This is a genomic window from [Enterobacter] lignolyticus SCF1, assembly GCF_000164865.1.
In the GTDB taxonomy this organism is placed as follows: domain Bacteria; phylum Pseudomonadota; class Gammaproteobacteria; order Enterobacterales; family Enterobacteriaceae; genus Enterobacter_B; species Enterobacter_B lignolyticus.
The window spans coordinates 2,001,520-2,115,006 of the sequence record NC_014618.1 but is presented as its reverse complement, the minus strand read 5'-3'; the positions used below and the strand labels follow the sequence as shown (position 1 = coordinate 2,115,006).

Genomic DNA, 113,487 nt, shown 5'->3' with positions numbered 1-113,487 from the left:
CTGCATCAGCCCCACCGCGTTGGATTTACTCACCACGTTCGGGTTGCCGCCCGACTCCACCGCAATGATCGCGGTGATGAATTTTGGATCCAGCCCCCAGGCCGCTCCCGCCTTCTGGCTTATCGGCATCCATTGCATGGCACGCTGGACGGGTACCGTCGGGTCGTACGGCGGATTACGGTAATCTTGTTTTGAGCTGCATCCGGCAAGCAAGACAAATAAAATCACAAACCATCTCAATTTCACGCATCTATCCTTTTACTGAAATGTGCCACGCGTAATGACAACGAGTTACTCTGGCGGCATGATACCCGTTTCAATCTTAGCAAGGAAATGCCATGTCTCTGTTTCATCTGATTGCGCCCTCCGGTTATTGCATCAATCAGCAGGCCGCCGCCTGCGGTATTCAGCGTCTGGAAGACGCCGGGCACCCGGTGGAAAATCAGCAGGTTGTCACCCGTCGCCAGCAGCGCTTCGCCGGGCAGGAAACAGAGCGGCTGAACGATATCAACGCCCTTGCGACCCTTGCCGGGAAAAATCGCATTGTGATGCCGGTGCGCGGCGGGTACGGCGCCAGCCGCCTGATGGCCGACATCAGCTGGCAGGCGCTGGTCGAGCGCCAGCGCCGCGATCCGCTGCTTATCTGCGGACACAGCGATTTTACCGCTATCCAGATGGGGCTGCTGGCGGCGGGCGGCGTCATCACCTTCAGCGGCCCGATGCTGGCCGGCAATTTCGGCGCGCCGACGCTGAACGAGTTTACCGTTGAGCACTTCTGGCGGGCGCTGCGAAGCCCCCGCTATACCGTCGAATGGTCTGGCGACGGCCCGCGCTGCCGTACGAGCGGTACGCTGTGGGGCGGAAACCTGGCGATGCTGGTCTCGCTTATCGGCACCCCGTGGCTGCCGCCGATTGAGAACGGTATTCTGGTGCTCGAAGACATTAACGAGCACCCGTTTCGCGTAGAGCGTATGCTGCTGCAGCTTCACTACGCCGGTATCCTGGAGCGCCAGAACGCCATCGTGCTCGGCAGCTTTAGCGGCGCGGAGCCTAACGATTACGACGCCGGGTATACCCTGCAATCCATGATCGACTACCTGCGTTCGCGGCTGGCGACGCCGATAATCAGCGGTCTGGATTTCGGCCACGAGCAGCGCACCGTGACGCTGCCTCTCGGCGCCCAGGCGACGCTTATCCACAACGAGAAAAGCGCGACCCTGACGGTGAGCGGCCATCCGGTGCTCAGCGAATAAAAAAAACGGCCTAAGCCCCGAGAAATCCACCGATTCAGGTACTGAATATGGTAACGTTATTTCCTCAATTCACGCTGTCAGGGGAGTACGTGAACGTTGGATGCCGGGGCAATAATCAGTCTGTTTATTTTGGGTTCGGTGCTGGTCACCTGCAGTATTTTATTAAGTTCATTCTCCTCGCGTCTTGGTATCCCGATTCTGGTTATCTTCCTCGCTATCGGCATGCTGGCCGGTATTGATGGCGTCGGCGGTATTCCTTTCGATAATTACCCGTTCGCATACATGATAAGCAACCTGGCGCTTGCGGTGATCCTGCTGGACGGCGGGATGCGCACCCAAGCGAGCTCGTTTCGCGTAGCGCTGGGCCCGGCGCTGTCGCTTGCCACCGTCGGCGTGCTGATCACCTCCGGCCTGACCGGGATGATGGCCGCCTGGCTGTTTCATCTGCCCCTGATTGACGGGATGCTGATTGGCGCCATTGTCGGCTCTACCGACGCCGCCGCCGTCTTCTCGCTGCTTGGCGGCAAAGGGCTTAACGAGCGCGTCGGCGCAACGCTTGAAATTGAATCCGGCAGCAACGATCCGATGGCGGTCTTCCTGACCATCACCCTGATTGAGATGATTCAGCAGCACCAGTTCGGCCTGACCTGGATGTTTGCGGTGCACATTATCCAGCAGTTCGGCTTAGGCATTCTGATTGGCCTCGGCGGCGGCTACCTGCTGCTGCAGATGATCAACCGTATTTCGCTTCCGACGGGCCTCTATCCGCTGCTGGCGCTGAGCGGCGGGATCATGATTTTCGCCACCACCACCTCGCTTAACGGCAGCGGGATTCTTGCGGTTTACCTCTGTGGTTTCCTGCTCGGCAACCGCCCTATCCGCAACCGTTTCGGCATTCTGCAAAACTTTGACGGCCTGGCGTGGCTGGCGCAGATCGGCATGTTCCTGGTGCTGGGCCTGCTGGTGAATCCGTCCGATCTGTGGTCGATCGCCGTCCCGGCGCTGCTGCTCTCGGCGTGGATGATCTTCGTCGCCCGTCCGCTGTCGGTGTTCGGCGGTCTGCTGCCGTTTCGCGGCTTCAACCTGCGCGAGCGCGTCTTTATCAGTTGGGTCGGCCTGCGCGGCGCGGTGCCGATTATTCTGGCGGTCTTCCCGATGATGGCCGGGCTGGAAAACGCCAAACTGTTCTTTAACGTCGCCTTCTTCGTGGTGCTGGTCTCGCTGCTGCTTCAGGGCACATCGCTCTCCTGGGCGGCGAAGAAGGCCAAAGTCGTGGTGCCGCCGGTAGGCTGGCCGGTATCGCGCGTCGGGCTGGATATCCATCCGGAAAACCCGTGGGAGCAGTTTGTGTATCAGCTGAGCGCGGACAAATGGTGCGTCGGCGCGGCGCTGCGCGACCTGCATATGCCGCAGGAGACCCGTATCGCCGCCCTGTTTCGCGATAACGTGCTGCTGCACCCGACGGGCAGCACCCGCCTGCGCGAAGGCGATATTCTGTGCGTGATCGGCCGCGAGCACGACCTGCCCGCGCTCGGCAAGCTGTTCAGCCAGTCGCCGCCGGTGTCGCTGGATCAGCGCTTTTTCGGCGACTTTATCCTTGAAGGTACGGCGAAGTTTGCCGACGTGGCGCTGATTTACGGCCTCGACGGCGGCGAAGAGTTTCGCGACAACCAGCAAACGCTGGGCGAGATAATCCAGCATCTGCTGGGGGCCGCGCCGGTGGTCGGCGACCAGGTTGAGTTTGCCGGGATGGTGTGGACGGTCGCGGAGAAAGAGGAGAGCACCGTACGCAAAGTCGGCGTACGCGTGGCGGAAGAGGAAACGGAATAAGCATCGCGCCCTCCCGCTATCCGGGAGAGCGCAGATAAAAACGTTACACTGTCACTACCGGGACGCGCGGCGCCAGCGCGCACATCAGCTCATAGCCGACGGTGCCGCAGCAGCTGGCGACATCGTCAATCTTGATCTCATTGCCCCACAGCTCTACCGGCGTGCCGATACCGGCCTGCGGACACGGCGTCAGGTCCACCGCCAGCATATCCATTGAGACCCGCCCGACGGTGCCGGTGCGCACGCCGTCCACCAGCACCGGCGTGTTGTCCGGCGCAATGCGCGGATAGCCGTCGGCATAGCCGCAGGCCACAATGCCGATGCGCTGCTCCTGCGTCGCCCGGTACAGGCGGCCATAGCCTACCGTGTCGCCCGGCTTGAGATTCTGAATGCCGATGATTTCGCTGCTGAGCGTCATCACCGGCTTCAGGCCGCTGTTGGCGATATCCTGCCACTGCCCCGACGGCGACGCGCCGTAAAGCACGATGCCCGGCCTGACCCAGTCAAAATGCGCCTCAGGGTGCCAGAGCGTCGCCGCCGAATTCGACAGCGAGCGCGGACAGCCCAGCCCTTCCGCCGCCTGCTCGATTTGCACCATCGCCTCGCGGATACCGTCCGGTTTTTCCGCATCGGCAAAATGGGACATCAGCGTCATATCGCCGACGTTTGGCAGTGCGCGCAGCTGCTGCCATGCGGTGTGCAGCCGCTGCGGCGTAAAGCCCAGCCGGTTCATCCCGCTGTTCACCTTGACGTACACATCCAGCGGCGCATGCAGGCGCGCATTCTGCAACGCCTTGATCTGCCAGTTGCTGTGTACGGTGGTGGTCAGCCGATATTTATCAAACAGCGCCAGATCTTCGGCCTGAAAGAACCCCTCGAGCATCAGGACCGGCCCCTTCCAGCCGCGCTCGCGCAGCAGAATGGCCTCTTCCAGGTTGAGCATGGCGAAGCCGTCGGTTTCCTTTAGCGCGCTCCAGATACGGTCGATACCGTGACCGTACGCGTTGGCCTTCACCACCGACCAGACGCGGGAACCCGGCGCCGCCCGTCTGACCACCGACAGGTTGTGCCGCAGGGCCTGCAAATCCAGGCTGGCAACCACAGGACGTGACATAACCGCTCCTTGTAGCGTGAAAGTTAATGATGAGCGCCATGCAGATGCTGCGCGCGCGACGGCGTGAACCCGGGGCTGTAGCGGGCAACGCTGAGATCGTCATAGGGAATAGCCGGCGTACGCCCGGACAGCAAATCGCTGAGCAGTTGCCCGGATCCGCAGGCCATCGTCCAGCCCAGCGTGCCGTGCCCGGTATTCAGCCACAGGTTCTTATACGGGGTACGGCCGACGATCGGCGTACCGTCCGGCGTCATCGGGCGCAGGCCGGTCCAGAACGTCGCCTGTTCGACATAGCCGCCGCGCGGGAACAGATCGCGAACCACCATCTCCAGCGTTTCGCGACGCGGCTTCAGCAGCTCGGTGTTAAAACCGACGATTTCCGCCATCCCGCCGACGCGAATACGGTTATCAAAACGGGTGATGGCAATCTTGTAGGTTTCATCAAGAATGGTTGATACCGGCGCGCCGTCGTCCTCCTTCACCGGGATGGTCAACGAGTAGCCCTTCAGCGGGTACACCGGGATATCAACCATGCCTTTCAGCATGGCGGTGGAGTACGAACCAAACGCCATCACATAGGCGTCGGCTTTCACCAGCTCATCGCCGCACTGTACGCCGTAAATCTGCTCGCCTTCGTACAGCAGGCGATCGACCGGAGTATTAAAGCGGAAGACGACGCCCGCCTCCTGGGCCATTCTCGCCAGACGTTGGGTGAAGAGCTGGCAGTCGCCGGTTTCATCGTTCGGCAGGCGCAGGCCGCCGGTCAGCTTGTGGGCGACCTCCGCCAGCGCCGGTTCAACCTCCGCCAGACGACGGGACTCCAGCAGCTGATACGGCACGCCAGCGTCTTCCAGCACGGCGATGTCGCGGGTGGCGTTTTCATACTGCTGCTCGGTGCGGAACAGCTGCAGCGTACCGCCCTGCCGTCCTTCGTACTGAATCCCGGTCTCTTCGCGCAGCGCTTTCAGGCAGTCGCGGCTGTACTCGGCAAGGCGCACCATCCGCCCCTTGTTTTCCATATAGTGGCGGGTGTCGCAGTTGCGTAACATCTGCCACATCCATTTGAGCTGAAACTGCGTGCCGTCGAGGCTGATCGCCAGCGGCGCATGGCGCTGGAACATCCACTTAATGGCCTTCAGCGGTACGCCAGGCGCCGCCCAGGGCGCGGCATAGCCGGGGGAAATTTGTCCGGCGTTCGCCGCGCTGGTTTCCAGCGCCGGGCCAGACTCTCTGTCGATGACCGTCACGTCGTGACCTGCCTGACGTAAATACCAGGCGCTGGTTACACCGACAACGCCACTTCCCAGTATGACAACACGCATAGCTGCTCCAGAATAAGTAAAAGAACAATCTCCTGATTACAAATTGATAACCCAGACGAAAATATTATTCAACATATGCTTTTTTTATGGTGACTTACCTCACATAAGCCTATGTCGCGCGGGATGTAGCGTATTTGGTATCTCCTGCTGCGCGTTAATTTTCGTCAGTATAAAATGTTGCAAAAATGAAAAAACATCGCCATTGCCGCAGGGAAATCGCGAAGAAAAAATATTTGCGCGTCACACGTTCCATCCGTGGTGTTCTATCCTTGATATGAGGCTCTCCAGACAGAGAGAACCGCCAACAATGAGGGCGCGCTAATGGCTACGATTGATTCCATGAACAAGGACGCCACACGTCTGAGCGACGGACCCGACTGGACCTTCGATCTGCTGGATACCTATCTGGCGGAGATCGACCGCGTGGCAAAGCTGTATCGGCTCGACACCTATCCCCACCAAATCGAAGTCATTACCTCCGAGCAGATGATGGATGCCTATTCCAGCGTCGGGATGCCTATCAACTACCCGCACTGGTCGTTTGGCAAAAAATTCATTGAGACGGAGCGGCTCTACAAGCACGGGCAGCAGGGGCTGGCCTATGAAATCGTGATCAATTCCAACCCGTGTATCGCCTACCTGATGGAGGAGAACACCATGACCATGCAGGCGCTGGTGATGGCGCATGCCTGCTACGGCCATAACTCCTTTTTCAAGAACAACTATCTGTTCCGCAGCTGGACCGACGCCAGCTCGATAATCGACTACCTGATTTTCGCCCGCAAATACATCACCGAATGCGAAGAGCGCTACGGCGTCGACGAGGTCGAGAAGCTGCTCGACTCCTGCCATGCGCTGATGAACTACGGCGTGGATCGCTATAAACGCCCGCAGAAAATTTCGCTGCAGGAGGAAAAGGCGCGGCAAAAAAGCCGGGAAGAGTATCTGCAAAGCCAGGTAAATATGCTGTGGCGTACGCTGCCCAAACGCGAAGAGGAGAAAACCATCGCCTCGGCGCGGCGTTACCCCTCCGAGCCGCAGGAGAATCTGCTCTATTTTATGGAGAAGAACGCGCCGCTGCTCGAGTCCTGGCAGCGTGAAATCCTGCGCATTGTGCGCAAGGTGAGCCAGTACTTTTATCCGCAGAAGCAGACCCAGGTGATGAACGAAGGCTGGGCGACGTTCTGGCACTACACTATCCTTAACCATCTGTACGATGAGGGGAAAGTGACCGAGCGCTTTATGCTGGAGTTCCTGCACAGCCACACTAACGTGGTCTTCCAGCCGCCCTATAACAGCCCGTGGTACAGCGGTATTAACCCCTATGCGCTGGGCTTCGCCATGTTCCAGGATATCAAGCGTATTTGCCAGTCGCCCACCGAAGAGGACCGCTACTGGTTCCCGGATATCGCCGGCTCCGACTGGCTGGACACCCTGCATTTCGCCATGCGCGACTTTAAGGACGAGAGCTTCATCAGCCAGTTCCTGTCGCCGAAGGTGATGCGCGATTTCCGCCTGTTTACGGTGCTGGACGACGATCGCAACAACTATCTGGAAATTTCGGCGATCCACAACGAAGAGGGCTACCGCGAGATCCGCAACCGGCTGTCGTCGCAGTATAACCTCAGCAACCTGGAGCCGAATATTCAGGTCTGGAACGTAGATTTGCGTGGCGATCGCTCGCTCACGCTGCGCTACGTTCCACACAACCGCGCGCCGCTCGACATGGGACGACGCGAGGTGCTTAAGCACGTGCATCGCCTGTGGGGGTTTGATGTGCTGCTGGAGCAACAAAACGCGGACGGCAGCATTGAGCTACTGGAACGCTGCCCGCCGCGGCAAAATCTGCTGTAACCCTAAAAAAACGGGCCGCTCAGCGCGGCCCGTTTCATCTTTATTCTTTGTCCTGCGCTCAGCGACCGTGAATCGCTAAGTCGCCCGGCAGCGTTTTCTGCATCTTGTGCCAGATAAGACCGCTCTCGTGCCCGTAACGGCGAACCGTTTCGTACACCTGCTCATGCAGCCCTTCTTCACACACTTTCGCCAGCTGATGATAAAAGCCGAGGGCAAGGCTGCGGGCTTCCGGGCTGGAGAAATAGTGACGGCCGATGCGGGTATACAGCCCTTTCATGCCGTTGATAATAAGCCCGTAGATCGGGTTGCCGGAGGCAAACGCCAGGCCGCGGAACACGTTGTAGTCGAGGTCGGCGAAGGCATCGGCGTGATCTTCAATCTGACGCGTTTTCGCCAGCACTTCCAGCGCCTTATCCGGGTGCTGGCGGAACGCCGTGCGGATAAAGATGGTGGCGATGTTGGTACGCACAGAGAGCAGATTGTCAATCAGCTCCGGGACGCTGTCATGGTCAAGACGCACCAGCGTTTCGAGAATATTCAGGCCGGAGGTTTCCCAGAAGTTATTCACTTTTGTCGGCTTGCCATGCTGAATGGTGAGCCATCCATCACGGGCAAGACGCTGCAACACTTCGCGTAAGGTGGTTCGCGTGACGCCAATCAGTTCGGAGAGTTCACGCTCAGCAGGCAGAATAGATCCAGGGGGAAAGCGGTTATTCCAAATACTTTCAATGATGTACTCTTCCGCGAAACCCGCCGGGCTTTGCGCCTTAATGACCATAGTAAGATTTCCATTACACAGCGTTGCAAATTATAAACTCATCATACCAGAGCTGCCCGGGGGCAGATAGCACGCAGCGTTAATTAAAAAGGGATCGCCGTTTCATTTTACCAAATTTGTTATTCCGCACGCGCGGGTTGATCCTGACGGGTTGAGGACTGATACTTACACGCTCATCTATCAGGAACGTTTGTTTTACCGCCGACGGGATCGGAACACTGTCATGGAAATGTCTAACTCTCGCGCGCTATGGCGCAATTTTCTCGGCCAGTCACCGGACTGGTACAAGCTGGCCCTACTGCTCTTCTTAATCATCAATCCGATCGTTTTCGCCTTCAGCCCCTTTACTGCAGGCTGGCTACTGGTGATTGAGTTCATTTTTACGCTGGCGATGGCGCTCAAGTGCTACCCGCTTCTTCCCGGCGGCCTGCTGGCTATCGAGGCAGTGCTGATTGGCATGACCCGCGCCGACCACGTGCGTGAAGAGATTGCCAATAATCTGGAAGTCCTGCTGCTGCTGATGTTCATGGTGGCCGGGATTTACTTTATGAAGCAGCTCCTGCTGTTCATCTTTACCCGTCTGCTGCTGACGATTCGCAGCAAGATGCTGCTGTCGGTGGCGTTCTGCCTTGCCGCCGCCTTCCTGTCCGCTTTCCTCGATGCCCTGACGGTGGTGGCGGTGATTATCAGCGTCGCCGTCGGTTTTTACGGTATTTACCACCGCGTGGCCTCGGCGCGCTCCGACGATAGCGATCTGCAGGACGACAGCCATATTGATAAGCACTACCGCGAAGTGCTGGAGAAATTCCGCGCCTTTCTGCGCAGCCTGATGATGCATGCCGGGGTGGGCACCGCGCTCGGCGGCGTGATGACCATGGTCGGCGAACCGCAAAATCTGATCATCGCCAAAACGGCGGGATGGCACTTCGGCGAGTTTTTCCTGCGCATGATGCCCGTCACCCTGCCGGTCTTTGTCTGCGGCCTGCTGACCTGCCTGCTGGTCGAGAAATTCAGGCTGTTCGGCTACGGTGAGCCGCTGCCGGAGAGCGTACGCGCGGTGCTGCACGATTTTGATACCCGCGGCCGTCAGCAGCGCAGCCGTCAGGACGTAATGCGCCTCGTGGTACAGGGCATTATCGGCGTCTGGCTTATCGCCGCGCTGGCCTTCCATCTTGCCGAGGTAGGACTCATCGGCCTGTCGGTCATTATTCTCGCAACGTCGCTTACCGGCGTGACCGATGAGCACGCCATCGGTAAAGCGTTTACCGAAGCGCTGCCCTTTACGGCGCTGCTGACCGTGTTCTTCGCCGTCGTTGCGGTGATTATCGACCAGCAGCTGTTTGCGCCCATCATTAACTTTGTGCTGCAGGCCTCGCCGCATGCGCAGCTGTCGCTGTTCTATCTGTTCAACGGCCTGCTGTCGTCGATTTCCGATAACGTCTTTGTAGGGACGGTGTACATCAACGAGGCAAAGGCGGCGCTGGAGCATGGCGCAATCTCTTTGCCGCAGTTTGAGATGCTGGCGGTGGCGATTAACACCGGAACCAACCTGCCGTCGGTGGCGACGCCGAACGGCCAGGCGGCGTTTCTGTTCCTGCTCACCTCGGCGCTGGCGCCGCTTATCCGCCTGTCGTACGGACGTATGGTCTGGATGGCGCTGCCCTATACGCTGGTGCTGACGCTGGTCGGGCTGCTGTGCGTCGAGTTTACGCTGATCCCCGCCACCGACTGGCTGTCGGCCCATGGCCTTATCATCAGCGCCCCGCTTCCGACCCGTTAAACGTTGCAAAATTGGCACCCGGTGGTTATCACCGGGTGAAAATTATATGCAGCTATAATATTTTCACTCCGGGTAGTGGCGCTGCTATGGTTTTCGTTTACACTGCCTTGTCTTTGCATGTTCCAGGGAAATGATTATGTTGCGATTTTTAAACCAGTGCTCCCGAGGTCGCGGAGCGTGGTTACTGATGGCGTTAACCGCTTTTGCGCTGGAGATGGTGGCACTCTGGTTCCAGCATGTCATGCTGCTGAAACCCTGTGTGTTATGCATCTACGAGCGCTGCGCGCTGTTTGGCGTGATGGGCGCCGGGCTGGTTGGCGCGATTGCGCCGAAATCACCGCTGCGCTACGCGGCGATTCTGATCTGGATTTACAGCGCCTGGCGCGGGCTGCAGCTGGCGTGGGAGCACACCATGATCCAGCTCCACCCTTCCCCGTTTATGACCTGTGACTTCGCCGCGCGTTTCCCGACCTGGCTGCCGCTCGATAAATGGCTGCCGCAGGTGTTTGTGGCCAGCGGCGACTGCGCGGTGCGTCAGTGGGAATTCCTCACGCTGGAAATGCCGCAGTGGCTGGTAGGTATTTTTGCCGCCTATCTGCTTATCGCGGTGCTGGTATTGCTGGCCCAGCCGTTCAAGCCGAAAAAACGCGATCTCTTCGGGCGATAAATAAACGCCAAAATAATAAAGGCTCCTGCGGGAGCCTTTATTATTTCATGTATCAACCAGTTAACGCGATGATTAACGCGCCCAGTCCGGTTTATTTAAAATATGATCCTGCCAGTCTCTGACTTCGGATTCTTTTACCGCAATATGACGCACCGAAATGCGTTCGCCGTGCATTGCCGCTTTTGACCCGGTAAGCAGCGGGTGCCAGGCCGGCAGCGGTTTCCCCTCCGCCAGCAGGCGGTAGGCGCAGGTATGCGGCAGCCACTCGAAGGTGGGCAGGTTGTCGCGGGTAAGCTTGATGCAGTCCGGCTCGTATTCGAAGCGGCGCTCGTAGTTGCGGCACTGGCAGGTCTTAATGTTGAGCTGGCGGCAGGCGACGTTGGTGAAATAGATTTCATCGGTGTCGTCATCCATCAGCTTGTGCAGGCAGCACTGTCCGCAGCCGTCGCACAGAGACTCCCACTCGGCATCTGTCATTTGCTCCAGCGTTTTACGCTGCCAGAAAGGTGTGTCGCTCATCAGGATATCCGCCATTAAAAACCAGGGTGCACCTTATAACCAGTCTGGCCTGCGGATGCAAGTTTTGCCGCCTTTATCAGGCGGCAATTCGCCGTTACAGCACGCGGGTCGTCAGCGAGTGGCCGTTGAAGCTCACCTCCAGCTCGTCGCCGCTGTGCAGCGGGCCGACGCCCTCCGGTGTGCCGGTCAGGATAACGTCGCCGCTCTTCAGGGTGAAGAAACGGCTCATATAGGCGATGAGGGGCACGATTTTATGGATCATATCCGCCGTCGAGCCCTGCTGGCGCACATCGCCGTTAATTTTTAGCGACAACGGGGTGTTCTGCGGGTCGCCCTGAAACTCGGCGGCGGGAATAAAGCCGGAAATCGGGCACGAGTAGTCAAAGCCTTTGGCTTTTTCCCACGGCTGACCGGCCTTTTTCATTTTGCCCTGGACGTCGCGCAGCGTGAGATCGAGCGCCACGCCGTAGCCAGCAATCGCTTTGCGCACATGCTCTTCGGCCGCCTGGCGCAGCGTGCCGCCGATCAGTATCGCCAGCTCCACCTCATGATGTACCGAGCCTAGCCCCTGCGGCAGCACCAGCGGCTGGCGAATGTCGCACAGCGCCGTTTCAGGTTTGATAAACAGCACCGGCTCATCCGGCACGGCGCTTCCCATCTCCTGAATGTGTTTAGCGTAGTTGCTGCCCACACAAACCACTTTGCTGACCGGGTAATCCAGCAGCGCTCCCTGCCAGTTATGATGCTGATACATAGTACACCCCTAATCGAACGTTATTTTTTTCCGTTCTCCGCCAGATATTGCTTCAGCAGGTTTTCCGGCGGAGGCGGAAGCTGCAGATAGTAGCCCTGATCGGCCAGCGCCTGTTTTACTTTGTCGAGGTCGGCATTGACCAGCTTTTTGCGGCCATCAAGCGGCAGGATCATCACCAGCTTCGGCTGGCCGAATCCCTGCATTAACTCCTCCGGTACGCGCGAAAAATCGTCTTTTTTTTCGACATACAGGTAGGTCTGGTCGCGTTTGGTACTCCGGTAGATCACACAAAACATACTTTTACTCTGAATTAGTCCGTGGTTACTTGCCTCTGTATATTAGTGACTATAACATGCCTGATAGTCTTCGGAATATCACCGCACGTCGGCGGGCGATAGAGAATAAATTGAGTAAGGCCAGGATGTCATATACGCCAATCGAACTTAAAGGCAGTAGCTTTACCTTATCAGTGGTTCATTTGCATGAGGCAAAACCCGAGGTTATTCGTCAGGCGTTAGAAGACAAAATCGCCCAGGCACCGGCGTTTTTACGCCATGCGCCTGTGGTGGTGAATATCAGCAGTCTTGTCGATGCCGTGAACTGGCAGCCTTTACAGCAGGCTATTACCGCAACGGGCCTGCGCATTATGGGCGTCAGTGGCTGTAAAAATCCGGAATTAAAGGCGGAAATAGACCGTGCGGGTATTCCCTTATTAACTGAAGGGAAAGAAAAAATCGCGCGTTCGGCTCCGAAAGAACCGCCTGCGCCCGCCCCAATTGCTACCCCGGTCACAAAAACGCGATTGATTGATATGCCGGTTCGTTCCGGTCAGCGGATTTATGCACCACACTGTGATCTGATTGTGACAAGTCACGTCAGCGCCGGCGCGGAACTTATCGCCGACGGCAATATTCACGTTTATGGCATGATGCGTGGACGCGCGCTGGCTGGCGCCAGCGGCGACAGAGACGCACAAATATTTTGTACTCACCTTGCAGCGGAACTGGTGTCCATCGCAGGGGAGTACTGGCTGAGCGATAAAATCCCGGCCGAATTTTATGGCAAAGCGGCCCGTCTGCGTCTGGACGCCACCGCTCTGACAATTGAACCGTTAAACTAATCCCTTTTTAACAAGGAATTTCTATGGCACGCATTATTGTAGTTACTTCGGGTAAAGGGGGCGTTGGCAAGACCACCTCCAGCGCGGCCATCGCTACTGGTTTGGCCCAGAAGGGAAAGAAAACTGTCGTTATCGATTTTGATATTGGCCTGCGTAACCTTGACCTGATCATGGGTTGTGAGCGCCGTGTCGTGTATGACTTCGTTAACGTCATCCAGGGTGATGCCTCGCTTAATCAGGCGCTGATTAAAGACAAGCGTACTGAAAATCTCTATATTCTCCCGGCGTCACAGACCCGCGATAAAGATGCGCTGACCCGTGAAGGCGTGGAGAAAGTGCTTGATGAACTCAAGAAAATGGATTTTGACTTCATCGTCTGCGATTCGCCGGCCGGTATCGAAACCGGCGCGCTGATGGCGCTCTATTTCGCTGACGAAGCCATTATCACCACCAACCCGGAAGTCTCTTCCGTGCGCGACTCAGACCGTATTCTCGGCATCCTGGCATCGAAATCACGCCGCGCCGAGAACGGCGACGATGCGATTAGAGAACATCTGCTGCTGACCCGTTACAACCCGAGCCGGGTGAACAACGGCGATATGCTGAGCATGGAAGATGTGCTGGAAATTCTGCGCATTAAACTGGTTGGCGTGATCCCGGAAGATCAATCTGTTCTGCGCGCCTCTAACCAGGGTGAACCCGTTATTCTGGATACGATATCTGACGCAGGTAAAGCCTACGCGGATACCGTTGAACGTCTGCTGGGAGAAGAACGCCCTTTCCGCTTCATCGAAGAAGAGAAGAAAGGTTTCCTCAAACGCCTGTTCGGAGGATAAGTTATGGCATTACTCGACTTTTTTCTCTCACGAAAAAAGAACACCGCCAATATCGCTAAAGAGCGCCTGCAAATTATCGTTGCCGAGCGTCGCCGCAGCGATGCGGAGCCGCACTATTTGCCGCAGCTCAGGAAGGATATTCTGGAGGTGATTTGTAAATACGTGCAGATCGACCCGGAAATGGTTACCGTGCAGTTGGAGCAAAAAGACGGCGACATCTCCATTCTGGAGCTCAACGTGACGCTTCCGGAAGCGGAAGAGTCACGAACGTAAAAGCATCCAGTCTGTTATCAGCCGGGCGGACGTTGCGCCGCCCGGGTTTCTGACTAGCCCTGGCGCGGGTACGCGTCCAGCAGCGTATTAAGCTTCCCGGCCATCATATCTCCCCGCCATCCCGCCAGCATTTCCGGTACGCCGTTTGACGCCTTAAGACCCCAGTGCGCGTTCAGCAGCTGGTTAATCTGACGACGCGAGGCCAGCAGCTCGGCGCTGACGCCCTTCTCTTTGCTGACGTCCTGCACCAGCGCTTTAATCTCTTTAAAGGCCTTGCGGTATCCCGGCATATCCATCAGGTTCAGCAGCGGCTCCGGCAGCGCGTCTTCCGGCAGCGCCTGCGCGGTACTGACCAGCCCCAGCAGCGTCTTACCGTGGAAGCGAATCTCGCTGCCGGAAAGCCCGAGGCTGTCAAGCTCGCCCATGCTGCCAGGCATATAGCGCGCGACGCTCCACAGATGCTCCTCACGCACCACGAAGTTGACCGCCAGATCGCGCTCGCGCGCTTTGCGCAGACGCCAGTCGGCCAGCAGCCGCAGACAGGCAAGCTGACGCGTGCGCAGCTGCCAGGCGTTGGAGATGTCGCGCCAGGCCTCGGACGGCGATACCACCTCGCGACGGCGCTGCTGCATCAGACGACACTCATCCAGCGCGGCGGGAAGCCAGCCGCTGGCCTCGGTTTCCGCCATCAGCTTATGGGCGATCGGCAGCAGGTACCAGACGTCGGCGGCGGCGTAATCGCACTGCCGCTCGGTAAGGGGGCGCGCCAGCCAGTCGGTGCGCGATTCGCTTTTATCCAGCGCAATCCCGGTGTACTCCTCCACCATGGCGGCAAATCCCCATGACATTGGGCGACCGCAGAACGCGGCCAGGATTTGCGTATCAATCAGCGGTTCAGGCAGTACGCCAAAGGTATTAAGGAACACCTCCAGGTCTTCACTGCCCGCGTGCAGGTATTTGGTCACCGCGCCGTCCAGCAGCAGGTCGCGAAACGGCGTCCAGTCGGTAATGCTCAGCGGGTCGATCAGCACAACGCTGTCGCCGTCATACATCTGAATCAGGCCAAGCTGCGGGTAATAGGTGCGGGTGCGAACAAATTCGGTATCCAGCGCAATTGCAGGGGCGCCGCGCGCGGCGTCACAGGCGGCTTTTAACGCATCGTCCTGAGTTATCATTTGGTAGTTCAATCTGCTTTCTCTATAGTTTGCGCCCATAAAAAACGCCGGCTTAGCCGGCGTCTTCGGGCGACTTACACGTAGCTCAGGCTTTATTTTCCACTTTAGCACGCGCTTCGTCACGAAGTTCTCGTCGCAAAATTTTGCCGACGTTGGATTTCGGCAGCTCGCTGCGGAACTCAACCAGCTTCGGCACCTTATAGCCCGTCAGCTGGCGGCGGCAGAAGGTAATCAGCGCCTCTTCGGTGAGGGCCGGATCCTTTTTCACCACAAAAATTTTGACCGCTTCGCCGCTGCTGCCGGAAGGTACGCCGATGGCGGCCACTTCCTGTACGCCAGCGTGCTGCATCACCACGTCTTCAATTTCATTCGGATAAACGTTGAAGCCGGAGACCAGAATCATATCTTTTTTGCGATCGACAATGCGCAGGAAGCCCTCATCGTCCACTACCGCGATATCGCCGGTGTGCAGCCAGCCGTCTTTGATTATCTCGTTCGTGGCGTCCGGACGCTGCCAGTAGCCCAGCATCACCTGCGGCCCGCGCACGCACAGCTCGCCGGGTTCGCCCGGCGCGACCTCATTGTCGTCATCGTCCACCAGCTTCGCATCGGTTGACGGCACCGGCAGACCAATGCTGCCGCTGTGATAATCGATATCGTGCGGGTTGACGCTCACCAGCGGCGAGCACTCCGTCAGGCCGTAACCCTCCAGCAGATAGCGCCCGGTCAGCTTCACCCAGCGTTCGGCCACCACATTCTGTACCGGCATACCGCCGCCGGCGGACAGGCGCAGAGTGGAAAAATCCAGCTGCTGGAACTCTTTGTTGTTCAACAGCGCGTTGAACAGCGTGTTAACCCCGGTTATCGCGGTAAACGGATACTTCGCCATCTCCTTCACCAGCCCTGGAATATCGCGCGGGTTGGTAATCAGCAGGTTTTGCCCGCCGAGCTCGATGAACAGCAGGCAGTTCATGGTCAGGGCGAAAATATGGTAAAGCGGCAGCGCGGTGACCACCAGCTCTTTCCCCGGGTTGAACAGCGGGCCATAGGTGGCGTTCACCTGCTCAAGGTTGGCAAGCATGTTGCGGTGCGTCAGCATCGCCCCCTTCGCCACGCCGGTGGTGCCGCCGGTATACTGCAGGAAGGCCAGGTCTTCGGCGACCACCTCCGGCTTGATGTACTGCATTCGGTAGCCCTGATGCAGCGCGCGACGAAACGAGATGGCGTCCGGCAGATGGTACTTCGGCACCAGCCGCTTGATGTATTTGACGACAAAATTCACCAGCGTGCCTTTGGCGGTGGAGAGCTGATCGCCCATCCGCGTCAGGATCACGTGTTTTACCTGCGTTTTGTCGACGACCTTTTCCAGCGTATGGGCAAAGTTGGAGACGATAACAATCGCCGCCGCGCCGCTGTCGTTAAGCTGATGCTCCAGCTCGCGGGGCGTGTACAGCGGGTTGACGTTCACCACGATCATCCCGGCGCGCAGAATACCGAACAGCGCCACCGGGTACTGCAGCAGGTTGGGCATCATTAGCGCCACCCGGTCACCCTTTTTCAGGCCGAGCCCCTGCTGAAGATAAGCGGAAAACGCGCGGCTGCGCTCTTCCAGCTTACGGAAGGTCATCACTTCGCCCATATTGATAAACGCGGGCCGATCGGCGTAGCGAGTTACCGAGTGTTCGAACAGTTCTACCAGGGATTGATAACGGTCAGGATTGATCTCCGCCGGAACATCGGCGGGATAACGCTTAAGCCAAACCTTCTTCAATGCATCACCTCTAAAATGAGAATTCGTCGTCATCACAACCCCTGTTAATAAACAAGCCGTTAACATTATATTAACTCAGCGTACCAGTTTATTAATTAATCGGATTTCAGGTTGCGAAGCGCGTCACTATTTATTTTTCTTATGACGTTACTAATAAAGAAACAGCGGACGGGCCGCTGTTTCTTTTAAGTCTAAAAACAACAACTTATTCGGTTACAATGGTGTGTACCGTGGCAGGGCCAGGGCTATACCACCCCCAGCCGCCGTAGCCGTAACGGCGCGGGTATGGCCCCGGTCCCCAGTACCACGGGTCGATAGGCTGCGGCGGCATAACCACCTGCTGCGTCACATTCCAGCGCTTGTAACCCGTCGCCTGCATCAGCATAAAGGTATATGGCGATTCGCCAATTTTACCTTTTACCGTTCCGGTGATGGGACCGACGACGGTCACCAGCTGATTGCGGAAATCGACCGGGTCAAGGAACCCGGCAACGTCAGCATAAATGCGTCCACGGGAGGGAGTGCCCAGCTCCGGACGGGCGCCGTCGTCTAACGGTACGGTGGCAATTTCCAGCCGCGTTTTGCCGTTTTCATTCAGCACGTTCACGACCTTGCCGCCAAAGCGGGCTTCCTGGCCGACGTACAGCTGCGGCGCCGCCATCACGCGCGCCAGATCCTGCTGCGGCGTTGGGCTCGTTCCCTTAATCGCATCCGGTACGGATACACAACCGCTTAACGCTGCGGCAATAACGCCAGCCAGCAGCCAGCGTCCCCACTGTTTATTACCCGCCATGATGCAGCTCCTAAAATGCTTAGTCCTCATCCACTAAGATTCATTCACGGCCCGGAAGTTTCTTCCATGCAACTTCATTGCGCAAATAAACTGGCTCGGCGTGCTCAACGGCGACGGTTTTCCCTTCCGCCAGCAGGTGAACCGCGATGGGCAGCATATCTTCCGCCGCCGGCAGCAGAACTTCGCCGTCAACCAGCGTTGCCGCCGCGCTCTGCGCCATTTCCGGCCAGGCTTTCCAGCCGGTGCCGACCATCGCCCATTCGCCCGTCAGCTGCGTTAAGCGCTCCGCGACCGCCTCCGGCTTGAGCACCGCCTCGCTGGCTTCGCCCAGCCAGACGCCCTGCTCATCGCGCACGTACTCCGCCCAGTAGACTTCGCCCATACGCGCGTCAATCGCCGCCAGCACGCGGGTGGCGCCCGTTTTCCGCCAGGCGCCCTGCGCCATGGTCATCAGCGTCGACACGCCGATCATCGGCAGACCGGCGCCCAGCGCCAGCCCCTGCGCGATACCGATACCGATACGCACGCCGGTAAAACTGCCGGGGCCGCGGCCAAAGGCCAGCGCGTTAAGTTCCGTCAGCATCACGCCGCTCTCGTTCAGGATGTCCTGAACCAGGGGCAGAATGCGCTGGGTGTGTTCTCGGGGGCAAAGCTCGAAGTGAGCAGACGTGCTACCGTCGTTCCACAGGGCCGCAGAGCAGGCCTCGGTCGCGGTATCAATAGCCAGGATTCGCATAGGATGTTGCGCTCTCGCAATAGCTTATCAACAAAATGGCGCGCATCTTACCACAGTTCATCACAAATTACCGCGCCGATGGCACCGCCAGGAAGCGCACCGCCCGGCGGATGTCGCGCGTGCGCGGCGTCGGCGGCAGGCTGGCGAGGAACACCGCGCCGTATGGACGCATCACCAGCCGGTTGTCGCAAATGACCAGCACGCCGCGATCGTCAACGTCGCGGATAAGCCGCCCGACGCCCTGCTTGAGGGTGATCACCGCATCCGGCAGCTGGACCTCGTCGAAAGGATCGCCGCCGCGCAGACGGCAGTCTTCCATCCGCGCTTTAAGCAGCGGATCGTCCGGCGAGGTAAACGGCAGCTTGTCGATAATCACCAGCGACAGCGCGTCGCCGCGCACGTCCACCCCTTCCCAGAAGCTGCTGGTCGCCACCAGCAGCGCATTGCCCGCGCTGACGAACTGCTGCAGCAGCTGTCCTTTGCTGGTTTCCCCCTGCATCAGGACCGGCAGCGTCAGCGTGGCGCGAAACTGTTCGGCAAGATCGCGCATCATGGCGTGCGAGGTGCAGAGCATAAAGCAGCGGCCGTTATTGGCCTCAATCATCGGGCGCAGCATGGCCGCCAGCTGGCGCGCCGCCCCCGGCTGGTTTGGCGAAGGGAGGTTACGCGGTACGCACAGCAGCGCCTGCCGGGCATAATCGAACGGGCTTGGCAGCAGCAGAGACTGCGCCTCGTCGATGCCAAGCCGCATCGTAAAGTGGTGAAGATCGTCGTTTACCGAGAGCGTTGCGGAGGTAAAAATCCAGCTCCCCGGTTTTTGCGCCATCACCTCTTTGAACTTATCGGCGACCGTCAGCGGCGTCAGCGCCAGCGTGAAGTGGCGCGAGGTGCATTCATACCAGTAGCTGTAGCCCGGCTGGTTAGTCTCTTTCAGGCGCTTCAGACGGCTGCGGTACAGCGTGGCGCGCTCAAAGGCGGCGTCCAGCAGCGCGGAGCGGCCGAGCGAGAGTTTGGCGACGTCATAGCACAGCTCAAGCGCGTCATCGAGCAGCAGCAGCGCCCGGCTGATGCCGCTGTCGGCCAGCAGCTCGCGCAGGTTGCCGCGATACCCCGGCTCGCCCAGCTGCAGACGAAAATCCTGGGTGGCCTGCGCCAGCCGATCGGCGCATTTTTGCAGCTGCTGGGTATCTTTTAATTCGGTGCGGTAGGAAATGGTGATGTCTTTAGCCAGATCGAGCAGCTGGCGGCTTGAGAGCGACTGGCCGAAATACTGGCTGGCGATATCCGGAAGCTGGTGCGCTTCATCGAAAATCATCACTTCCGCCTCGGGGATAAGCTCCGCGAACCCGCTCTCTTTGACCACCATATCGGCCAGAAACAGGTGATGGTTGACCACCACCACGTCGGCGTCCATCGCTTTTTTACGCGCTTTTACCACAAAGCAGTCTTTATACAGCGGGCAGTCGCTGCCGAGGCAGTTATCGTTGGTGCTGGTCACCAGCGGCCAGGCCTGAGAGTCTTCCGCTACGCTTGCGCAGGTGCTGATATCGCCGTCGACGGTTTGCGTCGCCCAGCTGCGCAGCAAAATGACATCGCTCAGGGTTTGTACCGGCAGGTCGCCGCCCGCCAGCGCCTGCTGCTCAAGACGCTCAAGGCACAGGTAGTTGGAGCGCCCTTTCAGCAGCGCCGTTTTGCCGCGAAAATCCAGCGCCCGGGCAACGGTCGGCAGGTCGCGGCTGTAGAGTTGGTCCTGCAACGCCTTCGATCCGGTCGAGATTATCACCTTCTTTGCGGCGCGCAGCGCGGGCGCCAGGTAGGCATAGGTTTTCCCGGTGCCGGTCCCTGCCTCAACCACCAGCGGCCGGGCGTCGTCGATGGCCTCCGTCACCGCCAGCGCCATCTGGCGCTGCGGCTCGCGCGGCTTGAATCCCGGTATCGCTTTCGCGAGCTGGCCGTCTGTTGCAAAATCGTCTGTCACGCTGCCCCCTGTATTTTTACACAGGTGATTATGTCAGGGAGACCCGGCAAACGCCAGCCAAACGGGTGACAGCGCCCGGACAATATGGCAGTCTTGCGACGGATTGATGGAACCATACATAAGGAAACTGAAATGACGATTACGCGTATTGATGCTGAAGCCCGCTGGTCTGATGTAGTCATCCACAACCAGACGCTCTACTACACCGGGGTGCCGGAAAATCTGGAGGCGCAGGCGTTTGAGCAGACGGCGAATACGCTGGCGCAGATCGACGCGGTGCTGCAAAAACAGGGCAGCGACAAAACCCGCATTCTTGATGCCACCATTTTCCTCGCCGACAAAAGCGATTTCGCCGCCATGAACCAGGCCTGGGATGCGTGGGTGGTTGCCGGCCATGCGCCGGTGCGCTGCACCGTGCAGGCAGGCCTGATGAAGCCGCAGTACAAGGTCGAGATCAAAATCATCGCCGCCGTCTGAGGCGGACTACTCGTCTTCATCCTCAAAGCGCGCCACGATCCGTTCGCCGGTATGGCTGGCGCGCAGCTCTTCGGCGACAAGGGCGATCGCCTGGCCGCTGCTCATTCCCTGGGCCATTAACTCCTGAATACGCTCGACCGCTTTCTGCTGCTGATCGTGGCTCAGTGAAGGTAAACCTGCAAACATGGTGAACTCCTGCTACATTGTGGACGCTTATTATTTCATGCCGTCCCGGGGTTCGCCAGTGGACGGTGCTATCTGAATTGAGGTCGATGTTGTCCCCTTCTGTCATTACGCTGCCCTGGCGCGCTGATGCCGCTGAACGCTATTTTACCCCGCTGCACGCTACGCCGTGGGCAATGCTGCTGCACTCCGGCAATGCCCGGCATCCGCACAACCGCTTCGATATTTTGGTCGCCGACCCGGTCATGACGCTCACCACCTGCGGCGAGATCACTACCCTCGACAGCAGCGGTTCGACCCGCACGTCGACGGACGACCCGCTGCTGCTGTTGCAGCAGGCGCTGGATGACTGCGGCATCCGCCCCGCCGCCAGCGACGACCTGCCGTTTCAGGGCGGCGCGCTGGGCCTGTTCGGCTATGACTTAGGCCGTCGCTTTGAAACGCTGCCAGCCATCGCGCAGGCCGATATTGCCGCCCCCGATATGGCGATCGGCATCTATCGCTGGGCGCTGATCGTCGACAACGCGCGTCAGCGGGTGTCGCTGCTAAGTTACGATGATCCCCAGCAGCGCCTGGCGTGGCTGGAGACCCTGAGCGCCCCCGCCGAAGGCGACTTCGCCCTGACCTCGCCCTGGCGTTCCAACATGTCGCGGGCGGTATACGGCGAGAAATTTCGCCAGGTGCAGGCCTATCTGCACAGCGGAGACTGCTATCAGGTCAACCTCGCTCAGCGCTTTCAGGCGAGCTACCGCGGCGACGAGTGGCAGGCGTTTTGCCAGCTCAACCGCGTTAACCGCGCCCCGTTCAGCGCCTTTCTTCGTCTCCCGGACAGCGCGATTCTGAGCCTGTCGCCGGAGCGGTTTATCCGCCTTGCGCAGGGCCATATCCAGACGCGCCCCATCAAAGGCACCCTGCCCCGGCTCGCCGACCCGCAGCGCGACGCGGAGCAGGCGGAGAAGCTGCGTGCGTCGCCGAAAGACCGGGCGGAAAATCTGATGATCGTCGATTTGATGCGTAACGACATCGGCCGCGTGGCGGTGCCCGGCAGCGTGCGGGTGCCGGAACTGTTCGTTGTCGAACCCTTTCCGGCCGTGCATCATCTGGTCAGCACCATCAGCGCGCAGCTGCCCGCATCGCTTAACGCCAGCGACCTGCTTCGCGCTGCGTTTCCCGGCGGTTCTATCACCGGCGCGCCGAAGATCCGCGCCATGGCGATAATCGATGAGCTCGAGCCGCAGCGGCGTAACGCATGGTGCGGCAGCATCGGCTATATAAGCTTCTGCGGCACGATGGACACCAGCATCACTATCCGTACGCTGACGGCGACCGGCGGGCAGATATACTGCTCAGCGGGCGGCGGTATTGTGGCCGACAGCGAGGAAGAGGCGGAATATCAGGAAACGTTTGATAAAGTGAATCGTATTCTGCAGCAACTGGAGCGTTAACCGATGGACAGCCCGGCCCTGAATCTTGATGATTTTATCTCCCGCTTTCAGCTGCTGCGCCCGCAGCCCGCGCGCGCCACGCTGAATCAGCGCAAGGCTGCCGTACTGATCCCTATCGTGCGGCGCGAACAGCCGGGCCTGCTGCTGACCCAGCGTTCGCCGCTGTTGCGCAAGCATGCGGGTCAGGTGGCGTTCCCTGGCGGCGCGGTCGACAGCAGCGACGCGTCGCTGATTGCCGCCGCGCTGCGTGAAGCGCAGGAGGAAGTCGCCATTCCGCCCGCGTCGGTCGAGGTGATCGGCGTGCTGCCGCCCATCGACAGCGTCACCGGTTTCCAGGTGACGCCGGTCGTCGGCATTATCCCCCCCAATCTGCACTATCACGCCAGCGTTGATGAAGTCTCCGCCGTCTTTGAAATGCCGCTTGCCGAAGCGTTAAGACTGGGGCGCTACCACCCGCTGGATATTCATCGCCGCGGCAACGCGCACCGGGTCTGGCTCTCCTGGTATCAGCATTATTTTGTCTGGGGAATGACCGCAGGCATTATTCGTGAACTGGCGTTACAAATTGGCATGAAGCCTTAACTATACTGTGGGTACAGGCGATGTCCTTCTGCGATCCGGCATTAGTAAAACCGGGGCAAGGCATTAGTTTAATTCATGTGAATAGTTAAGCTGCCCGCGGTGTTCCCTCTTACACTATGCGCAGTTATTACATCGTTACCGGAACCTTTCGGTAACCCTGTCAGGAGTGTTAGCGTGATTAGTATATTCGACATGTTTAAGGTGGGGATTGGCCCCTCGTCCTCCCACACCGTAGGCCCCATGAAGGCCGGGAAGCAGTTCGTCGATGACCTGGTCGAAAAGGGACTGATTGATGACGTCACCCGCGTGGTGGTTGACGTTTACGGTTCATTGTCTTTAACCGGTAAAGGCCACCATACCGATATCGCCATTATCATGGGTCTGGCGGGCAACATGCCGGATACCGTGGACATCGACGCCATCCCGGCGTTTATTCGCGATGTTGAAACCCGCGGCAAGCTGCCGCTGGCGCGCGGTCGTCGGGAAGTCGATTTCCCGCTGAACGACGGCATGCGTTTTCACAGCGACAATCTGTCCCTGCACGAGAACGGCATGCAGATCCATGCCCTCGTCGGCGATAAGGTCGTCTACAGCAAAACGTACTACTCTATCGGCGGTGGATTCATCGTCGACGAAGAGCATTTCGGCAAGGACAGCAGCAGCGAGCTGAACGTTCCTTATCCGTTTAAATCGGCGACTGACATGCTCGGCTACTGCAAAGAGACCGGCCTGTCGCTCTCCGGCATGGTGATGCACAACGAGCTGGCGCTGCACAGCAAGCAGGAGATAGACGCGTATTTCGCCAACGTCTGGCAGACCATGCAGGCCTGTATCGATCGCGGGATGAATACCGAAGGCGTTCTGCCGGGGCCGCTGCGCGTACCGCGTCGCGCCTCTGCCCTGCGCCGTATGCTGGTCGCCAGCGATAAGCTGTCTACCGATCCGATGAACGTTATCGACTGGGTGAACATGTTCGCGCTGGCGGTTAACGAAGAAAACGCCGCCGGCGGCCGCGTCGTCACGGCGCCCACCAACGGCGCGTGCGGCATCGTTCCGGCGGTGCTGGCCTATTACGATCACTTTATCGAACCCGTCAGCCCGGATATCTACATCCGCTACTTTATGGCGGCGGGCGCTATCGGCGCGCTGTACAAGATGAACGCCTCCATTTCCGGCGCGGAAGTCGGCTGTCAGGGCGAAGTCGGCGTGGCCTGTTCAATGGCGGCGGCGGGTCTGGCCGAACTGCTTGGCGCCAGCCCGGAGCAGGTTTGCGTGGCGGCGGAAATCGGCATGGAGCACAACCTGGGGCTGACCTGCGACCCGGTGGCCGGACAGGTTCAGGTACCGTGTATCGAGCGTAACGCTATCGCCTCGGTAAAAGCGATCAACGCCGCCCGTATGGCAATGCGCCGCACCAGCGAACCGCGTGTTTCTCTGGATAAGGTCATTGAGACCATGTACGAGACGGGGAAAGACATGAACGCCAAATACCGTGAAACCTCTCGCGGCGGTCTGGCGATCAAAGTTCAGTGTGACTAACATCTTCTCGCCCATCCTCCCCGGATGGGCGATTTATTTCATAGCGTAGCTTAAATACGCCACGCGATGCTCACCCGCAAAAAGTCTTAATCCTGCTCCTCGTCGTGCGGCCTTTCTTTTACGATACGAACCATATCGACGCGGTAGTCATTGGCTTCCATGACGGTTATCTGCAGCGTTCCGACGGTAAAGACATCGCCTGCCCGCGGGATCTGACCGTTAACCGCGATCACCAGTCCTGCGACGGTAGCAATATCGTCATCATCGTTCACCAGGCCATCAAGGCCCAGCGCCTGCTGCAGGGCGTGCAGGTCCGTCGTCCCTTTCACCAGCCAGCCGTCGCCATCAATCACGATTTCCGGGGTTTCATCGGCATCCGGGAACTCGCCGGCGATGGCCTCAAGCACGTCCAGCGGCGTGACCAGCCCCTGCACCACGCCAAATTCATTGGTGACAATGACGAAACTGCCGCGGGCGCGGCGCAGCACGCCCAGCAGGTTAATCGGGTCCAGGGTTTCCGGGACGATGATCGCCGGAGAGCCTGCGGCGATAGCCGCAACATCTTCTCCTGCCTCAAGCGCCACCAGCATCTCTTTCGCCCGCACGATACCGATAATTTCGTCCAGCTCCCCGCGGCACACCGGGAACAGGCTGTGCGGCGAGGAGAGCAGCTGCTCGCGGATTTCATCCACGCCCAGAGAGGCGTCAACCCAGCTGATTTCGCCGCGCGGCGTCATAATGGTGCGCAGCGAGCGTGACGCCAGGGTCAGCACGCCGTTGATCATATAGCGCTCTTCATCAGCAAACGCGCCTTCCGGCACCGGCACCGTCGCAGGGCTTTCGCCATCGTGCTGAACCGATACCTGCTTACGTCCGCCCATCAGGCGCAGAATAGCGTCAGCCGTGCGGGCGCGCAGCGGCAGCGCGGACTGGTGACGAATAAAGTTACGGCGAGCAATCTGGTTAAACAGCTCAATGATGATGGAGAAGCCAATCGCCGCGTACAGGTAACCTTTCGGAATATGGAAGCCGAAACCTTCCGCGATGAGGCTCAGGCCAATCATCAGCAGGAAGCTCAGGCAGAGCACCACCACCGTCGGGTGCTGGTTGACGAATCGCGTCAACGGCTTAGAGGCCAGCAGCATCACCGCCATGGCGATAACCACCGCCGTCATCATCACCGGAAGATGGTTCACCATCCCGACCGCCGTAATGACCGCATCCAGCGAGAACACCGCATCCAGCACGACTATTTGTAGCACCACGACCCAAAAGCTGGCGTAGCCTTTGCCATGACCGGAATCATGCTGACGGTTTTCAAGCCGCTCGTGCAGCTCCGTGGTCGCCTTAAACAGCAGGAACAGGCCGCCCAGCAGCATGATCAAATCACGCCCTGAGAAGGAGTAATCCCACACGGTGAACAGCGGACTGGTCAGCGTAACCAACCACGAGATAACCGACAGCAACACAAGACGCATGACCAGCGCCAGCGACAGCCCCATCAGGCGTGCTTTATCACGCTGTTTTGGCGGCAGCTTGTCGGCAAGAATGGCGATAAAAACCAGGTTATCGATACCCAGCACAATCTCAAGGACGACCAGCGTCAGCAGGCCTGCCCAGATTGACGGATCCATTAAGAATTCCATGTCTGGCTCCTGTGGTGAGCACGGTTTGTCATCCTGATGACATTCGCAGGCATAACAATAATGTAAGAAATATCAGCGTGGCGCGGCGAGCCGGTATGACAGGCACTATACTGCCTGTGGGTGAATTGACGTCGGTGACGGTCCATATGGTGGGTTAAACCCTGTACTCCTGTGTGATTAAACAGGCGCTAAACATAGCAAACATTCGTGGTTTAGCGCAAAGATTTACCCGTCTTTGCAAAAAAAGCGTTATTTCGCGCTTCAAAATTGTTCTTCGTCTATAACTAAATTACGGATCTTCATCACATTAATTATTTTTTCACTATCTAAAATAATTCGCGGAAGTCATTGGTTTTCATTCTCTAACCCTTATCTGAATCGATTCGGTTACAGCCAACGGTTCATATGTATCAGTGATAATGATGCATCTCGATAATAAAGGAGGTAGCAAGTGACGATTGCTATTGTAATAGGCACACATGGTTGGGCTGCAGAACAACTGCTTAAAACAGCGGAAATGTTGTTGGGCGAGCAGGAAAACGTCGGCTGGATCGATTTCGTACCAGGCGAAAACGCTGAAACGATTATTGAGAAATACAACGCCCAGTTGGCGAAACTCGACACCAGCAAAGGCGTGCTGTTTCTTGTCGATACATGGGGAGGAAGCCCGTTCAACGCGGCAAGCCGTATTGTTGTCGATAAAGAACAGTATGAAGTTATTGCTGGCGTAAACATCCCGATGCTGGTTGAAACGCTGATGGCGCGTGACGATAACCCGGCCTTTGACGAGTTGGTGGCTATCGCCGTTGAAACCGGTCGCGACGGCGTGAAAGCGCTGAAAGCGAAACCGGCGGAAAAAGCCGCGCCTGCCCCAGCGCCGAAGGCCGCCGCGCCTGCGAAACCGATGGGTCCGAATGATTATATGGTTATCGGCCTCGCACGTATCGATGACCGTCTGATTCACGGACAAGTCGCCACCCGCTGGACCAAAGAGACCAACGTTTCCCGCATCATCGTCGTCAGTGACGAAGTGGCGGCGGATACCGTTCGCAAGACGCTGCTGACCCAGGTTGCGCCTCCGGGCGTCACCGCGCACGTCGTTGATGTCGAGAAGATGATCCGCGTCTACAACAACCCGAAATACGCAGGCGATCGCGTCATGCTGCTGTTTACCAACCCGACCGACGTTGAGCGCATCGTCGAGGGCGGCGTGAAGATCACCTCCGTCAACATCGGCGGTATGGCGTTCCGCCAGGGCAAAACCCAGGTGAACAACGCCGTTTCAGTCGATGAAAAAGATATCGAAGCGTTTAAGAAACTGAACGATCGCGGTATCGAACTGGAAGTCCGTAAGGTTTCCAACGATCCGAGACTGAAAATGATGGAGCTTATCAGCAAGGTGACAAAATAACGCCAGCGCTGGCTCTTAACCAATTTTCACACTTAAGGCTTATGTTATAGGAGAAGTACAATGGAGATTACCACTCTTCAGATTGTGCTGGTGTTCATCGTCGCGTGTATTGCGGGTATGGAGTCCGTACTTGATGAATTTCAGTTCCACCGTCCATTGGTGGCCTGTACCCTGATCGGTCTGGTTCTGGGCGATATGAAAACCGGTATTATCATCGGTGGTACCCTTGAGATGATCGCGCTGGGCTGGATGAACATCGGTGCGGCGGTTGCCCCTGATGCGGCGCTGGCCTCTATCATTTCGACCGTTCTGGTTATCGCCGGCCATCAAAGCATTGGCGCCGGTATCGCGCTGGCTATCCCGCTGGCGGCGGCAGGTCAGGTCCTGACCATTATCGTTCGTACTATCACCGTGGCGTTCCAGCACGCGGCGGATAAAGCGGCCGATACCGGCAACCTGACGGCGCTGTCCTGGATCCACGTCTCCTCCCTGTTCCTGCAGGCAATGCGTATCGCTATTCCGGCGGTTATCGTTGCGGTTTCCGTTGGCACCAGCGAAGTTCAGGGCATGCTGAACGCGATTCCTGAAGTCGTTACCAGCGGTCTGAACATCGCCGGCGGCATGATCGTGGTCGTTGGTTATGCGATGGTTATCAACATGATGCGCGCGGGCTACCTGATGCCGTTCTTCTACCTCGGCTTCGTTACCGCGGCATTCACCAACTTCAACCTGGTTGCTCTGGGCGTCATTGGCGCCGTCATGGCAATCCTCTACATCCAGCTGAGCCCGAAATACAACCGCTCTGCTGGTGCGCCGGCGCAGGCTGCTGGTGATAACTCCCTTGATAACGAACTGGACTAACAGGTGAGCGAAATGGTTGATATGACTAAAACTACCACCGAGAAAAAACTCACCCCGGGTGATATTCGTGGCGTGTTCCTCCGTTCGAACCTGTTCCAGGGGTCATGGAACTTCGAACGTATGCAGGCGCTCGGCTTCTGTTTCTCCATGGTGCCGGCCATCAAGCGCCTGTATCCGGAAAACAACGACGCGCGTAAACAGGCGATTAAACGCCACCTTGAGTTCTTTAACACCCATCCGTACGTCGCGGCGCCGGTGCTCGGCGTTACGCTGGCGATGGAAGAGCAGCGTGCAAACGGCGCAGAAATCGACGACGGCGCCATCAACGGTATCAAAGTTGGTCTGATGGGGCCGCTGGCAGGCGTCGGCGACCCGATCTTCTGGGGTACCGTTCGTCCGGTATTTGCGGCGCTGGGCGCCGGCATCGCGATGAGCGGCAGCCTGCTGGGTCCGCTGCTGTTCTTCTTCCTGTTCAACATCGTACGTCTGGCGACTCTCTACTACGGTATCGCCTACGGCTACCGTAAAGGCGTGGACATCGTTAAGGACATGGGCGGCGGCTTCCTGCAAAAACTGACTGAGGGGGCGTCAATCCTCGGCCTGTTTGTCATGGGGGCGCTGGTTAACAAATGGACGCACGTGAACATCCCGCTGGTGGTGTCTAAAATCACCGGTTCTGACGGCCAGGTTCACGTGACAACCGTGCAGACTATCCTTGACCAGCTGATGCCTGGCCTGGTGCCTCTGCTGCTGACCTTCGCCTGCATGTGGCTGCTGCGTAAGAAAGTAAACCCGCTGTGGATCATCGTTGGCTTCTTCGTCATCGGTATCGTGGGCTACGCCATCGGCCTGCTGGGTCTGTAATAACGCTGCTGTACGCCGGGGGCTTGCCCCCGGTTTTTTTATTTCGGAGGCTTAATGACAATCACGGATTTGGTGCTGGTGCTGTTTATCATTGCTCTGATGGCCTACGCCGTTTATGACCAATTCATCATGCCGCGCCGCAACGGCCCCGTCCTGCTCTCAATTCCCCTGCTCCGCCGCGGACGCGCGGATGGCCTGATCTTCGTTGGTCTGGTGGCCATTCTGATTTATAACAACATCAACAGCCACGGTGAATTAATGACCACATGGTTATTAAGCGCGCTGGCCCTGATGGGGTTATATCTGTTCTGGATACGCGTTCCGCACATAATCTTTAAGTCACACGGTTTTTTCTTTAATAATGTGTGGATAGAATATAACCGCATTAAAGAGATGAATTTATCGGAAGACGGCGTGCTGGTAATGCAATTAGAGCAACGGCGCCTGCTTATTCGCGTTAAAAACATTGACGACCTCGAAAAAATCTATCACCTTCTCATTAAAACTCAATAAGTTATAATATAGCCAAAGCTATACATGCAGTTATTTTGCGCATGAAAAACTATAGCTCTGGCTATATCTCCCAACAAAACCATACGTTTATTTTTAACGTTTTCATTACCAATCAATTCAAATGCAAATCGTTATCAATTAACCAGGAAAATATTAGCCGCGCATTGTTGTTTTAGTTTCTAAAATTATGTTAAGGTTGCGCCCGTCGTTGGGGAGTAGCCGATTTCCTTACCCGGGAAATGTATACGTCAACATACTCGTTTAAAAAAACGTGGCGTATACGGATCATCTTCTGCATTGCCGAAGGTGCTCAGGCGAGACCATTGATACATCAACTGCTGTTTACTGGGGGCAGTGATGTGTCATATGGATTATCCCCGGTCAGGACTCACGATGAATCTCTCAGCCACTATTCTCCTTGCCTTCGGTATGTCGATGGACGCTTTTGCTGCCTCCATCGGGAAAGGCGCCACTCTGCATAAACCCAAATTTTCTGAAGCGCTGCGCACCGGTCTTATCTTCGGCAGCATTGAAACACTGACGCCGCTTATCGGCTGGGGGCTGGGCATGCTGGCCAGCCAGTTCGTGCTGGAATGGAACCACTGGATAGCGTTTGTTCTGCTGGTATTTCTCGGCGGACGAATGATCGTCGAGGGGTTTCGCGGCGTCGATGACGATGAGGAGATCCCGCATCGTCACGGCTTCTGGCTGCTGGTCACCACCGCTATCGCCACCAGCCTCGACGCCATGGCCGTTGGCGTGGGTCTGGCTTTCCTGCAGGCGAACATTCTGCTGACCGCGCTGGCCATCGGCTGCGCTACCTTCCTGATGTCCACCCTCGGCATTATGGTCGGGCGTTATATTGGCCCGCTGCTCGGCAAACGCGCCGAAATCCTCGGCGGTATCGTCCTTATCGGCATCGGCAGCCAGATCCTCTGGAGCCACTTCGCTGGTTAATCTTCCCGACGCCAGACCTGAATCACAAAATCGGTCTGGCAGTCAAACTGCGCTTTCTGCGCAAGCTGCTCCCTGACCTGCGGTTTCGCCCGCCAGGCGAACGGCGTCATCTGCAGCAGGGCGACCGCCTCCGCGCCGCTGAGCGTCATCGGGTAGGCGAGCGCCGACTCCTGAACCAGCAAAAAGCCGGGCAGCTGCTCATCGTTCGGCGCGTGCAGCCGTACTTCGTCGTATATCAGTCCTTTTAGCTCCATCAGGTGCCGCGGACCCGGCGTTGCGGTAATCACCACCCCACCCACTTTCACTACCCTGGCAAGCTCATGCGGATTGCAGGGGGCATAGATACGCACGACGGCATCCATACAGGCGTCGACAAACGGCAGCCGCTGGCTTGAGGCCACGCAAAACTCGACCTGCGGATAGCGTTTCGCTCCTGCGCGTACGGCGGATTTTGACACATCCAGACCCCACGTCCGCTGCGCCAGCGCGGCAAACGCATGGGTGTAATACCCTTCCCCACAGCCGATATCGAGGATCTGCGCAGGCGATACGCTTTGCAGCAGCGCGCTGATGGCGTCGCGCAACGGCTGATAGTGCCCGGCATCAAGAAACGCCCGGCGCGCCTGCATCATTTCCGCGCTGTCGCCCGGATCGCGCGAGCGTTTATGCTGCACCGGCAACAGATTAACGTACCCCTCTTTCGCCAGGTCAAACTGGTGGCGTTGGGGGCAGACGTAGCTGTTTTGCTGGCGGGTCAGCGGCGCATGGCAAAGTGGGCAACTCCAGGACATAGGAACTCCGGTATCAGGGAAAGGGCGCAAGTGTACCGCTATACGCCCCCGGGATGAAGTATTACAGCGTCGGCGCCTGACTATCGCTGCGGTGCATCACGATAAGATTCTCCGATCCTGGCGCAATGCCGTCCGGCATGACGTTTTCCAGACGCAGGACGTCGCCCATGATCTGGCTGAACACCGGGGCCGAAACCGCGCCGCCGTAGTAATCGCCATTTTGCGGATCGTTTATCACGACCACCAGCGCAAACTGCGGGCGACTGGCGGGCGCCACGCCCGCCGTGTAGGCGACATACTTGTCCACGTACTTCCCGTCAGGGCCGATCTTCTTGGCGGTACCGGTTTTCACCGCCACCCGGTAGTCGCGAACCGCCGCCTTGATCCCGCCGCCGCCCGGTAGCGCCACGCTTTCCATCATATGCTCGACCTGGTGCACAATCTCCGGCGACATCACCTGGCGCCCGATGACCGGCGGGTCGATACGGGTAATCGACAGCGGCCGCTCCATACCAAAGCCGCCGATGGTGGCGTAGACGTGGGCCAGCTGCAGCGGCGTCACCATGAGTCCATACCCAAAGGCAAAGGTCGCCCGGTCGAGCTGGCTCCAGAAGCGGCGCTGGGGTAAGAACCCCTGGCTTTCACCGGTCAGCCCCAGACCGGTCGGCTGACCAAAACCGAAGGCGCTGTAGGTATCGAGCAACCGCTGAATCGGCATCGCCAGCGACAGCCTCGACACGCCGGTGTCGCTCGATTTTTGCAAAATGCCGGTGAGGCTAAGCTCAGGGTAATAGCCCACGTCGCGGATACGGTGACCGTCCAGCATATAGGGGTGGGTATCCACCACGCTGTCCGGCTGCACAATGCCCTGACGCAGCGCCGTCATCAGCACCAGCGGTTTCACCGTCGAACCCGGCTCGAAGGTGTCGCTGATGGCGCGGTTGCGGAAATCATCCAGCGTCGCGCTGTCGCGGTTATTGGGGTTAAAGTCCGGGAAGCTCGCCATCGACAGAATTTCGCCGGTATCAATTTTAATCAGCACCGCCGCGCCGGACTCCGCCTTGTTCCAGCGCACCGCGTTATCCAGTGCGTCTTCCGTCACGGTCTGCAGGCGCTCGTCGATGCTGAGCTGCAGATTGTGCGCGGGTACCGGCGTCACTTCGGTCAGGTTCTCAATAACTTTGCCGTGCTTGTCTTTGCGCACCAGCCGCAGGCCCGGCTTCCCCTGCAGCTGCGCGTTAAAGCTCTTCTCCACCCCTTCGATGCCCTGGTCATCAATATTGGTAAAGCCGAGCAGGTTAGCCGCCACGTGCCCCGCCGGATAAAAGCGGCGCGACTCCTCGCGCAGGTTGATTCCCGGCAGATGCAGCTTATCGATCCAGTCAGCCTGCTGCGGGTCGACCTGGCGCGCCAGATATAAAAAGCGGGAATGCGGATGCTGCACGATGCGGGAAGACAGCTCGGCGAGCGACAGATGCAGCGCATTCGCCAGCGCCTGCCAGCGCGCGCTGTAGCCAACGCCTCCTTTTTCCAGCACCGTCTGCGGATCCGCCCAGATAGCGCTCACCGGTACGCTTACCGCCAGCGGCCGCCCTTCCCTGTCGGTTATCATGCCGCGAGGCACATCGATTGTTTCTTCGCGCAATGAGCGCAAATCCTCTTGCCTGACGAGGTTGTCTGGCGAAACGATCTGCAGCCAGCCGATGCGGGCCAGCAAGAGTCCTAAACAGCAGAGGATCCCCACGCACAGCAGTCCAAAACGAAAAGGGGGGATGGTAAAGCGATGGTTTTGCACTCCGGCTCCTGATGATTAGTTGCAACCTCATGATTTAACACGAAACACATGACGGAAAACCGATAAACAGTGCTAATAATCACAGGATTTTGCAACAAAGCGCGACCGGACGAGAGATGCAGACACAATTTGCAACATGCAGTAAAAAGCCCCGCATTACGCGAGGCTTTATGGCTGATTTCAATGAGATCAGTGGATTCGTAATCAGATAGCGGTTACGTTAACAGCTGCCGGGCCTTTCTGGCCGTCCTGAATTTCGAACTCAACGTTCTGGCCTTCAGCCAGAGTTTTGAAGCCGTTACCCTGGATTGCAGAGAAGTGTACGAACACGTCTTTGCTGCCATCAGCCGGAGTAATGAACCCAAAACCTTTGGACTCGTTGAACCACTTAACTTGACCTTTAATCTTTGCCATTTGCAAAATTCCTTAGAATGTTTTCTTCGCCCGTGGGCACTTACATAGATAAAACTGAGACATTACTGCATGAGGCACTAATATAAGGTTCGGCAGAGAAGCGGTATTCAACGACAACGTGTTTACTCAGGACTTCTTTACTGAAAATGCCACACATAGACAGAACTGTACCTCGTTTAACCCAAAACGTGTTATCACACACAACGTAAATTATGGCAAGCCATTTTTAAACGTGTCTGGATCGGTCGCACAAATTAGAGAACTAAGCGTTGATCGCCTGCACAGTTATGCGTGCCCGACAACGCTTAGCGAATCGCTATGCCTGCCCATAACATCCGTCAAGCTCTCGGTTTTGCGCGACTTTTCTACCATAGCGCGTCAACTTTGCGCCGTCCAGATCGCAAGCGCGTAAACCTGAATTTTTCTAAAGTTAGAAACAATCATGCATAATTATGTCGCACAAAAAACACGCTATGTTAAAAAAAATCTCGTCCGGCGACCATAGATAATTATTATCGATAATGCATCACAATAATGAAAATTTGATGACATCTACGAAATAGCGCAATAAAAACGTTTCGCTGCGGCGAAAACGCCGGCACATAAAAAAAACTGCCGTCAGGCTTAAACAAAATCAGCAATAATTCACAAATTAACGTACGCCGGAGCGATTAATACAATATCGCAATAATGTATGACAGACGGGTATATGAATCTCAGGGGAGGGATTCCCGGTAACGGATTGATACCGGGAATGTACCGCGCTTCAGCGTTCAGCGACAAGGCGAATAAAACCGTCGTCCTCATCTTCCTGCGCCGCCTGCGCAGACGCATCCTGCTCTGCCGACGCTTCCTTTTCCGGCTCATTCGCTTCGCAAAGACGGCGCAACAGCGCAGTCTGACGCTTCTGCTGATCTAACAACGCTTCCAGTAACTCGATTTGCTCATTGCTGCGGGCGCTGGCGCGGCGAACAAAAAACCACAAAACCAACCCAACGACAACAACCAGAAGAGACATGACCAGCGGGGCCATGCCCATTACTCCGGAACTGATTACTTCCATCATCTCACCACCTCAAAAAGAAGCCATTATTCTACCACTCAGGCTGAGGAAGAAAATCACCTGTGAGAAAAATGGTCTACCAGGGAATGAACTTGTTGATGGTACAAATACCGCTGAAAAACTGCACATCCTGATCGCACAACACGTTGATCGTCTGCGTCCACAGCAGCAGACAGGCGATCAGCAGAACAACGATCACAATGATCCAGCGTAACTTTTTCACTCCACTCTCCGGGTAACTGCAACCTGTGAACAGGTTAGCATGCTAATCTTAAACCGCGGCTAACTGTAATAGGTTCCGATCATTTTAGGAATCATCGACTTGTTTCAGAGCATGATCCGGATAGGCTGATTGGCGGGAAGAAACAATAATGAGGCAACAATGCGCTTAGTGATACGTTCTGTTCTTGTGCTGGCCATCGCCTGGATCGCCCTGCTATTAAGCGGTTACGGCGTACTTATCGGCAGCAGCGAAAATGTTGGCGGCCTGGGATTACAGTGTAAATACCTGACCGCTCGCGGCACCAGTACCGCACAATATGTGCATTCAAACAGCGGAATCATCGGCATGACCAACTGCCCGCTGCTGCGCAAAAGCGATATCGTCGTCGATAAAGGGTAAAAAAAAACGCCGCAATCGCGGCGTTTTTCACAGCAACGGCGCGGCTCAGAACGGATAGTCGTTGTAGCCCATCTGCTCAGAAATTTTACGCGCCGCCGTATGCAGCATGCTGACGTACTCCTGCAGGCGATCTTCGGAGAAACGCAGCGTCGGGAAAGAGATGCTCAGACCCGCAATAACCACGCCAAAGCGGTCAAATACCGGCACGCCGATGCAGCGTAATCCCTCTTCCTGCTCTTCGTTATCTTCGCCATAACCCTGCTCGCGCACCTGCGCCAGTACCGGCAGCAGCGCCTCCGTCGAGGTTATCGTGCGGCTGGTGCTGCGCTTGTACTCTACGCCTTCCAGAATCTGCTGCACCTCATCGGCATCGCGCCAGGCCAGCAGGACTTTGCCGATCGCGGTGCTGTATAGCGGGTTGCGGCGCCCGATGCGGGAGTACATGCGCAGGTTGTACATCGAGTCGATTTTATGGATGTACACAATGCTGTCTTCATCCAGCGCGCCAAGGTGGATAGTCTCTTTCGTCAGGCGCGACAGTTCACGCATTTGAATGTCCGCGCTGCGAACCAGATCCACGTTTTGCAGCGCACGGGCGCCGAGTTCAAACAGCTTAAGCGTCAGCGAATACTTCTCGGACTCCCCTTCCTGCGCCACATAACCCAGGGACTTCATGGTCTGCAAAAAGCGATAGACCGTGCTTTTTGACATCATGACGCGCTGCGACAGTTCGGTAATACCGATCTCACGCTCTTCTCCGAGCGCCTGGAGGATGCCAAAAACCTTCAATACTGAAGAGACTGAATCTGGCTGCTTATCCAAATCCGCGACTGCCATTTATCACCTCATTGCCACTGTTTTATAAAAAATAGAACTGGTTTTTATTATAATTTCCCCGAACCGCCGTCGCAATCGATCTTCGGTAACTTCGTTACAAATCTGCGACATACTGCCTGATAATCAATGCTAAAATCATTACCTGTATAATGATTTCACTAAAGACCTATTTTCAACATGGAAAAAGCCTTTACTGATGGTTTGCCGCTGCCGCAGCGTTATGGCGCCATCCTGACCATTGTTCTTGGGATCTCCATGGCCGTGCTGGACGGCGCTATCGCTAACGTTGCGCTGCCGACCATCGCCAGCGATCTCAACGCTTCCCCCGCCGCCTCCATCTGGATTGTGAACGCCTATCAGATTGCGATTGTCATCTCCCTGCTGTCGCTGTCCTATCTTGGCGATATGTTCGGCTATCGCCGGATCTACAAGTGCGGCCTGGTCGTATTTACCTGCACCTCGCTTATCTGCGCGCTTTCCCACTCGCTGGAAATGCTCACGCTCGCGCGCGTCGCGCAGGGCCTCGGCGGCGCGGCGCTGATGAGCGTCAACACGGCGCTCATCCGTCTCATCTATCCCCAGCGTTTTCTTGGGCGTGGAATGGGGATTAACTCGTTTATCGTCGCGGTCTCTTCCGCCGCCGGGCCGACGATTGCGGCGGCGATTCTGTCGGTAGCCTCCTGGCAGTGGCTGTTTTTGATTAACGTTCCGCTCGGCATCATTTCACTGCTGCTGGCGATCCGCTATCTGCCGCCCAACGGCGCGCGCAGCCATGCCCCGCGCTTTGACCTGCCCAGCGCGGTGATGAATGCGCTCACCTTCGGACTGCTGATTACCGCGCTCGGCGGTTTCGCCCAGGGGCAATCGGTACAGCTGGTGCTGGCGGAAGTGGCGGTAATGCTGGTCGTCGGCTTCTTCTTTATTCGCCGCCAGCTGCGCCTGCCGGTACCGCTGCTGCCCGTTGATCTGCTGCGCATTCCGCTGTTTTCGCTCTCTATCTGTACCTCCATCTGCTCGTTTTGCGCACAGATGCTGGCGCTGGTTTCCCTGCCCTTCTTTTTACAAACCATGATGGGCCGCAGCGAAGTCGAAACCGGGCTGCTGCTGACGCCCTGGCCGCTGGCGACCATGGTGATGGCGCCGCTGGCGGGCTATCTGATCGAAAAAGTGCACGCCGGGCTGCTCGGCGCGCTGGGGCTGGCGATTATGGCCTGCGGGCTGTTCGCGCTGGCGCTGCTGCCCCCGGCGCCGCACGACATCGATATTATCTGGCGCATGGTGCTGTGCGGTGCCGGGTTCGGCCTGTTCCAGTCGCCGAACAACCATACGATAGTCTCCTCCGCGCCTCGCCACCGCAGCGGCGGCGCCAGCGGCATGCTCGGCACCGCCCGCCTGCTCGGGCAAAGTACCGGAGCGGCGCTGGTCGCGCTGCTGTTTAACCTGCTGGGGAATCAGGGCACCCATACCTCGCTGCTGCTGGCGGGCATCCTGGCGGTGATTGCGGCGGTCATCAGCGGGCTGCGGATCGCCCAGCCTCGCAGCCAGGCATAAAAAAAGGCGCCTGCGAAGAGGCGCCCTTTGGCTGCTGTGAACGAGTTACTTGAGATACTCGCCGCTGCGCAGCGCTTCGATGCGCTTATCCAGCGGCGGGTGGGTCATAAACAGCTCGCTGAGCGATTTCGACTTACCGTTAATGCAGAACGCCATCATGCTGCTCGCTTCCTGCGGCTCATAGCTGGTTTTAAGACGCTGCAGAGCGGCAATCATTTTCTCGCGCCCGACCAGTTTGGCTGAACCGGCGTCGGCATGGAATTCGCGGTAGCGCGAGAACCACATGGTAATGATGCTGGCCAGAATACCAAATACCAGCTCCAGCACCGTCGCCACGGCGAAATAGATAAGCGGGTTGCCGTTGCTCTCTTCGCCATCGTCGCGGTTACCGCTCAGGAAGCCTGCCGCCACCTGCGCAATCACGCGGGAAATGAAGATAACAAAGGTGTTCACCACGCCCTGGATCAGGGTCATGGTCACCATATCGCCGTTAGCGATATGGCTGATTTCGTGCGCAATAACGGCTTCGGCTTCGTCACGGCTCATGTTCTGCAACAGACCGGTGCTTACCGCCACCAGTGAGGCGTCACGACGCGCGCCGGTGGCAAACGCGTTGATGTCCGGCGCGTGATAAATCGCCACCTGCGGCATGGCGATCCCCGCCTGGCGGGACTGCTGCGCGACGGTATTCATCAGCCAGTGCTCCGTTTCGTTGCGCGGCTGCTCAATGACTTCACCACCGACCGACTTCAGCGCCATCCATTTAGACATCATCAACGACACAATCGAGCCGCCAAAACCAAACAGCAGCGCCATGATAAGGAGCCCTGTCATGCTGCTCGACTGAATTCCTGTCAGGCTTAGCACCAGCCCAAACACAACCATGACGGCCAGGTTGGTTATCAGGAAGAGCGCGATTCGCATCATAATTTACTTTTAACCTCGTTCTAACAAAACGCACTATGCGATTACCCATATCGTATGGGTCTTATGAGAATTTTCAACTATCGGGGGGCGCTAAGTCACGAGAAAAACACAACTTTACATTTTGTAGTATCTCGTTGACGCAGAACAAAACGCGATAAGAAAACAGGCACAATTTCTTGTGCCTGTTAGAGAGAGATTACTTCGTTGGTGCCGGGGTAACGGCCGGAGACTCTTTTTCCATATGCGCCAGATCGAGCGCGATATGGACCGTTTCATCCAGGTATGGATCCGGTTCCTGGTAATCCTTCGGCAAATCGTCCAGTTTCTTCAGCGGCGGTTTACCTGCACGCTTGTAGCGGTCGTTAATCCGCGCAAGACGGGTCGCATCATCCTCTTCGTTCTCTTTTTCACGCTGGGCGTAATTGAGAGAAACGATGTTGCGGCGATCCTTCATGGCGTTAAAGCGCGCAATGTCCTTCATGATGTACTGGAACTCAGGATCTTTCGCAATACGCTCATCGTGCTGCTTCAGCAGTTCAGGGCCAAACGGCGCCATATCGCCTGACTTCACGTAGGTAGCCGCATTAATGCTGTCCCACGGCAGCGCGTTATCCTCAAACTTCTCGCCGGTTTCGGTCTCTTCGCTACCGGTCGGCATCATGATGTCCGGGGTGACGCCTTTACGCTGCGTACTGCCGCCGTTAATGCGGTAGAACTTCTGAATCGTATACTGCACGGAGCCCAGCGCCGGCCATTCAGGACGCAGCATCTGATCGTAGATACGGTTCAAAGAGCGATACTGCTGAACGGTACCTTTACCAAACGTCGGTTCGCCGACGATCAGCGCACGGCCGTAATCCTGCATCGCGGCAGCGAAAATTTCCGACGCCGAGGCACTGAAGCGGTCAACCAGCACCACCAGCGGGCCTTTGTAATAGACCATGCCATCGCTGTCGCTGTCTTCGCGCACCTTGCCGTTGTTGTCACGGACCTGTACGACCGGGCCTGACGGGATGAACAGACCAGAAAGCGATACCGCCTCGGTCAGCGCGCCGCCGCCGTTGCTGCGCAGATCGATGATAATGCTGCTGACGTTCTGTTTTTCCAGCTTCTGCAGCTGCGCTTTGACGTCGTCCGTTAAGCCAACGTAGAAGCCCGGAATATCCAGCACGCCGACTTTTTCTTTACCGACGGTTTTCACCGACATCTTCACCGCGCGGTCTTCAAGACGAATGCGTTCGCGCGTTAAGGTCACGACACGCGTCTTCGCCCCTTTCCCCGCCGGCAGAATCTCCAGGCGGACTTTGCTGCCCTTCGGTCCTTTAATCAGCGCCACGACGTCATCAAGACGCCAGCCGATAACGTCAACCATGCCCTTGCCGGTCTGACCGACGCCGACGATACGGTCGCCAACGCTAATCGCTTTGCTCTTCGCCGCAGGACCGCCCGCAACCATGGAGTTGATGACCGTGTAGTCGTCATCCATCTGCAGCACCGCGCCAATCCCTTCCAGAGACAGGCTCATCTCGGTATTGAACTGCTCGGTGTTGCGCGGGGACAGGTAGTTGGTGTGCGGATCGATTTCGTGGGCAAACGCCGTCATCGCCAGTGAGAAAACGTCTTCGCTGTTGGTCTGCGCCAGACGGCGAATAGCAAACTTGTAGCGACGCGTCAGGGTATCGCGGATTTCCTGATCGTTTTTCCCGGCGAGCTTGAGGCTGAGTTCGTCAAATTTGACTTTCGCATCCCACAGCGCGTTCAGCTCCGCCTCATCCTTCGGCCACGGGGTTTTGCTGCGGTCGAGGTTGAAGGTGTCGTTGCCGGTGAAATCCATTGGACGCGCCAGCACCTTCAGCGCGTACTGATAGCGCTCAAACCGGCGCTTTTGCGCCAGATTGTAGAGATCGTAAAACACGTCGAGCTTGCCGCTGCGCAGCTCGTCGCCGACCTGCGTTTTACGCGGCTCAAATTTCGCAATGTCGCTGGCCAACAGGACGTTGTGGCTGTAGTCCAGCAGGTTCAGGTAGCGATCGAAGATTTTCGCGGAAAAGGCGTTATCCAGATCGAACTGGCGGTAGTGCGACCGGGTGAAGCGTGACGTAACGCGCTCACTGACCGTCGCATGCTGCGGCTCTTCCTTCAGAACAGGAATCTGGTCTATACGGGTAATATCGTCCACAGCAAACGACTGGCCTGCCAGTAACAGCATGCCAGCGAGCGCGGTGACCTTAAAAAATGTGTTCATGCCAGGCCCGGCCTCCGTTTCAGAACACCAGATGTTCTGCGCGTACAATCATTGACATACCAGAAGTCAGCTGTACACGAACGCCATCTTTGGTGATCTCCAGTACAGTGGCATCCATTGCGTTATTGCCCGCCTTAACCTTCAGGGACTGGCCCACGGTCAGCGCAGACAGATCTGATACAGGCGTGTGGTGCTCTTCACGCACAGCGCGAGGCGCTTTGTTAGCGTTAGCGGCAGGTTTCGCCGTGTTGCGCGGCTTACTCTCCCCGCCCTCTTTACGGCGTACCGGAGGACGCGGCTTGCGCTCACGGCGCGGCGCATCTTCCTGCTCGCCGGCAGCAGCAGCGGCTTCACGTTTTTTCGCCTGCTGTTCGGCACGCTGTGCCTGAACGCGCGCTTTGGCTTCTTCCAGCTGCTGACGCGCGTGCGTCACATGCTGCTCGTCCAGCTCGCCGCAGGCGTTGCCGTCAAGATCAACGCGGATAGCGCCGGCTTTGATACCGTACAGGTAGCGCCAACTGGAGGTATAGAGACGTAAAGCGGAACGAAGTTGGGTCTTACTGAGATTCATCTCACCCTCAACACGCTCGACCAGATCCTGAAAAATACCAATTTTCAGGGGGCGCGCTTCGCCTTCCGCACTGAAACAGTGAGGAAAACGTTCGGCCAGAAAAGCGATGACTTCTTTGCTGCTATTCAACTTAGGTTGATTTTCCATGAAATTTCCTGATTACAACGGACGTAGCCAATAAACCACAGGCATGAACAGGCGTCATTATAATGACGTCATCGGTAAATGCTACGTTATCCGTTGATTATCCTGCGACAGGCTGAAAGAATTTATGATAGTCGGTTGCCGCAAGCACCTGCTCAAGGCGACCGACAAGCTCACGCAGACCCTGCTCATCCTCAGCGGTGAAGCGGGCAAGCGCCGGGCTGTCGATGTCCAGTACGCCGATAATCTGTCCGTTAACGGTCAGAGGCAGAACAATTTCAGAATTGCTCGCAGCGTCACAGGCGATATGGCCGTCAAACGCATGCACATCCTCTACGCGCTGAACGCGGTTTTCGGCGACAGCGGTACCGCAAACGCCGCGGCCGACGGGAATACGCACACAGGCAATTTTGCCCTGGAACGGGGCCAGTACCAGGGTTTTGCCCTCCAGAAGATAGAAGCCAGCCCAGTTCACCGACGCCAGGCGCTCAAACAGCAGCGCGCTGGTATTAGAGAGTGTGGCTAAGAAACTGGTTTCACCTGCCATTAATGCCTGAAAATCGCGGTTCAGATCCGCGTAAAACTCTGTTTTGCTCATTATATAGTCACTTGGTTTGTCTTACTTTAATTGCCGAAATCCGACGCATAGCCTAATAAAATAAGCATTAAATGCGCTAAGGCTCAAGATGATTCCATTCATAGGTTAAGATAGCGTTATACATTCATTTGCGAATCTAATAAATGGCACTGAGAGCGACGCAAAATTCATTAGGGAAAAAGCTGGCAATTCACAAAGTCAGCAATCTGCAAGTTCCCGCTAATTATCATCGCTGTCCGCAGTGCGATACGATGTTCAGCCTGCCGGTGGTCAAGAAGCACCAAAGCGCGTACTGCCCCTGCTGCAACGCCAAAATCCGCGACGGACGCGACTGGTCGCTGACGCGGCTGGCGGCGATGGCCATCACGATGATCATGCTGATGCCCTTTGCCTGGGGCGAGCCGCTGCTGCGCCTGCACCTGCTTGGCGTAAGGATAGACGCTAACCTGATGCAGGGCATCTGGCAGATGACCGAACAGGGCGACCCGATCCCCGCCGCCATGGTCCTGTTCTGTACCGTCGCCGCCCCGATGCTGCTGGTGACGGCGATAACCTACTTGTGGCTTGGCAATATTCTCGGAATGAATCTGCGCCCCGTCCTGCTGATGCTCGAAAAGCTCAAAGAGTGGGTAATGCTGGATATCTATCTTGTCGGTATCGGCGTCGCCTCCATCAAAGTGAAAGACTACGCGTTTTTGCAGCCAGGCATTGGCCTGGTGGCGTTTGTGGCGCTGGTGCTGCTCAGCATTCTGACGCTGATTCACCTGAACGTGGAGCAGCTGTGGGAGCGTTTTTACCCTCAGCGTCCCGCGACCCGACCTGACCCCGGCCTGCAGGTCTGCCTCGGCTGCCAGCATACCGGGTTCGCCGATGCGCGCGGACGCTGCCGCCGCTGCCATGTGCCGCTTCGCCATCGCCGCCCTTTCAGCCTGCAAAAAAGCTGGGCGGCGCTTATCGCTTCGCTGGTATTATTGTTCCCGGCCAACCTGCTGCCTATCTCTATCATCTACGTCAACGGCGCGCGGCAGGAAGATACGATTATGTCGGGCATCATGTCGCTTGCGCACAGCAATGTCGCCGTCGCGGCGGTGGTGTTTATCGCCAGTATTCTGGTGCCTTTTACCAAGGTTATTGTGCTGTTTACGCTGCTGGTCAGCATCCACTTCAAGTGCGAACAGGGGCTGCGCACCCGCCTGCTGCTACTGCGCTTCGTGACCTGGATTGGCCGCTGGTCGATGCTCGATCTGTTTGTGATTTCGCTGATGATGTCGCTGATAAACCGCGACCAGCTGCTCGCTTTTACGATGGGACCCGCTGCGTTTTATTTCGGCTCGGCGGTAATATTGACTATTCTTGCTGTTGAATGGCTGGACAGCCGCTTACTTTGGGACGCACATGAGTCAGGAAACGCCCGCTTCACCGACTGAAGCGAGAATTAAAACAAAACGTCGTATCTCGCCTTTCTGGCTCTTGCCGGTGATTGCATTCATGATAGCCGGCTGGCTTATCTGGAACACCTATGACGACCGCGGAACAACGATAACTATCGACTTTATGTCCGCCGACGGCATTGTGCCTGGGCGCACGCCGGTGCGCTATCAGGGGGTTGAAGTGGGCACCGTCGAAGATATCACCCTGAGTAAAGATCTGAACAAAATTGAGGTCAAGGCCAGCATCAAAGGCGATCTAAAGGACGCTTTGCGCGCCGATACCCAGTTCTGGCTTGTGACGCCGAAGGCGTCTCTTGCCGGGGTCTCAGGCCTTGATGCGCTGGTCGGCGGGAACTATATCGGCATGATGCCGGGTAAAGGCATCCCGCAGAGCCATTTCACGGCGCTGGATACCCAGCCCCGCTACCGGCTGAACAACGGCGAGCTGATGATTCATCTGCGCGCGCCGGATCTTGGCTCGCTGAACAGCGGTTCGCTGGTCTACTTTCGCAAGATCCCGGTTGGCAAGGTCTATGACTACACCCTCAACGACAACAAGCAGGGCGTGACGGTCGATATTCTGATTGACCGCCGCTTTACTAATCTGGTCAAAAAGGACAGTCGTTTCTGGAACGTGTCGGGAATTAAGGCCGATGTCGGCCTCAGCGGCGCCAAAGTACAGCTGGAAAGCCTGGCCGCACTGGTCAACGGCGCCATTGCCTTTGACTCGCCGGAAAATTCTGAGTCCGCCCGGCAAAACGACGAATTCAGCCTGTATGAAGATCTTGCGCACAGCCAGCGCGGCGTGCTGGTGAAGCTCGATCTCCCGGACGGCGCGGGTCTCAAAGCGGGCTCAACCCCGCTGATGTACCAGGGGCTGGAGGTCGGCCAGCTCACCAAACTGACGCTCAACCCGGGCGGCTCGGTGAGCGGTGAAATGACTGTCGACCCGAGCGTGGTGAACCTGCTACGTACAAACACCCGCATTGAGCTGCGCAACCCGAAGCTGTCGCTGGAAAACACCAGCCTCAGCTCGCTGCTGACCGGCAGCACCTTTGAGCTGGTGCCCGGCGAAGGCGAGCCGCGCGACCAGTTTGTAGTCCTCCCGGCCGATAAAACGCTGCTGCAGGAGCCCGGCGTTGAAACCCTGACCCTCACCGCGCCGGAAAGCTACGGCATCGACGCCGGACAGCCGCTTATCCTCCACGGCATCAAGGTCGGCCAGGTGCTGGAGCGGACGCTGTCAAACCAGGGGATCTCGTTCGCCGTGGCTATCGACCCGCAGTACCGCAACCTGATGCACGGCGACAGTAAATTCGTGGTGAACAGCCGGATGGACGTCAAGGTAGGGATTGACGGCGTTCAGTTCCTCGGCGCCAGCGCCAGCGAGTGGCTAAACGGTGGGATTCGTATCCTCCCGGGCACCAGCGGCGCGATGAAAAGCAGCTATCCGCTGTACGCTAACCTGGAAAAAGCGCAGGAAAACAGCATCAGCGACCTGCCGACCACCACCCTGACTCTGACCGCCGACACCCTGCCGGACGTGCAGGCAGGCTCCGTCGTGCTGTACCGCAAATTCGAAGTCGGTGAAGTGATTACCGTGCGCCCGAAAGCCAACGCTTTCGATATCAGCCTGCACATCAAGCCGGAGTACCGTAATCTGCTGACGACGAACAGCGTGTTCTGGGCAGAAGGCGGCGCCAAGGTACAGCTCAACGGCAGCGGCCTGACGGTTCAGGCCTCCCCGCTCTCCCGTGCCCTCAAAGGCGCGATCAGTTTTGATAACCTGAGCGGCGCCAGCGTGAACGCACGCAAAGGCGGCAAGCAGATCCTCTATCCGTCGGAAACCGCAGCCCGCGCCGTCGGGGGGCAGATTACGCTTCACGCCTTCGACGCCGGTAAGCTCTCGCCGGGCATGCCTATCCGCTACCTGGGCATCGATATCGGGCAGATACAGTCGCTGGACCTGGTCACCGAGCGCAACGAAGTGCAGGTCAAAGCCGTGCTTTATCCGGAATATGTCGACAACTTCGCCCGCAGCGGCACCCGCTTCTCGGTAGTCACACCGCAGATTTCTGCGGCCGGGGTGGAGCATCTGGACACTATCCTCCAGCCGTATATCAACGTTGAGCCCGGACGCGGCGGCAACCCGCGGCGCGATTTTGAGCTACAGGAAGCCACCATTACCGACTCGCGCTATCTGGACGGCCTGAGTATTGTGGTTGAAGCGCCGGAAGCCGGTTCCCTGAGCATCGGCACGCCGGTGCTGTTCCGCGGCATCGAGGTCGGTACGGTCACCGGGATGCAGCTGGGCTCGCTTTCCGACAGGGTGATGGTGGCGCTGCGCATCAGCAAACGCTATCAGCACCTGGTGCGCAACAACTCCGTGTTCTGGCTCGCCTCCGGCTACAGCCTCAACTTCGGCCTGGTGGGCGGCGTCGTGAAAACCGGCACCTTCAACCAGTTCATTCGCGGCGGTATCGCGTTTGCCACCCCGCCGGGGATCCCGCTGGCGCCGAAAGCGCAGGAAGGTAAGCACTTCCTGCTGCAGGAGACGGAACCCAAAGAGTGGCGCGACTGGGGTACTGCCCTGCCGCGTTAACCCCTGACGGTGTTCCGGTGGCCCATCGCCGGAACACCGATTTATGGTACACTGCGCTCCCGTTTTTTCTTTTTGGTATACCCCGTGGCCTATCTTCCCGACGCCTTTCTCGCTGCGATGCGCGCAGCCATGCCCGCCCATCTCGTCTTCGATGACTTTATCGCCGCCTGCCAGCGCCCGCTGCGCCGCAGCATCCGCGTCAATACGCTGAAAATCAGCGTTGCCGATTTTCTTGAGCGGGTTGCGCCCTATGGCTGGCAGCTGACGCCGGTGCCCTGGTGTGAGGAAGGCTTCTGGATCGAGCGTAACGATGAAGAAGACGTGCCGCTTGGCAGCACCGCAGAGCACCTGAGCGGACTGTTTTATATTCAGGAGGCCAGCTCGATGCTGCCGGTGACGGCGCTCTTTGCCGATGGCAACCGGCCGCAGCGCGTGATGGACGTCGCGGCGGCGCCGGGTTCCAAGACCACGCAAATCGCCGCCCGGATGGGGAATCAGGGGGCGATCCTCGCCAACGAATACTCCGCCAGCCGGGTGAAGGTGCTGCATGCCAACATCAGCCGCTGCGGCATCAGCAACGCTGCGCTGACCCATTTTGACGGCCGGGTTTTCGGCGCCGCCCTGCCCGAAACGTTTGACGCTATCCTCCTTGACGCCCCCTGCTCCGGCGAAGGCGTGGTGCGTAAAGACCCCGACGCGCTGAAAAACTGGTCGCCGGAGAGCAACCAGGCGATCGCCGCCACCCAGCGCGAGCTTATCGACAGCGCGTTTCACGCCCTGCGCCCCGGCGGCACGCTGGTGTACTCCACCTGTACGCTGAACCGCGAGGAAAACGAAGAGGTGCTGGCATGGCTGATGGCGCGCTTCCCGCAGGCGCTGGAGATCCTGCCGCTGAATGCGCTTTTCCCGGACGCCGCAAAGGCGCTCACGCCGGAAGGGTTTTTGCACGTATTTCCGCAGATTTATGACTGCGAAGGTTTTTTTGTCGCCCGCCTGCGTAAAACGGCGAGCGTTGATCCGCTGCCGGCGCCGGGCTATAAGGTCGGCAAATTCCCCTTCACGCCGATGAAAGGCCGGGATGCGGACGCCGTGACCCGCGCCGCCAGCGCGGTGGGACTGCGCTGGCATGATGCGCTACGCCTCTGGCAGCGCGATAAAGAAATTTGGCTGTTCCCGGCGGATATCGAGCCGCTGATCGGTCAGGTACGCTTCTCCCGTATCGGCCTGCGTCTGGCGGAAACCTTCAACAAGGGCTATCGCTGGCAGCATGAGGCGGTGATTGCGCTGGCCGACGAACGCAGCCCGACGGTCGAGCTCACCCGGCAGGAAGCGGAGGAGTGGTACCGGGGCCGCGACGTCTGGCCGCAAACGCCGCCGCCTGCGGATGATGTGGTGGTGACGTTCCAGGGGCATCCGCTGGGGCTTGCCAAAAAAGTGGGCTCGCGGCTTAAAAACAGCTATCCGCGCGAGCTGGTGCGCGACGGCAAACTGTTCGCCGGTAAAGCGTAGCGAATCACAAAAAAGTAGCACATTCTGACTGGCGATTTTCTCTCCATTGTCTACGCTGAAAAATGGGACCCAACTGGTCGTACCACAACAGCAAACACTGGAGAGCACTATGATGAAAACCTGCGTACGTATTGGCGCATTCGAAATCGATGACGCCGAGCTGCATGGCGAACAGCACGGGGAGCGAACGTTAAGCATCCCCTGCAAATCCGATCCTGACCTGTGCATGCAGCTGGACGCCTGGGATGCCGACACCAGCGTTCCGGCCATCCTCAACGGCAAACACTCCGTCCTTTATCGTCACCGTTACGACCAGCATTCTGACGCCTGGGTCATGCGCCTTGCATGATGCCAAAGGAACCCGCCCTGAGGCGGGTTATTTATTTCCCCTACTGCAGCTGTACCAGCGTCAATACCCCGCCGAATACCGCACCGGTATCGATATAATGTTGATTTTCAAAATCATAACGCTGTTTCAGCGGCGTATGGCCAAACCAGAAGTGTTCAGCGCCGCGCAGCGAGGTATGGCGCCCGGCGAGATGATCGGTCAAGCGCTGCCGGTCCCACAGCACGCGATGCCCGTCAACCGGCTGCTGCCAGCGGTATTCATCCGCCGGATAGTCCGCGTGCGCCACGACGCTCACTCCGGAGCGACAGCGAACTTCGAGCACATAGGGCAGCCGTCGACACGCCTCAAGGAGTTCGACAATACGCAGTTTCTCCGCCGATGAGCTGCGGGAAAACCAGTCTCCGCCGTTGAGCGCCCACAGCCCCAGCTGCCGTGAACTGAGTGCATCCATTGCCATCTGCTCATGATTACCACGGATCGCGGCGAACCATTTTTGCTCGATAAGCGCCAGGCATTTGCGGCTTTCCGGTCCGCGGTCAATCAGATCGCCGACGGACAGCAGGAGATCCTCATAAGGGTTAAATTTCAGCGACTTCAGCTGCGCTATCAGACGTGCATAGCAGCCGTGCACATCGCCGGTAAGCCAGATATGCCGCCACTGGCTTCCCTCAATGCGTTGGTACATAGGCGCCTCCTCGTCTTCTCAGTATAGGCAACCCGTGGTCGCGAACCGCGACAGATTCACAAACTTAAACAAAAGCTAAACGAACAACTAATATAACCGGGTAGCCCTTATGATGATGAAGCGAGGTCTCTAGAATACCTGCGCAACTACAAAGAGGTTTTTATCGTGTCGGACAACCCCCAGCATTCCTCTCACGCCGCAGCGCCGCGTACCCATCTCATTGCCGAACTGGTCAAGGGTAATATTACGCCAGCCCCAATCTGGCGAAAATTTGATTACCGGCTGAAGTTTCTCCTGCGTACGCTGCTCTTTTACTCCTCCACGCGGCGGATGCTGGACAGCCTCTCACAGCGCGAGGATTTCGATACGCTGCTCGGCGCCCAGGTGACGCTGCCGAGCAAAACGCATCGCCAGTATCTGGCGCTTGGGCTCTCTTCCAGCCAGCGCGCAGACGCCATCATCAGCCACTATCAGTTCATTGATACGCTGCAAAGCCCGCGCCTGGCAGCAGCGCTGACGGCCCCGGACCCGGTGGTCGTGCTGGAGATTGAAGGCAAAGACGAAAGCCGGTTTACGCTGTGCCTCTCCTGCGCGCGAAAAGCCGAACGCGAGGGCGAAAGCACCGTCTGGCTGTTTGATGGCGAGCAGACGCTGCTGGCCAGCGCCACGTTCAGCGTGGTGAAGAGCGCCGAGGGTTGGGAGCTCGTCATCGGCGGTCTGCAGGGCCCGCGCCGCAGCGTGTCTCATGAAGTGATTAAGGTCGCTACCCGCGCCTGCCACGGCCTGTTCCCCAAACGCATCCTCATCGAGTTTTTCGGCTTGCTGGCTGCAGAGTGCGGGATCGCCCGGATAACCGGCGTCAGCGACAACGGCCACGTGTTCCGCGCGCTGCGCTATCGTCTGAGCAAAGGGCGTCATTTCCACGCCAGCTATGACGAGTTCTGGGCCTCCATCGACGGTAAAGCGCTGGATAAATACCGCTGGCAAATGCCGCTCCAGCAGGAGCGTAAAACGCTGGAAAGCATCGCCAGCAAGAAGCGCGCAGAGTACCGCCGCCGCTTTGCGCTGCTCGATGAGATGGCGCTACGGTTCAGCCAGCTGTTTCCCCATCACGGCGATCGCTAACCCTCTAGCCCCCATTTTATGGGGGCTTGCGCGCTCTCGTTTGCAATTCACACCGCAGTTTCGCTACTATCCCCTCCTTTCCACCTGAATCCGACTGCGCGTCTGCGAAACGTTCCGACCATGGGCAAAACAGAAGTAATAATGATAATCCTGATCCTGCTCATTCTTGGCTGCGGCATCTGGTTCGTCTTTAGCGATCAGCTCTGGACAATGGTGAGCTATCTGGAAACGCTGCTCTATCCCGGAATTGTCACGCCGGAATAGCGGCCCTCCCGCCGGCGAAAGTTCAGATTTAAACAAGTTGTCGTTTGAGCTGAGTCCCCCCAATCTCTATTATTTCCGCCGTGACGTCACGCAGCGTTCTTGTACATCCCGGCAAAACGCGGCGTGCTTCATCGGTCTGTTGATATCCATGCACTGGACGCGCAATCATTCAGACCAGCACCCGACGGCACTGCATATCCCTGTAAACGCCGTCAAGTGAGTCCGAGAACATATAATATTCATTGCAAGCTTTCCCCTTTACTGTGCGAGGTAAAGGGGATTTTTTTATCCGCGCGATGATAGGTTCTTCCTGCAGGCTCAACGTGACAATGCCCGATGACGCGCGGGTATTTATTTTTAAACAAAAAATGATTAGAACGAATGAATAATAGTATTCACTATAGGTTATATCAGCACGGCACAGATGATATTTTCTGAAGCTCGAAATACCCAGGATAATGTCGCGCGCTGATTATTTACTGTTATATGACTCTCAATGGACTAAGAAAGTAGTCTCATATCAACCACTATAAGCAATGCAAAGGATGACATCATGCGTATACTCTCTAAATTAACCATCACACTGGCAGCCTTCTCATTTATCAGCAGCGTCAGCGCAGCTGAGCTGATGACTCATGACGCATTCAAAAAAGTGGCCTCGCAGTATACGAAAATTGGCACTATTTCTGTTTCTAATGAAACAGCGGCGTCGGATGCCAAAGCAGCGTTAATCAAAAAAGCCGATGAGCAAGGCGCTGATGTGCTGATCCTGACGTCAGGAAACACCAGCAATAAAATCCATGCCACCGCCAACATTTACAAGAAGAAATAATCCCCGGAGCCCGTCAACTCCTGGCCTCTTTCGCAGGAGTTGACTGAATCAGGACCGCGCCTATATTTCGACAGTTTCTTCTTTACTTTTGGAAAGCAGTATTTTAATCAAGTTAATATAAGAGACAGGTTTCCAGAAATAATACCCCTGAATCAGGGTAATGTTCTGGCGATTCAGGTAATCAAGCTGCTCTTTCGTCTCAACGCCCTCAGCAACAATGTGTAATGACAGTTTTTTCGCCATCTCGATAACACAATCCAGCAGCAGGGTGGAATCCGCAATATGGCTAACCCGGCTGACAAAGCTTTTATCAATCTTAATGTAATCAATATGCAGGTCATTCAGATAGGATAAGCCCGAATAGCCGGTGCCAAAATCATCCAGCGCAAACCCAAATCCTTTGCTGTGCAGCGTATTAAGATTGTTTATAAGGTCGTTGTTGATGAGCAGCGGCTCACGCTCGGTAACTTCCAGAACCAGCCGCACTTTTTTTCCGTCAAACCCTCGCTGATACTGCAGGCAGTCATGCATAAAGCAGGGGGAGTTGATATGCGATGCGCTGATATTAATACCAATATGAAACCCATCCGGTAGTTTCCCAAAAATAGGCCGCATCTGCGCCACCACCTGCCGCATCAGGCTTTTCGTTAAGGGGATAATCAGCCCCGTTTTTTCGGCGGTAGGAATAAATACAGCCGGAGAGATAAAACCGGCCTTGGGATGTTTCCATCGCGCCAGAACCTCCACGCCATACATTGCGCCCGTCCTCCCGTTAACTACGGGCTGATAGAACGGGATAATTTCGCCATTTTGTATGGCCTTACGTAAATTCTCCTCTGGCGTCGTATATTTATCCAGATAACGACGCAGCAGAAAAGCAACGGTAAAGGACAGCAAGAAGAGCAGCAGCAAAAACAGTGTCCCCTGATGCATCAGCCTTGTAAGGTTGAAAAATGCCGGGCGATGATACTCAATGCGGAAAGGATAGCGAGTGGACGCATAGGAGGTCCGGGTTGCGCTAACCCCCGACAATGTCTTCAGGGAGACAACCTTTCCATTGTTATCGAAAACTCGATTGCCGACCACAAATGAAAAACGGGTATTCTCAAAAGAGCTGTTTAACGCGTCCCGCAGATGCGCATCGCTGATGCTGACAATGACTTTCCCATCTGGAATGAGGGTCTGAAAAATAAGTACCGGTAGCCCGTTCACCATGCTTTGCGGCATCATTAGCAGCAGATTGTCATCGGAGATCGCTTCTGGCTTAACAATCAACACCCTGCTGCCGGGCAGCGATGTGCACCATACGCTGTCATTTTTTAGAATAATGATGGTACGCAAATGGGGCTGAAGCGCAGCTTCCGTCCCCAGCTCAAACTCCCCCTGCGCAGAGCAGCCATTGAGCGCCACACGCGTCGCCGTGTTGGTTGCGTCGCGCGCCTCGTCAAGAATGGCGTCTATTTTTCGCGCAATATGTCCGGCGGTTGCCGCTCGGTCTGAGTCCGACGAGTGCCACAGCTGCCAGTTTACGACCAGCGTGCCAACCAGTAATAACAATGTCGCAATCAATACGGAAAATAGTGTATGGCGCACAAGTATTTCCTTCCGGTTAGAGGCCGAACCATTCTGTAATAACGCCATGTTTTCAGGCTTTCTGAGAAAAAGGCACGCCTGATTGCACAGTATCATTTTAGTTTATAACTTCTGTATTTTCATAAAGTCAGCAGATTTCACCCGCCAGTTATCAGGTGCATACAGGAAAGGTTCGCTGCTCCGCCATCTCAATAAGCGCCAAAAATCGAGAGTAAGAGCCTCGTTTTTCTTGTAAAAAAAATGTTAACTATGGGGCGAGTGTGATATAACAGCAGCAAACAGAAGCAAGCGTTCGGATGAACATTGATTCTGTTTTTGTAAGCGGCTGATATGGCTTACAAATAAAAAGAGACCGAATACGATTCCTGTATTCGGTCCAGGGAAATGGCTCTTGGGAGAGAGCCGTGCGCTAAAAGTTGGCATTAATGCAGGCTAAGTCGCCTTGCCCTTTAAGAATAGATGACCGCGCCAGGTTTTCCAGTCCGCTACAAAAGTGGTCAGAAAAAAACGACCGGCAGCGGGTCGCAAAAACAAAAAACCGCGACGACTTCACAGAAAGTCAGCGCGGTTTTTTATTGCCAATCAACGGGATGATTTCAGGCGTCAGCAGAGCTTCCCGGCACGTTCAATAAACGGCGCCAGGCTCTTTTTTTGCCCCGGATGCTGGGGATCATCTATCTGGATCACCGAAATCGGCTGGGCCGTCGTTTTCCCCTCTTTAACTTCCTGCTCCGCCGCCGGGTTTAACGGATACTGCACCAGCGTGCTGGGGTTAATGGCGTAAAGCGCATTTCCCGGGCGGCAGGTCAGCATCACCTCCTCACGGTTGAACGCCCACTGCGCCTTGCCGATTTCAAAACGGCTAACGGTGATTATCTGTGGTGCCGCCAGCGCCGCACCGGCGCTGGTCAGTAATAACAACGATAAAAGTAATTTCTTCATGATTTCGCCATTGATTAAAAAGGCTCCCAGGTGGCAAACACGCTTACGGTTGCCAGCACCAGTGCGCCCAAAACAACTTCCGCCTGCGTCGCTCGCAGGAACCACTGCCGAATCCGCTCGCCGCCGGTCGCCATGCGCGGCACCAGGATATAGCGATTGACCAGCGCCAGTATGACCATCAGTGCCACCAGCCCGCATTTCACCAGCAGCAGACGCCCCCAGGCGGAATCACCCCACAGGCTCCCCTGGATTAATTCCGCGTTTATCACCCCGCTGACGATCGCTCCGGCGACCGCCAGATGCCCGTAGCGGGAGAAATGCATCATCGTGACAATAGCCTCCCGCCGCCGGCGCCCGTTCGCCAGATGCAGACAGTAGATAAAGGGATACAGCCCGCCGAACCAGGCGGCTGCGCACAGCAGATGCGCGGCATGGTTAAGCTGCTGCAACGCGCCAGGCAGCCCGTCGCGCATCGCGGCATGCCCGACGCCCGCCAAAAGTAAAAACTGGGCGATACACAGCGTCAACAACAGCCCCGCATGCCGTCGCGCTGCCATCCACACGACAATCAACGTTACCCAGGACAGCAGAATCTGCCACAGCCAGACGCTGCCAAAGCGGGTCCCCGCCACCGCCAGCCAGACCTCAGACGACAGCACGTCTCCCCAGCCGTTGCCCATCTGCCCGCCCTGAATCATCATCATCGCGGTCGCGCTGACGGCGTTCAGCGCAAAAAACGCTCTCAACGCGCAATGGTAGCGCCGCATAATGACACGCCGCAGCGTCGGCGTCGCCCACCAGACGGCATAAAGCAGGCAGCCCAACGCCATCATCAGTACGGAAAAATGGACCAGCCGCAGTCCGCTATATGCCCACGCCAGCATTATTACTTCACGCTAAAGTGATATTGTCCCTGGGTTTTATGGCCATCAACGGACACCACATGCCAGTTTACGGTATACGAACCGGATTTCAGCGCCTGCGTCAGCGGGACGACAAGCTGTTTATCGTCTTTCTCGCTGACCGCGGCCGGACCGGTCAGGATGGCTTCATGCTGCGGGCCGGTCAGGGTAACGCCGCTGAATTTACCCTCAATGCCCTCGGAAAAACGCAGGGTCAACGCCTGGGGTGCAGCGCTGATCTCGGTGTCGGCCGCCGGCGACTGCTGTTGCAGATGCGCATGCGCGAAAGCGGAGGATGCCGCGACGGCGCAGGCAAAAAAGACAATTCCGCGCAAAGCGCGTGACGCGATGAGGCCCATATTCTTCATTCCATTTTGTTATGTATCTGCCCGAGAGAATAACCCTGTATAATGCCTGAGTCGAGAATGCATCCCGTCGGGCTTGCTATTTCGCGACACTCTGCGTAATTTCAGCCCCGTCAACAACAGGAGGCAAACATGGAAATGAATCTGGCGAAAATCCCGCAAGAAGAGATGGACAAAGTGAACGTCGATCTGGCCGCCGCCGGCGTTGCCTTTAAAGAGCGCTACAACATGCCGGTTGTCGCCGAAGTGGTCGAACGAGAGCAGCCCGAACACCTGCGCGGCTGGTTTCGCGAGCGCCTGATTGCCCACCGCCTGGCCTCGGTCACTATGTCACGCCTGCCCTACGAACCTAAAGTCAAATAACCCTTACTCATTGTTACACTTCCTTACACACATTCCCGTACACTCAATAAGATAATTCTCAAGCATGAGAACATGGGACATTGTGTTAAGGAAGCCACTATGCCTGAATGGACTATTGCTGCCGCCCAGTATGCGGCCTGTAACCGGAGCGTTGCTGAGAACGTTGCCCACCATTTGCATTTCATCGAAGCCGCCGCGAAGCTGGACTGCGATGTATTGCTGTTCCCTGAAATGTCGCTCACCGGCCCCGGCGAAGCCCGGCATCTCCCGGTGCCCCCTGACGTCGAACTGCTGCGCCCCCTGAGCTACGCGGCCAGACGTCACGCCATGACGATCATCACCGGAATGCCGGTCGACGTCGACGGCGAGCGGACAAAAGGCGTCGCCATTTTCCTTCCCGGCGCCAGCGCGCCGCTCACCGCATGCCAGGGCCAGGGAACCTGCCTGACGCCGGTCGGATGCCAGACAGGCACCTTTGACGGCGGAGCCGAGGGCTGCGAGATCGATCCGCAGGCGCTGCTGCTGGCCACCGGGACCTGTAGCGAGGAGTGCGAGCAGCTACAGTCGGTGCAGCGCCTGCAGCGATTCGCCCACCGCTACGCCATCGCCGTGCTGAAATCCAGCTACGCCTGCGGCGCCACGTCCGGCGGTAGCGCCCTGTGGGACGAAAGCGGCCAGCTCATCGTGCGCGCTGACGAGGGCGAGCTTCTGCTCACGGGGCGAAAGCACGACGGCGGCTGGGAGGGGGATATCATTCCGCTTCACGAAAATATATCAGCCATTGACGAATGCCATAGCGGCGCATAACCTGCACTTTTCTGCCGGGAGTGCGCCATGCTACGCGTTATCGATACCGAAACCTGCGATTTGCAGGGAGGCGTCGTTGAAATTGCTTCCGTCGATATCGTCGACGGAAAGATAACCAATCCAATGAGCCACCTTATCCGGCCCGATCGCCCTATCAGCCCGCAGGCGATGGCTATCCACCGAATAACCGAAGAGATGGTGGCGGATAAGCCCTGGATTGAAGAGGTTGTTCCGCTGTATCAGGGAAGCGCTTGGTATGTGGCGCACAACGCCAGCTTTGACCGTCGCGTGCTGCCCGAGATGAACGGCGAATGGATCTGCACCATGAAGCTGGCCCGCCGCCTGTGGCCCGGCATCAAGTACAGCAATATGGCGCTGTATAAATCCCGCAAGCTGAGCGTCGCCACGCCGCCGGGGCTGCACCACCACCGGGCGCTGTATGATTGCTACATCACCGCGGCTCTGCTGATTGATATCATCAATACGTCAGGCTGGACGCCGGACCAGATGGCGGAAATTACCGGTCGTCCGGCCCTGCTCACCACCTTTACCTTCGGCAAGTATCGCGGAAAGCCGGTGGCCGAGATCGCGCAAAACGACCCCGGCTACCTGCGCTGGCTGTTCAATAACCTCGATAATATGAGCCCGCAGCTGCGTCTGACGCTAAAGCACTGGCTCGGCGAATAATCAGCGCGGCGCGCGTCCGGGTAAAATGCCCTGCGCCAGCGCGATCAGGAAGGCGAACTCCAGCGCCACGCCTTCATAGCTCTTAAAGCGCCCGGATTTTCCGCCATGTCCGGAGTCCATATCGGTGCACAGCAGCAGCAGGTTGTCGTCCGTTTTCAGCTCCCGCAGCTTAGCCACCCACTTCGCAGGCTCCCAGTACTGGACCTGCGAATCGTGCAGGCCGGTGGTCACCAGCAGGTTGGGGTACGCTTTTGCCGCAACGTTGTCGTAGGGGCTGTAGCTCTTCATGTAACGATAGTACGTTTCGTCCTGCGGGTCCCCCCACTCTTCAAACTCGCCGGTGGTCAGCGGAATCGACTCATCCAGCATGGTGGTCAGCACATCCACGAACGGCACCTGGGCCACGACCCCGTGAAACAGCTCAGGACGTTCGTTAATTGCCACGCCCATCAGCATGCCGCCTGCGCTTCCCCCCATGCCGTAGCACAGCGACGGCGCCCCATAGCCCTGCGCCAGCAGCGCGTCGCAGACGTCGAGGTAGTCGTTAAAGGTGTGCTTTTTCTGCAGGAATTTTCCGTCCTCATACCACTGCTGGCCCAGCTCGCCGCCGCCGCGGATGTGCGCGATGGCGAAGACGAAGCCCCGGTCGAGCAGGCTCAGGCGGCTGGCGCTGAAATCCGCGTCCATGCTGGCGCCGTAGGAGCCGTAGCCGTAAACCAGCAGCGGATTTTTCCCTTTGCGAAAGTGCTCGCGACGGTACACCAGCGAGACGGGGACCTCGGTCCCATCGCGCGCCGTCACCCACAGGTGCTCGCTCTGGTAACGGCTGGCGTCGAATCCTTTCACCTCCTGCTGCTTGAGCACCCGACGTTCGCCGGTATCCATATTGAGCTCAAACAGCGTATCCGGCGTGGTCATCGACGAGTACCCGTAGCGCAGGCGCGGAGTGTCCGGCTCGGGGTTATACGACACCCAACTGACGTAGGCCGGATCGTCAAAAGCGATACCGATCGACTCCCGGGTCTTACGGTTAATCTGCCGCAGGCTGGTTAGCCCACGCTGGCGCTCCTCAACGACCAGCCAGTCGGTAAACAGGGTAAACCCTTCCAGCATCACGTCCTCGCGCGGCGGGATCAGCGCCTCCCAGCGGCTTTCATCGCGTACCGGCGTACGGTAGAGGCCAAAATTCTTCCCCTCGCGGTTTGAACGCAGGTAAAAGTGGTGCTGAAAATGGTCGAGGCTGTACTCGTGATCCTTACGTCGCGGGAGAAAACACAGCGGCTGCGCGTCTGGCAGTTCGGCATCCAGCAGCAGCACTTCGCTGGTGGTTGCGCTGGCGAGAGTGATGATAACGTAATGCTTTGAGCTGGTTTTATGCAGACTGACGTAAAAGGCGTCGTCGCGCTCTTCGTAGACCAGCTCATCCGCCGATACCGGCATCCCGACCGTATGGCGCCAGACCTGGTACGGCAGCAGCGTGGTCGGGTGCTTGCGCACGTAGTAGAGGGTTTGCGAATCGTTGCCCCAGACAAACTCCGGCTCGACGTTCTCCAGGGTTTCCGGGTACCAGTTACCGGTTTGCAGGTTACGCAGCCGCAGCCCGTACTGGCGGCGGGAAAGGTAGTCTTCCGCCAGCGCCATCAGGGTGTTGTCCGGGGAAATCGCCAGCCCGCCCAGCGTATAAAACTCGCTGTTGGCGGCGCGCAGATTGGCGTCAAGCAGGCACTCCCACGCCTCCCATTCCTCTTTTTGCACCGACTGGCGCTGGTAAACCGCATACTCGCAGCCCGGCTCGTAGATTTGCCGGTAGCGATAGCCGTTTTTGACGTAGGGCGCGGAGACTTCACGCGGCGGGATCCTGTCCACTATCTCTTTAAGCACCCGGTCCTGTAGCGCGCGGTGCGCGCCCATCACCTCGCGGCCGTAGTCGTTCTCCTTACGGAGATAGTCGAGCACGTCAGGCTGCGAACGGGTATCGTCGCGCAGCCAGTAGTAGTTATCAATCCGGGTGTCGCCATGCAAGGTCATGACGTGGGGAATTCGTTTCGCTTTTGGTGGCATATCGTTGTTCTTCTGCGAGTTATCTCCTCTAAGGGTGGCAAAACTCACGGACGATGCAAGCGAAACCTGCGTTCGGGCGCTTAAAGCGCCTGTTTTTGCGCCAGAATGTCCTGCTCAATCCCTTCACGGACGTCCTGCGGGATTTTAAGCGCATCCCCCAGCGCGTTAAGATAGCTGCGCTCCATAAAGTGATCGATATCGATAGCGGCACAGCTCAGGAAGTAGAGCTCCAGCGCTTCGTCCTCGTTTTGCACCCCGCGGGCCAGCCGCTCAGGATCCAGCGGCTGAGCGATAGCCTGGTCGACCAGCGCCCGGCCCTGAGATTCGACGCCCGCTTCCTGCAGCTGCCGGTCAATCGCCGCCCGCTCTTTGTCATCGATATGTCCGTCGCTTTTGGCGGCAAACACCAGCGCGAGAATCAACCGCTCAGTACGGACATCCAGCGCGCTGCTGTTCTGCCCAAACTGCGCGTCGCCCTGCTGAGCCGGGCGCATTTTGTCTTTGTATTTGTTCCACAGCACCGTGCCGGCCACGGCGCCGCCGCCAACCAGCAGCGCGCCGCCGCCGTATTTAGCTAACAGTTTTCGCGACGATTTATTGGCGACCAGCAGCCCGGCAAGCCCCCCCAGCGCGCCGGGTACGAGCAGCTTGCTAAGCCCCTGCTCGCCGGAGGATGCCGGGGCAGAACTGCCCTGCTGCCCAAGAAGTGACTGAAGTTGGTTGAGCCAGTTAGCCATATTCCCCTCACAATGCGGTAACGAATCATCACAGCGTAAGCGAGGGGATGTCAAAAAACGTCTGAAACGGCTAAAGATGCGCAAATTACTGCGCGCTGTACACCGCCGTTCCCGCCGCGCAGTCAACCGTAACCACGTAGTGTAAATCGGCGCTTTTCCCGCGCACCGTCATCGGCACGCGCCATTTGCCCGCGCTGCCGCTGATGTCGTTGCTGTTAACCCACGCCACCGGATCGACCTGCCCCAGCTTCTGCTGATCGTCAGCCCATTTCACCACGCGGTTTTGCGTGTAATCCCGCTTCACGCTGGCGGCGATACCGTCGGCGCTCATGCCTTCGCATTTCGGGAAGGTCACCGTTTTATCGTCCGCGGCATGGGCAGACACGCCTGCCATCAGCAATACGACCGCCGCCATTACTCCTGCTGTTTTCATCATTTGCTCCTGTGCGTATATACCCACCCAAAGCATGGTACAAATTACCGGCAACGCAAGTAAGCGCCTGTTATTCTTCATGACCTTCGCGTAGCGAGACATACGCAAACGTTTTCGTATATACTGGCGCCGTGAATGACTTACTGTGAATAGTGGATAAACGTTATGACAATTCTGGGCACGGCGCTGCGTCCGGCGGCAACACGGGTCATGTTATTGGGTTCAGGGGAACTGGGAAAAGAGGTGGCGATTGAGTGCCAGCGTCTGGGTATTGAGGTCATCGCCGTCGACCGCTATCCCGACGCGCCCGCGATGCACGTCGCTCACCGCAGCCACGTCATCAATATGCTGGACGGCGAGGCGCTAAAAGCGCTGGTCGCCCAGGAAAAGCCGGACTACATTGTCCCGGAAATTGAGGCGATCGCCACCGATGCGCTGATGGAGCTTGAGCTGGCCGGTCAGCATGTGGTGCCCTGCGCGCGGGCGACAAAGCTGACCATGAACCGCGAGGGCATCCGCCGTCTGGCCGCAGAAGAGCTGCAGCTGCCGACCTCCTCCTACCGTTTTGCCGACAGCGAAGCCGCCTTTCGCGATGCGGTGGCCGCCATTGGCCTGCCTTGCATCGTCAAGCCGGTGATGAGCTCCTCCGGTAAAGGCCAAAGCTTTATTCGCCATGAAGAGCAGCTGGCCGACGCCTGGCGCTATGCGCAGCAGGGCGGGCGCGCGGGCGCCGGGCGCGTGATCGTCGAAGGCGTGGTGACGTTTGATTTCGAAATCACCCTGCTGACCGTCAGCGCCGTGGATGGCGTGCATTTCTGCGCCCCGGTCGGGCATCGTCAGGAAGATGGCGATTACCGTGAGTCCTGGCAGCCGCAGCAGATGAGCGATACGGCGCTGGCCCGCGCCCAGCAGATTGCCCGCGAAGTGGTGCTGGCCCTCGGCGGTCATGGTCTGTTTGGCGTTGAGCTGTTCGTCTGCGGCGACGACGTCATCTTCAGCGAAGTCTCGCCGCGTCCGCATGACACCGGGATGGTCACGCTGATTTCGCAGGACGTCTCCGAATTCGCCCTGCACGTTCGCGCTTTTCTCGGTCTGCCGGTCGGCGCTATTCGTCAGTATGGCCCGTGCGCCTCGGCGGTGATCCTGCCGGCGCTGACCAGCCAGAACCTGACGTTCGGCAACGTAGAGGCGGCGGTAGGCGCTGGCGTTCAGCTGCGCTTATTCGGTAAACCGGACATCGACGGAACCCGGCGCCTGGGCGTGACGCTGGCGACAGCAGCGTCGGTGGACGACGCGGTCGCGCGTGCGAAAGCAGCGGCGGCATCCGTGGTGGTGAAAGGATAAAAGAAGGGTTTACCGGACCTGCGGAAGCCGCAGGTCCGGTATGCGTTCAGGCTTACTTCGCGCCTTCTACCGCTTCACGCGCAAGCGTAGTGATGCGGTCATAGTCGCCCGCTTCCAGCGCGTCGTTCGGCACCAGCCAGGAACCGCCGATGCACAGCACGCTATTGAGCGCCAGGTAGTCGCGGTAGTTCGCCGGAGAGATCCCGCCGGTCGGGCAGAAGCGGATGTGCGCGAACGGACCCGCAATCGCCTGCAGCGCTTTGACGCCGCCGTTAGCTTCCGCCGGGAAGAATTTAAACTCCTTCAGACCGTAGTCCATGCCCAGCATCAGCTCGGAAACCGTACTGATGCCCGGGATCAGCGGGATAGTGCCTGCCGTTGCGGCTTTCAGCAGCGGCTCGGTCAGGCCCGGGCTGATGGCAAACTGCGCGCCCGCCTCGGTCACTTCTTTCAGCTGCTGCACGTTGGTCACGGTACCCGCGCCCACGATAGCGTCTGGCACCTCTTTGGCAATAGCGCGGATCGCGTCCAGCGCGCAGTCGGTACGCAGCGTCACTTCCAGAACGCGCACGCCGCCCGCTACCAGCGCTTTCGCCATCGGTACCGCGTGTTCGATTTTTTTCACTACGATAACCGGGACTACCGGGCCGTTGGTCAGGATTGCTTCTGCAGTTGTTTTCCAGTTTTTCATCAGAGTTTTTCTCTCGCCAGATCGATAAATCTTGTCGTGTTAAAAGGTGATGCAGGTTGCGCCCTGCTCTGCGCCGGAAAGCTGCTCGCGCAGCGCGCCGAACAGCTCGCGACCGGTCCCTGACCGCGAGCCGCGCAGATCAGGAATATGCGGCTCACGCGCCGCCAGTACCGCGTCGTCGACCAGCAGCGTCAGTTCCCCTGTCTGGCCGTTCACCCGAATAATGTCGCCGTCGCGCACTTTCGCCAGCATCCCGCCATCGTAAGCTTCAGGCGTCACATGGATAGCTGAAGGCACTTTACCTGAAGCGCCGGAAAGCCGTCCATCGGTAACTAACGCAATTTTGAAACAGCGGTCCAATAATACACCTAATGGCGGCATAAGTTTATGCAATTCTGGCATGCCGTTCGCTTTTGGCCCCTGATAGCGAACCACCACCACGCAGTCTTTGTCCAGAAGACCGGCATCAAACGCCGGCAGAACATCATGCTGGCTTTCAAACACCACCGCCGGAGCTTCGATAATCTGGTTCTCTGTCGGTACAGCGGAGGTTTTCATCACCGCGCGTCCCAGATTGCCGCTCAGCACTTTGGTGCCGCCGTGATGGGAAAACGGCTGCTCAATGCTGGCGATAACGTCAGCGTCCAGCGACGCATTCGCCCCTTCGCGCCAGTCCAGCTCGCCGTTATTCAGCCACGGCTCAAGGGTGTAACGGCTAAGGCCGCGCCCGGCGACAGTATCGACATCCTCATGCAGCAGACCGCCTTTCAGCAGTTCGCGCACCAGCACCGGTACGCCGCCCGCCGCCTGGAAGTGGTTAATGTCGGCCGGACCGTTCGGGTAGAGACGCGCCAGCAGCGGCACCACGTCGGAAAGGTCGGAGAAGTCATCCCAGTTAATGACGATCCCGGCCGCCCGCGCCATCGCCACCAGGTGCATGGTATGGTTGGTGGAGCCGCCGGTCGCCAGCAGCGCCACGATGCCGTTCACCACCACTTTTTCATCGAACATCTTGCCCAGCGGCATCCACGCGTTGCCGTTACCGGTCATACGGGTGACCTGGCGCGCGGCGGCGGCGGTCAGCGCTTCGCGCAGCGGCGCGTCCGGATGTACAAACGAGGAGCCCGGAAGCTGCATGCCCATAAATTCCACCACCATCTGGTTGGTGTTGGCGGTGCCGTAGAAGGTGCAGGTGCCCGGCGCGTGATAGGAGGCCGCTTCCGACTCCAGCAGCGCCATCCGGTCGACTTTACCTTCGGCATACAGCTGGCGAATCCGCACCTTTTCTTTATTCGGCAGGCCGCTGGCCATCGGGCCTGACGGAATAAATATGGACGGCAGATGGCCAAACGACAGCGCCGCCATGGTCAGCCCTGGGACGATTTTATCGCACACTCCAAGATACAGCGCGCCATCGAACATGTTGTGAGACAAGCCAACCGCCGCCGACATCGCAATGACCTCGCGGCTCAGCAGGGAGAGCTCCATACCGTCCTGCCCCTGGGTGACGCCGTCGCACATCGCCGGTACGCCGCCCGCCACCTGGCCGACCGCATTCACACCGTGCAGCGCTTTGCGGATGATGTCCGGGTAGTATTCATAGGGCTGATGTGCAGAAAGCATATCGTTGTAGGAGGTGATGATCGCGATATTGTTACGCAGCATGCTTTTCAGCGACGCCTTATCGTCCGGCTGGCAGGCGGCGAAGCCATGCGCCAGATTGCCGCAGGCGAGATGGGAACGCTGCACGGTATCCGACTTTGCCTGGGTTATCCGCGCAAGGTAGGCGCTGCGGGTCTCTTTTGAGCGTTCAATAATGCGTTTTGTTACGCGTAACATTGTCGGATTCATAAATGCTCCTCAAATTTAGGCTGTCCGGGCGGCAGCATTAACAAGGGCGAAAGCAGTGGTTAACAATGCCGAAACCTGTGAATACTGGAGCTCAGGGGCAAACTTCTCTTCCGGCAGTGTAATAAAAAAAGCCCCGCGGGTGAACCCTCGCGAGGCTTAAAAGCACACATTTTGAACGACAAGCTGTGTTAGATCATGTTACCGGTAAAATACCTCATCAGGGGTAACGGCAACCTTATTCAAACTCGTTCCATGAACGGCCGTCGCGGGTGATCATCGCCACAGAGGCAACCGGTCCCCAGGTGCCTGCCTGATAAGGCTTCGGCGCATCCTGATCGGTCGCCCACGCGCCGGTGATGGAGTCCACCCATTTCCAGGCTTCTTCCACCTCGTCACGACGGACGAACAGCGCCTGGATACCGCGCATGGTCTCCAGTAGCAGTCGCTCATAGGCATCCGCCAGATGCGTTTCATTGAAGGTTTCGGAGTAGCTCAGATCCAGCTTGGTGGTCTGCAGGTTGTGCTTGTGATCGAGGCCCGGCACCTTGTTCAGAACCTGGATATCCACGCCTTCATCAGGCTGCAGACGGATGGTCAGCTTGTTCTGCGGCAGCTCCTGCCAGGACTCTTTGAACAGGTTCAGCTCCGGGTTTTTGAAGTACACCACCACCTCAGAGCATTTGGTCGGCAGACGTTTGCCGGTACGCAGGTAGAACGGCACGCCCGCCCAACGCCAGTTGTCGATATCAACGCGGATAGCCACGAAGGTTTCAGTGTTGCTCTGCTTGTTGGCGCCCTCTTCTTCCAGGTAGCCCGGCACTTTTTTGCCCTGCGCAAACCCGGCGGTGTACTGGCCGCGGACGGTCTTCTCACGCACGTTGGAGCGGTCGATGCGGCGCAGGGATTTCAGCACCTTAACCTTCTCATCGCGGATGCTGTCGGCGGTCAGATCCGACGGTGGCGACATCGCAATCATGCAGAGAATTTGCAGCAGGTGGTTCTGAATCATATCGCGCATCTGGCCGGCCTGGTCGAAGTAGCCCCAGCGGCCTTCGATACCCACTTCTTCGGCGACGGTGATTTCCACATGATCGATGGTTTTGTTATCCCAGTTATTGACGAACAGGGAGTTGGCAAAGCGCAGCGCCAGCAGGTTAAGCACCGTCTCTTTACCCAGATAGTGGTCGATACGATAAACCTGGCACTCTTCGAAATACTGGCCGACCTGGTCGTTGATTTCGCGGGAGGTCTCAAGCGACGTTCCCAGCGGCTTTTCCATCACCACGCGCGCCGGCTTTTTATTCAACTTCGCTTCGCCGAGGCCTTTGCAGATAGCGCCAAAGGTGCTTGGCGGCATCGCAAAGTAGTTAATGGTGACGTGCTCTTTCTGGTCAAGCATCTTGCCAAGGCGGGTAAAGGCTTTGGTGTCGTTAACGTCGAGATTGCAAAAATCCAGGCGACCGCTCAGGGTATCCCACAGACCTTCATCAATTTTTTCCTTCATGAAGGTTTCCAGCGCCTCACGCACTACTTTGGTATAGGCTTCTTTATCCCAGTCGGCGCGACCTACCCCAAGGATGCGGGTATCCGGATGCAGCTGTCCTGCTTTCTCCAGTTGGTACAGGGAAGGCAACAGTTTACGACGCGCCAGGTCACCCTTCGCGCCGAAAATGACCAGGTCACATGCCTGGGCCGTTTGCGTTACCGCCATGTCATTCTCCTCAGTTGGATTGCCCGGTACTTCAGCCAGGCGCTTATTTGTAATTTTCTTACAGTGCACTGTACTGTGTTTACGTAATTACCGAAACTCTGATTCACCAGTATACGGGCTTTAAAGGCACCGCAGGGAAAAAACCGCGTTCGCCGCTGCGGCAACCGCTTAATTTTGTGGGTTATTTCAAACGCAGCGTCGCTGCTAAAACACGACTCTGATCATGTAATGAAAAAAAACAACATTTTTTGCTGCCTTTCCTCACCGTTGTGCGGCGCCCAGGGGTATATTCTTGCTAAAATGCACAATGATTTCACCCATTAATGAAATCGTTTCAATTGATGAGCGCCTGCTACTAATGAACATGCTGGAAAAAATCCAGTCCAGACTGGAAAACCTTAGCAAATCCGAGCGTAAAGTGGCGGAAGTTATTCTGTCCTCACCCTCCCAGGCTATCCACTCGAGCATTGCCGCACTGGCGCTGGAGGCAGGCGTCAGCGAGCCTACCGTCAACCGCTTCTGCCGGAGTCTGGAAACGCGCGGTTTCCCCGATTTCAAGCTGCACCTCGCCCAAAGCCTCGCCAACGGTACACCGTATGTGAACCGCAACGTCGATGAAGACGACAGCGTCGAAGCCTACACGGGGAAGATTTTCGAATCGGCGATGGCGAGCCTCGATCACGTCCGCCAGTCGCTGGATATGGCCGCGGTGAACCGCGCTGTCGACCTGCTGACGCAGGCCAAGAAGATTGCCTTCTTCGGCCTCGGCTCCTCCGCCGCCGTCGCGCATGACGCCATGAACAAGTTTTTCCGTTTTAACGTCCCGGTGGTGTACTCCGATGACATCGTTTTGCAACGCATGAGCTGTATGAATTGCAACGATGATGACGTGGTGGTGCTTATCTCCCATACCGGGCGGACCAAAAGTCTGGTTGAGCTGGCGCAGCTGGCTCGCGAAAACGACGCGATGGTTATCGCCCTCACCTCTGCCGGTACGCCGCTTGCGCGTGAGGCGACGCTCGCCATTAACCTGGACGTTCCGGAAGATACTGACATTTATATGCCCATGGTGTCCCGTCTGGCGCAGTTAACCGTGATCGACGTCCTGGCAACTGGTTTTACTCTGCGCCGGGGGGCAAAATTCAGGGATAACTTGAAGCGGGTCAAGGAAGCATTAAAGGAATCGCGTTTTGATAAGGAATTGCTGATACACAGCGATAATCATTAAAATTTGATAACAAGCTTGTAACTTATTTATACATTCGGTTAAGTTCCTGCATACTTCTTTCTGTGTGGAACGTCCGTATCCATATTCACGCAACACCAAAGTTGTTTCAGTCAACGGAGTATTACATGTCCAGAAGGCTTCGCAGAACCAAAATCGTCACCACGTTAGGCCCGGCTACCGATCGCGATAACAACCTGGAAAAAGTTATTGCGGCTGGCGCTAACGTTGTGCGCATGAACTTCTCTCACGGCACCCCTGAAGATCATAAGCTTCGTGCAGATAAGGTGCGTGAAATTGCGGCAAAACTGGGTCGTCATGTTGCAATCCTTGGTGATTTACAGGGACCAAAGATCCGCGTTTCAACGTTTAAAGAAGGCAAAGTTTTCCTCAATATCGGCGACAAATTCCTGCTGGACGCCAACCTGGGTAAAGGCGAAGGCGACAAAGAACAGGTTGGCATCGACTATAAAGGCCTGCCGGATGACGTCGTACCCGGTGATATCCTGCTGCTCGACGACGGTCGCGTGCAGCTGAAAGTCCTGCAGGTGCAGGATATGAAGGTCTTTACCGAAGTGACCGTTGGCGGCCCGCTGTCTAACAACAAAGGCATTAACAAGCTGGGCGGCGGTCTCTCTGCCGAAGCGCTGACCGATAAAGACAAAGCAGACATCAAAACCGCGGCGCTTATCGGCGTCGACTACCTGGCCGTATCCTTCCCGCGCTGCGGCGAAGACCTTAACTACGCCCGCCGCCTGGCGCGCGATGCTGGCTGCGACGCCAAGATCGTCGCGAAAGTGGAACGCGCTGAAGCCGTCTGCAGCCAGGACGCGATGGATGACATTATCCTGGCCTCCGACGTGGTGATGGTGGCTCGTGGCGATCTCGGCGTGGAAATCGGCGACCCGGAGCTGGTCGGCATTCAGAAAGCGCTGATCCGTCGCGCCCGTCAGCTGAACCGTGCGGTGATCACCGCCACCCAGATGATGGAATCAATGATCACCAACCCGATGCCGACCCGCGCGGAAGTCATGGACGTGGCGAACGCCGTGCTGGACGGCACCGACGCCGTGATGCTGTCTGCGGAAACCGCCGCCGGGCAGTACCCGGCAGAGACCGTGGCGGCGATGGCGCGCGTCTGTCTCGGCGCGGAGAAAATCCCCAGCATCAACGTATCGAAACACCGTCTGGACGTGCAGTTTGACAACGTGGAAGAGGCTATCGCCATGTCCGCAATGTACGCGGCCAACCACCTCAAGGGCGTGACCGCCATCATCAGCATGACCGAGTCCGGCCGTACCGCGCTGATGACCTCTCGCATCAGCTCCGGTCTGCCGATTTTCGCCTTGTCCCGTCATGAGCGCACGCTGAACCTGACGTCCCTGTACCGCGGCGTGACGCCGGTGCATTTTGACAGCCCGTGCGACGGCGTGGCCGCCGCGCAGGACGCCGTCAACCTGCTGCGTGACAAAGGCTACCTGATCTCCGGCGACCTGGTTATCGTGACCCAGGGCGATGTGATGAGCACCGTCGGCTCCACCAACACCACGCGCATCCTGACCGTCGAATAATTTCACCGTCGCAGAATGTGAAAATCCCCCATCGCTGGGGGATTTTTTTTATTTCTTCGGGAACAAGTCTTTGCGCCGATAGGGCTCTGTTTCGCCCGGCTTGCGGGTCTTCAGCAGCTTCAGTATCCAGGTGTACTGTTCCGGGTGCGGCCCGACAAAAATCTCCACCTCTTCGTTCATCCGCCGGGCGATGGTGTTGTCGTCCGCGGTCAGCAGGTCATCCATCGGCGGGCGCACTTCCACCGTCAGGCGATGCGTTTTGCCGTTGTAAACCGGAAACAGCGGCACCACCCGCGCGCGGCAGACCTTCATCAGGCGGCCAATCGCGGGCAGAGTGGCTTTATAGGTCGCGAAGAAATCCACAAACTCGCTGTGCTCTTCGCCGTGATCCTGATCCGGCAGATAGTAGCCCCAGTACCCCTGACGGACAGACTGAATAAACGGCTTGATGCCGTCATTGCGCGCGTGCATGCGGCCGCCAAAACGCCGGCGCACCGTGTTCCAGACGTAATCAAAGACCGGGTTGCCCTGATTATGGAACATTGCCGCCATCATCTGGCCTTCCGACGCCATCAGCATTGCCGGGATATCGACCCCCCAGCCGTGGGGCACCAGGAAAATCACCTTCTCGTTGTTGCGGCGCAGATCATCGATAATCTCCTTGCCCTGCCAGTCGACGCGGGCGAGGATTTTTTTCGGATCGCGCAGGCCGAGTTCGGCCATCATCACCATCGCCTGCGGCGCGGTGGCGAACATGTCGTCGATCATCGTCTCCCGCTCCTGCTCGCTTTTGTCCGGAAAGCAGTACAGCAGGTTAATCTGCGCGCGACGCCGGGCGCTGCGGGCAAACTTCCCCGTCAGACGGCCTAACGCCCCGAGGATCGGATCGCGAAACGAAGGCGGAGTGAGCGCAATACCGGCAAACGCGAAGACGCCAATCCAGGATCCCCAGAAGCGCGGGTGTAAAAAAGATTTCTCGAACTGAGGAATAAACTCAATGTTATTTTTTTTCGTTTCCATGCCGGTTCCAGAGTCGTACCAGAAATAAATAATGGGATAGTGTAGCGAGGCCGGAAGCATCGCACAAAAGAAAAAGCCGGCGCCCATCGGGTGCCGGCCTTGCGCGAACAGCAATTAATCAATCTGCAGCTGCGGAACGACGTCTTTCACCTGCGCCAGGTAATCGCGGCGATCGGAGCCGGTCAGCCCCTCGGTACGCGGCAGCTTCGCCGTCAGCGGGTTCACCGCCTGCTGGTTGATCCACACTTCATAATGCAGATGCGGGCCGGTAGAACGGCCGGTATTCCCTGACAGGGCGATACGGTCGCCGCGCTTTATCTTCTGTCCAGGCTTGACCAGCAGCTTACGCAGGTGCATATAGCGCGTGGTGTAGGTCCGGCCATGGCGAATCGCCACATAGTATCCGGCCGCGCCGCTGCGTTTCGCCTGCACGACTTCGCCGTCGCCAACCGCCAGAACCGGCGTACCCTGCGGCATCGCAAAGTCTACGCCGCGGTGCGGCGCGACGCGGCCCGTGACCGGGTTCAGGCGACGCGGGTTAAAGTTTGACGAGACGCGGAACTGGCGCGAGGTCGGGAAGCGCAGGAACCCCTTCGCCAGCCCGGTGCCGTTGCGGTCATAGAATTTGCCGTCTTCGGCGCGAATCGCGTAGTAGTCTTTACCATCGGAACGCAGACGCACGCCCAACAGCTGGCTCTGCTCGCGCTTGCCTTCCAGCATTTCGCGGGACATCAGCACCGAAAACTCGTCGCCTTTTTTCAGCTTGCGGAGGTCCATCTGCCACTGCATCGCTTTAATAACCGCGCTAATTTCCGCGCTGGTCAGCCCGGCGTCGCGGGCGCTTGAGACAAAGCTTGCGCCGACGGTGCCTTTCAGCACGCTGTTCACCCAGTCACCTTCCTGCATTTCGCTGCTCATCTTAAAGCCGTTAGCGGTGCGGTCGTAGGTGCGCGTTTCGCGGCGGGACATCTCCCAGGTCAGCTGCTGCAGATCGCCATCGGCGTTGAGCGTCCATGACAGCTGCTGGCCGATTTTCAGGTTGCGCAGGTCTTTATCCGCAGCGGAAAGCTGGCTGATGTCGCCCATGTCGATACCGTACTGGTTCAGCACGCTGCTGAGGGTATCGCCTGTCGACACCACGTACTCATGCACGCCGGCATCGCCATCGGCTTTATCATCCAGTTCGTCCTGGGGAATGGCTTCTTCTTCCTGCGGCGCCTGGTCGATAGGCTCGCTGGCCTCGGGCAGCAGTGAACGGATTTCGTTTTTTTCCAGCTCGATCGTTTTGACGATCGGCGCGGTGTTGGGGTGATAAACGTAGGGTCGCCAGACGGCGACCGCTAAGGTGAGAACGGTAAGCGACCCCAGCATAACGCGGTGAGGTCGCGGCAAATTGTTAAATGCCAGGGCGACAGAGCGGGCTATCTGTTGCACGTATTCACTTCCTCATTAATCTCCTTTCAGGCAGCTCGCATACTGGTTCGCCAGTTGGGTAAGAAACGCCGCATAGCTCGTTTTACTCACCGGGATGCTAATGCCGAGCGGGTCCAGCGTTCCCATACGAACGGAGGTTCCGCGGGCAACCGCTTCCACCACTGCCGGCCTGAATTGTGGCTCAGCAAAAACGCAGGTCGCTTTTTGCTCAACCAACTGTGTTCTTATTTCGTGTAAACGCTGCGCACCAGGCTGAATTTCCGGGTTGACGGTAAAATGCCCCAACGAGGTCAAACCGTAGTGTTTTTCGTAGTAGCCATAGGCATCATGAAAAACGAAATACCCCTTATTTTTCAGCGGCGCCAGCTCGCTACCCACCTGCTTATCGGCTGCGGCAAGTTGTGCCTCAAAATCCTTCAGGTTGGCGTCTAGTTTGGCTCGACTTTGCGGCATAAGTTCCACTAATTTATCGTGGATTGCAACCGCTGAGAGGCGCGCTATCTCTGGGGAGAGCCACAGATGCATGTTGTACTCGCCATGATGGTGATCTGCATCACTTTTTTCAGCGCTGCCGTGGTCATGCTCATCGGCATGGTCGTCATCGTCCACTCCTTTGATGAGCAGCGGTTTCACGCCGTCGAGCGTTGAAATCGTGACTTTTTTACCCTCCGGGAACGCGCTAGTTGTCTTGTCCATAAAGGCTTCCATTTCTGGACCAATCCATACCACTAAGTCGGCGTTTTGTAAGCGTTTTACATCCGATGGGCGCAGGGAATAGTCGTGTTCTGAAGCGCCGTCAGGCAGCAGAACCTGCGTCTCTGTTACACCGTCTGCAATGGCGGCGGCAATGAATCCGACCGGTTTCAGCGAAGCGACAACGGCCGCCTGAGAAGGCGCCGCGGCGGCTCCCCACAGGGCAGCCGATAAGGCTGCGCAAAGAAGCGTATTTTTATGTAACATAATGCGTCATTTAATCGTAATGGATGAGGGGAATGTGATATTATAACATTCACTCGTTAGTGCAAGCCCAAATTCTCATGACCAATCTTGTCACACTAGAAAACGTCTCGGTCAGCTTCGGCCAACGCCGCGTGCTGTCGGATGTTTCACTGGCTCTGAAGCCAGGCAAAATATTGACGCTTCTTGGCCCCAACGGCGCCGGGAAGTCGACGCTCGTCCGCGTGGTTCTCGGACTGGTCGCGCCCGGCGAGGGCGTTATCCGCCGCGAAGGGAAGCTGCGTATCGGCTATGTTCCGCAGAAGCTGCACCTTGACGCCACCATGCCGCTGACGGTAGGACGCTTTCTGCGCCTGCGTCCTGGGACGCGCAAGGACGATATTTTACCGGCGCTGAAACGTGTCCAGGCGGGACACCTGCTCGACGCGCCGATGCAAAAGCTCTCCGGCGGGGAAACCCAGCGCGTGCTGCTGGCGCGCGCCCTGCTCAACCGGCCGCAGCTGCTGGTTCTGGACGAACCGACCCAGGGCGTTGATGTCAACGGCCAGGTCGCGCTGTATGATCTGATTGACCAGCTGCGCCTTGAGCTTAACTGCGCGGTGCTGATGGTGTCCCACGACCTGCATCTGGTGATGGCGAAAACCGACGAGGTGCTGTGTCTGAATCACCATATCTGCTGCTCCGGCACGCCGGAGGTGGTTTCCATGCATCCGGAATTTATCTCGATGTTCGGCCAGCGCGGCGCGCAGCAGCTCGGTATCTATCGCCATCAGCATAACCACCGCCATGATTTACAGGGACGCATCGTACTGCGCCGGGGAAATGGTCACTCATGATTGAACTGCTTCTGCCCGGCTGGCTGGCCGGGATCATGCTCGCCTGCGCGGCGGGTCCGCTGGGCTCGTTTGTCGTCTGGCGCCGGATGTCCTACTTCGGCGACACCCTCGCCCACGCCTCGCTGCTCGGCGTCGCTTTTGGCCTGCTGCTGAACGTGAACCCGTTTTATGCGGTGATTGTGGTCACACTGATGCTGGCGGGCGGTCTGGTCTGGCTGGAGCGCCGCCCTCACCTCGCGGTGGACACGCTGCTGGGGATTATGGCCCACAGCGCGCTGTCGCTGGGCCTGGTGGTGGTCAGCCTGATGTCCAACGTGCGCGTCGACCTGATGGCCTACCTGTTTGGCGATCTGCTTGCCGTCACGCCGTCCGACCTTATCTCTATTGCCCTCGGCGTTATCGTGGTGGTGGCGATTTTACTCTGGCAGTGGCGTAACCTGCTGTCGATGACCATCAGCCCCGACCTGGCGTTTGTGGACGGTGTGAAGCTGCAGCGCGTGAAGCTGCTGCTGATGCTGGTGACGGCACTGACTATCGGCGTGGCGATGAAGTTTGTCGGCGCGCTGATTATCACGTCGCTGCTGATCATCCCGGCGGCGACCGCGCGTCGTTTCGCCCGTACGCCGGAGCAGATGGCCTGGATCGCGGTAGTAACGGGGATGATAGCGGTTACAGGCGGGCTTACCTTCTCCGCCTTCTACGATACGCCGGCAGGGCCGTCGGTAGTGCTGTGCGCCGCGGCGCTGTTTATTCTCAGCATGACGAAAAAAGCGGCGCAGTAGCTTTATGGCGTCTGCGGCGGGGTGATGCCGAAATGGTTCCACGCCCGCACTGTCGCCATTCGCCCGCGCGGCGTGCGCTGCAAAAAGCCCTGCTGAATCAGGTAGGGCTCCAGCACATCCTCAATGGTCTCACGCTCTTCGCCGATGGCCGCGGCCAGGTTATCCAGCCCCACCGGTCCGCCGAAGAACTTGTCGATTACCGCCAGCAGCAGCTTGCGGTCCATATAGTCAAACCCTTCGGCGTCAACGTTGAGCATATCCAGCGCCTCGGCGGCAATGTGCGCCGAAATCGTGCCGTCGTGGCGCACCTCGGCGAAATCACGCACCCGTCGCAGCAGGCGGTTGGCGATACGCGGCGTACCGCGGGAGCGGCGGGCCACTTCCAGCGCCCCTTCTTCACTCATCTCAAGCCCCATATAGCGCGCGCTGCGCCCGACGATGTGCTGAAGATCCGGTACCTGGTAAAACTCCAGGCGCTGCACAATGCCGAAGCGGTCGCGCAGCGGCGACGTCAGCGAACCGGCGCGGGTGGTGGCGCCAATCAGGGTAAACGGCGGCAGGTCAATTTTAATCGAGCGCGCGGCGGGGCCTTCGCCAATCATAATATCCAGCTGATAATCCTCCATCGCCGGATACAGCACCTCTTCCACCACCGGGGACAGGCGGTGGATTTCATCGATAAACAGCACGTCGTGCGGTTCGAGGTTGGTCAGCATCGCCGCCAGGTCGCCGGCCTTTTCCAGCACCGGGCCGGAGGTGGTGCGCAGATTGACGCCCATCTCGTTGGCGACAATATTCGCCAGCGTGGTTTTGCCCAGCCCCGGCGGACCAAAGATAAGCAGATGATCCAGCGCATCGCCGCGCAGCTTCGCCGCCTGAATGAAGATTTCCATCTGCGAGCGCACCTGCGGCTGGCCGACGTACTCCGCCAGCAGCTTCGGGCGAATCGCGCGGTCTGCAACCTCTTCTGCAGTGGAGCTGCCTGCGGAAATCAGGCGGTCTGCTTCAATCATCCCTTACCTCACAATGCGGCGCGAAGCGCTTCGCGAATTAGCGTTTCACTGTTGGCGTCCGGACGGGCGATTTTGCTTATCATCCGGCTGGCTTCCTGTGGTTTATAGCCCAGCGCCACCAGCGCGGCAACCGCTTCCTGCTCGGCATCATCCGCCGCCGGGCTCGCCGGAGAGGTCAGCACCAGGTCGGCGGCCGGAGTGAACAGATCGCCGTGCAGGCCTTTGAAGCGGTCCTTCATCTCGACAATCAGGCGCTCTGCGGTTTTCTTGCCGATGCCCGGCAGTTTCACCAGCGCCGCCGGATCTTCGCGTTCAACCGCGTTAACGAACTGCGCCGCGGACATACCGGAAAGAATCGCCAGCGCCAGCTTCGGCCCCACGCCGTTGGTCTTGATAAGCTCGCGGAACAGCGTGCGCTCCTGCTTGTTATTGAAGCCAAACAGCAGCTGGGCGTCCTCGCGCACCACAAAATGGGTGAAAATAATAGCCTCTTTCCCCTGGTCCGGCAGTTCGTAGAAACAGGTCATTGGCATATGGACTTCGTAGCCGACGCCGCCCGCCTCTAACAGTACCAGCGGGGGTTGTTTTTCCAGAATAATGCCTCTGAGTCTGCCGATCACATGACGCTCCTGCGTTAGGGTATGAGTTCGAAAGCCATATCATAAAAAAAGGCTGGATAAACATCCAGCCTGATTTTGCATTAACGTAGCCTTCCTCGCGCCAGGTTGAGCCGCGATTCGCTCACCTGCATCGCATTCTGGCTGACGTGACAGTGCGTAATGGCTATCGCCAGCGCATCCGCCGCATCGGCCTGAGGGTTAGCGGGAAGCTTCAGCAGGGTTCGCACCATGTGCTGCACCTGGCTTTTCTCCGCGCTGCCGATGCCGACCACCGTCTGTTTTACCTGACGGGCGGCATATTCAAACACCGGCAAATCCTGGTTTACCGCCGCGACGATAGCGACGCCGCGCGCCTGGCCGAGCTTCAGCGCCGAGTCGGCGTTTTTCGCCATAAAAACCTGCTCAATGGCGAAATAGTCGGGCTGAAACTGGGTGATTATCTCCGTCACGCCTGCGTAGATAAGCTTCAGGCGCGACGGCAGATCGTCGACTTTGGTGCGAATACAGCCGCTGCCAAGGTAGGTTAGCTGGCGACCAACCTGACGGATGACGCCATAACCGGTGACGCGTGAGCCTGGGTCAATGCCGAGAATAATGGCCATCACGCGCTCCCGGTGGTGTTATGGTCAGCAACGCCATTACAGGGTTGCCGCAACCTCATCAGAGATTTCGCCGTTGTGGTACACTTCCTGCACGTCGTCGCAGTCTTCGAGCATATCGATAAGACGCAGCAGCTTCGGCGCAGTTTCCGCATCCATGTCCGCTTTGGTCGACGGGATCATGGAGACTTCTGCGTTGTCCGCTTTCAGGCCAGCGGCTTCCAGCGCATCGCGTACCGCGCCCATCTCTTCCCAGGCGGTGTATACGTCGATAGCGCCGTCGTCAAAGGTCACCACGTCTTCAGCACCGGCTTCCAGCGCCGCTTCCATGATGGTGTCTTCATCGCCCGCGTCAAAGGAAATCACCCCTTTTTTGCTGAACAGGTAGGAAACGGAGCCGTCGGTCCCCAGGTTACCACCGGTTTTGGTGAAGGCGTGACGCACTTCGGCAACGGTACGGTTACGGTTGTCGGACAGGCACTCCACCATCACGGCGGTACCGCCAGGGCCGTAGCCTTCATAAATGATGGTTTCCATGTTCGCGTCTTCGTCACCGCCTACGCCGCGCGCAATCGCACGGTTCAGGGTGTCGCGCGTCATGTTGTTGGACAGCGCTTTATCAATTGCCGCACGCAGACGCGGGTTGGAACCCGCATCGCCGCCGCCCAGACGCGCAGCTGTTACCAGCTCACGAATGATTTTGGTGAAAATTTTACCGCGCTTGGCATCCTGTGCCGCTTTGCGGTGTTTGGTGTTGGCCCATTTACTATGACCTGCCATAAAAATATCTCCAGTAAGCCGTCTTTCTCAGACGGTATGAATTACAAATTCTTCAATCGCCTGCCGGTTGCTCCACGACTTGGTGAGGCTGGCGGCTTCGCCTGCGTCTACCCAGCGGTATGCCAGATGTTCGCTTATCTCGACCTGTCGCTCATGGGGCAGCGCAAGACAGAACCACGATTCTGTATTGCGCTCGGTACCCGGCGCGTAGCGATGACGTAAATGCGAAAAAATCTCAAACTCCACCGTGCGCTGACAGTCCTCTAAGGTCAGTTGCTCACCGGCAACGTCAATGGCGACCTCTTCCTTTACTTCACGCGCGGCGGCCTGCGGCGCGGTTTCACCGGCTTCAAGGCTGCCAGTCACTGACTGCCAGAACGCCGGATCGTCGCGCCGCTGCAGCATCAGCACCCGTTTCGTATCTTGCGCAAAAATGACCACTAAAACCGAAACGGGGAGCTTAAACGTCATATCAGTTATTCTCTTCCTTCTTGACCACCTGAATGCCCAGCTCGGCGAGAGACGCCGGGTTAGCAAAGCTCGGCGCTTCGGTCATCAGACAGGCCGCGGCGGTGGTTTTCGGGAAGGCGATAACATCACGAATGTTGTCAGTGCCGGTCAGCAGCATGGTCAGGCGATCCAGACCGAATGCCAGGCCCGCGTGCGGCGGCGTGCCGTACTTCAGCGCGTCCAGCAGGAAGCCGAACTTCTCGCGCTGCTCCTGTTCATTGATGCCGAGGATGCCAAACACGGTCTGCTGCATGTCGCCACGGTGAATACGCACAGAACCACCGCCCACTTCGTAGCCGTTGATAACCATGTCGTAGGCGTTGGCGACCGCCTCTTCCGGCGCTGCCTTCAGCTCGGCCGCAGTCATATCCTTCGGCGAGGTGAACGGGTGGTGCATCGCGGTCAGGCCGCCTTCGCCGTCCTCTTCAAACATCGGGAAGTCGATAACCCACAGCGGCGCCCATTTGCTTTCGGCGGTCAGGCTCAGGTCTTTGCCGAGCTTGAGGCGCAGCGCGCCCAGCGCGTCGGCCACCACTTTCTTGTTGTCCGCGCCGAAGAAAATCATGTCGCCATCCTGCGCGCCGGTGCGGGCCAGGATCTCTTCCACGATTTCAGCATTCAGGAACTTCGCCACCGGGCTGTTGATGCCGTCCAGGCCATTCGCGCGTTCGTTGACCTTGATGTACGCCAGGCCCTTCGCGCCGTAAATCTTAATAAAGTTGCCGTAGTCGTCAATCTGCTTGCGGCTTAAGCTGGCGCCGCCCGGAACGCGCAGCGCGGCGACGCGGCCTTTCGGGTCGTTAGCCGGACCGGCGAAGACTGCGAACTCAACGTTTTTCAGCAGGTCGGCAACGTCCACCAGCTCCATCGGGTTACGCAGATCCGGTTTGTCGGAGCCGTAGCGGCGTTCTGCTTCGGCGAAGGTCATGATCGGGAAATCGCCCAGATCCACGCCCTTAATTTCCAGCCACATCTGACGCACCATCGCTTCCATCACTTCACGCACCTGCGGCGCGGTCATGAAGGAGGTTTCCACGTCGATCTGGGTGAATTCCGGCTGGCGGTCAGCGCGCAGGTCTTCGTCGCGGAAGCATTTAACAATCTGGTAGTAGCGGTCGAAGCCGGACATCATCAGCAGCTGTTTGAACAGCTGCGGCGACTGCGGCAGCGCGTAGAATTTACCCTTGTGCACGCGGCTCGGCACCAGGTAATCGCGCGCGCCTTCCGGCGTCGCTTTGGTCAGCATCGGGGTTTCGATGTCGAGAAAGCCGTGGTCGTCCATGAAGCGACGCACAAAGCTGGTGATTTTCGCGCGGGTTTTCAGGCGCTGGGCCATCTCCGGGCGACGCAGGTCGAGATAGCGGTACTTCAGACGCGCTTCTTCGGTGTTGACCTGGTTTGAGTCGAGCGGCAGCGGTTCCGCGCGGTTGATGATGGTCAGATCGGTGGCGAAGACTTCCACCTCGCCGGTCGCCATATCGCGGTTTACGTTTCTCTCGTCGCGCGCACGTACGGTGCCGGTGACCTGAATGCAGAACTCATTACGCAGTTCGGAGGCCAGTTTAAACGCATCGACGCGATCCGGGTCGAAGAACACCTGAACGATACCTTCGCGGTCACGCATATCGATGAAGATAAGGCTGCCGAGATCACGACGGCGGTTGACCCAACCACACAAAGTCACCTGCTGCCCGACGTGGGACTGACGCAGTTGCCCGCAATATTCTGTACGCATGAGATATCCCTTAACTTAGCCGCAGGCCGAATTGTCGCCTGCCTTGCAGGCAATACTGTCGCAGCTTTAGCTGAATGTCACAACTGGATGAAAAAAGGCGGCTATTATACTGGAAATTCTGCCGTACGATAAGCCCGACGCGCATCGTACGCGTGATTGCTGTACGCTTGTTGCGCGTCCTCACAAAAATTAACAAAAATGTGCGTCCGGATGGCCGTCATCTCATCGTAAGGTGGCTCCTCTAACAGAGTGATTTAACGGGGATTAACATGTTTGAACTGAACGCAAAGAAAACGGCGCTGGTGGTTATCGACCTGCAGGAAGGTATTTTACCTTTCGCCGGAGGCCCGCATGCGGCCAGCGACGTGGTGGCTAATGCGGCGAAAATGGCCGACAAATGCCGCCAGCAGGGATCGCCCGTTGTCATGGTGCGCGTCGGCTGGTCAGCCGATTACGCCGAAGCATTAAAGCAGCCGGTCGACGCCCAGGCGCCTGCGCGCGTGCTGCCGGACAACTGGTGGACGTACCCGCAGGCCCTGGGTAAAAAAGCGAGCGATATTGAGGTCACTAAGCGCCAGTGGGGCGCCTTTTACGGCACCGACCTGGAGCTTCAGCTGCGCCGTCGCGGCATCGACACACTGATTCTGTGCGGTATCTCCACCAACATTGGCGTTGAGTCCACCGCGCGCAATGCCTGGGAGCTGGGATTTAGCCTGGTAATCGCGGAGGACGCGTGCAGCGCCGCCAGCGCGGAACAGCATCAGGGCAGCATGACGCATATATTCCCGCGCATCGCCCGCGTGCGCAGCACCGGGGAGATCCTCAAGGCCTTATGATCTATCTTGGGCTCCCGCAGTGGTCGCACCCGAAATGGGCGCGACTGGGTATCACCGGTCTGGATATCTATGCCCGCCACTTTAACTGCGTGGAGGGCAACACCACGCTGTACGCCCTGCCGAAAGCGGAGATCGTCGAGCGCTGGAAAGCGCAAACCGACGACGGCTTCCGCTTCTGCTTTAAGTTTCCGGCGACTATCTCCCATCAGGCGGCGCTACGCCGCTGCGATGATTTAACCGCGGAGTTTTTTAACCGGATGGACCCGCTGGCGGCGCGCATCGGTCAGTACTGGCTGCAGCTGCCGGCAACCTTCGGTCCCGGAGATCTCCCTGCCCTGTGGGCGTTTCTCGACGGCCTGCCGGGCACCTTCACCTACGGCGTTGAAGTGCGCCATCCGCTGTTTTTCGCCAAAGGCGAAGAGGAAAAGCAGCTCAACCGCGGGCTTCACGCGCGCGGCGTTAACCGCGTTATTCTCGACAGCCGCCCGGTACATCACGCCATACCGCACAGCGAGGCGGTGATTGAGGCCCAGCGCAAAAAGCCGAAGGTGCCGGTTCACGCGGTAGTCACCGCCGCCAACCCGATGGTGCGCTTTATCGGCAGCGACGACATGGCGCAGAACCAGCAGCTGTTCGCGGTCTGGCTGCAAACCCTGCCGCAGTGGGCGCAGACCACAACGCCGTATCTGTTTTTGCACACCCCGGATATCGCCCAGGCGCCGGAGCTGGTGGATACCCTGTGGAGCGACCTGCAGCGCGTGCTGCCGGAGATCGGTTCCGCGCCGTCTATCCCATTGCAAACTTCTCTTTTCTGATATTCCTTTCTATCATAGACAGTGCCATCGACCAGTTTAAAAGGGAGTTTGTATGGTAAGCGCGCTGTATGCCGTGCTGGGTGCGTTGTTGTTAATCAAGTTTTCTTTTGACGTCGTACGCCTGCGTATGCTCTACCGCGTCGCCTACGGCGACGGCGGTTTTAGCGAGCTGCAAAGCGCCATTCGCATTCACGGCAACGCGGTGGAGTACATCCCCATCGCCCTGCTGCTGCTGCTGTTCATGGAGATGGACGGCGCCGCAAACTGGATGGTGCACATCTGCGGCATTCTGCTGATCGCCGGGCGCCTGATGCACTATTACGGCTTTCACCATCGCCTGATTCGCTGGCGCCGTTCGGCGATGAGCGCCACCTGGTGCGCGCTGGTGCTGATGGTGCTGGCGAACCTGTGGTATATGCCCTGGGAGTTGGTTTTCTCCCTGCATTAGCGCACAATACGCCGTTTTTATTTTCTGGAACCACGTTATGTCCCATCGCGACACGCTTTTTTCTGCGCCAATCGCCAGCCTCGGCGACTGGACCTTCGATGAACGGGTAGCCGAAGTGTTTCCCGATATGATCCAGCGTTCAGTGCCGGGTTATTCCAATATCATCTCGATGATCGGTATGCTCGCGGAGCGCTTCGTGAAGCCCCGCACCCAGGTGTACGATCTGGGCTGCTCTCTGGGCGCGGCGACGCTGTCCATTCGCCGCAATATTGCGCACGAGGGCTGCAACATTATCGCGATTGATAACTCTCCGGCCATGGTAGAGCGCTGCCGCCGCCACATTGAGTCCTGGAAAGCGCCGACGCCGGTTGACGTCATCGAAGGCGATATCCGCGATATTCACATTGAAAACGCCTCGCTGGTGGTCCTCAATTTTACCCTGCAGTTCATCGCGCCTGCGGAGCGCCAGGCGCTGCTGGCGAAGATCTATCAGGGGCTGAACCCGGGCGGCGCGCTGGTGCTGTCGGAAAAGTTCAGCTTCGAGGACGAGACCGTAGGCGAACTGCTGTTCAACATGCATCATGACTTCAAGCGCGCCAACGGCTACAGCGAGCTGGAAATCAGCCAGAAGCGCAATATGCTGGAAAACGTGATGCTGACGGACTCGGTGGAAACCCACAAGGCGCGCCTGCATCAGGCGGGCTTTGAGCACAGCGAGCTGTGGTTCCAGTGCTTTAACTTTGGCTCTCTCGTGGCGCTGAAAGCCGGGGAAGCGGCATGATCGATTTCGGTAATTTTTATCAGCTAATCGCCAAAGATCCGGCCCTCTCCCACTGGCTGGAAACGCTGCCCGCGCAGATTGCCGCCTGGCAAAAGGCCTCGCTCCACGGCCAGTTCAAGCAGTGGTCGCGCTCCGTCGAGTTCTTGCCCGAACTGCAGCCGTGGAAGCTGGACCTCCTGCACAGCGTCAGCGCACAGAGCGAATCGCCGCTCAGCGACGGACAGCTGAAGGGCATCGAAAAGCTCTTACGCAACCTGATGCCGTGGCGCAAAGGGCCGTTTTCGCTGTACGGTCTGGATATCGATACCGAATGGCGCTCCGACTGGAAGTGGGATCGCGTGCTGCCGCATCTTTCTGACCTGACCGGCCGGACTATCCTCGATGTCGGCTGCGGCAGCGGCTACCACATGTGGCGTATGGTGGGCGCAGGCGCCCGTCTGGCGGTGGGCATTGACCCGACGCAGCTGTTCCTCTGCCAGTTCGAAGCGGTGCGTAAGCTGCTGGGCAACGACCAGCGCGCGCATCTGCTGCCGCTTGGCATTGAGCAGATGCCGGCGCTGCAGGCGTTTGACACCGTCTTCTCAATGGGCGTGCTTTATCACCGCCGTTCGCCGCTCGACCATCTGTGGCAGTTGAAAGATCAGCTGGTGCAGGATGGCGAACTGGTGCTGGAAACGCTGGTGGTGGACGGTGATGAAAATACCGTGCTGGTGCCCGGCGATCGCTACGCCCAGATGCGCAACGTCTACTTCATCCCCTCGGCGGCCGCGCTGAAGATGTGGCTTGAGAAGTGCGGCTTTGTCGATGTGCGTATTGTCGATATGAACGTCACCAGCACCGATGAGCAGCGCCGCACCGACTGGATGATCACCGAATCGCTGGCCGATTTCCTCGACCCGAACGACCGTACAAAAACGGTGGAAGGCTATCCGGCGCCGCTTCGCGCCGTAATTATCGCCAGAAAGCCCTGACATCTCGCGCATAAAAAAAGGCCCCTGTTTAAATGGCAGGGGCCTGGTACAAACAAGCATCACATTGGGCGACATGATGCGCGGTAAAAAACGGTTATTTCGCGTAGCGGGAGACGATCGTTTTCATCTCCGCCACCGACGCGCCGTTAACGGCGTATCGGGAATATTCATCGGCATCCGGGTCCGTTGACATCGACAGCCCTGGGTTACGAAAGCGCATCGGCGACGGCAGCCATTGACCTGCCGAGCTGTGCAGCTCCGTCACGCCAGCCTCGAGAAACAGCGTAAGGTTATTCGCCCTGACGCCTGCCCCAGCCATTATTATTGGAGTACGGCTTTCGGCAATAAGTTCCCTGATAAGCGAAAGACCTTTTTCCGCGCTCTGCTGCTGCCCGGAGGTCAGGATCCGTGCGACGCCGAGCGAGGCCAGCTGTCTGAAGGTCTCCAGCGGGTCGGCGCACATATCGAACGCCCGGTGAAACGTCACCGCCAGCGGACCGGCAGCTTCCATAATCAGACGCATTCTGGGAAGATCGACCTGGCCGTCGGCGTTCAGTACGCCGGTCACCAGCCCCGGGAAACCCAGCTCGCGGAGGGTGCGAATATCCTCCAGCATGGCGGCGAACTCCCCTTCGGTGTAGCAAAAATCGCCGCCGCGCGGTCGGACAATCGGATGCACCGGAATCGTCACCTGCTGACGCACCGATTTAAGCACGCCTGCCGACGGCGTTAATCCGCCTTCCAGCGGCGCGGCGCACAGCTCAATGCGGTCCGCTCCCTGCTGCTGCGCTTCACGCGCACACTCCATGCTGTAACAGCAGATTTCCAGCAAAGCCATTACCTTCTCCTTTTTTAACTGACGCGCCATCATGCCATGATTGCGTTATGCAGATCTCGCGTAAGCTCACATTGTTGCATCGCCTGCCTCGCTGGCGACAATCGCTTCAATAGACCACGGATGAAACTTAATCGTCACCCTGCCGTCCGTCACCGCCAGCGTCGGGTTCGGCAGCCGCTCCCGCTCCCCTTTCGGCGAGCTGGTTTTCACGACGATCCCGGGCTGGCTTAGCCCGCCATCCGCCAGCAGCGCCAGCGCGCGGGCGTTAAGCGTCTGCGGCTCGCCGGGCAGGACGATTTCGATATGCTCCCACCCTTCATGCGGATAGCGTTTTTCACCCGGCCAGGGCAGCTCTACCACCGCAAACTGCCAGTGGGCGACCGATACCGGCTGACGCAGTTTAAACAGGCAGATGGGGCGTCCGTTAATGATGTTTTCCGACAGCAGCTCGCCGCACTGTTCAAATCCCTTACGCCAGCGCTCGGCGGTCGCGTTCTGATGGCAGCGCAGGGAAATATGGTCTGCGGACAGCGGCGCAATATCCAGCCCCAGCCGGGTGGCAAGTTCTGTTAACGCTTCGGTGAATCGCGGCAAATCTGCGGAAATATCATGCAGTTCAGGTACGGTCTGCCAGTGTGTCATTTTTACCTCTGCGGGCGGGCTAAAGAGCGCTAATCTACCCTGTTGTCGACGACACACCAAATGAAGATTGCGCCCGGCGGCGAATGAATGGTTATTCGTTAATCGCGCGCTGTTTTTCCTCGTCTTACAGCGCGTTCGCAGGGCTGACGGCGCAGGGCAAATGCAGTATAATCGCGCCTTATCGTGTCCATATCCCGGCGCTGCCAGCAGACGAATGCAGCGCCATCAACGTAAGGTATTCCGGTGAATATTCAGGCTCTTCTCTCAGAAAAAGTCAGTCAGGCCCTGATTGCGGCAGGCGCGCCTGCCGATTGCGAACCGCAGGTTCGTCAGTCAGCAAAAGTACAGTTTGGCGACTATCAGGCCAATGGCGTGATGGCGGTTGCGAAAAAACTGGGCATGGCCCCGCGACAACTGGCAGAGCAGGTGCTGTCTCATCTCGACCTTAACGGCATCGCCAGCAAGGTTGAAATCGCCGGTCCGGGCTTTATCAATATCTTCCTCGACCCGGCATTCCTTGCAAGTCACGTTGACGCCGCGCTGGCTTCCGACCGCCTGGGCGTGGCGAAACAGCCCGCGCAGACCGTGGTTATCGACTACTCCGCGCCTAACGTGGCAAAAGAGATGCACGTCGGCCATGTGCGTTCCACCATCATCGGCGACGCCTCTGTGCGGACCCAGGAATTCCTTGGCCACAAGGTTATCCGCGCCAACCACGTCGGCGACTGGGGCACCCAGTTCGGCATGCTGATTGCCTGGCTTGAAAAGCAGCAGCAGGAAAACGCCGGTGAAATGGCGCTTTCTGACCTCGAAGGTTTCTATCGCGACGCGAAAAAGCACTACGACGAAGATGAAGCCTTCGCCGAGCGCGCGCGCGGCTACGTGGTGAAGCTGCAGGGCGGCGATGAGTATTGCCGTGAAATGTGGCGCAAGCTGGTCGACATCACCATGACCCAGAACCAGATAACCTACGAGCGCCTGAACGTGACGCTGACCCGCGACGACGTGATGGGCGAAAGCCTGTATAACCCGATGCTGCCGGGTATCGTCGCCGACCTGAAAGCCAAAGGCCTGGCCGTGGAGAGCGAAGGCGCCACCGTCGTATTCCTTGATGAGTTTAAAAACAAGGAAGGCGAAGCGATGGGCGTTATCATCCAGAAAAAAGACGGCGGCTATCTGTACACCACTACCGATATCGCCTGCGCCAAATACCGCTACGAAACCCTGCATGCGGATCGCGTGCTGTACTACATCGACTCCCGCCAGCATCAGCACCTGATGCAGGCGTGGACTATCGTGCGTAAAGCCGGCTATGTGCCTGACTCCGTGCCGCTGGAACACCACATGTTCGGCATGATGCTGGGCAAGGACGGCAAGCCGTTCAAAACCCGCGCAGGCGGCACCATTAAGCTCTCCGAACTGCTGGACGAAGCGCTGGACCGCGCCCGTCGCCTGGTAGCGGAGAAGAACCCGGATATGCCTGCCGACGAGCTGGAAAAACTGGCCAATGCGGTGGGTATCGGCGCCGTTAAGTATGCGGATCTGTCAAAAAGCCGTACCACCGACTACATCTTCGACTGGGATCTGATGCTGGCCTTCGAAGGCAATACCGCGCCGTATATGCAGTATGCCTATACCCGCGTGCTCTCCGTGTTCCGTAAAGCCGGTATCGAGGAAAGCGCGCTGGCCAGCGCCGCGGTCATCATCAGCGAGGATCGCGAAGCGCAGCTGGCGGCGCGTCTGCTGCAGTTTGAAGAGACGCTGACCGTGGTCGCTCGCGACGGCACGCCGCACGTCATGTGCGCCTATCTGTACGATCTGGCGGGCCTGTTCTCCGGTTTCTACGAGCACTGCCCGATCCTCTCCGCAGACAGCGAAGCGGTTCGCAACAGCCGCCTGAAGCTGGCGCTGCTGACCGCGAAGACCCTGAAGCTGGGCCTGGATACGCTGGGTATCGAGACCGTCGAACGCATGTAGTTAGCCCGACAATCATCAGCCTGAGCTCCGTCGCGAACTCAGGCTGTAACACTTCACAAAAAATGTCACATTTCGCCTGAGGGATGGTACATTTTTTGTCTGTCATACCGGTAGCCGGTCCGTATCATTAGGCGGCTTATACACTGGGTACCGGTAATGACATTCAGAGACTATGAAGCGGAGAGAAAACTCTTTCTTCGTCGCGTGCTTGTGGCCTTCGGCCTGGTCGTAATCTGCTTTAGCATCCTGGTTATCAATCTCTATCGTCTGCAGGTTGATGAGCACCGCTATTACACCACGCGCTCCAATGAAAACGACATCAAGATGCTGCCGGTTGCACCCACCCGCGGCATTATTTATGACCGTAACGGCATTCCGCTGGTCAGGAACGTTACCTGGTACGATATTTCCGTTACCCCTTATAAAATCAGCGATATGGACGCGCTACTGGCTCAGCTCAGGCCGATAGTCGACCTGACGCCAGAGGATATTGAACAGTTCCGCAAAGCGCTAAAATCCAGCAGCCGCTACCGCCCGGTGGTGCTGAAAAACGCGCTGACCGACGTCGAAATCGCCCGCTTCTCCGTTAACCAGTTCCGCTTCAGCGGCGTCACCATCGACAGCTACCAGGACCGCCAGTATCCCTATGGCGCCGAGCTGGCGCACGTGCTGGGCTATGTATCGAAAATTAACGACAGCGATCTGAAGGCGCTGGATAAGCAAGGGGTCGCGGAAAACTACGCCGCCGACCATAACATCGGCAAGCAGGGCATTGAGCGCTACTACGAAAGCGCGCTGCACGGTAAAACCGGCTATCAGGAGGTCGAAGTCGATAACCACGGCCGCATCGTGCGGCTGCTGCAGGACGTGCCGCCTGTCGCCGGAAAGGATATTCACCTGACGCTGGATCTGCGCCTGCAGGAATATATTGAAAGCCTGCTCGTCGGCCAGCGCGCGGCGGTGCTGGTGGAGGACCCGCACGATGGTTCGGTGCTGGCCATGGTATCCAACCCCAGCTACGACCCGAATCCGTTCGTGAAGGGCATCAGCGCTCAGGACTACAATGCGCTGCTGCAGGATAAAAACCTGCCGCTTATCAACCGGGTGACGCAGGGCCTGTATCCGCCAGCGTCCACGGTAAAACCGTATATGGCGATGTCGGCGCTGCTGGACGGCGTCATTACCCCGCAGACCCGCTTCTTTGGCGCGCCGACCTGGACGCTGCCCGGCACCCAGCGCCACTACCGCGACTGGAAAAAAACCGGTCACGGCATGCTGGACGTCACAAGGGCGATTGAAGAATCCGCCGACACGTTCTTCTATCAGGTGGCCTATATGATGGGCATCGATCGCATCGATACTATGCTGAGCCAGTTTGGCTACGGCAAACCCACCGGGATCGATCTCAATGAAGAGTATACGGGCCTGCTGCCGGGCCGCAGCTGGAAGGCGCGGGTGCATAAAAAGGCCTGGTATCAGGGTGACACTATCTCGGTCGGCATCGGCCAGGGCTACTGGATAGCCACGCCGATTCAGATGGTGAAAGCGATGGTGGCGTTGCTCAATAACGGGCGGGTTATTCCCCCTCACCTGCTGAAAGATGAAGAGTCCGGTAACAAGGTCATCCCCTACCGCGAGCCCGGGCATGAAACGCAGATTGCCGACGCCACGTCACCATACTGGAGCCTGGTGCGTCAGGCGATGTTCGGTATGGCCAATGCGCCGAACGGCACCGGCTATAAGTTCTTCCATACCGCGCCTTATGGCATTGCGGCAAAAAGCGGCACCTCGCAGGTGTTCAGCCTGAAAGAGAACCAGACCTACAACGCGAAGATGATCCCTACCCGCCTGCGCGATCACGTATTTTATACGGCCTTTGCGCCGTATAAAAATCCGCAGGTGGCGGTGGCATTGATTCTGGAAAACGGAGGAAGCGACGGCGTGGTCGCCGCGCCGGTGATGCGCAAGATCCTCGACCATCTTTTTGCCCCCGAGGATAGCCGGCCGCAGCCATTTGCGGGCCCGCCGGCAGAAGCCAACGCTGGCGGGAGAAACTAGCGGTAGTTGACGATAACCTGGTTGCTGCGCACGTTGAGGGCCGGTATCAGGCGGCCGCCGCCGGGAACTTCCCAGACAAAACGCAGCGGTTCAATCGCCGGGACGCTATCGAACCCATGGGTCGTGCCGCTCTGTCCGTCCAGCTCTACGCAGCGGCTCTGCGAGCACAAACGCACCCGCAGCCCGGCCGGCGTCGGGCCGTTCAGCTCATAGCGCCAGGCCACCAGCGTCATCAGCCCGTTCACCGGCTGCGGCGACGCCAGCGGCGAAGAGGAGGCCGACTGCCCCCGATAGTTCAGCGTAATGCCCATTCCGCTGGCCTGCCATGCCCCTTCGCCTGCGGCGTGAGCAAACAGCGGCAGCAGCGCAAGCAGTAACAGTGCGCGCATTATTTCCCTCCGATGGTCGCGGTCATGCGGATATGGCGGTTATCCGACAGTTCGAGATTAGACAGCACCACCAGCTGCGGCAGGTTGCGGCGCAGAAAGCGCGACAGCAGCGGGCGCAGCGCGTGGTTAACCAGCAGCACCGGCGGCGCGCCGAGCATTTCCTGGCGCGACAGCGCCTCTTGCGTCTGGGCCAGCAGGCGGTCCGCAAGCCCAGGCTCCAGACCGCCGCCGCCCTGCAGCGCCTGCAGCAACAGGCGTTCAAGCGGCGTATCCAGTCCAATCACCTGTACCTCGCCGCTGCCCGGGAACCACTGCTGGGTAATTGCCCGGCCCAGCGCCACGCGCACCACCGAGGTCAGCTCGTGCGGGTCGGTCTGGACAGGCGCATGTTCCGCCAGCGTTTCAAGGATGGTGCGCATATCGCGAATCGGCACTTTTTCATCCAGCAGGTTTTGCAGCACCTTATGCAGCGTGGTGAGCGTCACCACACCCGGCACCAGGTCCTCGGTAAGCTTCGGCATCTCCTGGCTTACGCGGTCAAGCAGCTGCTGCGCCTCCTGGCGGCCAAACAGCTCGGCGGAGTGCAGGCTGATCAGATGGTTGAGGTGCGTGGCGACCACGGTGCTGGATTCAACGACGGTAAAGCCCTGAATCTGCGCCTGTTCTTTCAGCGCGCTTTCAATCCAGATAGCTGCAAGCCCAAAGGCCGGATCAACCGTCGGTTCGCCCGGCAGCGTCCCCGCCGCCGTGCCCGGGTTAATCGCCAGCCAGCGGCCCGGGTAGGCGTCGCCGCTGCCAATCTCAACGCCCTTAAGCAGGATACGATAGCGCGCGGGCGGCAGATCCATATTGTCGCGGATATGCACCACCGGCGGCAGGAAGCCCATCTCCTGGGCGAATTTCTTACGAATACTGCGAATGCGCCCCAGCAGCTCGCCGTCCTGTTGAAAATCAACCATCGGGATCAGCCGGTAGCCAACCTCCATACCCAGCGTATCTTCCAGCTGAACGTCGCTCCAGGTCGCTTCCACCGCCTGCGGGTTGTCCTGCGTCCGTACCGGCGCGGCTTCAACCGGCGCGCTCTGCTCGCGGCCGCGGATCCACCACGCCAGCCCCAGCAGGGCCGCGGTGAACAGCAGGAAGACAAAGTTCGGCATCCCCGGCACCAGGCCCAGCAGCCCGAGTACCGCGGCGCTGAGCAGCATCACCCGCGGGTTGCTGAACAGCTGGCCGACCATCTGTTCGCCCACATCCTGATCGGTGCTCACGCGGGTAACGATAACGCCGGCCGCCGTCGAGATAACCAGCGCCGGAATCTGCGCGACAAGGCCATCGCCGATGGTCAGCAGCGTATAGGACTCCGCCGCTTTCCCCACCGGCAGCCCGTGCTGCAGTACCCCCACCAGCAGGCCGCCGATGATGTTGATAACCATGATCATGATCCCGGCGATGGCGTCGCCGCGCACGAACTTACTCGCACCGTCCATCGAGCCGTAGAAGTCCGCCTCCTGCGTCACCTCAGAGCGGCGGCGCTTGGCCTCGTCTTCGCCAATCAGCCCGGCGTTAAGGTCCGCATCGATCGCCATCTGTTTACCCGGCATCCCGTCCAGCACAAAGCGCGCGCCGACTTCTGCGATACGCCCGGCGCCTTTGGTGATAACCATAAAGTTAATGATGACGAGGATAATAAAGACCACGATGCCGATGGCGAAGTTGCCGCCCACCAGGAAATGGCCGAAGGCTTCCACCACCTTCCCCGCCGCCGCCGCGCCGGTATGCCCTTCCATCAGGATAATACGGGTGGAGGCCACGTTCAGCGCGAGGCGCAATAGCGTGGTAAACAGCAGAATGGTCGGGAACGCGGCGAATTCGAGCGTGCGCTGGGTGAACATCGCCACCAGCAGCACCATAATCGACAGCGCGATGTTAAAGGTAAACAACAGGTCGAGGACGAATGCCGGGAGCGGCAGTACCATCATCGACAGGATCAGCAGAATCAGCACCGGCCCGGCCAGAACCTGCCATTGGGTAGATTTGAGGTTGCCGGGCAGACGCAGCATTGCGACCAGATTAGCCATCAGTGTCCTTCTCGTTCAAAAAATCCAGTGCCTCAGGCACCGGCAAATTCTCAGGTTTCTTCGGCGGAACGCCCCCCGCCAGACGCCAGCGTTTAAGCTGCCACACCCAGGCCAGCACTTCGGCGACCGCCGCATACAGCGTGCCGGGGATCTGTTGGCCGATTTCCGCATGGCGGTAGAGCGCGCGCGCCAGCGGCGGCGCTTCAAGGACAGGCACCCGGTGCTCCTGGCCTATCTCTCTGATGCGCAGCGCGATAAGCCCGGCGCCTTTCGCCACCACCTTCGGCGCGCTCATTTTGCCTTCCACATACTGCAGCGCCACCGAGTAATGCGTCGGGTTGGTAACGATAACGTCCGCCTTCGGCACATCGCCCATCATGCGACGGCGCGCCGCGGCGCGCTGCATCTGGCGAATACGCCCTTTGACGTGCGGATCGCCTTCGTTCTGCTTAAACTCGTCGCGAATGTCCTGGCGCGACATCCGCAGCTTTTTGATATGGCTGTGGATCTGCCAGAACACGTCGAAACCCACCATCGGGATCACGCCCAGCGCCACCAGCATCGCGCACAACCCCACCATGTTGAGCGCGTTGCCCATCGCCGCCAGCGGCGATTCGCTGATAAGCCGCATCATGTCCGGCCAGTGCGACCAGACATAGGTCCCGGCCACGCAGCCCACCAGCACCGACTTGAGTATCGCTTTCAGCAGCTCCGCCGCCGACTGGGCGGAAAAAAGGCGCTTAATGCCGGGCAGCGGGTTCAGCTTGTCGAACTTAAACGCCAGCGACTTGGGGCTGAAGACCAGGCCGCCGAGCATCATCGGCGCAACGATAGCCACCACCACTACGCCCGTTATCAGCGGCAGCAGCGCCAGCATCGCCTGCTTTATCAGCAGAATGATTTGCCCGAGGATCAGGTTCGGATCGTTAACAATGCTGTGGTCAAAATGCAGACCGGAAGAGAGCAGCGCGGCAAGCCTTCTCGCCATCGACTCGCCGCCAAACCACAGTACGCACACGCCCACCAGCAAAATCAGCAGAGAGGTGAGCTCGCGGGATCGCGGAATTTGCCCTTCCTCACGCGCTTTATCCAGCCGTTGGGGTGTGGGGGCTTCTGTTTTGTCTTCGCTGTCGCTATTGTCGGCCACAGACAACATCCCGCAGTTACAATTCTGAGGACATAATGCCAGCGGAGAAAACGTCTGATAGGAAGAGTACGCGCGGATTTGTAGGCTAATTTGCCTTATAGGGAGGAAAACCATCCCTTACGGGATGGTTTATCAGCGCCGTTAAAAACCGAGGCTGTCCAGTAAATCGTCGACCTGGTCCTGGCTGGCGACGACGCCCGCTTTGGAGGTATCCATCTGCGGGCCGTTGAGCAGGCTGTCGTTTTCCCGCTTCGCGCGCGCAGGCTGCTCCGGCATGTTTTCCAGCAGCACCATCAGCAGCTGGCGCTCTATCTCCTGAATCACATCCATCATGCGCTTGATAACCTGACCGGTAAGGTCCTGGAAATCCTGCGCCATCATGATCTCCAGCAGCTGCGCGTTGGTGAAGCTGGTGTGGCCCGGGACGTCCGCCAGGTAATGACGGGTATCGGTCACCAGCTCACGGGCATCGGACAGCTCGATCGGGTTTTCAAACCAGGCATCCCAGCGGCCAGATAGCGCTTTTGCCTCTTTTTCCATCTGGTTCTGATGCGGTTGCGACAGTTCGACGCAGTTCAGCGCACGCTCTGCGGCCTGCGCCGTCATCTGCACTACGTAGTCCAGACGATCGCGGGCATCAGGAATCGCCTCCGCCGCTTCGGCAATCGCCTGGTCCAGTCCCAGCTCGCGCAGGCTGTCGCGCAGCATACGGGTGAGGCTGCCGATACGGGCAATGATATCTGCGGCCGAATGTTCGTCTGCGGGTTTTATTGAGGGTTGTATCATCACTGCAGGCCTCACATGCCGAGTTTCTCGAAGATTTTATTCAGTTTTTCTTCCAGCGTCGCCGCGGTGAACGGTTTCACCACGTAGCCGCTGGCGCCGGCCTGCGCCGCCGCGATGATGTTCTCTTTCTTCGCTTCTGCGGTCACCATCAGCACCGGCATGGACGCCATTGCGCCATCGGCGCGGATGGTTTTTAGCAAATCAAGGCCATCCATATTCGGCATGTTCCAGTCGGAGATAACAAAACCAAAACCGCCCGCCTGCAGTTTGTTGAGCGCATCTACGCCGTCTTCTGCTTCTTCAACGTTATTGAAACCAAGCTCTTTCAACAGGTTACGCACGATGCGACGCATGGTGGAAAAGTCATCCACAACCAGAAACTTAAGCTCTTTATCCGCCATTTAACTTCACTCCTCTTAAATACGTATTGCCTGTCCGGCACTGATTTTCGCCAGCATCTGCTGGCTTACCTGGCTAAGATCGACCACTTCGCTGACGCCACCCATATTGATGGCCTCACGCGGCATGCCGAACACCACACAACTTGCTTCGTTTTGCGCAATGGTCCAGGCGCCCGCCTGGTGCATTGCCAGCATTCCCGCCGCGCCGTCGTTGCCCATCCCGGTAAGGATCACCCCAACGGCGTTGCGTCCCGCATTTTTGGCGACCGAGTGAAACAGCACGTCGACCGACGGACGGTGCCGGTTGACCGGCGGGCCGTCATGAATTTTGATCTGGTAGTTGGCGCCGCTTCGCGCCAGCTCCATATGCTTATCCCCGGGGGCGATATAGGCATGGCCCGGCAGCACGCGCTCGCCGTCCTCCGCCTCTTTCACCGTTATCTGGCACAGCTTGTTCAGACGTTCCGCAAAAGAGCGGGTAAACCCTGGCGGCATATGCTGGGTGATGAGGATCGCCGGGCTGGTCAGCGGCAGCGGCTGCAGCACGTGGCGAATCGCCTCGGTGCCGCCGGTTGAGGCGCCAATCGCCAGCAGCTTTTCCGAGCTCAGCATCGGCCCGGCTTTCAGCGCCACCGGCGCCGTCAGCGGCTTATGGGCGCTCAGACGAGCCCTTGACGCGGCGCGAACCTTGTCGGCAATCATTTCGCTGTAGGCCAGCATCCCTTCTCGAATGCCGATTTGCGGTTTTGTCACGAAGTCGATGGCGCCAAGCTCCAGCGCGCGCAGCGTCACTTCGGAACCTTTACCGGTCAGCGACGACACCATCACGACTGGCATCGGCCGCAGGCGCATCAATTTTTCGAGAAAATCGAGACCGTCCATCCGCGGCATTTCGACATCCAGCGTCAGCACGTCCGGGTTGAATTTTTTAATAAGATCCCGGGCGACTAGCGGATCGGGCGCCGTGGCGACCATCTCCATATCGCTGTGGCTGTTGATGATTTCCGTCATAATCTGCCGCATCAATGCGGAGTCATCGACAGACAACACCCTGATTTTACTCATGCTTTATCCTTACTGAGCGCATACACCGTCTGTCCACGCAGACTGAACTCGCGCACAAGATTGCTGAAGTTCTCCGAGTGCCCGGCAAATAACAATCCGTCGGGCTTGAGCAGCGGAACAAAACGGCGAAGAATCTCCTGCTGCGTTGTTTTATCGAAGTAAATCATTACATTACGGCAGAAAATGGCATCAAACGGCCCCGGCACGCTGTATTGCCTGTCCAGCAGGTTAACCGGGGCAAAATCCACATAGTTCGCCAGCTCCTGACGTACACGCACCAGTCCGTCATGGGGGCCGGTTCCGCGCATGAAATAGTGCTGTAGCTGCTGCGGCGACAGCGTTTTCAGCTCATCCTGCCGGTAAATCCCGTTTTGCGCTTTGCCAAGCACCTCGGTATCGATATCGCTTGCAAACACGCGCCAGCGCCCGGGGGCTGTCCCCAGGGTGTCGGCAAGCGTAATCGCAATGGAGTACGGCTCTTCTCCCGTTGAGGCGGCCGCGCTCCAGACGCGGTACTCGCCGTGCCGACGACGGGCGTGCTCCGCCAGCGTCGGAAAGTGGTGCGCCTCACGAAAAAACGCCGTCAGGTTGGTGGTCAGCGAGTTAATAAACGCCTGCCACTCGGCGCTGTCAGAATTGGCCTCCAGCATTGCCAGATAACGACCAAAATCATCCAGCCCCAGCGTACGCAGGCGGCGAACCAGCCGGTTGTAGACCATATCGCGCTTGTGATCTGCCAGTACGATGCCCGCACGTTGGTAGATCAATTGGCATATCCGACGAAACTGCGCATCGGACAGCGCCAGGCGCTGTGTCATCTGCATAAGTAATGACGATTGCCCGTTGGGCAGGGATGATGTCATAGCGCCTTCTTACGTCACTTTCAGGAAACAACAGGTATCACCTGCGGCGATACCCCTTCTTGCAATGCAATCTTGTGTTCGTCGAGCGAAAATCGGGTCATCAGCGTCGTTAAGCGATCGGCCTGGTCCGCCAGCTGTTCCGTGGCGGCGGCCCCTTCTTCGACTAGCGCCGCGTTCTGCTGCGTCACCTGATCCATCTGGCTGACCGCCAGCGCGACCTGCTCAATCCCCCGGCGCTGCTCATCGGACGCCGAGGCTATTTCGCCCATAATGTCGTTGACCTGGGTGACGGAGCTGACAATCTCGTTCATGGTTTTGGCTGCGGTATCCACCAGCGCGGAGCCTTCCTGCACGCGGGAGACGGACGCCTCAATCAGCCCTTTAATCTCTTTCGCCGCCTCGGCGCTACGGCTGGCGAGGTTGCGGACCTCCCCCGCCACCACGGCGAAACCGCGCCCCTGCTCCCCTGCCCGCGCCGCCTCAACCGCCGCATTGAGCGCCAGAATGTTGGTCTGGAAGGCAATACCGTCAATCACGCTGATAATGTCGCCAATCTTCTGTGAGCTGGTGGCGATATCATGCATGGTGGCGGCAACGTGCGAGGCCTGCTGCCCGCCGCGGCGGGCGGTTTCCGCGGCGCGGCTGGCAAGCCCGGAGGCCTGACGCGCGTTGTCGGCGTTCTGCCCGACCGTCGCCGTCAGCTGCTCCATGCTGGCGGCAGTTTCCGCCAGCGATGCCGCCTGCTGTTCGGTCCGCGAGGAGAGATCGTTATTGCCCGCGGCAATTTCCGAAATGCCGGTATGCATCGCCTGGCTTCCCAGACGAACCTCGCTGACCGTCCCGCGCAGCGCGGTTTGCATCGCCTTCAGCCCGGCGAAAATCGCGGTGATTTCATTGTTGCCGTACACCGCGATCGGCCGCGCCAGATCGCCTTTCGCAATGCCGTCAAAGTGGCTGCTGATAATGGTCAGCGGCACCACAATCATCCTGCGCGTCCACAGCAGCGCCCAGCCGACGATCAGCGCGGCGATCGCCACCATGGCGATAAAAATAAACGCCGAACGGTGGTAGTTGCCGTCGCTCGCCTGCCGCGCGGAATCCACATAACGGTTGATATTCTGCTGCCACTGGCGATAGCTGCGGTCAAAATCATCCTGCGCCTGCTGCACCGGCGCGGTCATAAAATCTGACAGCTGGTTGTTTTCAAGCCAGGTGGCCTGATGATCCAGCGCGTCGCGCCAGGCGGCATAGCCGGTTTTTGTGGCGTCCTGTAGCCCGCGCGCGCTGTCATCTTCCGCCGCAACGCTGGCGAAAGCCGCAAACTGCGCGTCGGCCTGCCTGAAGCTCTGACGCGCCGTCGCCATCAGCGCCTTAATCTCGTCCGCCGGATAGCTCAGCGCGGTCAGCGTTCCGGCTTTGTTCAGCGCGGTGCTGGCCTGCAGCATAACGGCGCGGGTCTGCATCAGCGCATGCAGCTGCTGGTTGCTTTGCTCCACCTGCTGCATGTTTTTCTGCCCGTCGCGAAACGCCCAGAATGACAGTCCGTTACTACCGACCTGCAGCACACCGCACATCACCAGAATTAAAAACAGCGTGGTCGAGATACGAATTCGATTGAACATCAACACTCCCGTACTACAGCAACGCGCTGCGCAAAATTAAAACGTTTCCCAGTTATCGTCCGTTCCGGCGGCTGCCGGACGGGGCCGCAATGGCGTCACTGCTGCTGCGGAAGCTTTTGCTGTACTGGCGGCGGGCGCCGCGTGGTGTGCGCCGATGCGAAACGCCGATACCGCCTGCGTCAGATGGCTCGACTGCTCTTCCAGCGCGGCGGCGGCGGCAGCGGACTGCTGCACCAGCGCCGCGTTCTGCTGGGTCACGCGATCCATCTCGGAAACCGCCAGCGCCACCTGGTCTATCCCGCGGCTTTGCTCGTCAGACGCCGAGGAGATTTCCCCCATGATGTCGGTCACGCGCGTGACGGCATTGACGATATCGCTCATGGTGTCGCCTGCGCTTTCTACCAGTACGGAGCCGGTGTCCACCTTCGACACCGAGTCCTCAATAAGCGCTTTAATCTCTTTCGCGGCCTGGGCGCTACGGCTCGCCAGGTTGCGCACCTCGCCGGCCACCACCGCAAAGCCGCGACCCTGCTCGCCCGCGCGCGCCGCTTCCACCGCCGCGTTCAGCGCGAGAATGTTGGTCTGGAAGGCAATACCGTCGATAACGCCGGTAATATCGGAAATTTTCTGCGAACTGGCGGCGATGTCGTGCATCGTGTTAACCACGCTATCGACCACTTTGCCGCCGCGCTGGGCGGTCTCAGAGGCGCTAAGCGCCAGCTGCGACGCCTGACGGGCGTTTTCGGCATTCTGCTTCACGGTGGCGGTCAGCTCTTCCATGCTGGCGGCGGTTTCCTCCAGCGAGGACGCCTGCTGCTCGGTACGCGAGGAGAGATCGTTGTTGCCCGCCGCAATTTCGCTGCTGCCGGCATAGATGGCGTCAGAACCGTTGCGCACGCGGGTCACCGTATCGATGAGCGACGTTTGCATGTGGTTAACGGTACCGGCCAGTTCGCCAATTTCATTGCGCCCGGACACGGTGACCGGCTGCGTCAGGTCGCCCTGCGCGATGCGGCGCAGGTGGCTAATCACCTGCCCGAGCGGCTTGAGCAGGATGTGGCGAATGCCGTACCAGGCGCCGGCCAGCAGCAAGACCAGCACCACCGCGATAATGGCCAGCTGCCACTGCGCAAAGTGATAGTCACGGGTGCTGGTTGAAAACGCGTGCTGATAGAGCGTTTCGCTCTCTTTTTCGTAGCGCGCCATCGCATCGCCAAGCCCGGTTTGCATCCCCTGGGTCGGCTGCGCGAAGTAGGCATCCATCTTGCCGTTATCCAGAAAGCCAATCAGCTCGGTTAGCCCGGCGGAGTATTTCTGGTAGCTGGCGTCAACCGCGCTGCTGGCGTCCACCAATTCCGCCGCTGGCGCAATCTGCGAGAACGTCGCATAGTGTTTCGCCGCGTCCGCCAGAGTGGCTTTGGCATTGTTGAGCAGCGTTGTTTTAGCACTGCTCTGCTGGTTTCCGGCATCCATCATCATGCGTGCGGATGAGCGGCTGAGGTTAATGCGCGTTTGCAGCATCAGCTCCCAGGTTTTATTCAGCTCGCTTTGGCGAGTACGTAACTCATTGGAAAGGGCAAAACTTTGCTGGTTTTGATGGAGCGAGGAAAAGAGAAAGCCCCCGGACAGCAGCTGTAGCAGTGCAAAGACAAACAGCACCAACATCAGCAGAGTGACAACGCGGATACGGTTCAACATGCAACACCTTTTTTTTATTACGTGATAGCGGTGTTATCGGCACGGAGCGATGAAACTTTACGTTAAGTCACCCATGTTGTGCGCGCGCGCAGCGGGGTCATAAAAGCGGTAATAAAGGAAGGAAGAAAAGAAGAGGTCTCCCCCGCCCGGCAGGACGGGGGAAGCACGATTACGCGGCGCTGATGGCGGCGTTATCAAGCAGCGCCATCTCTTCGCTGTTCAGCAGTTTTTCAATATTCACCAGAATCAGCATACGCTCGCCGAGGGCGCCGAGCCCGGTCAGGTATTCGGTGGAGAGCGTTACGGCGAATTCCGGCGCCGGGCGAATTTGCTCCGCCGCCAGCGATAGCACGTCGGACACGCCGTCAACCACAATCCCCACCACCCGCTGGTTGAGGTTCAGCACAATCACCACGGTGTTGTCGTTATAGTCGACATCGTCCTGGCAGAACTTCACGCGCAAATCTACGATAGGCACGATAACGCCGCGCAGGTTGGTGACCCCTTTAATAAAGGAGGGCGTGTTGGCGATACGCGTCACCTGATCGTAGCCGCGAATTTCCTGCACTTTCAGAATATCAATGCCGTACTCTTCATCGCCCAGCGTGAAGACCAGGAATTCCTGGCCGGACGGCTCACCTGCCAGTTTTGCTACATTCGTCATACCGGTCATTTTGTTCCCTTACTCTTGCAATCAGGCAGCAGTGTGCGCCATACGTTTTTCACGATTTAACCCCTGCAGCGCCGAGACGTCGACAATCAGCGCAACGCTGCCATCGCCGAGGATGGTTGCGGCGGAGATCCCCGGCACTTTGCGGTAGTTGCTTTCCAGGTTTTTCACCACCACCTGATGCTGGCCAATCAGCTGGTCGACCAGCAGAGCGTAGCGGCGGCCTGCGCTTTGCAGAATCACCACGATGCCCTGGGTCGCTTCCGTTTTCGCGCCATGAACCTCAAAGACCTTCCACAGCTCCACCAGCGGCAGGTACTCGCCGCGGACCTCCAGTACGCGCTCCCCTCCGGCCAGCGGATGCAGATCTTCCTCGCGCGGCTGCAGCGATTCCATCACCGCGTTCAGCGGTAAAATAAACACCTCTTCGTTAACCTTCACCGACATGCCGTCAAGGATGGCCAGCGTCAGCGGCAGCAGGATACGGATTGTCGTGCCCGCGCCCTGCTTTGATTTGATCTCAACATGGCCGCCCATCTCCTGAATGTTTCGCTTCACCACGTCCATACCCACGCCGCGGCCGGAGACATCGGTCACCTGTTCCGCCGTGGAGAACCCCGGGGCGAAGATCAGCATGCCGACCTCTTCGTCGGTCATGTTGTCGTGTACCGCCATCCCCTGAGAAATCGCTTTCGCAAGGATGCGCTCGCGGTTAAGGCCCGCGCCGTCGTCGGTCACTTCGATACAGATGTTGCCGCCCTGGTGTTCCGCGGACAAAATCAGGTTGCCCACCGCCGATTTCCCGGCATTGACGCGGGTGTCCGGCAGCTCGATGCCGTGGTCAAGGCTGTTGCGCACCAGGTGCGTTAACGGGTCGATGATGCGCTCGATCAGGCTCTTATCCAGCTCGGTCGAGCTGCCCATCAGCGTCAGCTCAACCTGTTTGCCGAGCTTACCGGCCAGGTCGCGCACCAGGCGCGGGAAGCGGCTGAAGACATATTCCATCGGCATCATGCGGATGGACATGACCGATTCCTGCAAATCACGGGCGTTGCGCTGCAGCTGACCCATGCTGGTGATCAAGTCGCCGTGCTGCACCGGGTCGAGCTCGTTGGAGCGCTGGGCCAGCATCGACTGGGTGATCACCAGTTCGCCGACGAGGTTAATGAGCTGGTCGACCTTCTCGACCGCCACGCGGATACTGGTTGATTCGCTGGCGCGCGCCGGTTTTTCGCGCTCGGCGCGCGGCGCGCTGGCCGCCTCTTTCGGAACGGCTTTCAGCGCAGGCGCGGGCGCCGGGACAGGGACGACGGCGGTATCCGCCTCCACAGCGGCCACCGGCAGCGCCTTCTCTTCCGTCACGGTTTCAAACGCTATCTGGTCGGCCTCAATGACAAAACAGAGCACCGCCACGATATCGTCTTGCGAAACCGCGCCGTCCAGGATGGCGCTCAGCGAGTCATCGGTTTTGGCAACCTGGCTGATATGCGCAAGGTTGCTCAGCTCCTCCTGCAGCATATCCGGCTCGCCGGGCTTAAGGCGCGACAGCACAATGCGCGTTTTACCGCCCATCGCCGCCGTTACCTCTTCTTCCGTAACGCCTGACTCGTCGTTTTCGACAACGGTCAGTTTAGCGCCGGTAGCCGGAACCGGCGCCGCTTCGCCTTTGGCCTCAAGCGCCAGCTGGCGCAGGGCGTTGCAGATGTACTCAAAGCTGGCCGCATCGGGTTCCTGCGAGCTTTTATAGGCATCAAGCTGTTCTTGCATAATGTCTTTCGTTTCCAAAAACAGGTTAATAATGTCGGTGTTGAGCTGCATTTCGCCGCGGCGGGCTTCATCCAGCAGGTTTTCCATCAGGTGGGTGGTCTCCTGCAAAATGGTGAACCCAAACGTACCGGCGCCGCCTTTAATCGAGTGCGCGGCGCGAAAAATGGCGTTCAGTTGCTCGGCGTCGGGGGCTTGCGGAACCAGATCCAGCAGGTGCTGCTCCATATCCGCCAACAACTCGTCGGCCTCATCAAAAAATGTCTGATAAAAATCGCTGATATCCATGCTCACGCTATCACCTCTGATCGGCTTGTGGCGATGTGGGACTCACAGCCGGCGCGGCGGCCGCGGGCTGCTGTAAAACACTAATAGGTTCATTCTGGCTTTCGGCGTTCTCGTGGAGGATCGCCTGTTCGGCCTGGTTGTTCAGCACCAGCAGGCTGATACGCCGGTTGATGGCGTCATCGCCGCCGTGCTCCTGCAGCTTCATGGTGTTGGCCATGCCAACAACGCGCAGCACTTTACCGTCGTCCAGACCTCCGGCAACCAGCTCGCGGCGCGAGGCGTTGGCGCGCTCGGCGGACAGCTCCCAGTTGCTGTAACCACGATCTCCATTGGCATACTGGTAGTCATCGGTATGTCCGGAGAGGCTGATTTTGTTCGGTATTTCATTCAGCACCGGGGCGATCGCCCGCAGGATGTCGCGCATATAGGGCTCCACCTCGGCGCTGCCGGTCTTAAACATTGGGCGGTTCTGACTGTCGATAATCTGAATGCGCAGTCCCTCCTGCACCAGGTCAATTTTCAGGTGCGGACGCAGCGCTTTAAGCTTCGGGTCGGCCTCAATCAGCTGATCGAGCTCGCCGCGAATCTTCTTCAGCCGGTTTTGCTCCATGCGCTTTTTCAGCTCATCGATATTCGGCTCTTTTTTGACTTCCCCCTGCTGCTGGGTGAAGTCGTCGCCGCCGCCGGGGATCGGGCTTGAGCTGTTCGATACCCGCGGCCCGCCGGTGATGGCGGTTGCCAGCGGCGTACGGAAATATTCCGCAATCTGGATGAGCTCTTTCGGGCTGGAAATCGAGATGAGCCACATCACGAGGAAGAACGCCATCATCGCCGTCATAAAGTCGGCATAGGCAATTTTCCAGGAGCCGTGCGCTCCGCCGCCGTGGTTTTTATGTTTCCGCCGTCTGACAACGACTATCGGGTGAGACTGATTTTTCATGCTTCCTCAGTCGTCGTTTGTTGCGCTGTTGGGTTACGTACCGCACGAACATGCTCTTCGAGCTCGATAAACGACGGGCGCTCGCTGGAGTAAAGCGTTTTACGGCCGAACTCAACCGCGATCGGCGGCGCATACCCGTTGAGATTGGACAGCAGAGTAATTTTGACGCACTGCATCATCTTGGTCGTTTCAGCGCTTTTCTGGCGCAGCACGGTGGCCAGCGGAGAGATAAAGCCGTACGCCAGAAGAATACCGAGGAACGTCCCCACCATCGCGTGCGCGATAAGCGAACCCAGCTCGGCAGCAGGACGGTCGGCGGACCCCAGCGCGTGCACCACCCCCATCACCGCCGCGACGATACCAAACGCCGGCAGCGAATCGCCGACCATCGCCAGGCTATTCGCCGGCACTTCGGCCTCGCTTTCGTGCGTTTCGATCTCTTCGTCCATCAGCGCTTCGATCTCGAAGGTGTTCATGTTGCCGCTGATAATCAGGCGCAGGTAATCAACAATGAAATCCAGCATCACTTTGTCCGCCAGAATACGCGGATAGCTGGCGAAAATTTCGCTTTCGGTCGGGTTTTCGATATCACGCTCAAGCGAGAACATCCCCTGCTGGCGGGACTTTGCCATCAGCCGATACAGCAAGGCCAGCAGATCCATGTACATGCTTTTGGTGTATTTGGAACGGCGGAACAGCAGCGGGAGCGCCTTCATCGTTCCCTTGATCGCCTTGCCGTTGTTGCCGACGATAAACGCCCCTATCCCCGCACCGCCAATGATGATCAGTTCGGCAGGCTGATAGAGTGCCCCAAGGTGTCCGCCGGTTAACGCATAACCACCGAAAACTGTACCAAGAACAACCAGGTAACCTAATAAGATAAGCACGACATCATCCTTCCACGTTTGACTAAGGCAAGGACAAAAGATGAGCAATTCCCGACGGCGCGGCAAAAAAAAAGCAGCGGACCTGCGTCCGCTGCTGGAGTGATTGCCACACACCGTATCGGTTAAACAGCTTGCTCTATCTGTTCATCCAGCAGTTGTGGAGTTATATCGGCAGCATCACCAGAAAGTTTACGTCTTTTTACTGCCCGGGATGGCGGCTGGCAAAGACTGCAAACGAAGCTTCCCACGGGTTGGTGAGCGTGAGTGATAAAATTGCCGCCGCAGCTGTTGCAGCTGCTCAGCTCCAGCATGCCGCTTTCGACAAAACGCACCAGCGTCCACGCGCGGGTCAGCGCCAGAATCGGCCCCTCTTCCGGCTGCGGACACTGCTCAAGATAGAGCCGGTACGCTTTGATAACCGCATCAACGCCGTTGCAGAGCCCGGTTTTGAGAAGATACTGCCAGGCGTTGCAGAACATCGACGAATGGATATTCTGCTCCCAGGTCATAAACCAGTCAGTGGAAAACGGCAGCATGCCCTTCGGCGGCGGGCTGCCGCGAAGTTCTTTGTAGAGCTTGATAAGGCGACCGCGGCTCAGCTGCGTTTCGCTCTCCAGCATCTGTAAGCGCGCACCTAGTGAGATCAGTTCCATTGCCAGTTGTATATCGCGCGCTTCCTGAACAATGCTTTTTTCACTCATTTTCAGGCCCTTTTTTTACGCGCAGAATCGTCTGACTGGCTGGCTTCTTTCAGTAAGCGGGTAGAAAGTAAAATCCCGGTATGAATTTGCTGTAAATCATCCACCCGCGACTCCTGAGTAAGCCGGGTAATCGTCTGGTGGCTGTCGAAGCGAAACTGGCAAACGAGCTGGTTAGTTTCCGCCAGTTTTACCATCTGAGGGAGCGTCAGGTCGCCCAACGTGCTTGCCATCTCCTCATTGAGGCCGAGGCGAAACATGGCGGAAGCTTTATCCTGACTAATCAAGCGCTGTGCAAGTAATAAGTATGACAAATTAATGTCGTATATATGTTTTAGCAACTCGGATGTATGCATTTTTCCCATCCCGAATAACCAACCATTATTTTATGCGGTAACACCGCACACCCCGTGATGTCGCCGGGAAATCCCGGTAAAAAAAGAAACGGCCAAAATGCATAGTTGACTTAGGCGCTGCATCCCTGCGATTGTTAGATCAACCTCTGCGGCACAGAGGATAACCTCACAATTTTAAACATTTCTTACAAATAACTAAGATTTTTCCTAATTCGACGCAACTCTACTCGCCAGTTCTTACACATACAATGTGGCCTTGCTGGAAATTTGAAAATTATGTGATCAATATCACACAAAGGGGTGAATATTGACACCCCATTTATCAGCCAGCATTGTGATTTGCCTATTTTTTCATCAAACAACCTCCCAGACTATTCCAGGCAGTAGAATAAATATTCATTTAGAGTCCAGAGGTGTAACTTTCTGTTCAGTGTGGCATTATCAGCACAAATGCTATGGACTCCCTTTTAGTATCGTCCGCAAAGAAGAAAAATTTAGCGTTTAAAATCAAAAAAATAGGGATTTACAAACGCGAAATAATCACTACCGTTGATAATGTTAATTTTGTTAATAAACCATGTAAACAAGTAAAAAACTGATTATTCATCGCTTCCGTTCGAAGATAAAACAGAAAAAAGTGACTGAAACTGTGACGCCGCGATATTCTTTACATAAGAATAATTAATGAATTCGTTAAGCAATCCCGCATTTCATGTTAATGGACATCTTGCAGTCGTCCCGCAAAGGGAGTATGAGAGTTTAAGAGGCGTTTTTTCATCATGTTCAAGGAGGTATGATGGCGTACTCACATGTTCTGGTCGCGGTAGCGCCGACGCCGGAAAGCCACAGGCTGGTGAGCAAAGCGGTGTCGATTGCCCGGCCCTTTAATGCGCGGGTTAGCCTGATAACGTTGTCCACGGACCCGGAAATGTATAATCAGTTTGCCGCCCCAATGCTGGAGAATCTGCGTGAGTTAATGCAGGAGGAAACCCGACAGTTTCTGAATGAGCTCATTGCCCGCGCCGATTATCCCGTCAGCCAGACTACGATCGCCTGCGGTGAACTCAGCGAGCATATCCGGGCTTTTTGCCGCAAACAGCAGGTCGACCTGGTCATCTGCGGCAACCATAACCAGAGTTTTTTCTCGCGCGCCACCTGCGCGGCGAAAAATATTGTTGGCAACAGCTGCGGCGTCGACGTTTTGCTGGTGTCACTGGAAAAGGGTTAGGTTATCGCTAACTGACCCGATGCGGCTGCACCGGGTCTTTTTCTGCATCGCACTCAGGGCATAACGGCGCCGTTATGTCGCTTTATTCCGCCCCCCGTCCCTGTTTCCACTTGTTTCAAATCATGAATAAACCCGAGAGCCGGAAAGCGAAATTACGCCGTCCGCTTCGCCTTTTGCTTGTAGCGGTCGAAGATCACCGCCGCCAGCAGAATCAACCCGCGCACGACATACTGCGAGAACGGCGAAATATTCAGCAGGTTCATGGCATTTTCTACCGTCCCCAGAATCAGGATCCCGGCAACGACGTAGGAAATTTTACCAATGCCGCCTTTTAGCGACACCCCACCCAGTACGCAGGCGGAGATGACGATGAGCTCATAGCCGATAGAGGTCATCGGCTGGCCGCTGGTCATCCTTGAGGCAAGAATAATGCCCGCGGCCGCCGAGACCAGACCTGAGAGCACGAAAATAATAATCCTGGTACGCACCACCGGCACTCCCGCCAGCCGTGCGGCCTCCTCGTTACCGCCTATCGCCAGCGTGTTGCGGCCAAAGGTGGTTTTATTGAGCAACAGCCCAAAGACGATAAGGCAGGCCACGGTCAACCAGATGGGCGCCGGCAGGCCAAACCAGTTGGCATAGCCGAGGGTGAAGAAGCGCTCATCTTCAATCCCAACGGCTTTACCATCGGAAATAATGTAGGCCAGACCGCGGACGATTTGCATAGTCGCAAGCGTCGTTATCAGAGCGTTGATTTTCAGCCTGGCAATGACAAAACCGTTGATGAGCCCGCTGACCACGCCCAGCAGCAAACCGGCCAGCACGCCGAGCAGCAGGCTTTCCGTCAGGTTGATAACCACCGCCGTCGTCACCCCCGCACAGGCGATAACCGACGCGACAGAAAGGTCGAAATCCCCCGATGCCAGGCAAAACAGCATGCCGCAGGCCACCATACCGGACATCGAAATCGCCAGACCCAGTCCTTTCATGTTGACGAAAGAGGCAAAGTTCGGCACAAAAATCGCGCAGGCGATAAACAGTACGGCAAACACCACCAGCATGCCGTATTGATCCCAGATGCGCCCAACGCTTAACGTCGTGCGGCCCGCGCCGGACGTGGTTACAGATGACATAGTTCACTCCTCGCTCAGGCGACCGCCTGGCTGATTTTAGGCATCGCCAGGCTTAACGCCTGCTGTTCATTTGCGGATTCATGCAGCAACTCTCCGGCGATATCGCCTTCGCGCATCACAACAATGCGGTCGGCAACGCCAAGCACTTCCGGCAGGTCGCTCGACGCGAAGAGCACCGCCACGCCCGAGGCCGCAAGCGCATAAATCACGTTATAGATCTCATGCTTAGCGCCGACGTCAATCCCACGGGTAGGCTCATCAAGCAGGATGACCTTCATCTCCTCCGACAGCCAGCGGCCAAGGATTGCCTTCTGCTGGTTGCCCCCCGACAGGTTCATGATCAGCTGCTCCGCTCCCGGCGTTTTGATGTTCAGGGACTGAATGTGATGCAGCGCGTTGCGGGTTTCCCAGGCGTTGTCTATCAGACATCCGGCGCGGATGTGCCGACGTCTGGCGCTGATATTAATGTTGTCCCGCACCGAATGTACGGGGATGATGCCGTCCGCTTTACGGTCCTCCGGGCAGAGCATCATCCCGGCGCGGATCGCGTGGGCCGGTTTGCGAATATTGACGGCCTCGCCGTCAATCATCACGGTGCCTGCGGTAATGCGCGTCGCGCCGAACAGCCCTTTCATCAGTTCGCTGCGCCCGGCGCCGACCAGCCCGAACAGGCCAACGATTTCGCCGCTGCGCACCGTCAGGCTTATCGGCTCGCGCACGCCCGGCGCTTTCACCTGCTCAAGGCGAAGGCGCACATCGCCATACTCCCGCGGCTGCCAGCCGTAGATATCGCCGATATCACGCCCGACCATCGCCTGCACCAGCTGGTCATGGCTCACCTGCTGCATATCGCTGAAGGTGCAGACATAGCGGCCGTCCTTAAACACCGTAATGGCGTCGCTGAGGGCGAAAATCTCCTCCATCCGGTGTGAAACGTACACGATCACCCGCCCTTCGTTGCGCAGTTCGCGAATCACCCGGAACAGGTTTTCTATCTCACGCGCCGACAGGGAGCTCGTCGGTTCGTCAAAAGCGATGACCTTGGCGTTTCTGGCCAGCGCTTTGGCAATTTCCACCATCTGCCACTGGCCGATGGAGAGATACTTCAGCGGCGTCTGCGGATCGATATCCAGACCCAGATGTTCCAGCTGCAGACGGGCCTCATAGTTCAGCAGCGAGCGGTTGACGATCCCGCCTTTATGGGGCAACTGCCCCAGCCAGATGTTCTCTGCTACCGTCATTTCCGGCACCAGATGCAGCTCCTGATAGATAATCGCCACCCCGGCGTTAAGCGCAGCCGTGGTATTGGGGAAGACCGTCTCCTCACCGCGCAGCACCAGCGTACCGGCCGTGGGAGCATAGTTTCCGCTGAGAATTTTCAGCAGCGTGGATTTACCCGCGCCATTCTCCCCCATCAGGGCATGGACCTGTCCGGCGTAGCAGTCAAAACTGATGTCGGATAAGGCCTTAACCCCGGGGAAAGATTTGCTGATTCCGCGAAACGAAAGATAAGGTTGCGACTGTTGCATAATCACTCCATCACGCTGTACTGCCGCCGGGGGCGGCTTCACCGGCTGTTACAGCCCTTTTTTCGCCAACTCCTGCTTGAAGTTGTCGCGGGTTATCAGCACCACATCGGTAACGGCGGTGAATTTCGGCGGCTCAGCGCCTTTTTGCACCCAGTTGTAGAGCATTTCGCTGGTCTTATAGCCATGCACGTCCGGGCTCGGCAGCAGCGAGCCATAGAAGCCGGTGGGCTGAGCTTTAGAAAGCTCATTGACCGCATCCACGCCGTTGATGCCGATACCGATGACATCTGCCGCTTTAAAGCCCTGCCCTTCGGTTGCCCGTACGCCGCCGAGGACGGTGTTATCGTTCATGCCAAGCACCAGCCAGTGCTTAACGCCCGGATGCTGCACCAGCAGCGAGTTACCGGCATCGAACGCGCCGGGAATATCGTTAGATTTGGTCGGCACCTGATAGATTTGTTTTTCCGGGAAACCCGCTTTTTTCAGCGCGTCCATCGATCCGGAGGTACGGCGGCGGGCGGTGTCCAGCTCGTTGGCGGTGATCGCCATAACGGCGGTCTCTTTGACATCCCAGCCGCGTTTTTGCATTTCCTTATACAGTTCCTCGCCCTGGCGCGCACCAATCTCGCTGGCGGCCATCATCACCAGCGGCACGTCCTCCATCGGCTTCCCTTTGGCGTTGACGAACTGATCGTCGACGGTGATTACCTTCATATCATAGCCGCGCGCTTTCGCCACAATCGCCGGGCCTAATTTCGGATCCGGCGTACAGATAACAAACCCTTTTGCGCCGCTGGCGGCCAGGCTATCAATCGCATTAAGGGTTTTCTCACCGTCCGGGACGGCGATTTTAATCGCCTCGAAGCCTAAGTCTTTCCCGGCTTTATCCGCAAAGCGCCATTCGGTCTGAAACCAGGGCTCCTCCGGCTGCTTCACCAGAAAACCCAGCTTCACGGTCTGGGCGATAGCCGATTGTGACATAACCGCCGCCAGACCAATGGCTGCCAGGGCTTTAGTAAATTTGTGCATGGTAAACTCCAGCTTTAATGTTCTTTTATGTAGGGAATAATCGGGTAAAAATTATTTATCAGACATAAAACAAGGCATTAGCGGTTTTCACTTGAGACACTAGCGCCGTGAGAACATTAATAGCGGGAAATTAATTCTCCATAGGAGAGGATCATCACACCGCAGAATTACAGTAATTGCGTGCATAAACTCAGCGGATAATGACATAAAGCACGATATATTTGTCAGACAAATAATTTATCTTATAGCAGGATCCTCTATGTTAACAGCCAGTGAATCCTTATCCTCTCCACCCTCGTATTCCGGCACGCCCAGGCAGCCGTCAGCCGGCGTCCGTCAGCATCATTACAAAAGACGATCTGCCACAAATTTCCTGGCAGGGCCGCGTTCAGCAGCAAGCTGAATATATTGATAGCACCGCGATAATCATTATCATTTATATATCCGGCCCGCGCTTAACGGCGGACATCCAGAACAAAAATCTTAGGCGTCATACGGCCTTAAATATAAGAGAAATATATAACAACCTGTAATGCATAATATTTTTTCCGTGTTGTAACGAAACGTAAAACCCATGACTTAAGAGTTTTCTTATGTGGCTAATCAGCGTATTCTAAAGATGACCAGACAATGAATGTCGACACGGTCACTCATCAGTTATTTGCATTGATGCTGAATGGTGCATGGTTTGCAGCTATTTCATTTCAGGACTATGCGACGATCGGCATGTGACGTCTCATCTGATAAATAAGGATATTTGTATGGCAGTCCCGGGAATGGTCCAAAAACTCAACGCCCAAATGAACCTGGAGTTCTACGCGTCTAACCTTTACCTGCATCTGAGCGACTGGTGCTCAGAACACAAGCTGACGGGAACCGCGACGTTTCTGCGGTCGCAGGCGCAATCCAACGTGACGCATATGATGCAGGTTTTCGACTTTATGAAGAAAGCCGGCGCCTTCCCCGTCGTTAAGGCCGAGCACGCCTGCGACGACAATTGCGATACGCTCGAAGAGCTTTTTCTGAAAACCCTTAACGAACATCAGCAGCGCAGCAGTACGCTGTCAGCGCTCACGAAAGAAGCCAAAGCGCTGCATGACGACAGCACGCTTCGCTTTCTGAATACCATGCAGCAGGCCCAGCAGCAGGACGGCGTGTTGCTGCAGACCATCCTTGACGAAGTACGCAGCGCCCGCCGCGCCGGGTTGTGCATGCACCAGACCGATCAGCACCTGCGTAATGTGGTCAATAACCAGATGCATTAACTTTACCAGAGCGGCCCGCGCCGCTCGTTTCTCCCGCTGTTTCCTCACCGCCCTTGCATTTGTTAAAAAAATGTATACAACCATTTGTTTTTCTTAAACTTATAAATCAGATCTTCCTCTCAATGCATATCCCTACAACATGTAATGATTTGTTCATTCTTATTGGATGAGACAGGTGCTACATGGTTACTCTTGAGTTTGTTGTCATTATCGTCTGCCTGCTGGTCGGAACCCGGTTTGGCGGTATGGGGCTGGGGCTTATCAGCGGGATAGGCCTTTTTATTCTGAGTTTTGTCTTCGGCCTTGAGCCCGGAAAACCACCGGTCGACGTCATGCTCACGATTCTCGCGGTCATCGGCTGCGCGGCAACGTTGCAAACGGCAGGCGGGCTAAACGTGATGATGCAGTGTGCGGAAAAGCTGCTGCGTAAGCACCCGCAGCACATTACCCTGCTGGCGCCGTTCACGACCTGGACGCTGACGTTTTTGTGCGGCACCGGGCACGTGGTGTACACCATGTTCCCGATTATCAGCGATATCGCGCTGAAGAAAGGCATTCGTCCGGAGCGTCCGATGGCGGTCGCCTCCGTCGCCTCGCAGATGGCGATCACCGCGTCGCCGGTATCCGTTGCCGTAGTGTCCCTGGTCTCCATTCTTGGCGCCCAGCACGGGATCGGACATGCCTGGAGCATCCTTGAGATCCTCGCCATTTCGGTGCCCGCCTCCCTGTTCGGCGTCGCGATCGCCGCGCTGTGGAGCCTGCGCCGCGGTAAAAACCTGGCGGATGACGAAGAGTTTCAGGAAAAACTTAAGGATCCGAAACAGCGTGAATTTATCTATGGCGGCAGCGAAACGCTGCTGAATCAGCGCTTCTCCCGGGAGGCCACCTGGTCGACCTGGATCTTTTTCGCCGGCATCCTGGTGGTCGTGCTGCTCGGCGCGCTGCCGGAGCTGCGCCCGTCTTTCGAAGTAAAAGGCAAGCTCTCGCCGCTGTCGATGAACCTGGTGATTCAGATGATGATGCTGATCGCCGGTGCGGTGATCCTGCTGGTCTGCAAGGTCAATGCGGCCTCAATTTCCAACGGTCCGGTCTTCAAGGCCGGTATGGTGGCGATATTCTCGGTGTTCGGCGTGGCATGGATGAGCGACACCTTCTTCCAGGCGCATCTGGTGGAGCTGAAAATGGCGCTCGAAGGGGTAGTGAAGAGCCATCCGTGGACCTATGCGCTGGTGCTGTTCCTCGTCTCCAAGCTGGTGAACAGCCAGGCCGCCGCGCTAACCGCCGTCGCGCCAATGGGGCTGATGCTCGGCGTAGAGCCGAAGATGCTGATCGCCTTCTTCCCGGCGGCCTATGGCTATTTCGTGCTGCCGACCTACCCCAGCGACCTGGCCTGTATCGGTTTTGACCGCTCAGGCACCACGCGTATCGGGAAATTCATCATTAACCATAGCTTCATTCTGCCAGGACTGATTGGCGTCAGCAGCGCCTGCGTCGCCAGCTATCTGCTGGTTGAAGCGTTTTTCTGAACGACTACGGGGTAAAAATAACGGCGCCGCGGCGCCGTTATTTTTTTACTGCTAGTGCGTACCTTCCTGCGGCGTGAACTTCAGCTCAATCAGGGCGATCGCTTTCTGGATGGCGCGCAGAGTCACCGGGTCAGCGGAGGCTGGATGGCTGCTGAAATCAATGGCGCGCAGCTGGCTTGCCATCTTCTCACGAACTTCAACAGGGGCGATGACGTCAATCACATCAAGAATTTGCTTAATGACCAGCTGGCAGGCGACAACGTCGGAGACCAGTTCATCATTTGCAGTCAGGTTCTGGGACATGTTTTACTCCTTTTCTCAGGAGCGCCATAGTAACCTGATTCCGGACGTCAGAACGAAAAAAACCTGCCGAAGCAGGTTTTTTTTTAACGGAACATGTTGCCTGGCGGTACGTCTTTAAACGTTTTGCAGTAGTTGTCGAACATGCTCTTCAGGATTTTACGCAGTTTCATGTGATGCCCCGGTTTGTTATTCAGGTGTTACTGTCTGCGGGTAATAATATGACATACATCACAAAAATCAACCGAGTTGTGATGCCTGTCGCAAAGAAAATTCCTGAAATGTTAAATAATTCAACAAAAATGCTGAAAAATCCTGTAGTTATGGATTCTACAAATTTTGTAAATTTTATAAAAATTTTTGATACGGTAAGGCATTAATGAACGAGAATAGCCCCCGCACAGAGCAGCGCGGCGTATCGCCGGCGGCATTGCTGGTCGCCGGCGCGTTTTTCATGGAGTTTCTTGACGGCACGGTGATCGCGACCGCGCTGCCCGATATGGCGACCAGCTTCGGCGTGCAGGCCGTGGCGCTTAACGTCGGCATCAGCGCCTATCTGATTACGCTTGCCGTACTTATCCCCGCCAGCGGCTGGATAGCCGACCGCTTCGGCGCCCGCAGGATCTTCTCGCTGGCGCTGGCTATCTTCACCCTTGCTTCCGTTTTTTGCGGTCTCGCGACCAGCGTCGACGGTTTTGTCGCCATGCGCATCTTACAGGGCACAGGCGGCGCGCTGATGGTGCCCGTCGGCCGTCTTGCCGTACTGCGCACCACGCCGAAGCATCAGCTCATCACCGCCATCGCCACCCTGACCTGGCCCGCGCTGGTTGCGCCGATTATCGGCCCGCCGCTTGGCGGCTTCATCACCAGCTATGCCAGCTGGCGCTGGATCTTCTTTATCAACGTTCCGCTCGGCCTCCTTGCAATCGTACTGGCGCTGCGTATTATTCCGGACATTCGCGACGAGTCGCGACGCCCGTTTGACCTTCCCGGTTTTGTGGCGACGTCTGTCGCGATGGTCAGCCTGGTGTATGCGATGGAAACCCTGGGCGCCGGGCACGCCAGGCTGTCGGTTTCACTGGGCTTATTCACCCTCGGCATCGCCGCCTTTTTGTTTGCTGTCCGTCATTTTCGCCGCGCCGCATGGCCGATGATTCGCCTGGATGCGCTGCAGATCCCCACGTTTCGCGTCACCCTGTACGGCGGCTCGCTTTTTCGCGCCGCCATCAGCGCCGTCCCGTTTTTACTGCCGCTGCTGTTTCAGGTGGGATTCGGAATGGATCCGTTTCATGCGGGCCTGCTGGTCCTCGCCGTGTTTGTCGGCAATCTGACCATTAAGCCCGCCACCACGCCGCTTATCCGCTGGCTCGGCTTTCGCAAGCTGCTGCTGATAAACGGTATGCTGAACGTGCTGGCCCTGCTGGCCTGCGCATGGCTCACGCCGTCCACGCCGGTATGGGTTACGCTGGTCATGCTGTATCTCGGCGGGGTGTTTCGCTCCATCC

109 protein-coding genes, 4 pseudogenes and 1 riboswitch (2 of these 114 cut by a window edge) are annotated in these 113,487 nt (G+C 57.8%); of the genes and pseudogenes, 45 read left to right on the top strand and 68 right to left on the bottom strand.

The window, feature by feature from the left end; all coding sequences use genetic code 11:
* Positions 1–246 carry the start of a membrane-bound lytic murein transglycosylase EmtA gene (gene emtA / locus ENTCL_RS09995; protein WP_013365998.1) on the bottom strand. It extends 369 nt beyond the left edge of the window, so only the first 246 of its 615 coding nucleotides appear in the window; its start codon is at positions 244–246; the stop codon falls past the left edge of the window.
* 92 nt (positions 247–338) lie between these two features.
* Here emtA and ldcA point away from each other — a divergent pair, with 92 nt between their 5' ends.
* Together ldcA and ENTCL_RS09985 are read left to right on the top strand one after the other, a co-directional pair.
* Positions 339–1,253: a muramoyltetrapeptide carboxypeptidase gene (gene ldcA, locus ENTCL_RS09990; RefSeq protein WP_013365997.1), complete on the top strand. Its 915-nt coding sequence runs from the start codon at positions 339–341 to the stop codon at positions 1,251–1,253.
* A gap of 96 nt (positions 1,254–1,349) precedes the next feature.
* A pseudogene (locus ENTCL_RS09985) lies at positions 1,350–3,065 on the top strand (potassium/proton antiporter); the annotation flags it as partial.
* On the opposite strand, the pseudogene ENTCL_RS24150 reads toward ENTCL_RS09985, so the two are convergent.
* From ENTCL_RS24150 to ENTCL_RS09975, 3 genes and pseudogenes are all read right to left on the bottom strand, one after another.
* Positions 3,024–3,119: pseudogene (locus ENTCL_RS24150) on the bottom strand (hypothetical protein); the annotation flags it as partial. The pseudogenes ENTCL_RS09985 and ENTCL_RS24150 sit on opposite strands and share 42 nt — an antisense overlap.
* A gap of 7 nt (positions 3,120–3,126) precedes the next feature.
* Positions 3,127–4,197, bottom strand: coding sequence for a catabolic alanine racemase DadX (gene dadX / locus ENTCL_RS09980; RefSeq protein WP_013365995.1), 1,071 nt, complete (start codon positions 4,195–4,197; stop codon positions 3,127–3,129).
* Positions 4,198–4,220: 23 nt separating this feature from the next.
* Positions 4,221–5,519 (bottom strand): D-amino acid dehydrogenase, encoded by a 1,299-nt coding sequence (locus ENTCL_RS09975; protein WP_013365994.1) that lies wholly within the window; start codon positions 5,517–5,519, stop codon positions 4,221–4,223.
* A 321-nt stretch (positions 5,520–5,840) separates the two neighbouring features.
* Here ENTCL_RS09975 and ENTCL_RS09970 point away from each other — a divergent pair, with 321 nt between their 5' ends.
* Positions 5,841–7,373, top strand: a complete 1,533-nt coding sequence (locus tag ENTCL_RS09970) for a SpoVR family protein (RefSeq protein WP_013365993.1) — start codon at positions 5,841–5,843, stop codon at positions 7,371–7,373.
* A 58-nt stretch (positions 7,374–7,431) separates the two neighbouring features.
* Here the strand turns inward: ENTCL_RS09970 and fadR are convergent, their stop codons facing one another.
* A complete protein-coding gene (gene fadR, locus ENTCL_RS09965) occupies positions 7,432–8,151 on the bottom strand; it encodes a fatty acid metabolism transcriptional regulator FadR (RefSeq protein ID WP_013365992.1) in 720 nt (239 codons plus the stop codon).
* A gap of 223 nt (positions 8,152–8,374) precedes the next feature.
* Between fadR and nhaB the strand changes: the two genes are divergently transcribed.
* Together nhaB and dsbB are read left to right on the top strand one after the other, a co-directional pair.
* Positions 8,375–9,931, top strand: a complete 1,557-nt coding sequence (gene nhaB / locus ENTCL_RS09960) for a Na(+)/H(+) antiporter NhaB (RefSeq protein ID WP_013365991.1) — start codon at positions 8,375–8,377, stop codon at positions 9,929–9,931.
* A gap of 136 nt (positions 9,932–10,067) precedes the next feature.
* Entirely contained in the window at positions 10,068–10,598 is a 531-nt protein-coding gene (dsbB, locus tag ENTCL_RS09955) for a disulfide bond formation protein DsbB (protein WP_013365990.1), read from the top strand.
* Positions 10,599–10,670: 72 nt separating this feature from the next.
* Here dsbB and ENTCL_RS09950 read toward each other — a convergent pair whose 3' ends face one another.
* The 3 genes from ENTCL_RS09950 to ENTCL_RS09940 form a co-directional block, all read right to left on the bottom strand.
* Entirely contained in the window at positions 10,671–11,117 is a 447-nt protein-coding gene (locus tag ENTCL_RS09950) for a YcgN family cysteine cluster protein (protein ID WP_013365989.1), read from the bottom strand.
* A 94-nt stretch (positions 11,118–11,211) separates the two neighbouring features.
* Positions 11,212–11,871 carry a fumarylacetoacetate hydrolase family protein gene (locus tag ENTCL_RS09945; RefSeq protein ID WP_013365988.1) on the bottom strand — a complete coding sequence of 220 codons (660 nt, stop codon included), beginning with the start codon at positions 11,869–11,871 and terminating at the stop codon, positions 11,212–11,214.
* 20 nt (positions 11,872–11,891) lie between these two features.
* Positions 11,892–12,167: a YcgL domain-containing protein gene (locus ENTCL_RS09940; RefSeq protein ID WP_013365987.1), complete on the bottom strand. Its 276-nt coding sequence runs from the start codon at positions 12,165–12,167 to the stop codon at positions 11,892–11,894.
* A gap of 125 nt (positions 12,168–12,292) precedes the next feature.
* Here ENTCL_RS09940 and minC point away from each other — a divergent pair, with 125 nt between their 5' ends.
* From minC to minE, 3 genes are read left to right on the top strand one after another with little or no spacing between them, the layout of a single operon-like run.
* Positions 12,293–12,991, top strand: a complete 699-nt coding sequence (gene minC / locus ENTCL_RS09935) for a septum site-determining protein MinC (RefSeq protein ID WP_013365986.1) — start codon at positions 12,293–12,295, stop codon at positions 12,989–12,991.
* A 23-nt stretch (positions 12,992–13,014) separates the two neighbouring features.
* Complete coding sequence (minD, locus tag ENTCL_RS09930) at positions 13,015–13,827, top strand: septum site-determining protein MinD (RefSeq protein ID WP_013365985.1); 813 nt, start codon at positions 13,015–13,017, stop codon at positions 13,825–13,827.
* A 3-nt stretch (positions 13,828–13,830) separates the two neighbouring features.
* Positions 13,831–14,100, top strand: coding sequence for a cell division topological specificity factor MinE (gene minE / locus ENTCL_RS09925; protein WP_013365984.1), 270 nt, complete (start codon positions 13,831–13,833; stop codon positions 14,098–14,100).
* Between the two features lie 53 nt (positions 14,101–14,153).
* Here minE and rnd read toward each other — a convergent pair whose 3' ends face one another.
* From rnd to ENTCL_RS09900, 5 genes are all read right to left on the bottom strand, one after another.
* On the bottom strand, positions 14,154–15,287 hold the full coding sequence (rnd, locus tag ENTCL_RS09920; protein WP_157865538.1) for a ribonuclease D: 1,134 nt from the start codon (positions 15,285–15,287) through the stop codon (positions 14,154–14,156).
* A 73-nt stretch (positions 15,288–15,360) separates the two neighbouring features.
* Positions 15,361–17,046, bottom strand: a complete 1,686-nt coding sequence (fadD, locus tag ENTCL_RS09915; RefSeq protein ID WP_044611940.1) for a long-chain-fatty-acid--CoA ligase FadD — start codon at positions 17,044–17,046, stop codon at positions 15,361–15,363.
* Between the two features lie 205 nt (positions 17,047–17,251).
* The gene (locus ENTCL_RS09910; protein ID WP_013365981.1) at positions 17,252–17,839 is read right to left on the bottom strand and encodes a Slp/YeaY family lipoprotein; all 588 of its coding nucleotides are present in this window, start codon (positions 17,837–17,839) and stop codon (positions 17,252–17,254) included.
* A 40-nt stretch (positions 17,840–17,879) separates the two neighbouring features.
* Positions 17,880–18,575 (bottom strand): tRNA (adenosine(37)-N6)-threonylcarbamoyltransferase complex dimerization subunit type 1 TsaB, encoded by a 696-nt coding sequence (tsaB, locus tag ENTCL_RS09905; RefSeq protein ID WP_013365980.1) that lies wholly within the window; start codon positions 18,573–18,575, stop codon positions 17,880–17,882.
* A gap of 67 nt (positions 18,576–18,642) precedes the next feature.
* Positions 18,643–20,553 carry a DNA repair helicase YoaA gene (locus ENTCL_RS09900; RefSeq protein ID WP_013365979.1) on the bottom strand — a complete coding sequence of 637 codons (1,911 nt, stop codon included), beginning with the start codon at positions 20,551–20,553 and terminating at the stop codon, positions 18,643–18,645.
* 132 nt (positions 20,554–20,685) lie between these two features.
* Here ENTCL_RS09900 and ENTCL_RS09895 point away from each other — a divergent pair, with 132 nt between their 5' ends.
* Positions 20,686–21,030, top strand: a complete 345-nt coding sequence (locus tag ENTCL_RS09895; RefSeq protein ID WP_013365978.1) for a RidA family protein — start codon at positions 20,686–20,688, stop codon at positions 21,028–21,030.
* A gap of 6 nt (positions 21,031–21,036) precedes the next feature.
* Here the strand turns inward: ENTCL_RS09895 and ENTCL_RS09890 are convergent, their stop codons facing one another.
* On the bottom strand, positions 21,037–21,216 hold the full coding sequence (locus tag ENTCL_RS09890; RefSeq protein WP_013365977.1) for a YoaH family protein: 180 nt from the start codon (positions 21,214–21,216) through the stop codon (positions 21,037–21,039).
* Between the two features lie 86 nt (positions 21,217–21,302).
* On the opposite strand from ENTCL_RS09890, the gene pabB reads away from it, so the two are divergent.
* From pabB to sdaA, 3 genes are all read left to right on the top strand, one after another.
* A complete protein-coding gene (gene pabB / locus ENTCL_RS09885; protein WP_044611939.1) occupies positions 21,303–22,658 on the top strand; it encodes an aminodeoxychorismate synthase component 1 in 1,356 nt (451 codons plus the stop codon).
* 3 nt (positions 22,659–22,661) lie between these two features.
* On the top strand, positions 22,662–23,240 hold the full coding sequence (locus ENTCL_RS09880; protein ID WP_013365975.1) for a CoA pyrophosphatase: 579 nt from the start codon (positions 22,662–22,664) through the stop codon (positions 23,238–23,240).
* A gap of 174 nt (positions 23,241–23,414) precedes the next feature.
* Positions 23,415–24,779 (top strand): L-serine ammonia-lyase, encoded by a 1,365-nt coding sequence (gene sdaA, locus ENTCL_RS09875; protein WP_013365974.1) that lies wholly within the window; start codon positions 23,415–23,417, stop codon positions 24,777–24,779.
* A gap of 86 nt (positions 24,780–24,865) precedes the next feature.
* Here sdaA and yoaE read toward each other — a convergent pair whose 3' ends face one another.
* Positions 24,866–26,425 (bottom strand): CNNM family cation transport protein YoaE, encoded by a 1,560-nt coding sequence (yoaE, locus tag ENTCL_RS09870; protein ID WP_013365973.1) that lies wholly within the window; start codon positions 26,423–26,425, stop codon positions 24,866–24,868.
* 451 nt (positions 26,426–26,876) lie between these two features.
* Here yoaE and manX point away from each other — a divergent pair, with 451 nt between their 5' ends.
* From manX to mntP, 5 genes are all read left to right on the top strand, one after another.
* Entirely contained in the window at positions 26,877–27,836 is a 960-nt protein-coding gene (manX, locus tag ENTCL_RS09865) for a PTS mannose transporter subunit IIAB (protein WP_013365972.1), read from the top strand.
* A 60-nt stretch (positions 27,837–27,896) separates the two neighbouring features.
* Complete coding sequence (locus tag ENTCL_RS09860; protein WP_013365971.1) at positions 27,897–28,697, top strand: PTS mannose/fructose/sorbose transporter subunit IIC; 801 nt, start codon at positions 27,897–27,899, stop codon at positions 28,695–28,697.
* A 12-nt stretch (positions 28,698–28,709) separates the two neighbouring features.
* On the top strand, positions 28,710–29,561 hold the full coding sequence (locus ENTCL_RS09855) for a PTS mannose transporter subunit IID (protein WP_013365970.1): 852 nt from the start codon (positions 28,710–28,712) through the stop codon (positions 29,559–29,561).
* A 54-nt stretch (positions 29,562–29,615) separates the two neighbouring features.
* Positions 29,616–30,074: a DUF986 family protein gene (locus tag ENTCL_RS09850; RefSeq protein WP_013365969.1), complete on the top strand. Its 459-nt coding sequence runs from the start codon at positions 29,616–29,618 to the stop codon at positions 30,072–30,074.
* 198 nt (positions 30,075–30,272) lie between these two features.
* Positions 30,273–30,464, top strand: a riboswitch (yybP-ykoY riboswitch).
* A gap of 3 nt (positions 30,465–30,467) precedes the next feature.
* The gene (gene mntP, locus ENTCL_RS09845) at positions 30,468–31,031 is read left to right on the top strand and encodes a manganese efflux pump MntP (protein ID WP_013365968.1); all 564 of its coding nucleotides are present in this window, start codon (positions 30,468–30,470) and stop codon (positions 31,029–31,031) included.
* Here the strand turns inward: mntP and rlmA are convergent.
* From rlmA to mgrB, 6 genes and pseudogenes are all read right to left on the bottom strand, one after another.
* Positions 31,028–31,822: a 23S rRNA (guanine(745)-N(1))-methyltransferase gene (gene rlmA / locus ENTCL_RS09840; RefSeq protein WP_013365967.1), complete on the bottom strand. Its 795-nt coding sequence runs from the start codon at positions 31,820–31,822 to the stop codon at positions 31,028–31,030. The genes mntP and rlmA overlap by 4 nt on opposite strands.
* Positions 31,823–31,883: 61 nt before the next feature.
* Positions 31,884–33,617, bottom strand: coding sequence for a peptidoglycan glycosyltransferase FtsI (ftsI, locus tag ENTCL_RS09835; RefSeq protein WP_013365966.1), 1,734 nt, complete (start codon positions 33,615–33,617; stop codon positions 31,884–31,886).
* A 204-nt stretch (positions 33,618–33,821) separates the two neighbouring features.
* Complete coding sequence (gene cspE, locus ENTCL_RS09830) at positions 33,822–34,031, bottom strand: transcription antiterminator/RNA stability regulator CspE (protein ID WP_001062678.1); 210 nt, start codon at positions 34,029–34,031, stop codon at positions 33,822–33,824.
* A 12-nt stretch (positions 34,032–34,043) separates the two neighbouring features.
* A pseudogene (locus ENTCL_RS22920) lies at positions 34,044–34,188 on the bottom strand (DUF2627 domain-containing protein).
* Between the two features lie 609 nt (positions 34,189–34,797).
* Positions 34,798–35,097 carry a YebO family protein gene (locus ENTCL_RS09825; protein ID WP_044611938.1) on the bottom strand — a complete coding sequence of 100 codons (300 nt, stop codon included), beginning with the start codon at positions 35,095–35,097 and terminating at the stop codon, positions 34,798–34,800.
* Positions 35,098–35,170: 73 nt separating this feature from the next.
* Entirely contained in the window at positions 35,171–35,317 is a 147-nt protein-coding gene (gene mgrB, locus ENTCL_RS09820; protein WP_013365964.1) for a PhoP/PhoQ regulatory lipoprotein MgrB, read from the bottom strand.
* A gap of 159 nt (positions 35,318–35,476) precedes the next feature.
* Here mgrB and ENTCL_RS09815 point away from each other — a divergent pair, with 159 nt between their 5' ends.
* Positions 35,477–35,716, top strand: a complete 240-nt coding sequence (locus tag ENTCL_RS09815) for a YobH family protein (protein ID WP_013365963.1) — start codon at positions 35,477–35,479, stop codon at positions 35,714–35,716.
* Positions 35,717–35,761: 45 nt separating this feature from the next.
* Here ENTCL_RS09815 and kdgR read toward each other — a convergent pair whose 3' ends face one another.
* A complete protein-coding gene (gene kdgR / locus ENTCL_RS09810; RefSeq protein ID WP_013365962.1) occupies positions 35,762–36,553 on the bottom strand; it encodes a DNA-binding transcriptional regulator KdgR in 792 nt (263 codons plus the stop codon).
* A 177-nt stretch (positions 36,554–36,730) separates the two neighbouring features.
* Between kdgR and ENTCL_RS09805 the strand changes: the two genes are divergently transcribed.
* Complete coding sequence (locus tag ENTCL_RS09805; protein ID WP_013365961.1) at positions 36,731–38,104, top strand: MFS transporter; 1,374 nt, start codon at positions 36,731–36,733, stop codon at positions 38,102–38,104.
* Between the two features lie 45 nt (positions 38,105–38,149).
* Here the strand turns inward: ENTCL_RS09805 and htpX are convergent, their stop codons facing one another.
* The 4 genes from htpX to ENTCL_RS09785 form a co-directional block, all read right to left on the bottom strand.
* Entirely contained in the window at positions 38,150–39,031 is an 882-nt protein-coding gene (gene htpX / locus ENTCL_RS09800; protein ID WP_013365960.1) for a protease HtpX, read from the bottom strand.
* A gap of 196 nt (positions 39,032–39,227) precedes the next feature.
* Positions 39,228–41,276, bottom strand: coding sequence for a carboxy terminal-processing peptidase (gene prc, locus ENTCL_RS09795; protein ID WP_013365959.1), 2,049 nt, complete (start codon positions 41,274–41,276; stop codon positions 39,228–39,230).
* A 19-nt stretch (positions 41,277–41,295) separates the two neighbouring features.
* Positions 41,296–41,994 (bottom strand): RNA chaperone ProQ, encoded by a 699-nt coding sequence (proQ, locus tag ENTCL_RS09790; RefSeq protein WP_013365958.1) that lies wholly within the window; start codon positions 41,992–41,994, stop codon positions 41,296–41,298.
* Between the two features lie 97 nt (positions 41,995–42,091).
* Positions 42,092–42,589: a GAF domain-containing protein gene (locus ENTCL_RS09785; protein ID WP_013365957.1), complete on the bottom strand. Its 498-nt coding sequence runs from the start codon at positions 42,587–42,589 to the stop codon at positions 42,092–42,094.
* 143 nt (positions 42,590–42,732) lie between these two features.
* Between ENTCL_RS09785 and yebS the strand changes: the two genes are divergently transcribed.
* From yebS to ENTCL_RS09765, 4 genes are all read left to right on the top strand, one after another.
* A complete protein-coding gene (gene yebS / locus ENTCL_RS09780; RefSeq protein ID WP_013365956.1) occupies positions 42,733–44,016 on the top strand; it encodes a membrane integrity lipid transport subunit YebS in 1,284 nt (427 codons plus the stop codon).
* On the top strand, positions 43,985–46,621 hold the full coding sequence (locus ENTCL_RS09775; protein WP_013365955.1) for a PqiB family protein: 2,637 nt from the start codon (positions 43,985–43,987) through the stop codon (positions 46,619–46,621). Before yebS ends, ENTCL_RS09775 begins: the two co-directional genes overlap by 32 nt.
* An 84-nt stretch (positions 46,622–46,705) precedes the next feature.
* Entirely contained in the window at positions 46,706–48,130 is a 1,425-nt protein-coding gene (gene rsmF / locus ENTCL_RS09770) for a 16S rRNA (cytosine(1407)-C(5))-methyltransferase RsmF (protein ID WP_275248993.1), read from the top strand.
* Positions 48,131–48,242: 112 nt separating this feature from the next.
* Positions 48,243–48,479, top strand: coding sequence for a YebV family protein (locus ENTCL_RS09765; RefSeq protein WP_203415276.1), 237 nt, complete (start codon positions 48,243–48,245; stop codon positions 48,477–48,479).
* 40 nt (positions 48,480–48,519) lie between these two features.
* Here ENTCL_RS09765 and pphA read toward each other — a convergent pair whose 3' ends face one another.
* Positions 48,520–49,164 carry a protein-serine/threonine phosphatase gene (gene pphA / locus ENTCL_RS09760; RefSeq protein WP_013365952.1) on the bottom strand — a complete coding sequence of 215 codons (645 nt, stop codon included), beginning with the start codon at positions 49,162–49,164 and terminating at the stop codon, positions 48,520–48,522.
* 165 nt (positions 49,165–49,329) lie between these two features.
* On the opposite strand from pphA, the gene ENTCL_RS09755 reads away from it, so the two are divergent.
* The 3 genes from ENTCL_RS09755 to yahO all read left to right on the top strand — a co-directional run bounded on the left by ENTCL_RS09755 (position 49,330) and on the right by yahO (position 51,385).
* Complete coding sequence (locus ENTCL_RS09755; RefSeq protein ID WP_013365951.1) at positions 49,330–50,289, top strand: VirK/YbjX family protein; 960 nt, start codon at positions 49,330–49,332, stop codon at positions 50,287–50,289.
* An 18-nt stretch (positions 50,290–50,307) separates the two neighbouring features.
* The gene (locus ENTCL_RS24145; RefSeq protein WP_013365950.1) at positions 50,308–50,553 is read left to right on the top strand and encodes an Ecr family regulatory small membrane protein; all 246 of its coding nucleotides are present in this window, start codon (positions 50,308–50,310) and stop codon (positions 50,551–50,553) included.
* Positions 50,554–51,106: 553 nt separating this feature from the next.
* Positions 51,107–51,385, top strand: a complete 279-nt coding sequence (gene yahO / locus ENTCL_RS09750; protein WP_013365949.1) for a DUF1471 family periplasmic protein YahO — start codon at positions 51,107–51,109, stop codon at positions 51,383–51,385.
* A gap of 60 nt (positions 51,386–51,445) precedes the next feature.
* Here the strand turns inward: yahO and ENTCL_RS09745 are convergent, their stop codons facing one another.
* The 4 genes from ENTCL_RS09745 to yobA all read right to left on the bottom strand — a co-directional run bounded on the left by ENTCL_RS09745 (position 51,446) and on the right by yobA (position 55,181).
* On the bottom strand, positions 51,446–53,026 hold the full coding sequence (locus ENTCL_RS09745) for an EAL domain-containing protein (protein ID WP_044611936.1): 1,581 nt from the start codon (positions 53,024–53,026) through the stop codon (positions 51,446–51,448).
* A gap of 555 nt (positions 53,027–53,581) precedes the next feature.
* Positions 53,582–53,923, bottom strand: coding sequence for a YebY family protein (locus ENTCL_RS09740; protein ID WP_157865587.1), 342 nt, complete (start codon positions 53,921–53,923; stop codon positions 53,582–53,584).
* Between the two features lie 11 nt (positions 53,924–53,934).
* Positions 53,935–54,804, bottom strand: a complete 870-nt coding sequence (gene copD / locus ENTCL_RS09735) for a copper homeostasis membrane protein CopD (RefSeq protein WP_013365946.1) — start codon at positions 54,802–54,804, stop codon at positions 53,935–53,937.
* 2 nt (positions 54,805–54,806) lie between these two features.
* Positions 54,807–55,181 carry a CopC domain-containing protein YobA gene (gene yobA, locus ENTCL_RS09730; RefSeq protein WP_013365945.1) on the bottom strand — a complete coding sequence of 125 codons (375 nt, stop codon included), beginning with the start codon at positions 55,179–55,181 and terminating at the stop codon, positions 54,807–54,809.
* A 138-nt stretch (positions 55,182–55,319) separates the two neighbouring features.
* Between yobA and ENTCL_RS09725 the strand changes: the two genes are divergently transcribed.
* The 3 genes from ENTCL_RS09725 (at position 55,320) to exoX (ending at position 57,044) form a co-directional block, all read left to right on the top strand.
* The gene (locus ENTCL_RS09725) at positions 55,320–55,550 is read left to right on the top strand and encodes a DNA polymerase III subunit theta (protein WP_013365944.1); all 231 of its coding nucleotides are present in this window, start codon (positions 55,320–55,322) and stop codon (positions 55,548–55,550) included.
* A 99-nt stretch (positions 55,551–55,649) separates the two neighbouring features.
* Positions 55,650–56,357, top strand: a complete 708-nt coding sequence (locus tag ENTCL_RS09720; protein WP_013365943.1) for a carbon-nitrogen hydrolase family protein — start codon at positions 55,650–55,652, stop codon at positions 56,355–56,357.
* A gap of 27 nt (positions 56,358–56,384) precedes the next feature.
* A complete protein-coding gene (exoX, locus tag ENTCL_RS09715; RefSeq protein WP_013365942.1) occupies positions 56,385–57,044 on the top strand; it encodes an exodeoxyribonuclease X in 660 nt (219 codons plus the stop codon).
* Here the strand turns inward: exoX and ptrB are convergent, their stop codons facing one another.
* The 3 genes from ptrB to yebF all read right to left on the bottom strand — a co-directional run bounded on the left by ptrB (position 57,045) and on the right by yebF (position 60,278).
* Positions 57,045–59,105, bottom strand: a complete 2,061-nt coding sequence (ptrB, locus tag ENTCL_RS09710) for an oligopeptidase B (RefSeq protein ID WP_013365941.1) — start codon at positions 59,103–59,105, stop codon at positions 57,045–57,047. It abuts the gene before it with no gap.
* An 80-nt stretch (positions 59,106–59,185) separates the two neighbouring features.
* Positions 59,186–59,842, bottom strand: a complete 657-nt coding sequence (locus ENTCL_RS09705) for a tellurite resistance TerB family protein (RefSeq protein ID WP_013365940.1) — start codon at positions 59,840–59,842, stop codon at positions 59,186–59,188.
* An 85-nt stretch (positions 59,843–59,927) separates the two neighbouring features.
* Positions 59,928–60,278 carry a protein YebF gene (gene yebF / locus ENTCL_RS09700; protein ID WP_071841392.1) on the bottom strand — a complete coding sequence of 117 codons (351 nt, stop codon included), beginning with the start codon at positions 60,276–60,278 and terminating at the stop codon, positions 59,928–59,930.
* A gap of 162 nt (positions 60,279–60,440) precedes the next feature.
* On the opposite strand from yebF, the gene purT reads away from it, so the two are divergent.
* The gene (gene purT, locus ENTCL_RS09695; protein ID WP_013365938.1) at positions 60,441–61,619 is read left to right on the top strand and encodes a formate-dependent phosphoribosylglycinamide formyltransferase; all 1,179 of its coding nucleotides are present in this window, start codon (positions 60,441–60,443) and stop codon (positions 61,617–61,619) included.
* A 52-nt stretch (positions 61,620–61,671) separates the two neighbouring features.
* Here the strand turns inward: purT and ENTCL_RS09690 are convergent, their stop codons facing one another.
* The 3 genes from ENTCL_RS09690 to zwf all read right to left on the bottom strand — a co-directional run bounded on the left by ENTCL_RS09690 (position 61,672) and on the right by zwf (position 65,872).
* The gene (locus tag ENTCL_RS09690) at positions 61,672–62,310 is read right to left on the bottom strand and encodes a bifunctional 4-hydroxy-2-oxoglutarate aldolase/2-dehydro-3-deoxy-phosphogluconate aldolase (protein WP_013365937.1); all 639 of its coding nucleotides are present in this window, start codon (positions 62,308–62,310) and stop codon (positions 61,672–61,674) included.
* A gap of 39 nt (positions 62,311–62,349) precedes the next feature.
* Entirely contained in the window at positions 62,350–64,161 is a 1,812-nt protein-coding gene (gene edd / locus ENTCL_RS09685) for a phosphogluconate dehydratase (protein WP_013365936.1), read from the bottom strand.
* Between the two features lie 235 nt (positions 64,162–64,396).
* A complete protein-coding gene (gene zwf, locus ENTCL_RS09680; protein WP_013365935.1) occupies positions 64,397–65,872 on the bottom strand; it encodes a glucose-6-phosphate dehydrogenase in 1,476 nt (491 codons plus the stop codon).
* A gap of 323 nt (positions 65,873–66,195) precedes the next feature.
* On the opposite strand from zwf, the pseudogene ENTCL_RS09675 reads away from it, so the two are divergent.
* Positions 66,196–67,100 (top strand): annotated as a pseudogene (locus ENTCL_RS09675) (MurR/RpiR family transcriptional regulator).
* A gap of 125 nt (positions 67,101–67,225) precedes the next feature.
* Complete coding sequence (gene pyk / locus ENTCL_RS09670; protein ID WP_013365933.1) at positions 67,226–68,668, top strand: pyruvate kinase; 1,443 nt, start codon at positions 67,226–67,228, stop codon at positions 68,666–68,668.
* A gap of 48 nt (positions 68,669–68,716) precedes the next feature.
* On the opposite strand, the gene lpxM is transcribed toward pyk, so the two are convergent.
* The 3 genes from lpxM to znuA all read right to left on the bottom strand — a co-directional run bounded on the left by lpxM (position 68,717) and on the right by znuA (position 72,082).
* Positions 68,717–69,688, bottom strand: a complete 972-nt coding sequence (gene lpxM, locus ENTCL_RS09665; protein WP_013365932.1) for a lauroyl-Kdo(2)-lipid IV(A) myristoyltransferase — start codon at positions 69,686–69,688, stop codon at positions 68,717–68,719.
* Between the two features lie 114 nt (positions 69,689–69,802).
* Positions 69,803–71,122 carry a murein DD-endopeptidase MepM gene (gene mepM / locus ENTCL_RS09660; protein WP_013365931.1) on the bottom strand — a complete coding sequence of 440 codons (1,320 nt, stop codon included), beginning with the start codon at positions 71,120–71,122 and terminating at the stop codon, positions 69,803–69,805.
* A gap of 15 nt (positions 71,123–71,137) precedes the next feature.
* A complete protein-coding gene (znuA, locus tag ENTCL_RS09655; protein ID WP_013365930.1) occupies positions 71,138–72,082 on the bottom strand; it encodes a zinc ABC transporter substrate-binding protein ZnuA in 945 nt (314 codons plus the stop codon).
* 77 nt (positions 72,083–72,159) lie between these two features.
* On the opposite strand from znuA, the gene znuC reads away from it, so the two are divergent.
* Complete coding sequence (znuC, locus tag ENTCL_RS09650) at positions 72,160–72,915, top strand: zinc ABC transporter ATP-binding protein ZnuC (RefSeq protein ID WP_013365929.1); 756 nt, start codon at positions 72,160–72,162, stop codon at positions 72,913–72,915.
* Positions 72,912–73,697 carry a zinc ABC transporter permease subunit ZnuB gene (gene znuB / locus ENTCL_RS09645; protein WP_013365928.1) on the top strand — a complete coding sequence of 262 codons (786 nt, stop codon included), beginning with the start codon at positions 72,912–72,914 and terminating at the stop codon, positions 73,695–73,697. The genes znuC and znuB overlap by 4 nt, the downstream gene beginning before the upstream one ends.
* A 2-nt stretch (positions 73,698–73,699) precedes the next feature.
* On the opposite strand, the gene ruvB is transcribed toward znuB, so the two are convergent.
* From ruvB to aspS, 6 genes are all read right to left on the bottom strand, one after another.
* A complete protein-coding gene (ruvB, locus tag ENTCL_RS09640; protein ID WP_013365927.1) occupies positions 73,700–74,710 on the bottom strand; it encodes a Holliday junction branch migration DNA helicase RuvB in 1,011 nt (336 codons plus the stop codon).
* Between the two features lie 8 nt (positions 74,711–74,718).
* Positions 74,719–75,330 (bottom strand): Holliday junction branch migration protein RuvA, encoded by a 612-nt coding sequence (gene ruvA / locus ENTCL_RS09635; RefSeq protein WP_013365926.1) that lies wholly within the window; start codon positions 75,328–75,330, stop codon positions 74,719–74,721.
* 80 nt (positions 75,331–75,410) lie between these two features.
* Complete coding sequence (gene ruvC / locus ENTCL_RS09630) at positions 75,411–75,932, bottom strand: crossover junction endodeoxyribonuclease RuvC (protein WP_013365925.1); 522 nt, start codon at positions 75,930–75,932, stop codon at positions 75,411–75,413.
* Positions 75,933–75,968: 36 nt separating this feature from the next.
* A complete protein-coding gene (locus ENTCL_RS09625) occupies positions 75,969–76,709 on the bottom strand; it encodes a YebC/PmpR family DNA-binding transcriptional regulator (RefSeq protein ID WP_013365924.1) in 741 nt (246 codons plus the stop codon).
* Between the two features lie 27 nt (positions 76,710–76,736).
* Positions 76,737–77,180, bottom strand: coding sequence for a dihydroneopterin triphosphate diphosphatase (gene nudB / locus ENTCL_RS09620; RefSeq protein ID WP_013365923.1), 444 nt, complete (start codon positions 77,178–77,180; stop codon positions 76,737–76,739).
* A 1-nt stretch (position 77,181) separates the two neighbouring features.
* Positions 77,182–78,954 (bottom strand): aspartate--tRNA ligase, encoded by a 1,773-nt coding sequence (aspS, locus tag ENTCL_RS09615; protein WP_013365922.1) that lies wholly within the window; start codon positions 78,952–78,954, stop codon positions 77,182–77,184.
* Positions 78,955–79,223: 269 nt separating this feature from the next.
* Here aspS and ENTCL_RS09610 point away from each other — a divergent pair, with 269 nt between their 5' ends.
* Genes ENTCL_RS09610 through cmoB form a run of 5 tightly spaced genes read left to right on the top strand, consistent with a single transcriptional unit; the run spans position 79,224 to position 82,805 of the window.
* Complete coding sequence (locus ENTCL_RS09610) at positions 79,224–79,790, top strand: hydrolase (protein ID WP_013365921.1); 567 nt, start codon at positions 79,224–79,226, stop codon at positions 79,788–79,790.
* Positions 79,787–80,605, top strand: coding sequence for a DUF72 domain-containing protein (locus ENTCL_RS09605; protein WP_013365920.1), 819 nt, complete (start codon positions 79,787–79,789; stop codon positions 80,603–80,605). Before ENTCL_RS09610 ends, ENTCL_RS09605 begins: the two co-directional genes overlap by 4 nt.
* A 52-nt stretch (positions 80,606–80,657) precedes the next feature.
* Complete coding sequence (locus ENTCL_RS09600; RefSeq protein ID WP_013365919.1) at positions 80,658–81,053, top strand: MAPEG family protein; 396 nt, start codon at positions 80,658–80,660, stop codon at positions 81,051–81,053.
* Between the two features lie 37 nt (positions 81,054–81,090).
* A complete protein-coding gene (cmoA, locus tag ENTCL_RS09595; RefSeq protein WP_013365918.1) occupies positions 81,091–81,834 on the top strand; it encodes a carboxy-S-adenosyl-L-methionine synthase CmoA in 744 nt (247 codons plus the stop codon).
* Complete coding sequence (gene cmoB / locus ENTCL_RS09590; RefSeq protein ID WP_013365917.1) at positions 81,831–82,805, top strand: tRNA 5-methoxyuridine(34)/uridine 5-oxyacetic acid(34) synthase CmoB; 975 nt, start codon at positions 81,831–81,833, stop codon at positions 82,803–82,805. Before cmoA ends, cmoB begins: the two co-directional genes overlap by 4 nt.
* Positions 82,806–82,899: 94 nt before the next feature.
* Here cmoB and cutC read toward each other — a convergent pair whose 3' ends face one another.
* On the bottom strand, positions 82,900–83,643 hold the full coding sequence (gene cutC / locus ENTCL_RS09585) for a copper homeostasis protein CutC (RefSeq protein WP_013365916.1): 744 nt from the start codon (positions 83,641–83,643) through the stop codon (positions 82,900–82,902).
* Positions 83,644–83,709: 66 nt separating this feature from the next.
* On the bottom strand, positions 83,710–84,285 hold the full coding sequence (locus tag ENTCL_RS09580; RefSeq protein WP_013365915.1) for a VOC family protein: 576 nt from the start codon (positions 84,283–84,285) through the stop codon (positions 83,710–83,712).
* Positions 84,286–84,528: 243 nt separating this feature from the next.
* Between ENTCL_RS09580 and argS the strand changes: the two genes are divergently transcribed.
* Together argS and mrdA are read left to right on the top strand one after the other, a co-directional pair.
* A complete protein-coding gene (gene argS / locus ENTCL_RS09575; RefSeq protein ID WP_013365914.1) occupies positions 84,529–86,262 on the top strand; it encodes an arginine--tRNA ligase in 1,734 nt (577 codons plus the stop codon).
* Positions 86,263–86,418: 156 nt separating this feature from the next.
* Complete coding sequence (mrdA, locus tag ENTCL_RS09570; RefSeq protein ID WP_013365913.1) at positions 86,419–88,320, top strand: penicillin-binding protein 2; 1,902 nt, start codon at positions 86,419–86,421, stop codon at positions 88,318–88,320.
* On the opposite strand, the gene flhE is transcribed toward mrdA, so the two are convergent.
* From flhE to flhD, 15 genes are all read right to left on the bottom strand, one after another.
* A complete protein-coding gene (flhE, locus tag ENTCL_RS09565) occupies positions 88,317–88,709 on the bottom strand; it encodes a flagellar protein FlhE (RefSeq protein ID WP_013365912.1) in 393 nt (130 codons plus the stop codon). The two genes, mrdA and flhE, sit on opposite strands and share 4 nt — an antisense overlap.
* Positions 88,709–90,787 carry a flagellar biosynthesis protein FlhA gene (gene flhA, locus ENTCL_RS09560; RefSeq protein ID WP_013365911.1) on the bottom strand — a complete coding sequence of 693 codons (2,079 nt, stop codon included), beginning with the start codon at positions 90,785–90,787 and terminating at the stop codon, positions 88,709–88,711. Before flhA ends, flhE begins: the two co-directional genes overlap by 1 nt.
* Positions 90,780–91,934, bottom strand: coding sequence for a flagellar biosynthesis protein FlhB (flhB, locus tag ENTCL_RS09555; protein WP_044612106.1), 1,155 nt, complete (start codon positions 91,932–91,934; stop codon positions 90,780–90,782). Before flhB ends, flhA begins: the two co-directional genes overlap by 8 nt.
* A 141-nt stretch (positions 91,935–92,075) precedes the next feature.
* On the bottom strand, positions 92,076–92,720 hold the full coding sequence (gene cheZ, locus ENTCL_RS09550) for a protein phosphatase CheZ (RefSeq protein WP_013365909.1): 645 nt from the start codon (positions 92,718–92,720) through the stop codon (positions 92,076–92,078).
* 11 nt (positions 92,721–92,731) lie between these two features.
* Positions 92,732–93,121 (bottom strand): chemotaxis response regulator CheY, encoded by a 390-nt coding sequence (cheY, locus tag ENTCL_RS09545; protein ID WP_013365908.1) that lies wholly within the window; start codon positions 93,119–93,121, stop codon positions 92,732–92,734.
* Between the two features lie 15 nt (positions 93,122–93,136).
* Positions 93,137–94,186, bottom strand: coding sequence for a protein-glutamate methylesterase/protein-glutamine glutaminase (locus ENTCL_RS09540; protein WP_013365907.1), 1,050 nt, complete (start codon positions 94,184–94,186; stop codon positions 93,137–93,139).
* Positions 94,183–95,049, bottom strand: a complete 867-nt coding sequence (gene cheR / locus ENTCL_RS09535) for a protein-glutamate O-methyltransferase CheR (RefSeq protein ID WP_013365906.1) — start codon at positions 95,047–95,049, stop codon at positions 94,183–94,185. Before cheR ends, ENTCL_RS09540 begins: the two co-directional genes overlap by 4 nt.
* Positions 95,050–95,069: 20 nt before the next feature.
* A complete protein-coding gene (tap, locus tag ENTCL_RS09530; protein WP_013365905.1) occupies positions 95,070–96,671 on the bottom strand; it encodes a methyl-accepting chemotaxis protein IV in 1,602 nt (533 codons plus the stop codon).
* A 36-nt stretch (positions 96,672–96,707) separates the two neighbouring features.
* The gene (gene tar, locus ENTCL_RS09525) at positions 96,708–98,369 is read right to left on the bottom strand and encodes a methyl-accepting chemotaxis protein II (RefSeq protein ID WP_013365904.1); all 1,662 of its coding nucleotides are present in this window, start codon (positions 98,367–98,369) and stop codon (positions 96,708–96,710) included.
* 169 nt (positions 98,370–98,538) lie between these two features.
* The gene (gene cheW / locus ENTCL_RS09520) at positions 98,539–99,042 is read right to left on the bottom strand and encodes a chemotaxis protein CheW (protein WP_013365903.1); all 504 of its coding nucleotides are present in this window, start codon (positions 99,040–99,042) and stop codon (positions 98,539–98,541) included.
* A 21-nt stretch (positions 99,043–99,063) separates the two neighbouring features.
* Positions 99,064–101,097: a chemotaxis protein CheA gene (gene cheA / locus ENTCL_RS09515; RefSeq protein ID WP_013365902.1), complete on the bottom strand. Its 2,034-nt coding sequence runs from the start codon at positions 101,095–101,097 to the stop codon at positions 99,064–99,066.
* A gap of 4 nt (positions 101,098–101,101) precedes the next feature.
* The gene (gene motB / locus ENTCL_RS09510; RefSeq protein ID WP_013365901.1) at positions 101,102–102,031 is read right to left on the bottom strand and encodes a flagellar motor protein MotB; all 930 of its coding nucleotides are present in this window, start codon (positions 102,029–102,031) and stop codon (positions 101,102–101,104) included.
* The gene (gene motA / locus ENTCL_RS09505; protein ID WP_013365900.1) at positions 102,028–102,918 is read right to left on the bottom strand and encodes a flagellar motor stator protein MotA; all 891 of its coding nucleotides are present in this window, start codon (positions 102,916–102,918) and stop codon (positions 102,028–102,030) included. The genes motB and motA overlap by 4 nt, the downstream gene beginning before the upstream one ends.
* A 122-nt stretch (positions 102,919–103,040) precedes the next feature.
* Positions 103,041–103,625, bottom strand: coding sequence for a flagellar transcriptional regulator FlhC (flhC, locus tag ENTCL_RS09500; protein ID WP_125451984.1), 585 nt, complete (start codon positions 103,623–103,625; stop codon positions 103,041–103,043).
* The gene (gene flhD, locus ENTCL_RS09495) at positions 103,622–103,972 is read right to left on the bottom strand and encodes a flagellar transcriptional regulator FlhD (protein ID WP_013365898.1); all 351 of its coding nucleotides are present in this window, start codon (positions 103,970–103,972) and stop codon (positions 103,622–103,624) included. The genes flhC and flhD overlap by 4 nt, the downstream gene beginning before the upstream one ends.
* Positions 103,973–104,768: 796 nt before the next feature.
* Here flhD and uspC point away from each other — a divergent pair.
* On the top strand, positions 104,769–105,200 hold the full coding sequence (uspC, locus tag ENTCL_RS09490; RefSeq protein ID WP_013365897.1) for a universal stress protein UspC: 432 nt from the start codon (positions 104,769–104,771) through the stop codon (positions 105,198–105,200).
* Between the two features lie 152 nt (positions 105,201–105,352).
* Here the strand turns inward: uspC and araH are convergent, their stop codons facing one another.
* The 3 genes from araH to ENTCL_RS09475 are packed head-to-tail and all read right to left on the bottom strand — an operon-like array spanning position 105,353 to position 108,891.
* On the bottom strand, positions 105,353–106,333 hold the full coding sequence (gene araH / locus ENTCL_RS09485) for an L-arabinose ABC transporter permease AraH (protein ID WP_013365896.1): 981 nt from the start codon (positions 106,331–106,333) through the stop codon (positions 105,353–105,355).
* 14 nt (positions 106,334–106,347) lie between these two features.
* Positions 106,348–107,862 carry an L-arabinose ABC transporter ATP-binding protein AraG gene (gene araG / locus ENTCL_RS09480; RefSeq protein ID WP_013365895.1) on the bottom strand — a complete coding sequence of 505 codons (1,515 nt, stop codon included), beginning with the start codon at positions 107,860–107,862 and terminating at the stop codon, positions 106,348–106,350.
* 48 nt (positions 107,863–107,910) lie between these two features.
* Positions 107,911–108,891, bottom strand: a complete 981-nt coding sequence (locus ENTCL_RS09475) for an arabinose ABC transporter substrate-binding protein (protein WP_013365894.1) — start codon at positions 108,889–108,891, stop codon at positions 107,911–107,913.
* Positions 108,892–109,652: 761 nt separating this feature from the next.
* Between ENTCL_RS09475 and ENTCL_RS09465 the strand changes: the two genes are divergently transcribed.
* Together ENTCL_RS09465 and ENTCL_RS09460 are read left to right on the top strand one after the other, a co-directional pair.
* On the top strand, positions 109,653–110,156 hold the full coding sequence (locus ENTCL_RS09465; RefSeq protein ID WP_013365893.1) for a non-heme ferritin-like protein: 504 nt from the start codon (positions 109,653–109,655) through the stop codon (positions 110,154–110,156).
* A 182-nt stretch (positions 110,157–110,338) separates the two neighbouring features.
* Positions 110,339–111,682: an anaerobic C4-dicarboxylate transporter gene (locus tag ENTCL_RS09460; protein WP_013365892.1), complete on the top strand. Its 1,344-nt coding sequence runs from the start codon at positions 110,339–110,341 to the stop codon at positions 111,680–111,682.
* Positions 111,683–111,733: 51 nt separating this feature from the next.
* Here the strand turns inward: ENTCL_RS09460 and ENTCL_RS09455 are convergent, their stop codons facing one another.
* Both ENTCL_RS09455 and azuC read right to left on the bottom strand, forming a co-directional pair.
* Positions 111,734–111,985 (bottom strand): DUF2766 family protein, encoded by a 252-nt coding sequence (locus ENTCL_RS09455; RefSeq protein WP_013365891.1) that lies wholly within the window; start codon positions 111,983–111,985, stop codon positions 111,734–111,736.
* 83 nt (positions 111,986–112,068) lie between these two features.
* On the bottom strand, positions 112,069–112,155 hold the full coding sequence (gene azuC, locus ENTCL_RS23640) for a stress response protein AzuC (RefSeq protein WP_077629254.1): 87 nt from the start codon (positions 112,153–112,155) through the stop codon (positions 112,069–112,071).
* Positions 112,156–112,361: 206 nt separating this feature from the next.
* Between azuC and ENTCL_RS09445 the strand changes: the two genes are divergently transcribed.
* A protein-coding gene (locus tag ENTCL_RS09445) for an MFS transporter (protein WP_013365890.1) crosses the window boundary here: on the top strand, positions 112,362–113,487 show its 5' portion. Its footprint extends 296 nt past the window's final position; only the first 1,126 of its 1,422 coding nucleotides appear in the window; its start codon is at positions 112,362–112,364; its stop codon lies off the right edge, out of view.

What these genes read in the sequence shown, in the direction of transcription:
- ldcA (WP_013365997.1), top strand. Translation starts at nt 339, where the DNA reads ATGTCTCTGTTTCATCTGATTGCGCCCTCCGGTTATTGCATCAATCAG.
- dadX (WP_013365995.1), bottom strand. Translation starts at nt 4,197, where the DNA reads ATGTCACGTCCTGTGGTTGCCAGCCTGGATTTGCAGGCCCTGCGGCAC.
- ENTCL_RS09975 (WP_013365994.1), bottom strand. Translation starts at nt 5,519, where the DNA reads ATGCGTGTTGTCATACTGGGAAGTGGCGTTGTCGGTGTAACCAGCGCC.
- ENTCL_RS09970 (WP_013365993.1), top strand. Translation starts at nt 5,841, where the DNA reads ATGGCTACGATTGATTCCATGAACAAGGACGCCACACGTCTGAGCGAC.
- fadR (WP_013365992.1), bottom strand. Translation starts at nt 8,151, where the DNA reads ATGGTCATTAAGGCGCAAAGCCCGGCGGGTTTCGCGGAAGAGTACATC.
- nhaB (WP_013365991.1), top strand. Translation starts at nt 8,375, where the DNA reads ATGGAAATGTCTAACTCTCGCGCGCTATGGCGCAATTTTCTCGGCCAG.
- dsbB (WP_013365990.1), top strand. Translation starts at nt 10,068, where the DNA reads ATGTTGCGATTTTTAAACCAGTGCTCCCGAGGTCGCGGAGCGTGGTTA.
- ENTCL_RS09950 (WP_013365989.1), bottom strand. Translation starts at nt 11,117, where the DNA reads ATGAGCGACACACCTTTCTGGCAGCGTAAAACGCTGGAGCAAATGACA.
- ENTCL_RS09945 (WP_013365988.1), bottom strand. Translation starts at nt 11,871, where the DNA reads ATGTATCAGCATCATAACTGGCAGGGAGCGCTGCTGGATTACCCGGTC.
- ENTCL_RS09940 (WP_013365987.1), bottom strand. Translation starts at nt 12,167, where the DNA reads ATGTTTTGTGTGATCTACCGGAGTACCAAACGCGACCAGACCTACCTG.
- minC (WP_013365986.1), top strand. Translation starts at nt 12,293, where the DNA reads ATGTCATATACGCCAATCGAACTTAAAGGCAGTAGCTTTACCTTATCA.
- minD (WP_013365985.1), top strand. Translation starts at nt 13,015, where the DNA reads ATGGCACGCATTATTGTAGTTACTTCGGGTAAAGGGGGCGTTGGCAAG.
- minE (WP_013365984.1), top strand. Translation starts at nt 13,831, where the DNA reads ATGGCATTACTCGACTTTTTTCTCTCACGAAAAAAGAACACCGCCAAT.
- ENTCL_RS09910 (WP_013365981.1), bottom strand. Translation starts at nt 17,839, where the DNA reads ATGGCGGGTAATAAACAGTGGGGACGCTGGCTGCTGGCTGGCGTTATT.
- tsaB (WP_013365980.1), bottom strand. Translation starts at nt 18,575, where the DNA reads ATGCGAATCCTGGCTATTGATACCGCGACCGAGGCCTGCTCTGCGGCC.
- ENTCL_RS09895 (WP_013365978.1), top strand. Translation starts at nt 20,686, where the DNA reads ATGACGATTACGCGTATTGATGCTGAAGCCCGCTGGTCTGATGTAGTC.
- ENTCL_RS09890 (WP_013365977.1), bottom strand. Translation starts at nt 21,216, where the DNA reads ATGTTTGCAGGTTTACCTTCACTGAGCCACGATCAGCAGCAGAAAGCG.
- pabB (WP_044611939.1), top strand. Translation starts at nt 21,303, where the DNA reads ATGTTGTCCCCTTCTGTCATTACGCTGCCCTGGCGCGCTGATGCCGCT.
- ENTCL_RS09880 (WP_013365975.1), top strand. Translation starts at nt 22,662, where the DNA reads ATGGACAGCCCGGCCCTGAATCTTGATGATTTTATCTCCCGCTTTCAG.
- yoaE (WP_013365973.1), bottom strand. Translation starts at nt 26,425, where the DNA reads ATGGAATTCTTAATGGATCCGTCAATCTGGGCAGGCCTGCTGACGCTG.
- ENTCL_RS09860 (WP_013365971.1), top strand. Translation starts at nt 27,897, where the DNA reads ATGGAGATTACCACTCTTCAGATTGTGCTGGTGTTCATCGTCGCGTGT.
- ENTCL_RS09855 (WP_013365970.1), top strand. Translation starts at nt 28,710, where the DNA reads ATGGTTGATATGACTAAAACTACCACCGAGAAAAAACTCACCCCGGGT.
- ENTCL_RS09850 (WP_013365969.1), top strand. Translation starts at nt 29,616, where the DNA reads ATGACAATCACGGATTTGGTGCTGGTGCTGTTTATCATTGCTCTGATG.
- mntP (WP_013365968.1), top strand. Translation starts at nt 30,468, where the DNA reads ATGAATCTCTCAGCCACTATTCTCCTTGCCTTCGGTATGTCGATGGAC.
- rlmA (WP_013365967.1), bottom strand. Translation starts at nt 31,822, where the DNA reads ATGTCCTGGAGTTGCCCACTTTGCCATGCGCCGCTGACCCGCCAGCAA.
- cspE (WP_001062678.1), bottom strand. Translation starts at nt 34,031, where the DNA reads ATGGCAAAGATTAAAGGTCAAGTTAAGTGGTTCAACGAGTCCAAAGGT.
- ENTCL_RS09825 (WP_044611938.1), bottom strand. Translation starts at nt 35,097, where the DNA reads ATGATGGAAGTAATCAGTTCCGGAGTAATGGGCATGGCCCCGCTGGTC.
- ENTCL_RS09815 (WP_013365963.1), top strand. Translation starts at nt 35,477, where the DNA reads ATGCGCTTAGTGATACGTTCTGTTCTTGTGCTGGCCATCGCCTGGATC.
- kdgR (WP_013365962.1), bottom strand. Translation starts at nt 36,553, where the DNA reads ATGGCAGTCGCGGATTTGGATAAGCAGCCAGATTCAGTCTCTTCAGTA.
- ENTCL_RS09805 (WP_013365961.1), top strand. Translation starts at nt 36,731, where the DNA reads ATGGAAAAAGCCTTTACTGATGGTTTGCCGCTGCCGCAGCGTTATGGC.
- htpX (WP_013365960.1), bottom strand. Translation starts at nt 39,031, where the DNA reads ATGATGCGAATCGCGCTCTTCCTGATAACCAACCTGGCCGTCATGGTT.
- prc (WP_013365959.1), bottom strand. Translation starts at nt 41,276, where the DNA reads ATGAACACATTTTTTAAGGTCACCGCGCTCGCTGGCATGCTGTTACTG.
- proQ (WP_013365958.1), bottom strand. Translation starts at nt 41,994, where the DNA reads ATGGAAAATCAACCTAAGTTGAATAGCAGCAAAGAAGTCATCGCTTTT.
- ENTCL_RS09785 (WP_013365957.1), bottom strand. Translation starts at nt 42,589, where the DNA reads ATGAGCAAAACAGAGTTTTACGCGGATCTGAACCGCGATTTTCAGGCA.
- yebS (WP_013365956.1), top strand. Translation starts at nt 42,733, where the DNA reads ATGGCACTGAGAGCGACGCAAAATTCATTAGGGAAAAAGCTGGCAATT.
- ENTCL_RS09775 (WP_013365955.1), top strand. Translation starts at nt 43,985, where the DNA reads ATGAGTCAGGAAACGCCCGCTTCACCGACTGAAGCGAGAATTAAAACA.
- ENTCL_RS09765 (WP_203415276.1), top strand. Translation starts at nt 48,243, where the DNA reads ATGAAAACCTGCGTACGTATTGGCGCATTCGAAATCGATGACGCCGAG.
- pphA (WP_013365952.1), bottom strand. Translation starts at nt 49,164, where the DNA reads ATGTACCAACGCATTGAGGGAAGCCAGTGGCGGCATATCTGGCTTACC.
- ENTCL_RS24145 (WP_013365950.1), top strand. Translation starts at nt 50,308, where the DNA reads ATGGGGGCTTGCGCGCTCTCGTTTGCAATTCACACCGCAGTTTCGCTA.
- yahO (WP_013365949.1), top strand. Translation starts at nt 51,107, where the DNA reads ATGCGTATACTCTCTAAATTAACCATCACACTGGCAGCCTTCTCATTT.
- ENTCL_RS09745 (WP_044611936.1), bottom strand. Translation starts at nt 53,026, where the DNA reads ATGGCGTTATTACAGAATGGTTCGGCCTCTAACCGGAAGGAAATACTT.
- copD (WP_013365946.1), bottom strand. Translation starts at nt 54,804, where the DNA reads ATGCTGGCGTGGGCATATAGCGGACTGCGGCTGGTCCATTTTTCCGTA.
- yobA (WP_013365945.1), bottom strand. Translation starts at nt 55,181, where the DNA reads ATGGGCCTCATCGCGTCACGCGCTTTGCGCGGAATTGTCTTTTTTGCC.
- ENTCL_RS09725 (WP_013365944.1), top strand. Translation starts at nt 55,320, where the DNA reads ATGGAAATGAATCTGGCGAAAATCCCGCAAGAAGAGATGGACAAAGTG.
- ENTCL_RS09720 (WP_013365943.1), top strand. Translation starts at nt 55,650, where the DNA reads ATGCCTGAATGGACTATTGCTGCCGCCCAGTATGCGGCCTGTAACCGG.
- exoX (WP_013365942.1), top strand. Translation starts at nt 56,385, where the DNA reads ATGCTACGCGTTATCGATACCGAAACCTGCGATTTGCAGGGAGGCGTC.
- ptrB (WP_013365941.1), bottom strand. Translation starts at nt 59,105, where the DNA reads ATGCCACCAAAAGCGAAACGAATTCCCCACGTCATGACCTTGCATGGC.
- ENTCL_RS09705 (WP_013365940.1), bottom strand. Translation starts at nt 59,842, where the DNA reads ATGGCTAACTGGCTCAACCAACTTCAGTCACTTCTTGGGCAGCAGGGC.
- yebF (WP_071841392.1), bottom strand. Translation starts at nt 60,278, where the DNA reads ATGATGAAAACAGCAGGAGTAATGGCGGCGGTCGTATTGCTGATGGCA.
- purT (WP_013365938.1), top strand. Translation starts at nt 60,441, where the DNA reads ATGACAATTCTGGGCACGGCGCTGCGTCCGGCGGCAACACGGGTCATG.
- ENTCL_RS09690 (WP_013365937.1), bottom strand. Translation starts at nt 62,310, where the DNA reads ATGAAAAACTGGAAAACAACTGCAGAAGCAATCCTGACCAACGGCCCG.
- edd (WP_013365936.1), bottom strand. Translation starts at nt 64,161, where the DNA reads ATGAATCCGACAATGTTACGCGTAACAAAACGCATTATTGAACGCTCA.
- zwf (WP_013365935.1), bottom strand. Translation starts at nt 65,872, where the DNA reads ATGGCGGTAACGCAAACGGCCCAGGCATGTGACCTGGTCATTTTCGGC.
- pyk (WP_013365933.1), top strand. Translation starts at nt 67,226, where the DNA reads ATGTCCAGAAGGCTTCGCAGAACCAAAATCGTCACCACGTTAGGCCCG.
- lpxM (WP_013365932.1), bottom strand. Translation starts at nt 69,688, where the DNA reads ATGGAAACGAAAAAAAATAACATTGAGTTTATTCCTCAGTTCGAGAAA.
- znuA (WP_013365930.1), bottom strand. Translation starts at nt 72,082, where the DNA reads ATGTTACATAAAAATACGCTTCTTTGCGCAGCCTTATCGGCTGCCCTG.
- znuC (WP_013365929.1), top strand. Translation starts at nt 72,160, where the DNA reads ATGACCAATCTTGTCACACTAGAAAACGTCTCGGTCAGCTTCGGCCAA.
- znuB (WP_013365928.1), top strand. Translation starts at nt 72,912, where the DNA reads ATGATTGAACTGCTTCTGCCCGGCTGGCTGGCCGGGATCATGCTCGCC.
- ruvB (WP_013365927.1), bottom strand. Translation starts at nt 74,710, where the DNA reads ATGATTGAAGCAGACCGCCTGATTTCCGCAGGCAGCTCCACTGCAGAA.
- ruvC (WP_013365925.1), bottom strand. Translation starts at nt 75,932, where the DNA reads ATGGCCATTATTCTCGGCATTGACCCAGGCTCACGCGTCACCGGTTAT.
- ENTCL_RS09625 (WP_013365924.1), bottom strand. Translation starts at nt 76,709, where the DNA reads ATGGCAGGTCATAGTAAATGGGCCAACACCAAACACCGCAAAGCGGCA.
- nudB (WP_013365923.1), bottom strand. Translation starts at nt 77,180, where the DNA reads ATGACGTTTAAGCTCCCCGTTTCGGTTTTAGTGGTCATTTTTGCGCAA.
- aspS (WP_013365922.1), bottom strand. Translation starts at nt 78,954, where the DNA reads ATGCGTACAGAATATTGCGGGCAACTGCGTCAGTCCCACGTCGGGCAG.
- ENTCL_RS09610 (WP_013365921.1), top strand. Translation starts at nt 79,224, where the DNA reads ATGTTTGAACTGAACGCAAAGAAAACGGCGCTGGTGGTTATCGACCTG.
- ENTCL_RS09605 (WP_013365920.1), top strand. Translation starts at nt 79,787, where the DNA reads ATGATCTATCTTGGGCTCCCGCAGTGGTCGCACCCGAAATGGGCGCGA.
- ENTCL_RS09600 (WP_013365919.1), top strand. Translation starts at nt 80,658, where the DNA reads ATGGTAAGCGCGCTGTATGCCGTGCTGGGTGCGTTGTTGTTAATCAAG.
- cmoA (WP_013365918.1), top strand. Translation starts at nt 81,091, where the DNA reads ATGTCCCATCGCGACACGCTTTTTTCTGCGCCAATCGCCAGCCTCGGC.
- cmoB (WP_013365917.1), top strand. Translation starts at nt 81,831, where the DNA reads ATGATCGATTTCGGTAATTTTTATCAGCTAATCGCCAAAGATCCGGCC.
- cutC (WP_013365916.1), bottom strand. Translation starts at nt 83,643, where the DNA reads ATGGCTTTGCTGGAAATCTGCTGTTACAGCATGGAGTGTGCGCGTGAA.
- ENTCL_RS09580 (WP_013365915.1), bottom strand. Translation starts at nt 84,285, where the DNA reads ATGACACACTGGCAGACCGTACCTGAACTGCATGATATTTCCGCAGAT.
- mrdA (WP_013365913.1), top strand. Translation starts at nt 86,419, where the DNA reads ATGACATTCAGAGACTATGAAGCGGAGAGAAAACTCTTTCTTCGTCGC.
- flhE (WP_013365912.1), bottom strand. Translation starts at nt 88,709, where the DNA reads ATGCGCGCACTGTTACTGCTTGCGCTGCTGCCGCTGTTTGCTCACGCC.
- flhA (WP_013365911.1), bottom strand. Translation starts at nt 90,787, where the DNA reads ATGGCTAATCTGGTCGCAATGCTGCGTCTGCCCGGCAACCTCAAATCT.
- cheZ (WP_013365909.1), bottom strand. Translation starts at nt 92,720, where the DNA reads ATGATACAACCCTCAATAAAACCCGCAGACGAACATTCGGCCGCAGAT.
- cheY (WP_013365908.1), bottom strand. Translation starts at nt 93,121, where the DNA reads ATGGCGGATAAAGAGCTTAAGTTTCTGGTTGTGGATGACTTTTCCACC.
- ENTCL_RS09540 (WP_013365907.1), bottom strand. Translation starts at nt 94,186, where the DNA reads ATGAGTAAAATCAGGGTGTTGTCTGTCGATGACTCCGCATTGATGCGG.
- cheR (WP_013365906.1), bottom strand. Translation starts at nt 95,049, where the DNA reads ATGACATCATCCCTGCCCAACGGGCAATCGTCATTACTTATGCAGATG.
- tap (WP_013365905.1), bottom strand. Translation starts at nt 96,671, where the DNA reads ATGTTCAATCGAATTCGTATCTCGACCACGCTGTTTTTAATTCTGGTG.
- tar (WP_013365904.1), bottom strand. Translation starts at nt 98,369, where the DNA reads ATGTTGAACCGTATCCGCGTTGTCACTCTGCTGATGTTGGTGCTGTTT.
- cheW (WP_013365903.1), bottom strand. Translation starts at nt 99,042, where the DNA reads ATGACCGGTATGACGAATGTAGCAAAACTGGCAGGTGAGCCGTCCGGC.
- motB (WP_013365901.1), bottom strand. Translation starts at nt 102,031, where the DNA reads ATGAAAAATCAGTCTCACCCGATAGTCGTTGTCAGACGGCGGAAACAT.
- flhD (WP_013365898.1), bottom strand. Translation starts at nt 103,972, where the DNA reads ATGCATACATCCGAGTTGCTAAAACATATATACGACATTAATTTGTCA.
- uspC (WP_013365897.1), top strand. Translation starts at nt 104,769, where the DNA reads ATGGCGTACTCACATGTTCTGGTCGCGGTAGCGCCGACGCCGGAAAGC.
- araH (WP_013365896.1), bottom strand. Translation starts at nt 106,333, where the DNA reads ATGTCATCTGTAACCACGTCCGGCGCGGGCCGCACGACGTTAAGCGTT.
- araG (WP_013365895.1), bottom strand. Translation starts at nt 107,862, where the DNA reads ATGCAACAGTCGCAACCTTATCTTTCGTTTCGCGGAATCAGCAAATCT.
- ENTCL_RS09475 (WP_013365894.1), bottom strand. Translation starts at nt 108,891, where the DNA reads ATGCACAAATTTACTAAAGCCCTGGCAGCCATTGGTCTGGCGGCGGTT.
- ENTCL_RS09465 (WP_013365893.1), top strand. Translation starts at nt 109,653, where the DNA reads ATGGCAGTCCCGGGAATGGTCCAAAAACTCAACGCCCAAATGAACCTG.
- ENTCL_RS09460 (WP_013365892.1), top strand. Translation starts at nt 110,339, where the DNA reads ATGGTTACTCTTGAGTTTGTTGTCATTATCGTCTGCCTGCTGGTCGGA.
- ENTCL_RS09455 (WP_013365891.1), bottom strand. Translation starts at nt 111,985, where the DNA reads ATGTCCCAGAACCTGACTGCAAATGATGAACTGGTCTCCGACGTTGTC.
- azuC (WP_077629254.1), bottom strand. Translation starts at nt 112,155, where the DNA reads ATGAAACTGCGTAAAATCCTGAAGAGCATGTTCGACAACTACTGCAAA.